The organism is Bacteroidota bacterium, assembly GCA_005882315.1.
Taxonomy (GTDB): Bacteria; Bacteroidota; Bacteroidia; order Chitinophagales; family Chitinophagaceae; genus VBAR01.
This window is the reverse complement of sequence record VBAR01000001.1, coordinates 1,614,801-1,730,143: the sequence shown is the minus strand read 5'-3', so window position 1 is coordinate 1,730,143 and position 115,343 is coordinate 1,614,801. Positions and strand designations below refer to the sequence as shown.

103 protein-coding genes, 1 tRNA gene, 2 pseudogenes and 1 riboswitch (2 of these 107 cut by a window edge) are annotated in these 115,343 nt (G+C 38.5%); of the genes and pseudogenes, 54 read left to right on the top strand and 52 right to left on the bottom strand.

Translation table 11 applies throughout. The features are described 5' to 3' along the window. From E6H07_07230 to E6H07_07220, 3 genes are all read right to left on the bottom strand, one after another. Positions 1 to 1,318 carry the 5' portion of a hypothetical protein gene (locus tag E6H07_07230; GenBank protein TMI65693.1) on the bottom strand. 146 nt of this gene lie to the left of the window's left edge, so the window shows 1,318 of its 1,464 coding nt (coding positions 1–1,318); the start codon lies at positions 1,316 to 1,318; its stop codon lies beyond the left edge, outside the window. Positions 1,319 to 1,340: 22 nt separating this feature from the next. Then, entirely contained in the window at positions 1,341 to 4,118 is a 2,778-nt protein-coding gene (locus tag E6H07_07225) for a TonB-dependent receptor (GenBank protein TMI65692.1), read from the bottom strand. 74 nt (positions 4,119 to 4,192) lie between these two features. After that, positions 4,193 to 5,509 (bottom strand): porin, encoded by a 1,317-nt coding sequence (locus E6H07_07220; protein TMI65691.1) that lies wholly within the window; start codon positions 5,507 to 5,509, stop codon positions 4,193 to 4,195. Positions 5,510 to 5,695: 186 nt separating this feature from the next. Between E6H07_07220 and E6H07_07215 the strand changes: the two genes are divergently transcribed. The 4 genes from E6H07_07215 to E6H07_07200 all read left to right on the top strand — a co-directional run bounded on the left by E6H07_07215 (position 5,696) and on the right by E6H07_07200 (position 9,105). Then, positions 5,696 to 6,343, top strand: a complete 648-nt coding sequence (locus E6H07_07215; GenBank protein ID TMI65690.1) for a DUF47 domain-containing protein — start codon at positions 5,696 to 5,698, stop codon at positions 6,341 to 6,343. Between the two features lie 96 nt (positions 6,344 to 6,439). Then, positions 6,440 to 8,149 carry an inorganic phosphate transporter gene (locus tag E6H07_07210; GenBank protein TMI65689.1) on the top strand — a complete coding sequence of 570 codons (1,710 nt, stop codon included), beginning with the start codon at positions 6,440 to 6,442 and terminating at the stop codon, positions 8,147 to 8,149. 201 nt (positions 8,150 to 8,350) lie between these two features. Then, the gene (locus E6H07_07205; protein ID TMI65688.1) at positions 8,351 to 8,899 is read left to right on the top strand and encodes a DUF2975 domain-containing protein; all 549 of its coding nucleotides are present in this window, start codon (positions 8,351 to 8,353) and stop codon (positions 8,897 to 8,899) included. A gap of 2 nt (positions 8,900 to 8,901) precedes the next feature. After that, positions 8,902 to 9,105: a helix-turn-helix transcriptional regulator gene (locus E6H07_07200; GenBank protein TMI65687.1), complete on the top strand. Its 204-nt coding sequence runs from the start codon at positions 8,902 to 8,904 to the stop codon at positions 9,103 to 9,105. Positions 9,106 to 9,509: 404 nt separating this feature from the next. Here the strand turns inward: E6H07_07200 and E6H07_07195 are convergent. The 5 genes and pseudogenes from E6H07_07195 to E6H07_07175 form a co-directional block, all read right to left on the bottom strand. Further along, a pseudogene (locus tag E6H07_07195) lies at positions 9,510 to 9,751 on the bottom strand (GIY-YIG nuclease family protein). Positions 9,752 to 9,761: 10 nt separating this feature from the next. Next, positions 9,762 to 9,836, bottom strand: a tRNA-Arg gene (locus E6H07_07190). Positions 9,837 to 9,924: 88 nt separating this feature from the next. Continuing rightward, positions 9,925 to 10,029 (bottom strand): annotated as a pseudogene (locus E6H07_07185) (MarC family protein). Between the two features lie 30 nt (positions 10,030 to 10,059). Beyond that, positions 10,060 to 10,269, bottom strand: a complete 210-nt coding sequence (locus E6H07_07180; protein ID TMI65686.1) for a hypothetical protein — start codon at positions 10,267 to 10,269, stop codon at positions 10,060 to 10,062. A gap of 46 nt (positions 10,270 to 10,315) precedes the next feature. Next, positions 10,316 to 12,274 carry a TonB-dependent receptor gene (locus E6H07_07175; protein TMI65685.1) on the bottom strand — a complete coding sequence of 653 codons (1,959 nt, stop codon included), beginning with the start codon at positions 12,272 to 12,274 and terminating at the stop codon, positions 10,316 to 10,318. Between the two features lie 94 nt (positions 12,275 to 12,368). Then, positions 12,369 to 12,623, bottom strand: a riboswitch (cobalamin riboswitch). 92 nt (positions 12,624 to 12,715) lie between these two features. On the opposite strand from E6H07_07175, the gene E6H07_07170 reads away from it, so the two are divergent. The 4 genes from E6H07_07170 (at position 12,716) to E6H07_07155 (ending at position 17,637) form a co-directional block, all read left to right on the top strand. Beyond that, positions 12,716 to 14,065, top strand: coding sequence for an APC family permease (locus E6H07_07170; protein ID TMI65684.1), 1,350 nt, complete (start codon positions 12,716 to 12,718; stop codon positions 14,063 to 14,065). 1 nt (position 14,066) lies between these two features. Further along, positions 14,067 to 15,230 (top strand): PLP-dependent transferase, encoded by a 1,164-nt coding sequence (locus tag E6H07_07165; GenBank protein TMI65683.1) that lies wholly within the window; start codon positions 14,067 to 14,069, stop codon positions 15,228 to 15,230. A gap of 153 nt (positions 15,231 to 15,383) precedes the next feature. Beyond that, on the top strand, positions 15,384 to 16,649 hold the full coding sequence (locus tag E6H07_07160) for a hypothetical protein (protein TMI65682.1): 1,266 nt from the start codon (positions 15,384 to 15,386) through the stop codon (positions 16,647 to 16,649). Then, a complete protein-coding gene (locus E6H07_07155; protein TMI65681.1) occupies positions 16,618 to 17,637 on the top strand; it encodes a T9SS type A sorting domain-containing protein in 1,020 nt (339 codons plus the stop codon). The genes E6H07_07160 and E6H07_07155 overlap by 32 nt, the downstream gene beginning before the upstream one ends. Before the next feature lie 290 nt (positions 17,638 to 17,927). Here the strand turns inward: E6H07_07155 and E6H07_07150 are convergent, their stop codons facing one another. Then, entirely contained in the window at positions 17,928 to 19,748 is a 1,821-nt protein-coding gene (locus tag E6H07_07150; protein TMI65680.1) for a hypothetical protein, read from the bottom strand. A 301-nt stretch (positions 19,749 to 20,049) separates the two neighbouring features. Here E6H07_07150 and E6H07_07145 point away from each other — a divergent pair, with 301 nt between their 5' ends. From E6H07_07145 to E6H07_07130, 4 genes are all read left to right on the top strand, one after another. Continuing rightward, positions 20,050 to 21,501, top strand: a complete 1,452-nt coding sequence (locus tag E6H07_07145) for a TolC family protein (protein TMI65679.1) — start codon at positions 20,050 to 20,052, stop codon at positions 21,499 to 21,501. A 22-nt stretch (positions 21,502 to 21,523) separates the two neighbouring features. After that, positions 21,524 to 22,888, top strand: a complete 1,365-nt coding sequence (locus E6H07_07140; protein TMI65678.1) for an HlyD family efflux transporter periplasmic adaptor subunit — start codon at positions 21,524 to 21,526, stop codon at positions 22,886 to 22,888. Positions 22,889 to 23,016: 128 nt separating this feature from the next. Next, positions 23,017 to 24,051 (top strand): glycerol-3-phosphate dehydrogenase, encoded by a 1,035-nt coding sequence (locus E6H07_07135; GenBank protein ID TMI65677.1) that lies wholly within the window; start codon positions 23,017 to 23,019, stop codon positions 24,049 to 24,051. Positions 24,052 to 24,233: 182 nt separating this feature from the next. Continuing rightward, positions 24,234 to 24,437, top strand: coding sequence for a hypothetical protein (locus E6H07_07130; GenBank protein ID TMI65676.1), 204 nt, complete (start codon positions 24,234 to 24,236; stop codon positions 24,435 to 24,437). Here the strand turns inward: E6H07_07130 and hemW are convergent. Further along, positions 24,426 to 25,526 (bottom strand): radical SAM family heme chaperone HemW, encoded by a 1,101-nt coding sequence (hemW, locus tag E6H07_07125; protein ID TMI65675.1) that lies wholly within the window; start codon positions 25,524 to 25,526, stop codon positions 24,426 to 24,428. The genes E6H07_07130 and hemW overlap by 12 nt on opposite strands. Positions 25,527 to 25,634: 108 nt before the next feature. Here hemW and E6H07_07120 point away from each other — a divergent pair, with 108 nt between their 5' ends. The 5 genes from E6H07_07120 to mutL all read left to right on the top strand — a co-directional run bounded on the left by E6H07_07120 (position 25,635) and on the right by mutL (position 32,365). Next, positions 25,635 to 27,389, top strand: coding sequence for a hypothetical protein (locus E6H07_07120; protein TMI65674.1), 1,755 nt, complete (start codon positions 25,635 to 25,637; stop codon positions 27,387 to 27,389). Between the two features lie 289 nt (positions 27,390 to 27,678). Then, positions 27,679 to 28,704 (top strand): rod shape-determining protein, encoded by a 1,026-nt coding sequence (locus tag E6H07_07115; GenBank protein ID TMI65673.1) that lies wholly within the window; start codon positions 27,679 to 27,681, stop codon positions 28,702 to 28,704. 94 nt (positions 28,705 to 28,798) lie between these two features. Then, positions 28,799 to 29,674: a rod shape-determining protein MreC gene (locus E6H07_07110; protein TMI65672.1), complete on the top strand. Its 876-nt coding sequence runs from the start codon at positions 28,799 to 28,801 to the stop codon at positions 29,672 to 29,674. A gap of 5 nt (positions 29,675 to 29,679) precedes the next feature. Beyond that, positions 29,680 to 30,216, top strand: a complete 537-nt coding sequence (gene mreD / locus E6H07_07105; GenBank protein ID TMI65671.1) for a rod shape-determining protein MreD — start codon at positions 29,680 to 29,682, stop codon at positions 30,214 to 30,216. A gap of 253 nt (positions 30,217 to 30,469) precedes the next feature. Then, complete coding sequence (mutL, locus tag E6H07_07100) at positions 30,470 to 32,365, top strand: DNA mismatch repair endonuclease MutL (protein ID TMI65670.1); 1,896 nt, start codon at positions 30,470 to 30,472, stop codon at positions 32,363 to 32,365. A gap of 92 nt (positions 32,366 to 32,457) precedes the next feature. Here the strand turns inward: mutL and dacB are convergent, their stop codons facing one another. Next, positions 32,458 to 33,969, bottom strand: a complete 1,512-nt coding sequence (gene dacB / locus E6H07_07095; GenBank protein ID TMI65669.1) for a D-alanyl-D-alanine carboxypeptidase/D-alanyl-D-alanine-endopeptidase — start codon at positions 33,967 to 33,969, stop codon at positions 32,458 to 32,460. A gap of 25 nt (positions 33,970 to 33,994) precedes the next feature. Then, on the bottom strand, positions 33,995 to 35,131 hold the full coding sequence (locus E6H07_07090) for an arginase (GenBank protein TMI65668.1): 1,137 nt from the start codon (positions 35,129 to 35,131) through the stop codon (positions 33,995 to 33,997). Between the two features lie 143 nt (positions 35,132 to 35,274). Here E6H07_07090 and pheS point away from each other — a divergent pair, with 143 nt between their 5' ends. Together pheS and E6H07_07080 are read left to right on the top strand one after the other, a co-directional pair. Then, on the top strand, positions 35,275 to 36,306 hold the full coding sequence (pheS, locus tag E6H07_07085; GenBank protein ID TMI65667.1) for a phenylalanine--tRNA ligase subunit alpha: 1,032 nt from the start codon (positions 35,275 to 35,277) through the stop codon (positions 36,304 to 36,306). Positions 36,307 to 36,477: 171 nt separating this feature from the next. Continuing rightward, positions 36,478 to 36,678, top strand: coding sequence for a hypothetical protein (locus E6H07_07080; protein ID TMI65666.1), 201 nt, complete (start codon positions 36,478 to 36,480; stop codon positions 36,676 to 36,678). Here E6H07_07080 and E6H07_07075 read toward each other — a convergent pair. Then, complete coding sequence (locus E6H07_07075) at positions 36,649 to 37,296, bottom strand: hypothetical protein (GenBank protein ID TMI65665.1); 648 nt, start codon at positions 37,294 to 37,296, stop codon at positions 36,649 to 36,651. The genes E6H07_07080 and E6H07_07075 overlap by 30 nt on opposite strands. Before the next feature lie 127 nt (positions 37,297 to 37,423). Here E6H07_07075 and E6H07_07070 point away from each other — a divergent pair, with 127 nt between their 5' ends. Genes E6H07_07070 through E6H07_07060 form a run of 3 tightly spaced genes read left to right on the top strand, consistent with a single transcriptional unit; the run spans position 37,424 to position 40,363 of the window. Next, complete coding sequence (locus E6H07_07070) at positions 37,424 to 38,269, top strand: 3-hydroxybutyryl-CoA dehydrogenase (protein ID TMI65664.1); 846 nt, start codon at positions 37,424 to 37,426, stop codon at positions 38,267 to 38,269. A gap of 15 nt (positions 38,270 to 38,284) precedes the next feature. Next, positions 38,285 to 39,277: an SDR family NAD(P)-dependent oxidoreductase gene (locus tag E6H07_07065; protein ID TMI65663.1), complete on the top strand. Its 993-nt coding sequence runs from the start codon at positions 38,285 to 38,287 to the stop codon at positions 39,275 to 39,277. Between the two features lie 18 nt (positions 39,278 to 39,295). After that, positions 39,296 to 40,363 (top strand): carboxypeptidase-like regulatory domain-containing protein, encoded by a 1,068-nt coding sequence (locus E6H07_07060; GenBank protein TMI65662.1) that lies wholly within the window; start codon positions 39,296 to 39,298, stop codon positions 40,361 to 40,363. Position 40,364: 1 nt separating this feature from the next. Here the strand turns inward: E6H07_07060 and E6H07_07055 are convergent, their stop codons facing one another. Continuing rightward, positions 40,365 to 41,309, bottom strand: coding sequence for a UDP-3-O-(3-hydroxymyristoyl)glucosamine N-acyltransferase (locus E6H07_07055; GenBank protein TMI65661.1), 945 nt, complete (start codon positions 41,307 to 41,309; stop codon positions 40,365 to 40,367). A 543-nt stretch (positions 41,310 to 41,852) separates the two neighbouring features. Between E6H07_07055 and E6H07_07050 the strand changes: the two genes are divergently transcribed. From E6H07_07050 to E6H07_07035, 4 genes are read left to right on the top strand one after another with little or no spacing between them, the layout of a single operon-like run. Next, entirely contained in the window at positions 41,853 to 42,728 is an 876-nt protein-coding gene (locus tag E6H07_07050; protein ID TMI65660.1) for a YicC family protein, read from the top strand. A gap of 43 nt (positions 42,729 to 42,771) precedes the next feature. Continuing rightward, complete coding sequence (gene gldH, locus E6H07_07045; protein TMI65659.1) at positions 42,772 to 43,254, top strand: gliding motility lipoprotein GldH; 483 nt, start codon at positions 42,772 to 42,774, stop codon at positions 43,252 to 43,254. 10 nt (positions 43,255 to 43,264) lie between these two features. Then, positions 43,265 to 44,251 carry a two-component sensor histidine kinase gene (locus E6H07_07040; protein ID TMI66489.1) on the top strand — a complete coding sequence of 329 codons (987 nt, stop codon included), beginning with the start codon at positions 43,265 to 43,267 and terminating at the stop codon, positions 44,249 to 44,251. 5 nt (positions 44,252 to 44,256) lie between these two features. Then, positions 44,257 to 44,964, top strand: coding sequence for a response regulator transcription factor (locus E6H07_07035; protein TMI65658.1), 708 nt, complete (start codon positions 44,257 to 44,259; stop codon positions 44,962 to 44,964). Here the strand turns inward: E6H07_07035 and E6H07_07030 are convergent, their stop codons facing one another. Both E6H07_07030 and E6H07_07025 read right to left on the bottom strand, forming a co-directional pair. Continuing rightward, entirely contained in the window at positions 44,965 to 46,749 is a 1,785-nt protein-coding gene (locus E6H07_07030) for a protein BatD (protein TMI65657.1), read from the bottom strand. It lies immediately after the preceding gene. Between the two features lie 64 nt (positions 46,750 to 46,813). Continuing rightward, positions 46,814 to 47,566: an SDR family oxidoreductase gene (locus E6H07_07025; GenBank protein ID TMI65656.1), complete on the bottom strand. Its 753-nt coding sequence runs from the start codon at positions 47,564 to 47,566 to the stop codon at positions 46,814 to 46,816. 47 nt (positions 47,567 to 47,613) lie between these two features. On the opposite strand from E6H07_07025, the gene E6H07_07020 reads away from it, so the two are divergent. Next, positions 47,614 to 48,342 carry a noncanonical pyrimidine nucleotidase, YjjG family gene (locus E6H07_07020; GenBank protein TMI65655.1) on the top strand — a complete coding sequence of 243 codons (729 nt, stop codon included), beginning with the start codon at positions 47,614 to 47,616 and terminating at the stop codon, positions 48,340 to 48,342. A gap of 90 nt (positions 48,343 to 48,432) precedes the next feature. Here E6H07_07020 and E6H07_07015 read toward each other — a convergent pair whose 3' ends face one another. Genes E6H07_07015 through E6H07_07005 form a run of 3 tightly spaced genes read right to left on the bottom strand, consistent with a single transcriptional unit; the run spans position 48,433 to position 51,013 of the window. Beyond that, complete coding sequence (locus E6H07_07015) at positions 48,433 to 49,089, bottom strand: phosphatidylserine decarboxylase family protein (GenBank protein TMI65654.1); 657 nt, start codon at positions 49,087 to 49,089, stop codon at positions 48,433 to 48,435. 58 nt (positions 49,090 to 49,147) lie between these two features. Then, positions 49,148 to 50,035 (bottom strand): phosphatidate cytidylyltransferase, encoded by an 888-nt coding sequence (locus E6H07_07010; protein ID TMI65653.1) that lies wholly within the window; start codon positions 50,033 to 50,035, stop codon positions 49,148 to 49,150. Between the two features lie 24 nt (positions 50,036 to 50,059). Then, entirely contained in the window at positions 50,060 to 51,013 is a 954-nt protein-coding gene (locus E6H07_07005) for a CPBP family intramembrane metalloprotease (GenBank protein TMI65652.1), read from the bottom strand. Positions 51,014 to 51,095: 82 nt separating this feature from the next. Here E6H07_07005 and dusB point away from each other — a divergent pair, with 82 nt between their 5' ends. Together dusB and E6H07_06995 are read left to right on the top strand one after the other, a co-directional pair. Then, positions 51,096 to 52,133, top strand: coding sequence for a tRNA dihydrouridine synthase DusB (dusB, locus tag E6H07_07000; protein TMI65651.1), 1,038 nt, complete (start codon positions 51,096 to 51,098; stop codon positions 52,131 to 52,133). A 270-nt stretch (positions 52,134 to 52,403) separates the two neighbouring features. After that, positions 52,404 to 52,829, top strand: coding sequence for a hypothetical protein (locus E6H07_06995; protein TMI65650.1), 426 nt, complete (start codon positions 52,404 to 52,406; stop codon positions 52,827 to 52,829). 9 nt (positions 52,830 to 52,838) lie between these two features. Here the strand turns inward: E6H07_06995 and E6H07_06990 are convergent, their stop codons facing one another. The 4 genes from E6H07_06990 to E6H07_06975 form a co-directional block, all read right to left on the bottom strand. Beyond that, entirely contained in the window at positions 52,839 to 53,084 is a 246-nt protein-coding gene (locus tag E6H07_06990) for a hypothetical protein (GenBank protein TMI65649.1), read from the bottom strand. 2 nt (positions 53,085 to 53,086) lie between these two features. After that, positions 53,087 to 53,605 carry a hypothetical protein gene (locus tag E6H07_06985; GenBank protein ID TMI65648.1) on the bottom strand — a complete coding sequence of 173 codons (519 nt, stop codon included), beginning with the start codon at positions 53,603 to 53,605 and terminating at the stop codon, positions 53,087 to 53,089. Between the two features lie 3 nt (positions 53,606 to 53,608). Further along, the gene (locus E6H07_06980; protein ID TMI66488.1) at positions 53,609 to 54,199 is read right to left on the bottom strand and encodes a glutathione peroxidase; all 591 of its coding nucleotides are present in this window, start codon (positions 54,197 to 54,199) and stop codon (positions 53,609 to 53,611) included. Positions 54,200 to 54,312: 113 nt separating this feature from the next. Then, the gene (locus E6H07_06975) at positions 54,313 to 55,686 is read right to left on the bottom strand and encodes an aldehyde dehydrogenase family protein (protein TMI65647.1); all 1,374 of its coding nucleotides are present in this window, start codon (positions 55,684 to 55,686) and stop codon (positions 54,313 to 54,315) included. Positions 55,687 to 55,717: 31 nt separating this feature from the next. Here E6H07_06975 and E6H07_06970 point away from each other — a divergent pair, with 31 nt between their 5' ends. Together E6H07_06970 and E6H07_06965 are read left to right on the top strand one after the other, a co-directional pair. Further along, positions 55,718 to 56,155 (top strand): nucleoside deaminase, encoded by a 438-nt coding sequence (locus tag E6H07_06970; GenBank protein ID TMI65646.1) that lies wholly within the window; start codon positions 55,718 to 55,720, stop codon positions 56,153 to 56,155. Beyond that, entirely contained in the window at positions 56,152 to 56,451 is a 300-nt protein-coding gene (locus E6H07_06965) for a hypothetical protein (protein ID TMI65645.1), read from the top strand. The genes E6H07_06970 and E6H07_06965 overlap by 4 nt, the downstream gene beginning before the upstream one ends. Here the strand turns inward: E6H07_06965 and E6H07_06960 are convergent, their stop codons facing one another. Together E6H07_06960 and E6H07_06955 are read right to left on the bottom strand one after the other, a co-directional pair. Continuing rightward, positions 56,452 to 57,150 carry a DUF1080 domain-containing protein gene (locus E6H07_06960; protein TMI65644.1) on the bottom strand — a complete coding sequence of 233 codons (699 nt, stop codon included), beginning with the start codon at positions 57,148 to 57,150 and terminating at the stop codon, positions 56,452 to 56,454. 10 nt (positions 57,151 to 57,160) lie between these two features. Further along, a complete protein-coding gene (locus tag E6H07_06955) occupies positions 57,161 to 58,516 on the bottom strand; it encodes a Gfo/Idh/MocA family oxidoreductase (protein ID TMI65643.1) in 1,356 nt (451 codons plus the stop codon). 159 nt (positions 58,517 to 58,675) lie between these two features. On the opposite strand from E6H07_06955, the gene E6H07_06950 reads away from it, so the two are divergent. Beyond that, entirely contained in the window at positions 58,676 to 59,281 is a 606-nt protein-coding gene (locus tag E6H07_06950; GenBank protein ID TMI65642.1) for a superoxide dismutase, read from the top strand. An 87-nt stretch (positions 59,282 to 59,368) separates the two neighbouring features. Further along, a complete protein-coding gene (locus tag E6H07_06945; protein TMI65641.1) occupies positions 59,369 to 59,959 on the top strand; it encodes a Crp/Fnr family transcriptional regulator in 591 nt (196 codons plus the stop codon). Positions 59,960 to 60,028: 69 nt separating this feature from the next. Here the strand turns inward: E6H07_06945 and E6H07_06940 are convergent, their stop codons facing one another. The 4 genes from E6H07_06940 to E6H07_06925 form a co-directional block, all read right to left on the bottom strand. Then, entirely contained in the window at positions 60,029 to 60,658 is a 630-nt protein-coding gene (locus E6H07_06940; GenBank protein ID TMI65640.1) for a response regulator transcription factor, read from the bottom strand. Between the two features lie 90 nt (positions 60,659 to 60,748). Continuing rightward, positions 60,749 to 60,979 (bottom strand): membrane protein insertion efficiency factor YidD, encoded by a 231-nt coding sequence (gene yidD / locus E6H07_06935; protein ID TMI65639.1) that lies wholly within the window; start codon positions 60,977 to 60,979, stop codon positions 60,749 to 60,751. After that, positions 60,954 to 61,373, bottom strand: a complete 420-nt coding sequence (rnpA, locus tag E6H07_06930) for a ribonuclease P protein component (protein ID TMI65638.1) — start codon at positions 61,371 to 61,373, stop codon at positions 60,954 to 60,956. The genes yidD and rnpA overlap by 26 nt, the downstream gene beginning before the upstream one ends. Positions 61,374 to 61,472: 99 nt before the next feature. Then, entirely contained in the window at positions 61,473 to 61,628 is a 156-nt protein-coding gene (locus E6H07_06925; GenBank protein ID TMI65637.1) for a 50S ribosomal protein L34, read from the bottom strand. A 212-nt stretch (positions 61,629 to 61,840) separates the two neighbouring features. Between E6H07_06925 and E6H07_06920 the strand changes: the two genes are divergently transcribed. Further along, positions 61,841 to 62,299: a regulatory protein RecX gene (locus tag E6H07_06920; protein TMI65636.1), complete on the top strand. Its 459-nt coding sequence runs from the start codon at positions 61,841 to 61,843 to the stop codon at positions 62,297 to 62,299. Here the strand turns inward: E6H07_06920 and E6H07_06915 are convergent. The 3 genes from E6H07_06915 to E6H07_06905 all read right to left on the bottom strand — a co-directional run bounded on the left by E6H07_06915 (position 62,292) and on the right by E6H07_06905 (position 70,141). Further along, positions 62,292 to 65,351 carry a hypothetical protein gene (locus tag E6H07_06915; GenBank protein ID TMI65635.1) on the bottom strand — a complete coding sequence of 1,020 codons (3,060 nt, stop codon included), beginning with the start codon at positions 65,349 to 65,351 and terminating at the stop codon, positions 62,292 to 62,294. The two genes, E6H07_06920 and E6H07_06915, sit on opposite strands and share 8 nt — an antisense overlap. A gap of 33 nt (positions 65,352 to 65,384) precedes the next feature. Next, on the bottom strand, positions 65,385 to 65,996 hold the full coding sequence (locus E6H07_06910) for a response regulator transcription factor (GenBank protein ID TMI65634.1): 612 nt from the start codon (positions 65,994 to 65,996) through the stop codon (positions 65,385 to 65,387). Between the two features lie 545 nt (positions 65,997 to 66,541). Continuing rightward, positions 66,542 to 70,141, bottom strand: coding sequence for a PKD domain-containing protein (locus tag E6H07_06905; GenBank protein TMI65633.1), 3,600 nt, complete (start codon positions 70,139 to 70,141; stop codon positions 66,542 to 66,544). A 129-nt stretch (positions 70,142 to 70,270) separates the two neighbouring features. Between E6H07_06905 and E6H07_06900 the strand changes: the two genes are divergently transcribed. The 3 genes from E6H07_06900 (at position 70,271) to E6H07_06890 (ending at position 75,490) form a co-directional block, all read left to right on the top strand. Then, complete coding sequence (locus tag E6H07_06900) at positions 70,271 to 73,654, top strand: T9SS type B sorting domain-containing protein (GenBank protein TMI65632.1); 3,384 nt, start codon at positions 70,271 to 70,273, stop codon at positions 73,652 to 73,654. Between the two features lie 19 nt (positions 73,655 to 73,673). Next, complete coding sequence (locus E6H07_06895) at positions 73,674 to 74,570, top strand: type IX secretion system membrane protein PorP/SprF (GenBank protein ID TMI65631.1); 897 nt, start codon at positions 73,674 to 73,676, stop codon at positions 74,568 to 74,570. 128 nt (positions 74,571 to 74,698) lie between these two features. Continuing rightward, complete coding sequence (locus E6H07_06890) at positions 74,699 to 75,490, top strand: nitrilase family protein (protein TMI65630.1); 792 nt, start codon at positions 74,699 to 74,701, stop codon at positions 75,488 to 75,490. Positions 75,491 to 75,507: 17 nt separating this feature from the next. Here E6H07_06890 and E6H07_06885 read toward each other — a convergent pair whose 3' ends face one another. From E6H07_06885 to E6H07_06875, 3 genes are read right to left on the bottom strand one after another with little or no spacing between them, the layout of a single operon-like run. Continuing rightward, the gene (locus E6H07_06885) at positions 75,508 to 77,025 is read right to left on the bottom strand and encodes a peptidase S41 (protein ID TMI65629.1); all 1,518 of its coding nucleotides are present in this window, start codon (positions 77,023 to 77,025) and stop codon (positions 75,508 to 75,510) included. Positions 77,026 to 77,046: 21 nt separating this feature from the next. After that, positions 77,047 to 78,078, bottom strand: coding sequence for a thiamine-phosphate kinase (gene thiL, locus E6H07_06880; protein TMI65628.1), 1,032 nt, complete (start codon positions 78,076 to 78,078; stop codon positions 77,047 to 77,049). Continuing rightward, positions 78,075 to 78,854 (bottom strand): inositol monophosphatase, encoded by a 780-nt coding sequence (locus E6H07_06875; GenBank protein ID TMI65627.1) that lies wholly within the window; start codon positions 78,852 to 78,854, stop codon positions 78,075 to 78,077. Before E6H07_06875 ends, thiL begins: the two co-directional genes overlap by 4 nt. Before the next feature lie 81 nt (positions 78,855 to 78,935). On the opposite strand from E6H07_06875, the gene E6H07_06870 reads away from it, so the two are divergent. Further along, entirely contained in the window at positions 78,936 to 79,805 is an 870-nt protein-coding gene (locus tag E6H07_06870) for a glycosyltransferase family 2 protein (GenBank protein ID TMI65626.1), read from the top strand. 2 nt (positions 79,806 to 79,807) lie between these two features. On the opposite strand, the gene murI is transcribed toward E6H07_06870, so the two are convergent. From murI to E6H07_06800, 14 genes are all read right to left on the bottom strand, one after another. After that, positions 79,808 to 80,626: a glutamate racemase gene (murI, locus tag E6H07_06865; GenBank protein ID TMI66487.1), complete on the bottom strand. Its 819-nt coding sequence runs from the start codon at positions 80,624 to 80,626 to the stop codon at positions 79,808 to 79,810. A 96-nt stretch (positions 80,627 to 80,722) separates the two neighbouring features. Further along, the gene (locus E6H07_06860) at positions 80,723 to 81,286 is read right to left on the bottom strand and encodes an OmpH family outer membrane protein (GenBank protein ID TMI65625.1); all 564 of its coding nucleotides are present in this window, start codon (positions 81,284 to 81,286) and stop codon (positions 80,723 to 80,725) included. Positions 81,287 to 81,361: 75 nt separating this feature from the next. After that, positions 81,362 to 81,874 carry an OmpH family outer membrane protein gene (locus tag E6H07_06855; GenBank protein ID TMI65624.1) on the bottom strand — a complete coding sequence of 171 codons (513 nt, stop codon included), beginning with the start codon at positions 81,872 to 81,874 and terminating at the stop codon, positions 81,362 to 81,364. A gap of 142 nt (positions 81,875 to 82,016) precedes the next feature. After that, complete coding sequence (locus E6H07_06850) at positions 82,017 to 84,728, bottom strand: outer membrane protein assembly factor (GenBank protein TMI65623.1); 2,712 nt, start codon at positions 84,726 to 84,728, stop codon at positions 82,017 to 82,019. A 182-nt stretch (positions 84,729 to 84,910) separates the two neighbouring features. Beyond that, positions 84,911 to 85,657: an isoprenyl transferase gene (locus tag E6H07_06845; protein ID TMI65622.1), complete on the bottom strand. Its 747-nt coding sequence runs from the start codon at positions 85,655 to 85,657 to the stop codon at positions 84,911 to 84,913. A 142-nt stretch (positions 85,658 to 85,799) separates the two neighbouring features. Then, positions 85,800 to 86,657 (bottom strand): hypothetical protein, encoded by an 858-nt coding sequence (locus tag E6H07_06840; GenBank protein TMI65621.1) that lies wholly within the window; start codon positions 86,655 to 86,657, stop codon positions 85,800 to 85,802. 120 nt (positions 86,658 to 86,777) lie between these two features. Continuing rightward, positions 86,778 to 87,656 carry an NAD kinase gene (locus E6H07_06835; protein ID TMI65620.1) on the bottom strand — a complete coding sequence of 293 codons (879 nt, stop codon included), beginning with the start codon at positions 87,654 to 87,656 and terminating at the stop codon, positions 86,778 to 86,780. A gap of 69 nt (positions 87,657 to 87,725) precedes the next feature. Then, a complete protein-coding gene (locus E6H07_06830) occupies positions 87,726 to 89,186 on the bottom strand; it encodes a hypothetical protein (protein ID TMI65619.1) in 1,461 nt (486 codons plus the stop codon). Positions 89,187 to 89,285: 99 nt separating this feature from the next. Continuing rightward, the gene (locus tag E6H07_06825) at positions 89,286 to 89,960 is read right to left on the bottom strand and encodes a CBS domain-containing protein (protein ID TMI65618.1); all 675 of its coding nucleotides are present in this window, start codon (positions 89,958 to 89,960) and stop codon (positions 89,286 to 89,288) included. A 24-nt stretch (positions 89,961 to 89,984) separates the two neighbouring features. After that, positions 89,985 to 90,761, bottom strand: a complete 777-nt coding sequence (locus tag E6H07_06820) for an alpha/beta hydrolase (GenBank protein ID TMI65617.1) — start codon at positions 90,759 to 90,761, stop codon at positions 89,985 to 89,987. A gap of 127 nt (positions 90,762 to 90,888) precedes the next feature. Beyond that, entirely contained in the window at positions 90,889 to 91,431 is a 543-nt protein-coding gene (locus tag E6H07_06815; GenBank protein ID TMI65616.1) for a CvpA family protein, read from the bottom strand. A gap of 70 nt (positions 91,432 to 91,501) precedes the next feature. Then, positions 91,502 to 91,951: a GatB/YqeY domain-containing protein gene (locus tag E6H07_06810; protein TMI65615.1), complete on the bottom strand. Its 450-nt coding sequence runs from the start codon at positions 91,949 to 91,951 to the stop codon at positions 91,502 to 91,504. Between the two features lie 31 nt (positions 91,952 to 91,982). After that, positions 91,983 to 92,333, bottom strand: a complete 351-nt coding sequence (gene gldC / locus E6H07_06805) for a gliding motility protein GldC (GenBank protein TMI65614.1) — start codon at positions 92,331 to 92,333, stop codon at positions 91,983 to 91,985. A gap of 31 nt (positions 92,334 to 92,364) precedes the next feature. Beyond that, positions 92,365 to 93,474 (bottom strand): glycosyltransferase family 4 protein, encoded by a 1,110-nt coding sequence (locus tag E6H07_06800; GenBank protein TMI65613.1) that lies wholly within the window; start codon positions 93,472 to 93,474, stop codon positions 92,365 to 92,367. Between the two features lie 607 nt (positions 93,475 to 94,081). Between E6H07_06800 and E6H07_06795 the strand changes: the two genes are divergently transcribed. From E6H07_06795 to E6H07_06780, 4 genes are all read left to right on the top strand, one after another. After that, positions 94,082 to 94,774 carry a DUF4290 domain-containing protein gene (locus tag E6H07_06795; protein ID TMI66486.1) on the top strand — a complete coding sequence of 231 codons (693 nt, stop codon included), beginning with the start codon at positions 94,082 to 94,084 and terminating at the stop codon, positions 94,772 to 94,774. A gap of 87 nt (positions 94,775 to 94,861) precedes the next feature. Continuing rightward, positions 94,862 to 96,169 carry a UDP-N-acetylglucosamine 1-carboxyvinyltransferase gene (gene murA / locus E6H07_06790; protein ID TMI65612.1) on the top strand — a complete coding sequence of 436 codons (1,308 nt, stop codon included), beginning with the start codon at positions 94,862 to 94,864 and terminating at the stop codon, positions 96,167 to 96,169. A 24-nt stretch (positions 96,170 to 96,193) separates the two neighbouring features. Next, entirely contained in the window at positions 96,194 to 96,793 is a 600-nt protein-coding gene (locus tag E6H07_06785) for a GNAT family N-acetyltransferase (GenBank protein ID TMI65611.1), read from the top strand. Positions 96,794 to 96,868: 75 nt separating this feature from the next. After that, complete coding sequence (locus E6H07_06780) at positions 96,869 to 99,151, top strand: hypothetical protein (GenBank protein TMI65610.1); 2,283 nt, start codon at positions 96,869 to 96,871, stop codon at positions 99,149 to 99,151. Here the strand turns inward: E6H07_06780 and E6H07_06775 are convergent. Continuing rightward, positions 99,148 to 99,471 carry a heavy metal-binding domain-containing protein gene (locus E6H07_06775; protein TMI65609.1) on the bottom strand — a complete coding sequence of 108 codons (324 nt, stop codon included), beginning with the start codon at positions 99,469 to 99,471 and terminating at the stop codon, positions 99,148 to 99,150. The two genes, E6H07_06780 and E6H07_06775, sit on opposite strands and share 4 nt — an antisense overlap. A 142-nt stretch (positions 99,472 to 99,613) precedes the next feature. On the opposite strand from E6H07_06775, the gene E6H07_06770 reads away from it, so the two are divergent. Next, positions 99,614 to 101,779: a S46 family peptidase gene (locus tag E6H07_06770; protein TMI65608.1), complete on the top strand. Its 2,166-nt coding sequence runs from the start codon at positions 99,614 to 99,616 to the stop codon at positions 101,777 to 101,779. A 73-nt stretch (positions 101,780 to 101,852) separates the two neighbouring features. Next, positions 101,853 to 102,521, top strand: a complete 669-nt coding sequence (locus E6H07_06765) for a hypothetical protein (protein TMI65607.1) — start codon at positions 101,853 to 101,855, stop codon at positions 102,519 to 102,521. Between the two features lie 2 nt (positions 102,522 to 102,523). Here E6H07_06765 and E6H07_06760 read toward each other — a convergent pair whose 3' ends face one another. After that, a complete protein-coding gene (locus E6H07_06760; GenBank protein ID TMI65606.1) occupies positions 102,524 to 103,054 on the bottom strand; it encodes a hypothetical protein in 531 nt (176 codons plus the stop codon). Positions 103,055 to 103,158: 104 nt separating this feature from the next. On the opposite strand from E6H07_06760, the gene E6H07_06755 reads away from it, so the two are divergent. The 3 genes from E6H07_06755 to E6H07_06745 all read left to right on the top strand — a co-directional run bounded on the left by E6H07_06755 (position 103,159) and on the right by E6H07_06745 (position 105,626). Continuing rightward, positions 103,159 to 104,334 carry a dipeptide epimerase gene (locus tag E6H07_06755; protein ID TMI65605.1) on the top strand — a complete coding sequence of 392 codons (1,176 nt, stop codon included), beginning with the start codon at positions 103,159 to 103,161 and terminating at the stop codon, positions 104,332 to 104,334. A 201-nt stretch (positions 104,335 to 104,535) separates the two neighbouring features. Beyond that, complete coding sequence (locus E6H07_06750; protein ID TMI65604.1) at positions 104,536 to 105,027, top strand: RNA polymerase sigma factor; 492 nt, start codon at positions 104,536 to 104,538, stop codon at positions 105,025 to 105,027. Between the two features lie 2 nt (positions 105,028 to 105,029). After that, positions 105,030 to 105,626 (top strand): hypothetical protein, encoded by a 597-nt coding sequence (locus E6H07_06745; GenBank protein TMI65603.1) that lies wholly within the window; start codon positions 105,030 to 105,032, stop codon positions 105,624 to 105,626. Positions 105,627 to 105,932: 306 nt separating this feature from the next. Here the strand turns inward: E6H07_06745 and E6H07_06740 are convergent, their stop codons facing one another. Next, a complete protein-coding gene (locus E6H07_06740; protein ID TMI65602.1) occupies positions 105,933 to 106,790 on the bottom strand; it encodes a helix-turn-helix domain-containing protein in 858 nt (285 codons plus the stop codon). Between the two features lie 145 nt (positions 106,791 to 106,935). Between E6H07_06740 and E6H07_06735 the strand changes: the two genes are divergently transcribed. The 7 genes from E6H07_06735 to E6H07_06705 form a co-directional block, all read left to right on the top strand. Beyond that, a complete protein-coding gene (locus E6H07_06735; protein TMI65601.1) occupies positions 106,936 to 107,964 on the top strand; it encodes an exo-alpha-sialidase in 1,029 nt (342 codons plus the stop codon). A gap of 89 nt (positions 107,965 to 108,053) precedes the next feature. After that, on the top strand, positions 108,054 to 108,491 hold the full coding sequence (locus tag E6H07_06730; GenBank protein ID TMI65600.1) for a hypothetical protein: 438 nt from the start codon (positions 108,054 to 108,056) through the stop codon (positions 108,489 to 108,491). A gap of 278 nt (positions 108,492 to 108,769) precedes the next feature. After that, positions 108,770 to 109,873, top strand: a complete 1,104-nt coding sequence (locus tag E6H07_06725) for a hypothetical protein (GenBank protein TMI65599.1) — start codon at positions 108,770 to 108,772, stop codon at positions 109,871 to 109,873. 274 nt (positions 109,874 to 110,147) lie between these two features. After that, complete coding sequence (locus tag E6H07_06720; GenBank protein TMI65598.1) at positions 110,148 to 110,453, top strand: hypothetical protein; 306 nt, start codon at positions 110,148 to 110,150, stop codon at positions 110,451 to 110,453. A 166-nt stretch (positions 110,454 to 110,619) separates the two neighbouring features. Next, complete coding sequence (locus E6H07_06715) at positions 110,620 to 111,897, top strand: sodium:proton antiporter (protein TMI65597.1); 1,278 nt, start codon at positions 110,620 to 110,622, stop codon at positions 111,895 to 111,897. 146 nt (positions 111,898 to 112,043) lie between these two features. Then, positions 112,044 to 113,153 (top strand): hypothetical protein, encoded by a 1,110-nt coding sequence (locus E6H07_06710; GenBank protein TMI65596.1) that lies wholly within the window; start codon positions 112,044 to 112,046, stop codon positions 113,151 to 113,153. A gap of 105 nt (positions 113,154 to 113,258) precedes the next feature. Next, positions 113,259 to 115,343: the 5' portion of a S9 family peptidase gene (locus tag E6H07_06705; GenBank protein ID TMI65595.1), read on the top strand. It continues 690 nt past the right edge of the window; only the first 2,085 of its 2,775 coding nucleotides appear in the window; its start codon is at positions 113,259 to 113,261; its stop codon lies off the right edge, out of view.

Here is a 115,343-nt window from a genome sequence, read left to right as displayed (position 1 = left end):
TTTGGTTCCCATTAGCACCTGCAAATGGTGTTGGGTCAGGTGCAGTATAATTAAACGGCTGAATCAATTTTGCATCCGATGTATTGGTGAGGAGATCGTTATTATAATAAGAGTTGGTAAACCAGCTTGTAAATGCAGCATCATTGGTAATAGTAATACCGGCTGTTCCAGAAAATCTTGTGTTAACTGTATTTCCTGCCAATGTTATATTTCTCAGGCGAATCGTGCTGTCTTCAATATTTAATGCAGTTGATGTACCGGTAGTCGCATCTATTTCAATACCTCTTGGCCAGCCCATAATAATAGAATTGAAAATTGAAATGCCTGTATTCCTCCTGATATGTGTAGCACCCCGGAATAATGAGCTGCCAATATTATTTAAAGTAGCCTTTGGCCCGATAGCCGTTATATTGCTGAATATGGCAGTTGTTTTGGGAGCAGCAGTAGTGCCACTCGCATTATTATCACTTTCAAATGCTTCAGAATTTGAAATATCTGCGATCACTGAATCACGGAGGATCAAACCAAATTGAATTTTTCCGCTAAAGCCATTGTCTGTATCAAAATCATCGTCCTGTGTTTTTAAAGCGATCAGGTATTTACAATTTACAGTACCACCGAACCATTCGTATGCATCATCTTTCGCATATACCACCTGCACATGGTCGATCGTTGTACCGCTTCCTACAGCCGCCATTGTTAAACTGTTCACTTCTTTATCAGGTTGATAAGCATAGCCTGCATATTCAATACGTACATATTGCAAGGTTCCTGAGTTATCATTACTAACAGGCGCCGGTGCAACAGCATCACCAGAGCCAGCCAATCCATCACCATTTGCATTATCAACACCGCCTTCTACCTGGTAGAGTCCGGCTGTACCGTTATAACTTGTATTGATAGGCGCTTTACCACAAAGTACGATCCCTCCCCAATCACCCGATTGTGGATTTGGCGCTGCTGATGTAAAAATGATCGGCTCAGTTGCTGTACCCGCCGCTATGAGTTTTGAACCACGTGCAATAATTAACGCTGCTACATCTGCACCGTTGAAAGATCCTTTCACGGTCGTACCCGGCTCAACCGTCATGGTATGATTGCCTACCATATACACAAGTCCTTTCAGGATATAAACATTTTGTTTTTTTAATAGTGTGTCTGCATTAATGCGGCCTTCCAGTGTAATAGTTTGACCGGTAGACCCGCTGCCACCACCATTTACAATAATGATTTCCTTTTCTCCGTCCATTTCTATTTTGCGGCAACTTGTACTGATGAGTGCTGCAATTCCTGCCAGGTAAAGAATGTTCTTTTTCATTTCTATTTTTATTTTAAAGCGTTTATAATAATGTGTAATTAAAGATCAAGCCGAATGTGGTTCCGGATTTTCGGGTAAAGCGATAAGCATCTTCATCTTTTTGAAAACTTGTTTTACCCCCTGCATTCTGATAGAAATACTGTGTTGTATTCAGTATATCTGAAATATTCAACCGCAGTTCAGCTTTATTCTTCATGAATTTTTTTGAGATCTGGAAATCGAGCAGTGAACGCGGTGCTTCATAAATATCCGGTGAACCTGCGCCTGATGACAGGTCACCAACCAGGTAAATTCTTTCACCAATCCTGTTAAAAAGAAGTGTTGAATTCAATCCCAGTTTTTCCAGATCATACATCAGTCCAACATTCACCATATAAGGAGACTGGCCCTGCAAAGTCCTGTCAACATTAAACCGTGCATCCTGGATGCGGCTATAGATATAAGAAGCATTAGCGTTAAAAGTGAAATTTTTCAGTACTTGTGCAAAATCAAGCTTTCTACGAAACTCTATTTCTGCCCCGTAAGAAGTTGCTTGCTCTGGATTTTGATAATTGAAAGTGCTGGCGCCGCCGCTTCCTTCATTAAATATTTGTTCAATAGGCTTATTAAAATGTTTATAAAAGACACCGGCCGTTAACATTTCCCCCGCCCTTGGATACAGCTCATATCTTATGTCAGCATTTGTAACTTTTGTTCTTTCCAGTGAAGGATTGCCCTGTACAGAAGCATTTAATTCAAAGTCGTATAGATTCAGATAAGATAATTCACGCAACTCAGGACGTATCACAGTTTGTGAACCTGAAATACGCAAATTCGTTTTTGGATTCAGTTTGAAAGTTGCATTGACGCCAGGTAGAAAATCGGTGACAAGAGTATGTGTATGTCGTGGATCATAAGCTTTTACACTACCCACTAATTGATCATAACTTTCTACACGCAAGCCCCACACAATGCGAATTGATTTTGACAATTCATTATCCATTTGCAAAAAGCCTGCATTTAAAATAGTATTAGCGAGGTAACGGAAATTTTTTCCTTTAATGGCATCAAATCCAACCATATTATCCGTACCGGTTCCAAAATTTTCCGGGGCAAAAACAACATCAGGAGCCAATTGTCTCAACACATCATTATCAGTGTTCAGGTAATTGGCAAACAGCTTTGCATCATACAACCTGTCTTTTATCTGCAGCATATAGCCACCTTTGACCGTATGCTTCTTATTGATCGCATAGGTAAGATCGCCTCCGGCTGTATAGATATAATCGCTCAGGTTTTGATAAATACGGCTGCCGCTTTGTTGCGAAAGTGTATTGGAAAGAATAAGGCGATAAGGATTTTGTGTATTGGTTGACTTTGAATATACAATACGACGCTGGTCAGGAATATATCCATCCAAAATATTAAATGCACCGTACCATTTAAATTTTAGGGGTTGTGCAAGAATATGCTCCCCGGTTAGCTGACTTGTAAAAAAAATATTTTCTTTAAAACTCAACTCAGTTCCTTTCACATCCTCATCTCTTGTATACTCTATTCCCTGTCTTTTCGTAACTGCATTGGGTGTGTTTACATTGATGATCGATTTCAATGAGATCTTATTCTTTGAATTAAACTGGTACGTAAGGCTTGCCAGTGCACCCGCTGAAACATCTTGCTGGTAACGGTCATCGGCAATGTTATAGTTTACACTAAACACATTTCCGGATAATGAATTTGACCTGTTAACCAGTTTGAGATACCTGTTTGTTTTACTATATATAATACCAATTGTACCGCCGAATGGTTTTTTGAATAGTTTAGTTGTAAAACCTCCAGCCACCTGGAATGAAAAATTCAATGGCGCTGTAGCCTGTGTGGGTGACCATGCGTTGCGCATTTGTTTCCCGATTGCCGTTTTTCCTGCAGCGCTTGTAGTATCAAAATTTGATTTAGTTGTATAACTTGACGGTAATGCACGGGTTCCATCTTCAATACCGAGCCAATCCCATTTGCCACCTTTATCCTTGTAAAAATCTTTGCCGGTAGTTTGTGTATTAAAGCCCGTACCGATCTGAACATTCAAAAAACTCTTTGAAGGAATATCTTTTGTATTTACCTGTATCAATCCGCCTGCCCATTCACCGGGATATTCCGGAACAAACGCTTTATTGATAATAATATGATCGATCATTTGTGCCGGGATCAGGTCGAATGAAAATGTCTTTCTATCAGGCTCGGTGCTACTAAGCAATATACCATTCAGCATGGCCTGGTTGTAGCGATCGGCCAACCCTCTTACAATAATGAATTTACCCTCCTGTATGCTTGCACCCGCTGTACGTTTTACAACATCGCCTGCATTTCTATCGGGTGATCTGCGGATGGTTTCAGCAGAAACAACTGATGCAACAGTATTTGTATTTTTTTGAAAAGTTATAGCAGCATTTACAGTTTCCTTTCTTGCACTGATCGCTTTTGTAGAAACAACGACCCCTTCTTCACTTTTTGTTTTAACCGTTAATACTACATTCAACTCATCTACTTGCCCGTTTTGGGCTTCTACTTCAATAATTTTTGTTTCATATTCAACACTCGAAAATTCCAGTTCATATTTTTTTCCAACTATAATACTTATACTAAACCTGCCGTCAACATTCGTTGAGACTCCTGTATTTGTTCCAACAATTTTTATCGAAACACCTGAAATAGGATTGTTTTTTTCTCCGAATACTTTACCTGAAAGTTTTACTGTTTGAGAAACCGAAAGAAAAGAGACCAAAAGAAAACTCATCAATAGGGGGAAACATCTTCTCAGCATATCTGTTAATTATGCTGCAAAGGAATTGCCACAAGGTTATGCCAAAGTGAAGCCAGTATTACCGAATTGTTAACTCAGAACCGGAACTGCAGGCGGCAAGTGAAGATGTTGTCTTCCAGGTCGGTAGTATAACCAGCAAGCTGTGTAATTTCATTATTTACAATATCATAATAAAGTATCACTTTGATTTGCGTGCTGAAATAATGAGCATAGCCAAAACCAAACGTAGAAAACTTTATATCAGCAGCCGTGAGATTGGTTCCCGGTTTACCGATTTCCTCGCCACTTACTTTGATATTAGGGTCGTACCAGTCGTATTTAAAAAGCAGTTGATGTTTTGCATTAACTATATTTTGAAGAAAATAAAAGAATGAGCCATTAAAATGACGGACATAGGTCGGTAATGGTACTCCATTATTATTTGGTAAAGTGCCTGGGTTGGCAGTACTGGTACTCGTTCCGGGTTGCGTTCCAAACCAATGTTCTGCCCTAAATTCCGTATCTCCCCACTTATTATGAATTTTAAATTGCATATCGCCTCCATAATAATGACGTGGGGCAGACTTTCCCAGGTTTGACGATGACGAGTCAATAACAAAAATTTTATCGCCATTAACTGCAGTACCGCTGTGATAAACATATTTTGTTCCGTTTTGCCAGCCCCCCCTTAAGAAGGAAATTCCACCGCTCAACTCAGTTCTTTTAATTATATAAGGCTTTATATAAAGACGGCTTATGAAATCTTTGTAATTATCAAAATCAGTAGTGCCTGCCACGCCCTGTCCATTGAAAAACCCTCCATCAAGCTTAACGTGTTTTAGTTTGTGCTTTTTGTCCAGGGGTTCAAATGAGATCATAACGCCAAGATCTCTTTCACTCGGCATCAGTATTTGTGACATACGTCCTCTTTCGGGTGTTTCCCGTACGGAAGAACTCAGGTTTACCTCATATCCAAATGGCCGGGCAAATAAACCGGTAGTGACAGAAAAGTTATTCTTTTTGGTTTCAAACAGTCGTATATACATATCCCTTACAATTACTCCCCTTTCAGTAGCATCGATCTGAAAAACGAATAACGCTTTCGGGAAATTCTCCTTTGACTTCAGGAGGTAATCAACTCTTAGCCGAGCCCTTCGTAACATAAACCGGCTTTTAGAATAAGGAGAAAAAGCACCACCCGCAAATGAGGGGGCTCCCTCAGACTCCGCTACCTGGAATTGCGGCTGCATATACCCAGCTATGATTATATTTTCAAACCTTCTTATCAGTGGCCTGACGGTATCTTTAATAAAAAAGGAAGAATCAATATCAGTTAGATAGCGTTGACCGCTGGAACTCATCGACTGAAGACAAATAACCGAAATGATAAAACCTCTTAATATTAGCTTCATTATTAAATAATATTGAATTAATGATTCATTAATCTGGCAGCAAAGTAAGCAGTATGTATATGAAACCTGTGTTACCTCGTCATTATCTAATTATTACTTCTATATTAAATTATTATTAACTCTGTATCTTCAGCAACCGGGGCAAAGAGCTCCCGGTATCTTCGCAACCAACTAAATAGATTATATATGGCCCTCAATTCTATTCTCTCGATCTTCATGCCTAAGAATAAGATATTTTATGACTTATTCGAAAAAGTAGCGGCAAATGTTTCCATTATGAGCGATAAACTGAGGGATCTTGTAGCCGAATCCGATGGTGACAAAAAAATAGCGATCCTAAGCCAGATAGAAGACCTTGAACATGAAAATGATAATCTCACCCACAATATTTTTACCGAACTGGGCCGCAATTTTATTACCCCGTTTGACCGTGAAGATATTCACTATCTCGCCACATCACTGGATGACATTGCTGATTATATTTATGCCTCAGCCAAAAAAATGAATTTCTATAAAGTGAATACCAATGATATGGGTATTCAAAAACTGGCGGAAGTAATTCAAATAAGTGCCGCGGAAGTAAGAAAAGCTGTTATAGAATTACGGGGCATGAAAAACATGAAAGCAGTAACTGAATCGCTGGTAAAAATAAATAGCTTGGAAAACCAGGCCGATGACCTGTTTGATATGAGTATTGAGCGGCTTTTTGAAACTGAACCTGATGCAAAAGAAGTGATCAAGAAAAGAGAGATCTACCAGGTAATGGAAATTGCCACTGATAAATGTGAGGATGCCGCAAATGTGATCGAATCCATCATTATTAAATACGCATAAAATTGTGCGAATGAATCAATATGTGGGTTTGCGAATAGATCTTCATGATAACCAAATCAACATATCCGCAAATCTGCTAATCCGCAAATCAAGCTTATGACTCTTGTTATCGTCATCATCATACTTGCTTTAATTTTCGACTATATCAATGGCTTTCATGATGCCGCCAACTCCATCGCCACTGTTGTTTCCACGAAAGTGTTAACCCCTTTCCAGGCTGTGTTATGGGCTGCCATATTTAATGTTGTTGCTTACTGGATTTTCCAGGACCACGCAGTTGCCAACACGATCAGTAAAACCGTAGCAAAAGAATTCATTACACTGCCGGTAATTTTATCGGGATTAATTGCAGCGATCATGTGGAACCTGCTGACATGGTGGTATGGAATTCCTTCTTCATCTTCTCATACTTTGATCGGTGGTTTTGCAGGGGCTGCAATTGCACATGCTATCAGCATAAAAGGTATCGGTATTTCATGGGCAAAAGTGGTAGAAAGTGATGTCATCATCAAAACGGTGCTCTTCATTTTTCTTGCTCCTTTGATCGGTATGGCTATTTCAATTTTTATCACCATCGTTACAGTTATGCGTAATATCTGGTTACGTATTGTGATCATCGCAGTGGCTACCACCATTACCTTCTTATTATTCGACCGGTTTGAGAATAATAAAATGATGGAGACCACGGAGAAATTTTTAAAGATTGATAAATACGAACATGATATAACAACAGCTACTGACAAACTGGAAGCGAAACCGGGCGACAGTACTTTAACAGCTGAACTCAACTCTACAAAAGGTAAACTGGAAAAGGCATCAGTTATTTTCAATAAAATGAAACCGCTTTTGGAAGACTATGATAAACTGGGAGCAGAGTATATCGCAAAAAAATCTTACGATGAAGGATGGCTGAAAGATATTGAAGTAAGTAAACTGAAAGATGATATCCGTAATGCGAATGATTATTTGATCCTTGAGTCAGTATCTGTTGAGAACAAATTGAAAAAAGAGGAATTCGATAAAGCAAAAGAACTTACTGAAAAATATAAGGGACCGGTAAAACAATACCTGGATAAAGAAGTTTCCCTGGATAGTGCCCTTATCATCATGAATGCCATTTATCCTATTCAACCACAGAATATTGAAGAGGTAAAAAAGAAGGTCAACAGTTTCAATATAGAAAAATCTTTTAAAGGCGATATTCTGAAAGCAGATAATAAAGTGATAGCCTGGGGCATTGTTTTTACAGCTATATTCTTCTCCCTCGTTTACCTGTATTCTGAAAAAATAAAAAAACCAACGGCCCATCGCATTGGCAAGATGTTTAAAAAGTTACAGTTGTTCAGTTCTGCAGCATTCAGTATCGGTCATGGTGGTAATGATGCACAAAAAGTAATGGGTATTATCGGCGCCGCACTCATCGCCAGCGGAAATATTCAGGATTTTAGTCATTTACCCGGATGGGTACCGGTAGCCTGTTATATGTCAATCGGATTAGGTACGATGAGCGGTGGTTGGAAGATCATAAAAACGATGGGAACAAAAATTACAAAAGTAACTCCACTGGAAGGTGTGGCTGCAGAAACAGCAGGTGCATTCACATTATTCTTTACCGGGCAAATGGGAATACCAGTTTCAACTACACATACAATCACAGGCAGTATCATGGGTGTTGGCGCCACTAAGCGTCTTTCTGCAGTAAGATGGGGTGTTACTATTAATCTTATCTGGGCATGGATACTTACCATTCCCGTTAGCGCATTGTTAGCAGCAGGTGTTTATCATATTGTAAGATTATTCTTATAGATCAGCCTAACTAAAATATTTATAAAAAAAGTCTTCAGATACCTGGGGACTTTTTTTATAAATATTTACTTTCTTGACATCCAAGCACTTATTTTCTTAAATTAAGGTATCGGAAAATATTTTCCTATAAAAGGAAAATATTTATTGTTTATCAATAAATATTTATTTATGTTTGTGTCCTAATTTTAAAACTTAATTAAAATGTCAATTACAACAAAACAGGTTTTAAGAGTCCTGTATATCCTTTCATGGATAATATTTATAGGCGTATGCATTGAAGCTGGTGGTTCTATATTCAGTGCTTTTTATACGCTGGTGATAAATCCAATTAATGCAAAAACATTTTGGGAGGGAAATGATTTGTCGGGCCTTTATGAATATGACCGGGGACATTTTTTTGCAGAAACATTGCTGATAAGCATTACAGGAGTACTTAAGGCATGTATATTTTATCTGGTCATAAAAATTTTGCACGATAAAAAGTTGAACCTGTCTCAGCCATTCAGTAATGAAGTGAGACTTTTTATTATTAAAGTATCCTGTTTGACTTTTGGAATAGGTTTATTCACGGCATGGGGAGTTAAATATACCGGGTGGTTAGTTAAGCAAGGTGTGAAAATGCCCGATACAGAACATTTACGCCTGGGCGGAGCTGATGTCTGGTTCTTTATGAGTATTACACTTTTTATAGTTGCACAGATTTTTAAAAGAGGAATCGAAATCCAATCTGAAAACGAATTAACCGTATAACTATGCCACTAATAGTAAACTTAGATGTCATGATGGCTAAAAGAAAGATGTCGTTAAACGAACTTTCTGAAAAGGTGGGGCTGACTTTATCAAACCTGTCTATTTTAAAAACGGGTAAAGCAAAAGCCATTCGCTTTAGTACACTCGAAGCAATTTGTAAAGCATTGAACTGTCAACCCGGAGATATTTTGGAATACGTTGATTGATCTGTACTGTTCAAAACCAGGAAATGATGATAACCTTATATAAGATGAAGAATAAAAGAAATGGTTAGCAAGTCTTCCATATTGATAGGGATAATAATTTCAACTGCATTATTATTTGTTTCGGCAAAGTATTATGCGGGAGATTCACCCTATGACAATAACTCCATTGAATATGGATGGAAAAACAACTACCTGATTAATCCGTTTGACATAAAAGCAGTTAATAGTTCCGGGAATGTTCAGGCTCAAGGTTATTTACGGAATGCTTTTCCTTTATATAAGTTCTATTTTATTCTCTATTGAACTAAAACTTGTAGCCTCGCCCAGAATCGAACTGGGATCTGGGGCTTCGGAAACCCTTATACTATCCCCGTCCGACTGGCGTCAGCCGGGCGGGCATTGTACTAAGAGTTCAATTTCATTTTTAGGAATCTTCTACCAGCTGCAGATTAAAATATTTTTCTCTTTCAATCGCTTCTCTCTCAGTCTCAAATTGCTCGCAATAAATAAGTTTAAAAGGAATATAGGGCCTGATTGATTCAGTCATTCCGGAGTTATGTTGATGAATTCTTTTTTCTAAATCCTGACAATGCCCTTTATACAAATAGTCATGCTCAATGCTTTTAATAACATAAGCAAAATACATTCTTAAATTTTTGTAGCCTCGCCCAGAATCGAACTGGGATCTGGGGCTTCGGAAACCCTTATACTATCCATTGTACTACGAGGCCGGTTAATAAGAACCGATTTGATTTAAACCCTTGTACTATCCCCGTCCGACTGGTGTCAGCCGGGCGGGCATTGTACTACGAGGCCAAACTACTTTACTAATACCGGTGCATTAGTTGTAAACACTTTCACGGCAATAGTCAGCAAAATTACACCAAAAAATTTTCGTACTGTTAATAAACCTGCTTTACCTAATGGCATAATCACTGGTTTCTGCAAATGTAGCTATCTGAAAATATATTTCTCTTTAAAGAAGTTGAGCTCATGTGAAAGATACTCGAGGCAATTTCTGCAAAGACAATCATGATAGCGCTGCTCCATATAAACACGCAGTTCATCAGTTATTTTAAATCCGTAACACTGGCACTGGGTAATATTTCCAGGCTTGCATTCAAAATTATTTTTGCACCTTGGACAGGATTTATGTTCATGCATAAACTAAAAATACCCGGGAGAAGCATTATACTTCTCCCGGCAGTTATTAAAAATTAAGTCTCACTCCACCATTAATTGCAAAACCAGTTGTATTGAAACCACTGATCTCTGTGTATTTGCTATCCAGTATGTTTCTTAGATCAGCAAATAGTTTTATTTTATTTTTTGAGAAACCATACTCGGCATACACATCCCACAATGCATAACTTTTTAATGTTGCATTCACCGTTTGAAATGTATTGGAATCAAAATATCGATCGCTTCTTTCTCCAAATGCCGAAAGATTACTGCTTACGAAAAGTTTTTCATTTACCTGGCTGCTGATATTAACCCCAAAACTGTTTTTGGGACGACGCAACAGGTTAAAAAAAGTGGTGTCTTTTCCGGAACTCTTTTTGGTAGTGATCTCGCCGGTTACATAAGTATAAAAAGCTTTTATAGTTGTATTTTTTGCAATAGTGTATGATGCTTCCAGCTCTATTCCATTATCTTTTTGTTTATCCTGGTTGATATACTGCGATTGAAATGTTGATGCGTTATAATAAAAGAAGATAACATCCTTCACATCTCTTTTAAATGCTACAGCACGGCTGGTGAATTTTTTATCGTTGGAAAAAAACTGCATGCCTCCCTCCAGTGTATATCCTGATTCAGGATCCAGGTCTTTATTACCATATTCAGAAAATAATTGGTATAAAGAAGGAGTTCTGTAAGCTGAAGAAAAATTTGCAAACAATTTAAATCGTTTGTTTATTAAATAAGATGGATTGATATTAAACACATCATAACTACCATACTCAGAATGAATATTCAACCGGTTGCCCAGTTCGATATTAAAACCGCAACTGCTGTTGAAGTTCATCGCTGCATATAACCCTAACTGGTTTTGATTTAAACTATCGCTGCTGTATTTTGTTTTATAAGGCCCATAGAATCCAATTGATAAATATTCCTGGTCAGAAACTGAACTTCGGAAATCGACTCCTGTTGTAAGCTTTATTTTATCATTGATAGAAAAATGAGCATAAGCATCAATAAAATGTTCATTGCCCTTATACATACCACGGCTGTAAGTATCAAATCCATTCTGGCTTTTTATACTGTCATCAATATATTCCCGGTCTATAGTATTATAATTATACAGGATGTTCAGCTTTGTTTTCCCGAAACTGAATTCATTTCTCACACCTGCCTGGAAACTTTCCTGGTTATAAGTATAATCCAGTTCATCAACAAATGCACCCTGGTCAAGATCGCCATCGATCTTAGAGAATCGTATATAAGGTTGTATCCTGATATTTTTAGAAGGTTGAATACCAAATCCAGCCATTATGTTGTGCTGCGTGTAACCATCCTTATCTGCATTACTGCTGTTACTTGTGCTTTCATTAATACCATCAGTTTTATGAATGCTATAGTTAAGGTTATAATCAAACTTTTCTTTTTGTCCATTTATACCAGCACTGCCGCGAAAACTATTAAAGCTTCCATAACCAAGCATTGCATTTCCATTCATGGCTTTATTACCTGCTTTCTTTGTAATGATATTGATAACACCTGCAATGGCATCACTTCCATATAAAGTTGACTGGCTACCCTTGAGTATTTCTATTCTTTCAATATTTGCAGCGGAAAGATTACGAATATCAAAATTGCCACCGATACCACTCGGATCATAAACCGGCACTCCATCGATCGTAATTAATGTATGATCAATTCTTGCTCCACGCAGGTAAATACTTTTATCTTTTCCCGGGTTGCTGTTTGCGCCACCGATATATACACCTGCCTGTTCAGTTAAGATCTGCGCCAGGTCTTTACCACCGCTTCTTTCTAATTGTTCACGGGAAATAATGGTTAATACTTTGCCGGTAAGAGATGTTTTGTTCGGATACTTATTGGCGGTGATCACCAATTCATCCATTGCTTTTACTGTAGTGTCTTGTTGCGCTGTAAGCTGACTGCCAAAAAATGCAGCAGCCACAAAGAGAAAATTTCTTTTCATTTAAAAAGATTTTTTTGTGACTGCTTCCGGAAAATAAAAAGAAATATAAATGTCCTTCGACTTTTACATTTCAGCCTTTCACCCGAAAGCGTTAAATGTTGTTATCTGATCTGGCAGGTCTTCTGGCTTAGCTTGTTGTTGAACACCTTCCCGTTTTTCAACAGTGGTATGAAGATTCAACATGGTGAATGGTGAATTGTGAGTGGTGAATAAGACTCTATGAGTTTGCATTCACAATTGACAATTGCCCATTCACGGGCCTTACAGCTACGGGGATAGCGTCAGATTCTGACTGACTTCCCTTTTAATCCCGGTTATTAAGCCGGGAACCAAACCGGTGGCAAATGTGATGTGAAAATTTCAAAGTGCAAAATCAAAATATTCTTAACGTGGAAAAGCTATTAACAAAAATCCTTCTATCTTACTGCACTAAATTTTACTATGAGCCAACCACAAAAACAACAGCTGGGGATTTTCGATTTTACTATGATTGTGATCGGGTTGGTGATCGGAATGGGAATTTTCCGGACAGCAAAGGATGCTGCAGGTGCGGCAATCAATCCTACTATTTATTTCAGCGCCTGGATCATTGGTGGCATCATTGCTTTATGCGGTGCATTAACTTATGCAGAAATTGGTTCCCGGTATCCTGTAACCGGCGGTTATTACAAAGTATTTTCTTATGCCTTTCATCCTTCCATTGCTTTTGCGCTGAACTGTAGCATTCTTATTTCAAATGCTGCTTCTATTTCAGGAGTTGCTTTGATCGGTGCCGGTTATATCAGTAAAGTTTTGATCGGACCTGAAGCTGCTAACTGGATAAAAGTTGGAATTGCTATGTCGGCAATTTTTATTTTTTATGGAATAAACATGTTAGGCCTGCGAATGAGTGCTAAAACACAAACCGTTTTAATGATCATTAAAATCGGGATGATATTGTTATTGATCTTTTCATTATTCTATCCTGCTGCCTATGATGGTAATGCCGGTACTACTGTAAGCAATGAAAGCATAAGTTGGAAAGATTGGATCACTTCGTTTGGTATTTGCCTGATTGCTGTATCATTCACTTACGGAGGTTATCAGCAAACGATCAATTTCGGGAACGAAGTAAAAGATGCAAGCAGGAATATTCCCCGCTCTATTTTTATTGGCATAACGGTTATTATTCTTTTGTATTTAACGGTAAATATCGCCTACTATAAAATTGTAGGTTTCGAAAACATGAAAACTACCGGCGAGATCGCTTCGGTAGTAGTTGGAAAAATGTTTGGCCCAAATGGTGCCAATGCTTTTTCATTGTTATTATTCCTTTCGGTACTGGCTTATGTAAACGGCTCCATGATGAGCAATCCCCGGGTAATGTTTGCAATGAGTGAGGATGGTGTGCTACCCGGTTTCCTGAAAAAGAAAAGCGAGAAAAAAGAAGTGCTGATCACTTCGCTTACCGTATTTGCCACCATTTGTGTTGTGGTGTTATTTTTTGCTGATACATTTGAAAAGATCCTGAGCTTTTCTATTTTTCTTGATTCGTTTGGAATGTGCACTTCTGCTGCTACTATTTTTATGTTACGTAAAAGAACAAAGCATCTTGATGGTACTGGCATCTATAAAATGAAGCTATTCCCTTTACTGCCATTGGTATTTATTGCGGCTTATGTCTTTGTTTGTATCAGTATAATATTTAATACCCCAATGATTGCATTGACCGGCACTTGTGTACTCGCTGGTTTTATATTATTGTATTTTTTAACCGTCGGGAGAAAAAAATCATCTGTCAATAATTCATAAAATGGACATTTCATATATCATCAATGAATTAGGAGAAGAAAGAGAAAACTATTTCAATGCCATTGCTCCGCCCATTATTCAAACCAGCAATTTTGCTTTTGAAACAGTAGCCGATCTGCGTAAAGCATTTGAAGATGAGATGGCCGGCTATTTATACAGCCGCGGTATCAATCCTACTGTCGATATCTTAAGAAAAAAACTGGCAGCGCTGGATGGTGCAGAAGATTGTTTAGTATTCAATAGCGGGGCTGCCGCCATCTTTGCAGGTGTTTTAGCCAATGTAAAAGCAGGTGATCATATTGTTTCAGTTGCCAAACCTTACACATGGGCACAGAGGATGTTTGATATTGTATTGCCACGGTTTAATGTAACAACAACTTATGTTGATGGAAGAAAAAAAGAAAATTATTTTGAAGCTACTAAACCCAATACAACATTTTACTATCTCGAAAGCCCGAACAGTTGGGATTTTGCATTGCAGGATATAAAAGCCATTGCTGATTTTGCAAGATCAAAAAGCATCACTACAATGATCGATAACAGTTATTGTACACCATTATACCAGCAACCCATAACGATGGGTATGGATATGGCCATGCAAACTGCAACAAAATATATCGGCGGGCATAGCGATACATTGGGTGGTGTACTATCCGGTACAAAAGCCATGATGAAAAAAATATTCGACAGTGAATACCTGAATATCGGCAGCGGTATTCAACCTTTTAATGCATGGCTTTTGATCCGCGGTTTAAGGACTTTACCATCAAGATTTAAACAAATAAATAATTCTACTCAACAAGTATTAAGCTTTTTAAAGGATCATCCAAAAGTTGAAAAAGTTCTGTTTCCATTTGATGAATCATTTCCACAATATGACCTGGCTAAAAAACAAATGAGTGGCGCCTGCGGGTTGTTCACCTTTGCTTTAAAAGCAAAAACAATAGAAGATGTTGAAACATTTTGCAACAGTCTTCAGCATATCATGATGGCTGTAAGCTGGGGCGGGTATGAAAGCCTCGTAATACCCAAATGTTCCGGGCTACAGCTTTCTGAATTTGATGCCGGCAATATTGAACACCGCTACATCCGTATGTATGTTGGACTGGAAGAACCAGAGTATCTTATAAAAGATCTTGAACAGGCACTAAGAAAAATTAGCTAAAAAACTACCTCCCTCTTATCAAAATCCATGTTTTCCTTTTTCTTATTGATTAACCAGTTTCTCATTAAAAATAATATTGCCATTCTCATCTTTTCTTCGAATTCGAATAGGTTTTTTTGTTAATTTCGGTATCCCCTTAAACTTTAATTAACCATGAAAAAATTACTACTACTCTTAGCCCTTTTTCCACTTTTAACACAAGCCCAAAATGTAAAAGCCAAAGTTGGCACAGGCGGCAGCTTTTTTATATTAAACGGTGGTACACCAGGAGTAGACGAATTGGTTAAGTTACAGATCCGGGAATCTGGAGAAGTGAATTGGTACTTAGACGGTAAAGACCTTTTTATTCGAGATGGTTTTTTTGACGCTTTCGGAACCGGAGTACTTTATAAATATGACTTCATGCATATTGATGGTTTAAACGGCCGTATTGGGTTTAATATTTTAAATGGTTTTTCAGATGGAAGCCCAGGTGGTGAAAACAATTTGCCGTTAACCAGTTCTGTAACCCTTAATGGTAGTATTGCTACTAAAGTAAGGTTACTGAATGGAATTACTACTTATACGATTCAGCAGGATGATCACATCATGATCATTGACAAGACTACTAATACTAATACTGATATGACATTGTCTCCCGTGACTACCTCCCGGGGCAGAGAGTATATATTTAGAAGAAACGGTACTAGTACAGGTAAAATTATTGTGAAGCCTGGTCTGGGAGAAAAATTAAACGGAGTCGTAAATGGTACAGCTACTTTAGCTTCTGACAATTCAACTCTTAATGTAGTTTGTGGGCTTGATAGTTGGTGGGTTATTTCTCAAATAGATGTTCAATCAGCATTCGACGTCCGTACAGCTTCTGCGGATTACACACCTAATAAGGCTGATAAAACCATATTGGTAGATGCAACATCAGCCAGTTTTACAGTAACCTTGCCTGGTGCGGCAATTGTGGATGCAGGAAAAACCTATACCATAAAACGAACAAATGCCGGTGCCAACACAATTATAGTTGACGGTAATGGAAGTGAAACGATCGATGGAATAGCTTCTATTCGTTTAAATCAGCGATTTGATTATTTGCAACTACAAAGTGATGGAACGAATTGGATGGTTATCTCTGAGCGTATTTCACCTTCCTTAGTGATCAACCCTGCTTTGCCGTATGCGGCCACTGCTTATGATGGTACAATTTCATCTAATGGTAACGGAACAATAAATTTGCCAAGTGCTGCTGCTGTTTTAGGCGGAAAGATATTTACAATTAAAAACTCTGCCACAGCCGGAAACCCTATCCTAACCGTTGACCCAAGCGGCGCGGAAACCATTGATGGTTTAGCAACATGGCCTGTATCAAGAGGACTATTTGTTACTATTCAATCGGATGGCACCAACTGGATTGTTATTGGTCAATAAGTCTAAAAAAATGAAAAAAATCTTATTTGTTTTTTTTGCCGCTTTGTTTTTATGCAACGCATATGCACAGATAATAACCGTTGACCCCGGTGCCAGTTTAACCATTCAAAACGGAACCCAGCTTCATGCGGATGGTTTAACGCTTATCCCATCGGCTGATTTTATCCTTAGCAATGTTGTCCTGAGCAAATCGCCTACCGCTATTCATCCACCAGTTAATATTTATATCTCCCGGGTGTACCAGTTCAGCAATACCAGCAATGCTTTTTCAGGATCGGTACAAATAAACTATAACGATGGTGCGGAACTGAATGGCATTCCCGAGGCAAATCTTACCCTTAATATTTACAACGGCACCAACTGGGGTCAATACACTGCCGGCACCCGTGATGCCAGCAATAATTTTGTTCTGACAAACGGCCTTAGCGGCATTACCTTAAATGAACTAACACTTGCCGACCCTGTCCCGCTTCCACTTACCTGGTTGTCGTTTACGGCTATAGCACAAAACAACAGCCAATCGCTGCTGCAATGGGCCACAGCACATGAGCAGAACACAAAAGATTTTTACATACAGCACAGTGCAGACGGGATAAACTGGATTACCATTGGCAGCCTTCCGGCAGCGGGTAACAGCAACTCTATCCGCCATTATAATTATGTACATACCAACCCGGTAAATGGTCTTAATTATTACCGTATTATACAAACAGATATTGACAGTCGCTACAGCTACAGCCCCATAAGAACGCTATCATTTACAAGGACCCTGCAGCCATTTACCATACTGGGAAACCCGGTTAACAATAGTGTGTTGACCATTCAGATAAACATGGCAACCGGCCTGGCTTTTTACACAGCCGATGGCAAATTGCTCTGGCAGGAACAAGTAAATGTGGGTACTGAAACCATTGATGTAAGCCGGTATCCCAAAGGAACCTATTTGTTAAAAACGATTTCCACGACACAAAAAGTAGTGATACAATAAAACAATTTTTAAAACAAACAGTACGGATTCTTTTATTTTTTCCTTCTTCTACTTTGCGATTATAATAGGATTTCAATCCTCCATCTAATTTTATTCCTTTAGGAATGACCGAAACAGCAATGATTGATTACAAAATAATTTTACCTAACAAAGCAGATGAATGTCGGTTATCTAAAAACCGGCTGAAGCATATTTAATGTTATTAATATTTAGCACCGACTACAAATTTTAATACCCGTTAAAAACGGGTATTAAAATAGTTTTATTCTTTAAGGATTATTTCTTTGCTCTTATTGATTAACCAGTTTCTCTTTATAAATAATATTTCCGTTCTCATCTTTTAGTAAAAACATATTTATGCCTTTACTCATAGTTGTTGGCAGTTCTATTGTTTGAGAAAGGGTTCCTCCATTGTGTTGGATCTGTTGCCTGTATATCTCCTGCCCGTTGGATCCAAATATGCTTATCTTATAATTACCACGGCTAAGATCACTTCCCTGCAGTGTTACAATTCCATTCAATACAGGATTTGGATAAAGACTCAATCCTCTGATTGCTTTATTCCTGTTTACCTTCATTACAATGCTGTAAGATGATCTGCCATCAAGGTCATTATTTTTTATCCGGTAATAACTTATACCCGGAAGCGGGTTGGCATCAAAAAAGCCATAATCACCATCGTTATGCAAAGCAGCTAATGATCCAACAGTAGTATATGAGCGGCCATCGGCTGACCTTTCGATCTCATAACTATTTACTTTATCTTCTGAATAGATTTTCCAATCCAGTTGTATGCCGGTTTGTTTTTCATAAGCTTTTATTGATCCGAACTTAGCTGGCAGGACTGCCCCGATATCTGTTACTGCAAATGTTCCAAATGCAGTAAAATTTGCTGTTACAATATTAGTAGTGTTATTTCCACTAGTTTGAATAGGGGGGTTGGTCCAGGATGTACCATTATAACGACTAATGCCAATCGATGTATTGGCTAAAGCCGCAAATGTAGCTCCTTCAAGTCCGGCTACCCATTGAAGTGTAAGCGTTGAAGTACCGGCGCCAACGGGTCTCTCGACAACCCACATCGCATCTACACTTCTTAATAAAGTAGCAGCACTAAATGGCGGACCGCCTACTGTAGCGTCAGCAGCTGCCGGGGAATAAACACTCGCTGCAAAATTGCTTAATCCGGCCGCCGTGTTTACAACTACCGGCATATAATTAGTGAGTGTACCTATTGGGAAAGTAAAATTAGTTGCAGCGGTAAGTCCCTGGCGGATAAGACGCCCCCCGCTGACGGTAGTATAAACATATGAAGTGGCGCTTCCACCAGCCAGCTGGGTAGCGGGTGTTGCATTGGTAAGAGCTAATAGGTTGGGCCCAATATCTATTTTGCCATTAGTAAGTGTAAGTGTACCGGCCACAGATAAATTTCCATTCAGATCTAATATGGATGCAGCAGCACCATTCATTATCAAGTTACCTACGGTTGAAGCAACGCCTGATATATTTAATGTGCTGGTAGCAGCAGCACCAATAACAGATATTTGTGTGCCGGTAATGTCACCGCCAACAGACAATGTACCTCCACCGTTAAAATTAATTTGAGTTATCGGTGCATTGGCAAGGGTGCCCCCAGCTACATTTCCTGATATATTGATCGTACCGCCACCGTTAAATACTACGTTTGCTTGCTTATCAACTGCATTGCCCGGAGTTAAAGTTAAAGATGCAGCATTCACAACTGCACCGGCTCCATTCATGATAAGAGATTTAGTAACACCGCCGCCCCCAGTAACTGCTCCAGTGATCACTATCGCACCCGTTACATTCAGGGTCTGACCAGCGGAAACAGTCAAAGTGTTATTACCATTACCAACTGCAATGGCAAGTGCTCCGATAAAATTAGCCGGGCTTACATCTAAAGTTACTGCAAAGCCAACTGGAATTGTTACTGTAAGTGTTCCTGCAGCGGCACCGGGATAAACACCAGGTGCGGTGCCCCATGTGGTATTGCTACTCCAGTTTCCGGATGCAACAGCTGTGAAATTCTGTGCGGATAAAAAATTACCGATAAAAATCAAGCCTAAGCTTAAGGATAAAAATTTTTTCATAAAAAAGATTTAGTATTAAAATAAGATCAATGGAGGTTCTATAGGAATTGGAGTATACCGGTTGTTTAAAGCCGGAGTTATAAATAAAGTTAGTATTAATTTAGTTTCGGCGCCAAATTTTAATCCCCGTTATAACACGATTATTAAAATAATTTTATTCTGTGGGGTTCTTTTTCCTGTTGTTATTTGATCAACCAGCTTCTCATCAAAAATAATATTGCCATTCTCTCAGCTAAAAACCCCTTCCCTCCTATCAAAATTCATACCCGGAAGATGACAATTCTCCTAATTTTGCGGCATCATGAGAAAGTCTGCTTTTGTATTCCTTTTCCTTTTAACAGGAACCCTGCTATCGGCCCAGGAAAAATGGAGTTTGTTGAAATGTTATGATTATGCGATCGCTAATAATATTTCGATCAAACAATACCAGTTGAATGAAAAATCGTCGGAGCTGGTGTATGAGCAAAACAAAAAAGAACAGTTGCCATCGTTAAATTTTTCAGGCAACGTAGCCTATCGGTTGGGACGTTCAGAAAATCCTACTACCGGCGTTTACCAGGATAATAATTTTGTAAGCAGTGGTTATAGTCTTCAATCAGGTGTAACATTGTTCAATTGGTTTAGCCGCCGCAATACCATCGAAGCAGCGAAGCTGAATGCAGATGCTGATAAAGCAATGACTGAAAAAATAAAAAATGATATCGCTTTAAATATTGCTGCTGCCTACCTGCAGATCTTATTGGCAAAAGAGCAGGCAAACCTTGCGAAAGTACAGGTACAAATAAGCCGTGAACAATTAAACAATACCCGTAAAAAAGTAGATGCTGGTTTATTACCTGAATTGAGTGCGGCAGAACTGGAGGCGCAATTAGCAAGAGATAGTGCCGCCTATGTAAGTGCCGAATCGGGCATTGTAAATTATATCCTTCAAATGAAATCTATTTTGCATATTGATGCAGCTGCACCCTTCGAAGTAGAAACACCGCCGGTTGACCAGATACCTGTTCTGCCATTGGCTGATATGATGCCAGACGCAGTTTACCAGCTTTCATTAAATAACCTGCCTCAACAAAAGATCAATGACCTGAGATTACAATCAGCAATTAAAACTTCTGAAGCTACGAGGGGACAGATGTATCCCAACATTACTATGTTTGGGGGATTGAGTAGCAACTATGCATACTTTAAAGACAGGCCAATTTATAACCAGGTATTAACCGGGTATAGCACATCCCAGCTGAGAGCTGATGCAGGTGGTGGTGTCTATTTACCGGTAGAGATCCCTACAACTGTACAGGGTACTACTGTACTTACCTATGTGAAGTCTGATTCCTATGGCCAGCAATTGAAAAATAATTTCAGTCAGAATCTTGGTATCGGTTTATCTGTTCCCATTTTTAATGGCCACTTTGCCCGTACCAATTGGGAGCAAAGTAAGATCCGTATAAAACAGATCGAACTTACAAAAGAGCTGGACAACCAGACATTGAAGCAGGATATCTACAAAGCGTATAATGATGCTGTTGCTGCACTGGAAAAATTTTATGCTGACAAAAAATCGGTGGAAACAAGTGAGAAGGCTTTGGGTTTTTCTCAAAAAAGATTTGACCTGAACCTCCTGACCACGCTGGAGCTGATAACAAGCCAAAACAATTTGATACGAGCAAAGATCCAGGCTTTGTATTCACAATATGATTATGTGTTTAAAATGAAATTGCTGGAATTCTACCGTGGGCAAGGATTAAAATTTTAATTTAATACTTTTTAAAATAGTTATGAACAAAACTGTAAAATGGATACTGATAAGCCTGGTAGTAATAATCGTTGTATTATTCGGTGCCATGAAATTCATGAATAAAGACACCGGCGGCACTAAAGTATCAACTGAAAAAGTACAAAAACGTACGATCATTGAATCTGTAAATGCAAGCGGAAAAATTTATCCTGAACTGGAAGTAAAGATCAGCCCGGATATAAGTGGTGAAGTAGTAGAGCTGACTGTAGAAGAAGGCGACAGTGTAAAACGTGGACAGGTACTGGCTCGCATTTATGCTGATATTTATGCGTTGCAAAGGGATGAAGCTGCATCAAGAGTAAACCAAAGCCAGGCAACCGTAGGTAATAGTTCGGCGGCACTTGAATCATTAAAAGCAACAATGGAACAGGCACAGCAAACTTATGACCGGAATAAAAGGTTATATGATGATAAAGTAATTTCAAAAGCTGAGCTGGAAACTTTTGAAACCAACCTTCGTACTGCAAAAGCAAATTATAATGCAGCGCAGGAAAATATTAAAGCATTACAGGCCGGTGTACAAACTGCACAAACCGGGTTGAGCTCTGCCAATAAAAATTTAGGCAGAACAACATTAGTAGCACCGATGAATGGTGTGATTTCTTCGTTGACTGTAAAGAAAGGTGAACGGGTAGCAGGTAACAGTTTTAATATTGGTACGGAGATGATGCGGGTAGCCGATATGCAGATATTGGAATTAAGAGTGGATGTTGGCGAGAATGATATTGTAAAAGTAAATATCGGCGACAGTGCAGATATAGAAGTAGATGCATACAATAACAGAAAATTTAAAGGAATAGTTACCCAGATCGCCAGTAGCACAAAAACATCATCCGCTTCGCAGGTAAGTAATGACGTTACAAACTACGAGGTGCGGATACGATTGAACCCTGAATCATATAAAGACCTGGTGGATCCTGTAAGACCTAAAAAATTTCCTTTCCGGCCCGGCATGAATGCCAGCGCAGATATCAAAACAAAACGGATAGATAATGTTTTGTCTGTTCCAATTACCTCAGTAAATGCAAGAGTAAAAGGAAGCGATAAAACTGCAGAGGATAAAAAGAAAGATGATAAAAAAGCAAAAGGAGAAGATGGAACGGAACAACAAAACGGAACGATCATAGCAGATGAACTGGAAGAAGTTGTTTTTGTATTACAGGCAGATGGCAGCGTGAAAAAAGTTGTGGTAAGATCAGGCATCCAGGATATCAATTATATAGAAGTCATCAGCGGATTGAAAGAAGGTGATGAAGTGATAACGGGGCCTTATAATGCGATCAGCAAAACATTGAAAGATGGTAATAAAGTAAAAGTTGTGCCGAAGGATAAACTATTTGAATAGTACCATGATCGATTTGATTTATAAAGAAAGAGGATGTATAAAAGCATCCTCTTTTTGTTGATATCTGAGCAGGCAATCGCTTATCTTTATTTCAGGAAAATCATTTTAATCCAACAAATCAAGGTTCTATGTTTGGCGTAATCGGTAGTGGAAGTTGGGCAACAGCACTCACAAAAATACTGACAGATAAACAACAGCCTGTCAACTGGTGGATACGGAATACCGCTAATATTGATCTTATAAAAAAGCGTAAGCACAACCCGCATTATCTCAACTCGGTTATGTTTGATACCTCGTTACTCAATATGAGTAGTGATATTTCTGAAGTTGTAAAAAGATCTGACACATTAATTATTGCCGTTCCTTCGGCTTATGCAGTACAGGCATTGGAAAAACTTTCTGCCGATGATCTTAAGGATAAGAAAATAGTTTCAGCTATTAAAGGTTTATTACCAGAGAAAAACGTGTTATTGAATTACTACCTGGAAAGCCAGTTTAATGTACCCCTCGAAAATTATTTTGCCGTACTCGGTCCTTGTCATGCTGAAGAAGTAGCTGCACAAAAATTATCTTATCTCACTATTTCAGGAACGGATGTTATTGCAGCATCACGGATTGCCACTTCTTTATCGAATGATTATATCAATACCATTATCAACCATGATATTCTGGGTGTACAATATGCAGCTGTATTAAAAAACATTTACGCTTTAGGCGCAGGTATTGCACATGGTCTTGGTTATGGTGATAATTTCCTCAGCGTCTACATTGCTAATGCTGCTGATGAAATGGCAAGCTTCTTAAAAAAATTCGGAGCTGAGCATATTGTAGTGGGTGAACATGAAGACGAAGACCCGGTAACACATCGTAAAAGCCCCAACTACGCTGCTTCTGTTTATCTCGGTGATTTGTTGGTTACCTGCTATTCACTTTATAGCCGCAACCGCAGTTTTGGTAATATGATCGGCAAAGGCTATTCTGTAAAAGCTGCACAACTGGAAATGAATATGGTAGCTGAAGGATATAACGCCTCTAAGTGTATTTACGAGATCAATAAATCTGTTGATGCATCCATAACCATCGCCGACACCGTATATAAAATACTTTGGGAAAATGTTAAACCTGTTGAAGGGTTTAAACGGATCGAAGATGTGCTCGTCTGATTATAAGAAGAGAAAATCAGATCAATTAAAAACTAAACCCCACCCTATGAACTCTATATTCCACGGCTTTGGACCTGCAGCCATCTTTTTAATGGTCCTGACATTAGCAGCTCACCAGTTTTATTTATTCCTGAAACATCGTCAACAGAAAAAGTTTTAATTTCCCTGAATAAATCAAAACTATGGTTCAGTTTTTCCAGATGGTCTTTCTGATTGCTGCTATTGTATTGATCGTTTTAAATGTGCTGGAGTTTAACAAATGGCGGGAAACCCAAAAAGAAGCTGCGGACAAAAGACATTCCATCAAATGGTTCAATTTTATTCTTACTTCACTGGTAGCTCTCGGGCTTGCGTTGAATATTATCATTCAGTGGCTAACTAAATAGTTCAGCCGCTATTCCGTCCGCAAACAATTTCCCTTCACGGGTTAGTTTTAAAAAACCATTCTCTTCGATCATTTTTCCTGTAATAATAAATTTTTGGCTTTTCATTCTCAGGTCCGAGCCACCGGCTTTCTCCAAATCCAATCCTTCCATTGTACGTAATGATGTCATGATATACTCATTCAATCTTTGTACATCAGTTAATATTTCCTTTTCTTCTGGCAGCATTCCATTTGCTGTTGATTCGATATAGAGTTTATTATTTGCAATATTCCATTGGCGGCTTACACCATCAAAGGAATGTGCTGAGGGCCCAATGCCTAAATATTTTTTTCCAGACCAGTAAGATGAATTATGCCTGCTTCTCATACCCGGTTTTGCAAAATTGGAAATTTCATAATGTTCATATCCGGCTTCGCCCAACCAATCCATCAGCAATAAAAACTGGTGTGCCTGCTGACCGGGTTCAATATCTTCTTTCTGATGCTCCCGTATCAATTTAGCCAATGGAGTTTTGGGTTCAACTGTTAAGGCATAACATGAAATATGTGGTATATCCATTGCAATGACTGTTTTGACATTCTCTTCCCATTTTTCATCAGTCAGTAAAGGATGACCGTAAATAAGATCAATTGTTATATTATTAAATTGTTTGATCGCTAACTGTAAACTGTTGATTGCTTGCTCTGCATTATGTGCCCTGTTCATCCATTGCAGATCTTCTTCAAAAAATGATTGAACTCCTATACTTAGCCTGTTTATGCCTGCTGTTTTCCAGCCTGTTAATTTTTCTTCTGTTATATCATCAGGATTTGTTTCAATTGTAATTTCTGCATCGCCGGTTACATTAAAAACTGTTTTGCATTGATCAATCAGCGATTGACAATCTTCAATACTCAATAAACTTGGCGTACCTCCTCCAAAATAAATAGTTTCAACCTGCTCATCTTGCAAGTAATCTTTCCTTACCTGCATTTCTTTCAATAAAGCAACAACCATCTCGTTTTTATAGTGAAGCGAAGTGGCAAAATGGAAATTGCAATAGTTACAGGCCTGCCTGCAAAAAGGGATATGTATATAAATGCCAGCCAAGACTAATTAGAATTTCTGTTTTTAATTGAATATTTTTATACCGGATTCACCCTGCGAATGACAAAAATAAGACTACTGATATCCTTTTTGATTTTCCTTTTTGGCCACATGTATTTGCAGGCCCAGAAAAACTATCCGCTTGAAATAAATTGTATTGATAAACCAGCAGGCTTTGCCACACAAACTTTACAACTTAAACAAGAGTTCACTTCTCCCACTGAATGCAGGGACTATGCAAATAATCTAATTACCCTTCTTCAAACCAAAGGATATATCACCGCTTCGATCGATAGTCTTGCATTTGATACAATAAAAGCAACAATGAAATTGTTCGTTGGCGACCTGTATAAATGGAAATTTTTAGACACAAAAAAACTTGATCCACATTTATTGGAAGCGATCGGTTGGGATGAAAGACAAGTTTCAAGTGGCTATGCTAACCTGGAACTGATACCCGAAACACAGGAAAAATTGCTGTCCTATTTTGAGAATAACGGCTATCCTTTTGCAAAGGTTTATTTTGATAGCATACAGATACAAGAAGGAAATATAACGGCACAACTTAAGGCAGATAAGGGTGGACTCTACAAAATTGACAGCATTCGCATCTTTGGAACCGAGAAAATTGCAAATGGGTTTTTCCAACGTTATCTTGATATGCCTGATGGCAGCAATTACAGCAAACAAAAATTAAAAACCATTTCTTCGAAGATCCAGCAACTTGATTATGTCGAGGAAGAACGGCCTTTTGATGTTAGCTATCTTGCTACCGGTGCTGTAGTGAACTTGTATTTGAAAAACAGGAAACGTAACCGCTTCAATGTACTTATTGGTGTATTACCTAACAATGACCAGCTGGCTGATCAGAAAACATTGATCACAGGTGAAGCAGATATTAATCTGAAAAATGTATTGGGCGCAGGCGAAACGATTGGTTTAGTATGGCAACAGATACAACCTAAATCACCACGACTCAATATTGTTTACAGACACCCGTATATTTTTAAATCAGCGGCGGAACTGGATTTTGCTTTTGATATGCTAAAAAAAGATTCATCGTATTTAAATATCAATGCTGTGATCGGGGCGAGGTATACTCTTTCGCAGGTACAGGCAGGAAAAATATTTCTTCAGCTGTTTCAAACAATAGTGAGTGAAGGTGGTATTAATGAAGCTTTATTGTTACAAACGAGACAATTGCCTGATGTAGCTGATGTCGGTTATAAAAACCTGGGCTTGCAATATGAAATAAATAAAACCAATTATCGTCTCAATCCAAGAAAAGGATTTGAATGGACTGCTTCTGCATCAGCCGGTACTAAGAAAATAAAAAAGAATACCACTGTTACTGAATTCAAAGACCCGTCAGATCCTTCATTTGATTTCGCTACCTTATATGATACTGTAAAACTGAAAACCTATCAATTCAGGATACAATCCCTTTTTGCAAAATACTTACCGGTGGGCCGGCAAAGCACAATTAAAACTGCATTGAACACTGCCATTTTTCAAAGTGGAAATATTTTCCGTAATGAATTATTTCAGATCGGCGGATATAAAACGCTGCGTGGTTTTAATGAGGAGAGTCAATACCTCACACAATATATAATAGCAACACTTGAATACCGCTTATTCGTTTCTCAAAACTCTTATTTCAATGTATTTGCAGATGGTGGCTGGGGAAAAAACAAAACTAATACTACCAATATCGACTATAGCTATATCGGAACGGGGTTGGGTTTAGCAATTGATGCAAAAGCAGGCATCTTCAATTTGGCAGCAGCAGTAGGTAAACGTAATGATGATCCCGGTTTCAATCTGCGCAGGGTGAAAATTCACTTAGGCTTTGTCAGTTATTTTTAAGGAAGTGGTTTAATTGTAAAGCAGTAATAATAAATAGAAGTGCAAGTATCTTTTTCATAGTAGAAATTTGACAATGAAAGTTACTCAATCATCAGGAGTGAAAACTAAAATGATGATGAATGGCTCGGGGCTTTTAACAGTACGTTTTGAATAGTGATTTATCCAATACAAAGCCAACTCTAACCCGGTAAAAATTTAAATCGTAAAAAATCTTTTTCTGGCAAGGTTTTTACTTTGATAATTCAAATTAATTACTCCAACTTTGCGCCATTAAATCCAACAATCATTAATGGGACTTTTTAACTGGTTTACACAAGAAATAGCAATCGACCTGGGTACTGCTAATACCCTCATTATACATAACGATGAAGTAGTGGTGAATGAACCAAGTATCGTGGCTCTCGACCGCAATAACCCCAAAAACGTGTTGGCGGTGGGCAAAAGAGCATTGATGATGCATGAAAAAACCCATGAAAGCATCCGTACGGTACGTCCGCTTAAAGACGGTGTGATAGCAGATTTCAACGCTGCCGAGCTGATGATCCGTGAGTTGATAAAACTCGTTTATCCCAAAAAACCCTGGTTTCCCCCGAGCTGGCGAATGATGATCTGTATCCCTTCTTCTATTACAGAAGTAGAAAAAAGAGCTGTTCGTGACAGTGCCGAACAGGCGGGTGCCAAAGAGGTTTACCTGATCCACGAGCCGATGGCTGCCGCACTCGGTATCGGTATCGATGTGGAAGAGCCGGTAGGTAATATGATCATTGATATCGGTGGTGGTACTACTGGTATCACGGTTATTGCATTGGCAGGTATTGTCTGCGACCAGAGTATTCGCATCGCCGGTGATGAATTTACAGCTGATATTATGGAGGCTTTGCGCCGCTATCATAGTTTATTGATTGGTGAACGTACTGCCGAGCAGATAAAGATCCAGATCGGTGCCGCCATGAAAGATCTGGAAACACCACCCGATGACATTCCGGTGAATGGCCGTGACCTCGTAACTGGTATTCCAAAACAAATTATGGTGAGCTACCAGGAAATTGCTGAAGCGTTGGATAAGAGTATTTTCAAAATTGAAGAAGCTATTCTGAAAGCATTGGAACAAACTCCTCCTGAATTGGCTGCCGATATTTACCGTCGCGGTCTTTACCTTACTGGTGGTGGCGCCCTGCTGAGAGGTTTGGACAAACGTTTAAGCCAGAAAATAAAATTGCCTGTACATATTGCTGATGATCCGTTGAAAAGTGTGGTACGTGGTACAGGTATCGCCCTGAAAAATTATGACAGGTATCCTTTTGTGATGAGATAAATTCAGCCACAAGCTGTGAGGTTTGAGTTAAAAAAACAGCAGCTCGATGCTCATGGCCTAAAGCTTGTGTTACTGCTCTAAGCTTTCCCTTTTAATGCGTAACGTCTTCCTTTTTATCCGCCGCTATTTCACTTTCGTCACTTTTTTAGTGCTGCAGGGACTGGCTTTGTTTATGATCAGCCGCTTCAACAAATTTCACCGGGCACTGCTGGGTGGTAAAGCAAATGAAATAACAGGTTTTTTTAATAAACGGGTTGATAAAATGAATGACTTTATCAGCCAGGGTGAAGAAAATAAACGGTTGCATAAACTAAACGACTCGCTGCTAAACCTGTTGAAAGAAAATTTTGTAACTACTGATAGCAGCGCAAGATTAATTACCGATTCAATTCAATACGATACTACCGCCCCCATCAGAAAATATATTTATCGTAATGCAAAAGTGGTTTATAACTCCACCCGGTTTGATAAAAACATTATTCAGCTAGACCGCGGCAGCAACCAGGGAGTAAAAGACAATATGATCGTTTTTAACTCCGATGATTGTTTTGTAGGCAGGGTAGTAAACGTGAGTGCCAACTTTAGTTCGGTGATGAGCCTACTGCATGCCGATATACGATTAAATGGTTCCTTGAAAAAAACCGGTGAGTTCGGTACTGTAAGCTGGGATGGCAAAGACCCCCGCTATGTAACGCTTACAGGCATACCCAAAGGCGTGGAAGTAAAACCCGGCGATACAATATTGACTAGCACGTACACATTCGATATTCCACCGGGTCGTATAATCGGCACGGTGCAGGAAATTGTAAAAGACAACTCTTCAAATTTTTACAACCTGAAAATAAAAACAGCCGCTAATTTTTACAAGCTGCAATATGTACATGTGGTAGAAAATATTTTCCGGGATGAGCAGGTGAACCTGGATGGAGAAACAAAAAAATTACTGGACGGAAAGAAACCTAAAAATTAAAATCACTGAACCCTCTTATTTCAAATATTATTCGTTTTGTACTGCTGATCTTCCTGCAGGTGTATGTGTTGTTTGAAATTAATCCCCTGCATAAAGAAGTAGTGCCGTATATCTATTTCGTTTTTATTCTCTGGCTGCCATTCTCTGTTTCCAAATGGTGGTTGCTAATACTCGGTTTTCTTACCGGGCTTACTATTGATTACTTCACCGGGCAAATCGGCTTTCACGCAGCCGCCTGCAGCATGGTAGCTTATGTGAGGCCATTGCTGATCGGTGTTTTAAAATCAAGAGAAGTACAGGAGTTCAGCTACCGTGAGCCTTCTATCAAATCGCTTGACACAGCACCTTATGCTACTTATGTAATCGTTCTTACGTTATTACATCATGGCTGGCTTACATTCCTGCAATGGTTGCAGTTTGGCACCTTCATGCAGTTTTTTATCCACCTGGTACTTTATACTGCCATCAGCCTGCTGCTTATTTTTACAGTGGAATTAATTTTTCCCCGTCGTTTGAAGTTTATGACCAATGTACGGCAATAAAAAAACCGGCAATCAACTTACCGGCTGGTGTCATAATAATCTATGGCCTGAAAAGGGTACACTCATTGGCTGGATTTCCATGGGCTTTATTTTGATCCGGACTTAAAAACGGGCCATTCAAACTGTAGAAAAGATGCAGTAATAGTCGCGAGGGTTGTAACTGCAAAAGTTTTTTAACAATCCTGTTTCCGTTACCTTGCGCCACTATTTTCCAGCCCATTTGAGAATGGATTAATTTTGAAAAAAACTGAACGTGCAGGACAGGATTCTTTTATTACCCGACAATATTGCCAACCAGATAGCGGCCGGTGAAGTGATTCAGCGGCCGGCATCCGCGGTAAAGGAGCTACTTGAAAATGCTGTCGACTCAGGTGCCACAGAAATCAAACTGATCATTAATGATGCGGGCAAATCATTGGTCCATGTAATTGACAATGGCAGCGGCATGAGTGAAACAGATGCAAGGATGAGTTTTGAACGTCACGCTACATCCAAGATCACCACCATCGAGGATCTCTTCCATATCAAAACAATGGGCTTCCGTGGTGAGGCATTGGCTTCTATTGCCGCGGTAGCACAGGTGGAACTGAAAACCAAGCGAGCCGAAGATGAAACAGGAACTTATATAGAAATTGAAAATAGTGTCGTAAAAAAACAGGAGCCGATTGCCGCACCTAACGGTAGCAGCATTGCGATGAAGAATCTATTTTTCAATGTTCCTGCCCGGCGCAATTTTTTAAAAAGCAACGCAGCCGAGATGCGGCATATTGTGGATGAGTTTACAAGAGTTGCTTTGGCCTTTCCGCATGTATTTTTTTCGCTTACAGCCAACAACCAGCAGTTATTTCATCTCGAAGCGGGTAGTACAAAGCAGCGGATACTACAAGTGTTGGGAAATAATTACAATGCCAAATTGGTTCCGGTAAAAGAAGACACTGATTACATGAATATTTCAGGTTTTGTTGGCAAACCTGATACGGCCAAAAAGACAAGAGGTGACCAGTATTTTTTTGTAAACAACCGGTTTATTAAAAGTGCTTACCTGAATCATGCGGTGATGAGTGCTTACCAGGAAATGATCGCAAAAGATAGTTTCCCGATGTACTGTTTGTTTATTGAATTGGATCCTGCTGTAGTAGATGTGAATGTACACCCGACCAAACAGGAAATAAAATTTGAAGATGAGAAGATCATCTATGCATTTGTGCAGGCAGCAGTGAAACATGCACTGGCACAGTTCAGCATTTCACCCACATTGGATTTTTCGTTGAATGCCGATATACAACAACTGCCATCAGTACAGCAACCTTTCACTAAAGAAAAAGAATCTTCTGCTGCATCCACTTCTATCTTCAAAGGGTTTACACAAAAACACCAGGCACATTTTATTGAGCCATCCAAGAAGAGTGAACTGAAGCATTGGAAGGAATTTTATGAAGGAAGAAGTAGTCAGGAGTCGGGAGTCAGGAGTCAGGAGAAAGAAAATATTCAACAATCAACATTCAATAATCAATTATCAAGTGAAGAAAAAATTGATTCATTTGAGTCTTTGCTCATAGCTCATAGCTCACAGCCAGCAGCTCTAAATTCTTCACTTACCCAACTCCACAATCAATATATCATTGCACAGACTCCGGCAGGTTTTATATTAATAGACCAGCAGGCGGCGCATGAAAGAGTGATCTATGAAAGACTGATGAGTGCATCAAAGGATAAACCGGTAGCCACACAACGAACCATGTTCCCGGTTACAGTTGAGTTTGCCCCTGCTGATGCAGCATTGATGAATGAATTGAATAATGATCTTCAGCAACTCGGCTTTCTAATCGAACCTTTTGGCAAAAACACATTTGTAATACAAGGCACGCCGGCTGATGTACCGCAAGGCAATGAAAAAAAATCAATTGATTCGTTGCTTGAACAGTATAAACATTTCAGTAATGATCTGAAATTCTCCAAACGGGAAAAGTTAGTTCGTTCCATTGCATGGCAGCAGGCCATTAAGCCAGGTACTTCATTAACTGAAAAAGAAATGAGTGGACTGGTGGATGATTTGTTTCACTGTGCTATACCAAACTCTTCGCCTGATGGTAATCCAACCTATCTTGAATTCAAGTCGGAACAAATCAACAAAATGTTCGGCAAGTAAGGCTTCACGCAAAGACGCTAAGACTAAAACCTAAGTCGCAAAGAGAGTCTGAAACTTTGCGTCTTATTTTCTTTGCGACTTTGCGTGAAAAATTAATATGTATTCCTAATGCCTTGTATAAATTTTTCTACCGCTCTTCTTACAGCAGTAGCAGAGCCATTGTGATTATTTACCAGTACCGAAAACAGCAATTGCTTGCCTTTTTTGGTAGTAAGAAAACCGCTGAGTGCAACTACACCGCTGAGTGTTCCGGTTTTAGCATAAATAAATCCACTATCTGATTTATAGTAACTGCTGATTGTTCCTTCACCGCCGGTTGCAAAAATTTCTTTGATGCGGTTCATGCCAAATTCTTTTTCCATTTTACCGAGTATAGCAACAAAATCCTGTGGAGTAAATAAATTATAGCGGCTGAGACCAGAACCATCTACCCATCTTGGTTTTTGCGGCAGGTCTTTAAAATCTGTTTTGAGTAAAGTATCAATGATCTTTGCATCATTCATTACTCCTAGCATTTCATTGCTTACCATCAGCAGGCTTTGCTCTGCAAAAAAATTATCACTACGATGCATCATGGGTTTGAGAAGGGAGTCGGTGGGTTGAGAATGGATGATGTTCCATTTATTGATGTGAAGAGTAATGGGGTAATCATGTCTGGTATCACACTCATGCCAATATTCATTATTTTTCCCTCGAAAAAGAAAACCCCAATTTATCTTAAACTCACTTTTTAATATATCAAGAGCGGTGGTTGACCATTTTGTATCGAACGTGATGTTTTGTTCAACAAGATTTGTTTGAAGTGTTTTAATACTAAAATTATTTCCATCTATACTTCTCTGAAGTTCTAATTTGAATTTAGGAGATTTTACGACATCGTGATTATAGACTTGAATTAAAGGTATTTTATTAAGTATAGAATCAAAATACACACTTCCAGTTTTAAATAGTTGAATCTTACCGCTTGAAAAACCTGTTTTCTTTTCTAGAATCCTATCATTTACTTCATGTAACTTAACATTAATCGTATTGCCATAAATCGGAAAAGAACTTCTTTCAGCCATGTATGGCTCCTCGTAATCGTTCCAACTCCATCCACTACCCCACCGTTCATCTTTCCAAACTGTATCCATATAACAGATTTCAATTCTTTCATTTCCAAGTTCTTTTTTAAAGAACTCGTAAACTGGTTGATACTTGAAATCGCTGTGTAGAAATGTTGGATCTCCTGTTGGATGAATGGCAACAAGTTTATTACTATAGCTAGTCTCTTCAATAAGGCCATACTTCAATCCAACCAAACTATCCCCCAAATATTTCATCGCTGCATAGCAGGTAGGAATTTTAGTATTACTTGCCGGTACAAAATATTTTTCACCATTATAATTATACCAATACTTTCCGATTTTCGGTTCGTAAATGCTGATACCGATATGTGCATTCACCAATGAGCTATCATTAATAACAGATTGTTCGGCTGATTTGGAGATTTGTTTTGTAACACCACAAGAGACAAGTAGCAAGTAGCCAGTGGCAAGTAGGGTATAGAAGAATCCTTTAAATTGAAAACTAGGCATTGAATATTGAAATTTTATCATTCGCAAATCCGCACATCAGTTAATCCGCAAATCAACTTCTCTCCTGTGCCCTCAACCATCTTTCAGGTATTTCATTGCTACTGGCCAGTAAATAATCTTTATAACTGCAGGCGATGAATTTTTTATCGGGCAATTGCATCCACCAGCGGCCGGTCTTTTTGCTTTGCAGAAAAGTGGTTTCTACTTCGGCAAAAGCTGTATGGTATTCGTTGAAAGAATCTTTTTCATCAATCGCCGCTTCTCTTCTGCCGCGGCTGCGGCCATCAAGCACATACCAGATCATGTGGGCAATCTGTTTAGCCGTAAGTTCATCTTTATCATGCTGTGCATCGTAGCCATATACACCAATGCTGGTAATGTTGGGACTCAGCCCTGCATAGCGCATCAGCACACAGGCTTCTTCGCCATTCAGTCCATTAGGGGTAATAGTATTTGCTGGTGCATAGGCGCTGGCAATCGCCGAGATATCAAAGCTGAGCATATTGCTGTTGCGTATCACCGGCTCCATTTCATCAATATTTTCTTTTACGCTGCCTACACGGTAACAATCAAAACGCAGCTTATCCATTGTTTCCAGCATACGGGGATGCACATAAAAACTCTGAAAGGCCACATGATTATAATGTCTCAGAAAATTCGGTTCACCGGTCAGCATCTCCATCAGGAAATTTTCATGCTTGAAAGGTGAGTCGAGATTCAGGTCGATCAATGCATCAACACAAGAGGCTTCAATAATTTTTTTATTCTCGGCATATGCATAGTACTGTGATAAGGTAAGATCATGCGAGCCACCAAGAATGATCGCTGTTTTACCTGCATCAAGTATTTCTTTTACCACGGTACGCAGTGCTGCATACGAATCGGTGTATAAGGCCCCGGTTTTTATATTTCCAATATCTGCAACCCGTACATCCGGGTGCCAGTAAAACAAACGGTACAAATTTCTGCGTATCACATCCGGCGCCTTACTCTGACCATGTATCAGGCCGCTTCCCCGCTGTTCTCCGCAGCCTATTATTATTATATCCGCCTCATCAATATCAGGAAAGTATTCATCATACAAATTGATCGTCTTACCCAGCTGACCGTCTTTATAGGCTTCATCAAAAGAGATTTCATGAAGATTGACCGGGTCTAAAAATTCGGAGAGGTTGCGATGGTCTGACATAGCTACAAAGCTAAGAGGTTAAAAGAGAAAAGGAGGAAAAGAGTGAGATACAATTTTCTACATTTCCGGAAGCTTAGTGATATCATGAACACCCCCTTATCTCTTTTTACTCCTTTGACCTCTTAGCTTATCTTTGCCACCTTATGGAGCAACTGTTACAACAAATAGATTCTTATAAAAAAGAAATAGAAGCATTCAATGGTGCGGATGCAAAAGCTGTGGAAGAATTCCGCATCAAATGGCTCGGTACAAAGGGCCTGGTGAAAACCATTATGGGTGAAATGAAGAATGTGCCGAATGAAAGAAAAAAAGAAGCCGGACAAATACTGAATGAGTTCAAGATCTTCACTGAAAGCAAATATGAAGAACTGAAACAGTCGGCAAATGGCAGTTCACACTCTGCTATCAGTAATATTGATCTGACTTTACCCGGTGATGAATTACCGTTGGGTGCAAGACATCCTATCACGATGATGAAGAACAGGATTATTTCTATTTTTCAGCGACTCGGGTTTGCTGTCGCCGAAGGCCCTGAGATCGAAGATGATTTTCACAACTTCACTGCACTCAACCTGCCGGAGCATCATCCCGCCCGTGATATGCAGGATACATTTTATATACAACAAAATCCTGACTGGCTGCTCCGCACACATACCAGCAATACACAGATACGTGAAATGGAAAAAGGTAAGTTGCCGATCCGTGTCATTTGTCCCGGTCGTGTATATCGCAATGAAACGGTGAGTGCAAGAAGCCATTGCTTTTTTCACCAGTTGGAAGGATTATATATTGATGAGAACGTTTCTTTCGCCGATCTCAAACAAACGCTTTACTTTTTTGTAAAAGAAATGTACGGCAAGGATGTAAAGGTTCGTTTCCGCCCTTCTTATTTTCCTTTTACTGAGCCCAGTGCCGAAATGGATATCAGTTGCACACTCTGCAATGGCGAAGGATGCAGCGTATGTAAGAAAACTGGCTGGCTGGAGATCCTTGGTTGCGGTATGGTACATCCAAATGTCTTATCCAACTGTGGTATTGACCCGAATAAATATTCCGGCTATGCATGGGGTATGGGTATCGAACGACCTGCATTGCTGAAATATGGAATCAATGACATTCGTCTCTTCAGTGAGAATGATGTGCGATTTTTGAAACAGTTTACATCGGCAGTATAAGTTGCTGGTTGTTTGTTGCTGGTTATGAACCAGACTGCATTACTACTATTGATCTTTAGTTGCGTCGCACTCTTGTACTGTTGTAACTCTATTCATCAAAAGGCTTCACGCAAAGACAACTTTGCGAACTTGTTTCTTTATTCTTAGCGTCTTTGCGGTAAAAATTAAATCATGCAGCAACAAATCTGTCTTTTCTGCGGAAATAAAATTGAACTGGTACATGTGCATGGACATTATCAATGTCCAGTTTGCCATACCAATGCACTTCCCTGCTGTGATGGAGATAACTGCAATACCAATAATTTGCTGAAAGAAGAAGAAACTAATGATCCTGTATCACAATCAGACAACCTTGCTGTTTTTAATTCGTAAATAACAAAGTACTGCTGCTGCAAGCATTGCAAGAACCGCAATATAATACCAAGATGTATAGCTTAATTCAAACTTCACAGCATCCACCCCACCACTCAGCCAGTTAGAAGTATGATCATTCTCCTCTACTACCTGCGAGGGCTCTTTTACTTTTTTATCAAGATCGAATCTTAAACCAATCAATGCCACTGCAGATAGCACACCTGCAAGCATTCCAATCCAGGATGCGCCATTCATTTTTACAAAACAAAATACCAACCCTATAACACCCAAAGCCAATGCTGCAATAGCATAATAATTTGGGTCCTGTTTCGGTTGTTCCTTATTCATATTACTATCATTACCACTCAGCATTCCGCCTAATCCGTTCACAGCTATTTTCCATTCACTGCCAAAAGCAAGGCCTACACCTGTATTGGATATTGTTGTCTGCGCACCAAGGTTCAGACTAAAACCACCCATATCAGTTTTAGTGTCCGACTGATTGCATTTCAATTCTGCAAACGGCATTAAGAACAATAAAATGCCAATAGCAAAAACAACTGTTGAAGGAATTTTTGTACTTAATATTCCGGGTGACGGTGAAGGCACAGGGGTGGTTGAAACATTTGTCTCCATAAACAATTAATTAGTGGTGAAAGATGAGTTCTATTCCCCTAAGATAAACTTTATCCCGGTTTCAAAACTGCCATAATGAATACCATTCAGGAGTATATTCTATCTTTATCCTTTTAGTAATTGAAGTATGAGCATTAATACACTTTGTGTTTGCGGGGCAGGAACGATGGGCAGCGGTATTGCGCAGGCTGCTATTCAGTCAGGCGTATATACCATATTATATGAACCCAACGAAGCAGTGCTGGAAAAAGCAAAGGCTGGTATTGAAAAAAGCTTCCATATGCTGGTAGATAAAGGGAAGATAAACGAAGAAATAAAAAATAAAGCACTACAGCATATTCAGTATAGCAATGATGTGCAGGGTCTGCTAGCTGATGTATTTATTGAAGCGATCGTTGAAAAGATTGAAATAAAGATCGGCTTGTTCAACCAGTTGGCTGAAATGAACCATGGTGAATCCATATTCGCCACTAATACTTCTTCTTTATCTGTTACTAAAATTGCTGAAGGTGTTATTAACCCTGCAAGAGTGATCGGCATGCATTTTTTTAACCCCGCTACAATTATGAAACTGGTGGAAGTGGTGAACACAGAATTTACCAATCAACAAACTACCGATACAATTATTGAATTAGCGAAGACAATGGGCAAAACGCCGGTGCTTTGTAAAGATGCACCAGGATTTATTGTAAACCGGGTAGCCAGGCCTTATTATACAGAAGCATTGCGTCTTGCAGAAGAGAAAATTTCATCTTTCGAACAAACAGACAGGCTGATGGAAGCAACAGGTTTTAAAATGGGACCCTTTAAACTGATGGACCTGATCGGTAATGATATTAATTATGCGGTAAGCTGTTCTGTTCATCAGCAATTAGGAAATCCCGATAGGCTTAAACCTTCTTTTATACAAAAAGAAAAAGTTGACAGCGGTAAGTTGGGTAAAAAATCCGGAGAGGGCTATTATCAATATTAAATATTCAATCAATCAATGGTTCTTGTAACAGGCGGCACAGGTTTTTTAGGAGCATATATCATTAAAGCCCTTATAGAAAAAGGTTATGTAGTAAGAGCTATCCGACGCAGCCCTAAACTACCCTCCTATATTTCAAAAGATATATTTGATAAGGTACAGTGGGTAGATGGCGATGTGATTGATATAAACTCTTTGGAAGATGCGATGGAAGGAGTGGATACAGTTATTCATTCTGCTGCAGTTGTTTCCTTTATAAAAAAAGATAGAAAGAATATGTACCATGTAAATGTGGATGGTACTGCTAACGTGGTGAATATTGCATTAGAAAAAAATGTTCGACGTTTGATCCATATCAGTTCAGTAGCGGCATTGGGAAGAACAGCTGGTGGCGGGCATGTAGATGAAGAAAAGAAATGGGAAGAAAGTAAAGTGAATACACATTATGGCCGTAGTAAGAACAAGGCCGAACTGGAAGTATGGAGGGGTTTCAGTGAAGGTTTATCAGGAGTTATTTTAAATCCAAGTACAATACTGGGTTTTGGCGACTGGAATAACAGCAGCTCAGCGATTTTTAAAAAAGTATATGAAGAATTCAGTTGGTCGACACCAGGTATTAATGGTTTTGTAGATGTAGAAGATGTAGCAAGAGTTGTTATCCTGTTTATGGAAAATGATATAACCGAACAACGCTATGTTGTAAATAGCGATAACTGGCATTTTGAAAAACTGCAATCCATTATTGCGGATGCATTGGGAAAAAAGAAACCAACTAAAATAGCCAGCCCGTTTTTAATGAATATTGCCCGCCGGCTGGAAACTGTAAAATGCTTTTTCACCGACGGCAAACCACTGCTGACGAAAGAAAGTGTACGTGTTGCCATTAGCAAAACTTATTTCGAAAATGCTAAAATCCTCAAAGCTTTACCGGGATTTTCCTTTACCCCCCTTAAGGAAACTATCGAAAAAGCAAGCAAACTTTACCTTGGCACAATAAATGCAAAACACTAATACCCTAATTTGCCTTTCATGAAAACCATATTTATTGCCTTCATTATTTTACTGATCTCAAGTCCTGCTTTTTCTCAATACACAATTACCGGAAAGGTAATTGACTCAACATCTAAAGAGCCTTTGAGAGGTGCTTCTGTATTTTGTCAGAATACTACGCTGGGCACAACTACCAATAAGGAAGGTGAGTTTTCACTTGCATTAAAAAGCGGCGGTTATGACCTGATCATTTCTTTCTCTGGTTATCAAACAATAACAAAACGTATAAGTGGTGATGAAGGCAAATTGGAAATTGCACTTGCCCGCAACGAAAAAGAACTGATGGAAGTGGTGATACAAACCAGCAATGAGGTAAAAGATGGCTGGGCGAAATATGGAAGTTTTTTTACAGAAAATTTTATCGGCACTACGCCCAATGCCGCTAATTGCAAACTGGAGAATCCTGAAGTACTGAAATTTTATTACCTGAAAAAAAGTGATAAGATAAGAGTGCTGGCCACTGCTCCCCTGGTAATTAAAAACGAATCGCTTGGTTATAATCTGACTTACCAGCTTGACAGTTTTGTTTTTTATAACAAGACCAATATTTCAACTTACCGTGGCTTTTGTTTTTTTGGTGAAATGGATGGAACTGATTCTCTAAAAAGAAAATGGGTGGCCAACCGCAAGAAAGCTTATTCGGGTTCTATCCTGCAATTTGTCCGTTCCTATTATGACAGTACCCTCACTCAAGATGGATGGTTGATTGAAATGCTTGATGAAACAGATGATAAAAAGTTCAACCGCATCACTGATCCTTATGATAGTACTTTCTATGGTTATACGGATAGTACGAGAGAGGTTGATATCTGGTATCCGCGGAAACTAACCGTTATTTATACAAAGAAAAAACCGGAGGCTGAATATTTAAAAAAATTCAAACTCCCTAAGATAGTAAGCACATTGATCTCTTATGTTGATCTAAATGATGTAATTACTATTCAGCCAAACGGATATTATTATGAACAGAAAGACTGGATCAACCAGGGCTACTGGAGCTGGAAAAATTTAGCGGATCTTTTGCCCTATGATTACGAACCGGATTAATTTATTTTCCCATCATCTTTTCCCATAACTGGGGAATACGTTTTATCCAAACTAATTCTTTCATTTTTTCCCTTGCCTCTTCTACCGGCGAGCCAAAATAAACCTTACCGCCATCAATGCTGTCTTTCACACCGCTTTGAGCATATACTATTGCATCTTTTCCAATCGTCAATGTTTTACTTACACCTACTTGTCCCCATAGTATCACATTATCTTCAATTTTCACTGCACCCGCAATACCTACCTGTGCCGCAAATAAGCAGTTCTTTCCGATTTCTGAATCATGACCAATATGAACCATATTGTCCATCTTGGTACCTGCGCCAATTACCGTGTCGCTGCTTACACCACGATCAATCGTACAGCCTGCGCCGATCTCTACTCCATCTTCTATCACTACACGACCGCAACTGATCATTTTTTTATAATGAATAGAACGGTTGGTCTTCTTATTATAGTAAAATGCATCGCTTCCGATCACCGATGAGGCCTGGATGACGACATCATTTCCAATAACACAATCATCCATGATGGATACATTAGGATGAATAATGCAATTCTTACCGATAGATACATTATTACCTATAAAAGAATTAGGCATGATCACTGTTCCTTCACCTATTGATGCTGAATCGCTGATGGATTTTGATGAAGGAATAAAAGGATGATAATGATTAACGATCTTCAGGTATGCTTCAAAAGGTTCATCTACTACCAGTAATGCTTTTCCATCCGGGCAATCGGTTCTTTTATTGATTATGATAAAGCTTGCAGCCGAGTTGATGCATTTGTCGTAATACTTTGGATGATCAACAAATGCCAGGTCACCTTTTTGTACTTTATGCAACTCATTAATGCCTGTTGCTGTTCCATTTTTGTTGCCAACAAGTTCTGCGCCGATCAATTCTGCAATAAAACTTACCGGTACTGGTTGTTTAAATTCCATAATACTTGATTTGAAGCAAAGGTAACAAGCTGCAATGCTCAAATACAGAAAAATCATAAGTCGGTGTTAAACAGGACTCGTACTTCTTCGTTTGCATGCTCACTTACTTTGTTTTAAAAAAACATTTTTTCAATGATTTTCATTGGGAAAATAACATTTTGAACAATAACATCTCTGTTGTGACAGAGAATAGCTTGAATACTTTTCAAACGTTTGAAAAAATAAATGAACACGTTAATGAAGAATAAAATCTATTTAATTGATTGAATAAGTTTATAATTCATGTAATCATTCATCATTATCCACAACACAACTGAAAATGTGAATAAAATAGTTTGAAATAATTTTTTTGTTAGAAAATATTATTGCTAATATTGTGTCGGGAAATTTATTTCCCGTACTTACTAACCCATCCATATATTAGAGACTCCTCCGAAACGGGGGAGTTTCTTTTTTTACAGATCGTATAACATATCAGCCTTTCCAGATTCATCCTTCGATTAATCATTTTACAATACCTTTACTTCATTCAAATTTTATTGCATGCTCAAATCAATGACCGGTTTTGGAAGAGTGGAGAGAGTCGTAACTGATAAAACTTTTCTGATAGATATTAAATCTCTTAACGGAAAACAATTCGAACTAAACTTAAAACTACCGGCATTTTTAAGACCGTATGAATTCGATATACGAAAAATTCTTTCGGAGAAATTAAGTCGTGGTAGTGTGGATTGCACTATCAGCCTGAAAGAATCGGGACAGGCGAAACCGGTTTCAATAAACACTGAACTGGCAAAAGCTTACTTTAAACCGTTGGCCGAGCTTTCAGCAGAACTTAAATTAGACACTTCATCCATTCTTTCTTCCCTTTTAAAGATGCCCGAAGTGATCACACCAACCGGCGAAACACTTACCGATGCAGAATGGGATACTTTTGAAGCTGCATTAAATGATGCCATCAAGGAATTAGGACGCCACCGGGCCGAAGAAGGCAAATCACTTGAAGCCGACCTGGTAAACCGTATTAAGAATATTGTTAATTACGAGGAGGAGGTGGCAAAACTGGCACCGCTGCGCCAGCAAAAAACAAAAGATGGATTGAAAAAACTGCTGGAAGAAAATGTAGGTAAAGAAAGCTATGACCCCAACCGCCTTGAACAGGAACTCATTTATTATATAGAAAAAATGGATATCAGCGAAGAGCAGATACGGCTGAAAAACCATTGCGAATACTTTATGCAGATCCTGAATGAGCCTGAAGAAGCGAAAGGGAAAAAGCTTTCATTTATACTGCAGGAAATAGGAAGGGAAATAAATACCACCGGCTCGAAAGCCTATGATTCAACCATTCAAAAGCTGGTGGTGATGATGAAGGATGAACTAGAAAAAGCAAAAGAACAGGTGTTGAATGCACTTTAAATCCTGCATTGTACATTTGTAAATATTCAATACTCAACTCTCCATGTTCAATGTTCAGCTAAAAAGACTGCCTTTTGTTTTATTTATATGCTATTTCATTTCTTCCTGCTCTACAATTGATATTTATGAAAAAACAGTTGCTGTACCGGGGCATCAGTGGGCTGGCAGTTTTAAACCGGAGTTCCAGTTCGAAATAAAAGACAATACTATTCCCTACAACGTATTTTTTGTGATCCGCCACACAGAAAAATATAACTACAATAATATTTTCATCAACCTCAGCAGTAAACAAGCAGGAACAGATAGTTCTATTACACAACGGCTTGATGTAACACTGGCCACCAATGAAAAGGGTTGGCTGGGTACCGGCATGGATGATATTTATGAGCAAAGAATGAAACTAAGTCCAGAAGCAGGAACTTTTTTTCCAAAACCAGGTACTTACACTTTTACCCTGGAGCAAATAATGCGGGAACAACCACTGGAGCATGTAATGAATGTTGGCATCCGGATCGAAAAAAAATAATATGAGTAAAATGCCTGCCGATAACAGGTTGCAATTACGCCGGGCAACAATTGTTTACTGGATATTGCTTACTTATATATTAGCTGCACTGATATGGTGGTTCGTTTCATTGCAAACACAAAACAGCGAATTAACTGATCTAAAATATAAAAACCTTTCTGATCAAACCAACTTAAGTGCCGGGGAAAAATATAATGCGTTGGCGAAAATAGATTCTGATAGCAGGCGCAATACCGGAAAATATATCAGTGAAGGGGTTACATTTCTATTACTCATTGTTGTTGGCGCCGTATTTATTTATCGTTCCGTTCGCAGGCAGTTTATTATGCAGAAGCAGCAGCAGAATTTTATGATGGCTGTTACTCACGAATTGAAAACTCCGATCTCTGTTGCAAGGTTAAATCTTGAAACAATTCAGAGATACCAACTGGATCCTGAGAAACAAAAAAAACTGATACGGATGACGCTGGATGAAACAGACCGGCTGAATTCATTGACCAATAATATTCTCGTATCATCACAACTGGAAGGTGGCGGCTACCCCTCATCAATGGAAGAACTGGATCTTTCCGATTTGCTGAAAGACAGTATGCAGGATTTTAGAAATCGTTTTCCTGAAAGAAGTTTTATTGAAGAAATAACACCTGATATAGAACTTAAAGGTGATGCGTTGCTGCTGCAAATGCTGATCAGTAACCTGGTGGAAAACGCAATCAAGTATTCTGCGAAAGAAACGCCGGTAAAAGCCCATTTATTCAAACAGAACAACAACCTGCATTTAATAATAAGTGATCTTGGCACCGGGGTACCTGATCCGGAGAAGAAAAAGGTTTTTAATAAGTTTTACCGGGTAGGGAATGAATCGACCCGTAAAACACAGGGTACCGGGCTGGGGTTATATCTTTGCCAATCCATTGCCGGTTATCATAATGCCGACATTATGGTGACAGATAATAAACCTTGTGGAAGTAAATTTGCTGTCATTTTTCATACGTGATCGTTATGACTGAAGAAAAAAAACCATCCATATTATTGGTAGAAGATGAAGAAAATCTGCATGAAGCGCTGAAGCTAAATTTAGAGCTTGAAGGCTATGAGGTTACTTCTTCATTTGATGGCGCCGCAGCGCTGAAAGCCGTAGAGAATGAATATTTTGATCTGCTGATACTGGATGTAATGCTGCCAGAAGTGGATGGCATTAGCGTCACTGAAACAGTGAGATTGAAAAATAATGAAGTGCCTATTCTCATTCTGAGTGCAAAAAACAGTAGCGCAGACCGGGTGCTGGGTTTAAAAAAAGGCGCAGATGATTACCTTACAAAACCTTTTAACCTGGAGGAATTATTACTGCGTATTCATAAATTGATTGACAAGAATAAAAAACTACAAGATAAATCTTCAGTAGGAGATACTTACACTTTTGATAGCAACACAATTGATTTTAAAGCACAGGAAGCTGTGAACAAACAGGGAGAAACCATTCAGCTCAGTAAAAAAGAGACCATGCTGCTAAAGTTATTAATTGAAAATAAAAATGAAGTAGTGCCGCGGGAAAAGATATTACAATCCGTTTGGGGCTATAATGTGTATCCTACTACCCGTACAATTGATAATTTCATACTCAACTTTCGTAAATACTTTGAAGAAGATAGTCGCAATCCTAAATACTTTCACTCTGTAAGAGGGGTCGGTTATAAATACACCGAGTAATTATCTTTTTAGCTGATTCAGAATCGAAATCGTTTTTTCCACAAGCTGGCTTCGGGTTGATTCCATTTCTACTGAAGTAAACATAGCAGTTTCAATATAATTGAAATGGTTTAAAAGTTCTGTGATCGCTGCTTCATCGGTACCAGCCTGTCTTAACCTGTTTTGCAAAAAACCTTTATTCATTTCAGTACCCGATACATGAAGATGTTGCGACAACCAGCTCCAAGCTGTATTATATATTGAAGTATAAAACTCCTTAGCTGGTATAGATTCCTCAACAGATATAGAATTGAAGATCTCTTCCACCGTTGGAGATTTAATTACGGGTTCTTCTACAACAATTTCCTTTTTTTTCCTACTAAGCACCAACCAATAGACCAAAGCACCAGCTACAATAAATGCCACCAATATAAAGGCGATTTTACTCACCCGTTTGTTTGCATCTTCTATCGAGATCTTTTTTCCCCCTGGGGGGGCATCTGCCTTGGTTATCTTTTTAAATTCTTTTTCAGAAATACTGACGATCACACTATCCGTGCCAATGGTTTTATAACTATTTGTACTTGTGTTGAAATAAGAAAACTTCACAGAGGGAATTTTCCATTTACCATGAACAGATGAAATAAAAGGATACCTGAAAATTCTTCCGCCAGATAAAGGGACAATGCGTTTATCTAAAAAATCTATAACGGTTGGTTCAAACCCTTCGATCTCTTTTGGCCATTGAATGACCGGTGCTGTTATTTGTGTAAAATTTCCTTTGCCTTCCACGATAATTTCGAAAAAGTCTTCCTCATTTTTATCCAGTTTGTTATTCGCAATTTTTGACCGGATAGTGAATACCCCTGCTGCACCATTAAACGTTTCAGGTTTATTAACCTGTGGCAAGGCCTTCACTGTAATTCTTACCGGTGCGGTTACCATGCTTGTCTCATAAATTTCTGTTCCCGGCGTTGCTGACGCATCATTGCTTTCATTTAAAACGCCTTCAGATATCTGCTGTTCGGTTTTCTTATTTACCATGCTCTGTGAAAACTCAACCTTATTATCGATCTTCATTTCATCAATGGTAAACACACCGGCTTGCAATGGATAGAGCTGTACTTTACGTATTGTGTGTACATCAAAATCCTTTCCATTGATCCGCTGAGTCTCTTTTATCTTGTCATCAAGATTTACCATATCATATACACTGAAACCATAGAAGCCCGGGTTTTTTACAATATCGGATTTTGATTGCAGCCTTGAAAACAATTTGAAAGTAGCAACAACAGGTTCACCCACAAGGCAGGTTTTTCTATCAACAAATAATTTTACAAAAAGATTCTCTTTAATTTTCCGGTAAGCATCTTCGCCGGGTAATAATGTATAAGCCGAAATACCATCCTGGTTATTAAATGAATTCTGTTTTTGCTTTCTAATAGCAACAATGTTTACCTCAGGACTGATAAAACTCAGCCCATTAATTTTTACTAATGCGTGGCTGATCTTATAATTTCCTTCTCTTTCTGCTACTGCTGTATATACATAATTGATTATATCGATCTTTTGCCCATTTACGTTTTGTGTTCCTGCATATGTTTCAGGTCCGCGGACAATTTTTAGCCAGCCAAAATCAGGGGCAGAAAATCGTTGATCGGGCAAAGCATTTTCAATCACAAACTGTATCCGGAAGGGTTCTCCGATGGTTACAGGCCTTTCGGGCACAATGGCTTGTACGCTGACTTGAGCTATCAGCAGATCACTCAGAAATAAAAATGATACTATGAAAATCCATTTTTTCATTACTGATAAAAATATAAAACGAGCCGGATAATGAGGAAAGAAATAGATAAGCGGAAACCAGTAATTATAAATCGCCCAATTGCGGCCTGATCACAATATCTTCCACGCATGCAGCAGGCGAAAGCTGTGATGAAGCATAAACCATTTTAGCAATATCCCCTGCTTCCATGATCCGTTTCTTACTGTTATCATAATCTCCCCAGGAATCGGTAAGCACAGCACCGGGATGAATGGCAGTTACTTTGATATTATGCGGTTTCATTTCTTCCCGCAGGTTTTTGCTAAAGCCATGCATCGCATATTTGCTGATACTGTAGGCTCCGCCGTTATGATAAGCATGAAGGGAAGCAATAGAACACATATTGAAAATGTGACCCGATCTTCTTTCCATCATTTTCGGCAACAATGTTCTGGTAAGATGATAAGCACTGTAAACATTAATGGCCATTTGGTTTTCGAGCAATCCTTCTGGCTCATTGTGTACACTTCCCGGCTCAAACAAACCGGCATTGTTAACAAGGATATCAGGAACAATCCCAGAATTCAATACCCAACTGCCTGCAGCTTTTGCCTCATCAGTCTTGCTTAAATCAAATGCTTTGGCTTTAATTGAAACAGAAGGATATTTTCTCTGCAGTTCTTCCATTGCCTTATACAAGGCTACATCACTGCGGGATGTTAGATAGAGATCATATCCATTTGCAGCGAATATATCCGCAATAGATCTACCAATCCCTCTTGAGGCACCTGTTATAAAAACTATCTTACCCCCATCCCCTAAAGGGGTGTTTGAAATATTCTTCACATTTTCTGGCATTCCTTTTATTAGTTTAGGTTTGCAAATTACATAAGCAATTTACAATAATGGGAACTAATAACTCCCCTTTAGGGGCAGGGGGTAAATACAAACATCTTTTCTTCGATCTTGATCATACGCTGTGGGACTATGAAGCCAATGCCCGTTCAAGTCTTCAATACTTATACGACAACCTGGATTTAAAAGAAAAAGGTGTTTATGATTTTGATCTGTTTTATAAGAACTATTCGGTTTATAATGATAAACTCTGGGAAGAATACCGGAACGGAATAATAAAACAAGATGTGTTGCGGGTAAAGCGGATGCGACTTACTTTATTGGATTTTAAAATTGCCGATGAAGAACTTTCCGAGAAAATGAATGTAGGATTTATAGATTTATTGCCAACCCGAACACATGTATTTCCTTACTGCTACGAAATACTTGATTATCTTATTGATAAAAAATATATTCTTCATCTTATCACCAACGGGTTCGAAGAAGTACAGCATAGCAAATTGAAATACTCCGGTCTGACAAAATATTTTACTGAAGTAATAACCTCCGAAGCAAGTAATAGCCTGAAACCAAATAAAGAAATTTTTGAATTTGCATTCCTTAAATCAAATGCAAAGCCCGAAGAAAGTATAATGCTGGGCGATAATATCGACGTAGATATTGTTGGCGCAATGAATGCAGGTATTGACCAGGTTTTTGTAAACCATGTGAATGCTCAGCCTGTGATCAAACCAACTTATACTGTGTACTCATTAAAAGAATTGGAAGATATTTTTTGATTTGCGAATTAGCCAATGTGCGGATTTGCAGATTAATTTACCAACTGGCTTTCATTCGTACATTTTCAAATCATCACATCCGCACATTAATCACCATCTCGCTATCACTGTCACCCCACCTTGTGGCTTATCGCCAATTTTAGCTTCAATTTTTGCATCTAATGGTAATAGGAGATCGACTCTTGAGCCAAATTTAATAAAACCCATTTCTGCGGTTTGTTTTATTTGCATGCCGGGTTGCAGGTAATTGCAGATACGTTTGGCCAAAGCACCGGCGATTTGTTTTACAAGAATTTCTTTGCCGTCCCTATTATAAACTACTGAATGCCTTTCATTTTCTGTAGATGATTTAGGGTGCCAGGCAACGAGATATTTTCCTTTATGATATTCGCTGTATTTCACTTCGCCTGTTACCGGGTTACGATTCACATGCACATTCAAAGGGCTCATAAAAATAGAAACCTGTATTCTACGGTCAGTAAAATATTCATCCGCCTGTACTTCTTCTATCGCCACTACTGTTCCGTCTGCAGGAGCAACGATGGCTGATTCATCAACCGTGAGTTGCCTGTTGGGGATACGGAAAAAAGAGATCAGGAAAAGTAATAGACCAAGGGTTCCGATAAAAATGATCCAGCTGATAACTGGTGACGGTAGACTTATATAATAAAATGAAAGAATATTTATTACTCCAAACAGGATAGTAGCAATAGCAATCGTTTTATATCCTTCTTTATGAATTGTCATGCGGCAAATATAGGAAATGGGGAGTGGTTAGTGGCAAGTAGCGAGTAGGAAAAAATTATTACAGAACAAAGTAAACAAATAACCAAACAGCAGGTATTGCAAATAGCAAAGAATCAAATCTATCGAGAAACCCACCGTGACCGGGCATAAACGAGCCACTGTCTTTTACTCCGGCCATTCTCTTGAGTTTGCTTTCAAATAAATCGCCGAAGGTGCCAATTATGGAAGAGACTGCCGATATTATTATTATTTGATTCCTGAAAATAAACCCATGTGCATATTCATATTGGCTTAAAGTAAATAATATGAACACTCCTACACACAATAAAATTCCTCCTATTGTTCCTTCCCATGTTTTTTTAGGAGAAACCTTTGATAAAGGTGTTTTACCAATAAAGGAACCAACTATGTATGCCATTGTATCATTTATCCAAATACTGCCAATTATAATAGCAGGAATAATCCACCCTTTATCATACCAATTATCCTTACCTGGAATATAAAAAAGTTCCATACTTCTCAAATCCATTATCAGCCCCCAACACAAAGAAATATAAACCAACCCCAATGCTGCAACTCCAAATGCCTTCAGGTTGATTTTATTTTTCTGAAATATCCCCATCATCAAAAAAACAAAACCAGCAATTGAAACCGGGAATGACAAATTCTCTTTTAGACTATAGCCATTGATTTCATACGCCGGTCCACAAAACCAAAGCATGAGTGCATACCCGATCAGCATAAAACCAAAACGAGTATAACGATGATAAATAGTGTTATGAATTTTTTCCAGCAGGTTAAAATACTCCCACCAGCAACCAAAATGAATGATAGAAAATAAAACCAGAAAACTCCAATGATTCCAGAGCAAGCCGGCGAGCATTACCGCTGCAAAAATGATTGCAGTAAGTGTTCTTGTTTTAAATGTCTGGAGATTGAAAGCCATGCGTATCTTATAAACTCGTTTGATCTATTGCTGTGTCCAGGAAGGTTTATTCATGTCTTCATAGTCTATCAGCACTTCCTCACCGGGTTTGTTGATCTGATTTTTACTGATCCTCTCAAAAAGGAAAAATAAACCTATTACTACAACTACGGATACAAGTCCCAACCAACCTGGAGCTTCCGGTTCTTCCACTGACAAATACATTGCGGTTAATGCTATTGCATTATTAATTCCATGGGCAATGATATTGAGCCAGATATTTCCTGACCTGTAATACATCCAGCCGAGCACAAATCCCAACGCTGCCCTGCTTAAAAACCCGAGATAAGAAAAATGCACGGCGCTGAATAAAATGGAAGTAACAATAATTGCAAGTATCGGCATCTTCCACCAGCGGCTGAATAAATTCTGTACTGCACCCCTGAACAATACCTCTTCAAATAAAGCCGGTAGAATAGCTAACATAAATAATGAAAGCAGGAATTCAGGAAAGCTGTCCATTTTACCAATAATGCTTATTTGTGCATTGTATTCTTCCTCAGCGGCTTTGAATTTTTCAAACATCTCTTTAGAAAAGGGTAATGACTCTGTTAGATCAGTAAGGCCGCCTACCATTGGCAAACAGGCAATCATAATTACAATAACAATTCCTGCCTGCCCGATACTCACCTTATTTTTAAAACCCAGGTGTGTAAATGGTTTCTTATGACAATATTTTGCATAAGCCCATGCCGGAACAAAAAACAAAAAGAATGTGGAAACAAACTGCACCAACCTGAGCATGTTTGCATTTTCAGGTACTAATATCTTATTCATTAGTTCTTTGGAAGATAACCCTGAAAGCCCTTTCAAATCACTGCTCACCAATATAGGTATAACAGAAATAAGTGCGGCAAGGATAAATCCGCCGCCGGTAATTGCTGCTAATAGTGCAAACTGGGACCAATAATCTGTTTTTTTTGTTGCCGGATGTGACATTCGTTTCTCTGGTGTTTGAGTTGTAAATTTGCAGGCTCAAATGTAATCAATGAGCATTTAACATTGATTATTGAATACTTAAATGGTCAAAATAGATAACATACAATTACCTGACTTCCCGTTGCTTCTTGCCCCCATGGAAGATGTAAGTGATCCGCCTTTTCGTGCTGTATGTAAGGACAAAGGCGCTGACCTGATGTACACCGAATTTATTTCGAGTGAAGGTTTGATCCGTGATGCTATCAAAAGCCGGAAGAAGCTTGACATCTTCGATTATGAAAGACCTGTCGGTATTCAGATCTTTGGCGGTGATGAAGAAAGTCTGTCAATGGCAGCAAAGATCGTGGAAGTAACCAATCCCGATCTGCTGGATATAAATTTCGGTTGCCCTGTAAAAAAAGTAGCATTGCGAGGTGCCGGTGCCGGCGTATTGAAAGATCTTGACCTGATGGAACGACTTACTTCTGCTGTTGTAAAAGCAACTTCGTTGCCCGTTACTGTAAAAACAAGATTGGGTTGGGATGATAACACAAAGAATATTGAAGAGGTTGCTGAACGATTACAGGATGTCGGCATCAAAGCATTAGCTATTCATGGCAGAACAAGAACACAGATGTATAAAGGTGAAGCTGACTGGACACTGATCGGAAAAGTGAAAAACAATCCACGAATTAAAATCCCCATTTTTGGTAACGGTGATATTGATTCACCGGAAAAAGCATTGGAATATAAGAACCGTTATGGTGTGGATGGGATTATGATCGGCCGTGCTGCTATTGGTTATCCATGGGTGTTTAATGAAATAAAACATTTTGTAAGAACAGGTGAGTACCTGCCGCCACCAACCATTGAAGACAGGGTAGATGTATGCCGCAAACATTTATATAAATCGGTAGAATGGAAAAATCCCATAGTTGGCATCAATGAAATGCGCAGGCATTATGCAAATTATTTAAAAGGTCTTCCCAATATAAAAGAATACCGCAATAAACTGGTCACATTAAAAACAGTTGAAGAAATTGATGAAGTGCTGAATGAAATTGTTGTTACCTACTCAGGCTTTGAATTTGAAAAATCAGCGATAGAGCTGGTGAACTATCATGAAAAATGCCCGGTATAGGGTCGGGACGCTGAAAGCGGCCTGAACCGTAATAGAGAAATTTCATTTAAATTTATTATAGAGGTTCTTTAGTAACAACTAAAACTCTATACCATGAATCTTACTCCAAATGAATTTTATCATGTCTACAACCGGGGCAACAACAAGCAACGAATTTTTTTCAGAGATGAGAACTATTTATTTTTTCTAAATAAAATAAGAACTCAACTTTCTCCTGTTTCATCAGTTATTGCTTATTGCCTCATGCCAAATCATTTTCATTTAATCATTATGGCAACAGAACAATCGGTTATAGAAAGAGCATCGTTTGGAGGTAAACCAATGCAGGAATTTGCATACAAAGTCGGTATTCTTCTCAGCAGTTACTCGCAGGCTATAAATAAGCAGAACAAAACAACTGGCTCATTATTTCAGCAAAAAACAAAAGCAAAGATCCTGGTTGAGAGAATAGATGAAAAGCAGGAAAGTTATCTAATTAATTGTTTACACTACATACATAGAAATCCTCTTAAAGCAGATTTGGTCAGGGAAATTAAGGATTGGCCTTATTCATCATATCCTGATTACGCTGGGCTAAGAAATGGCACTTTATGTAATAAGGAGAAATTTTTCAAACTATCTGGCATCTCAACCGAAGATTTGATTCATAGTAGCTTGATTGATTTAGATGATGCTACTATTGAAAAGCTCTATTAACTTGGACCGTCAGGCCGCTGTAGCGTCCCGACGGCTGAACAATCCATAAACCGACACAACAGTCCAGATAGCTTCCAACACAACAAATGGTATAAAGTCTATCAGCACGGCAGCATAACAACTCAATGCTCCGCCAAGAGTATTTAAAACAAAAAACAGTCTCCCGTTTTCAGGAATCATTTTAATTGTATTAAAAAAATAAGCTAGCAATATAATGCCGACACCGAGAGTGCCGATCCAGTCATTGTATGTCATACTCAGGAATTTTTTGTTGTGAAAGATATAAGCCCTTTAAAATAAGCATGTCCCCTTTTTTCTGCAAAATAATCAGCTGTCAATGCAAGTAATGCCATAACAGCCAGCCCAATCCCTAGTCCCCGCCAGAAATCATGTTTTATATCTCGGATAAAATAAAAATATAAGCCAACTCCAGCTGCTGCAAGAACAATCTCAATCCAGCGATATAAGATGAAATTCTTCATTACTGTTTGCATCCGCGGAATTTCTTTTTCTTTCAGCTCAGAAGGATTCATATCATAAGCATAGACGTTCTGTTTACGATCATTATCGCTTCTTTTGTAAACAGTATAACCAACAACGCCAAGTAATAAACCAATTGCCGCCAATGGTATGGCTGCACCTTTATAAAATTCTGTTTTCAGAAAAAAGAAAAAGATAATGGATATTACAATAGCTACAATTCCGATCGTCATGAACAAACCGCTTTCTGATTTTTCAGCATTAAAATATTTTTCGATATCAGCTTTTGAAAACATGCTTTATTTTTTTATGGCAGCTTTTACTTCGCTTCCTGTGGGAGAAATTGAAGGATCAAAATAATTTACAAGAATTCCTTTTTCATTCACCAGGTATTTTGAAAAATTCCAGCTAGGCTTTTTATTGGTCCAGCCATTTTTATTTTTATCAGTAAGCCACTGAAAAACCGGATGCTGATCCGGGCCGGGAGCCACACTACTTTTTTTCGCCAGTGGGAAGGTGACACCATAATTCAATTTGCAAAACTCTGCTATCTCTTCATCACTCCCCTTTTCCTGTTCCTTAAAATTATTAGCCGGAAAACCAATGATCACAAGGCCATCTTTATTTTCCTCATAAAGTTTTTGCAGATCTTCGTACTGATCAGTATAGCCACAGTCACTTGCTGTATTTACCAGTAAAATTTTTTTACCCTTATAAGTTGAAAGGGGAATCGTTTCTCCGTTATTCATCGTAAAGGATAGATCATACAATGATTGCTTAGGTGCAAGTGTTGAATCATTATTGAACACTTTACTGTTCTTGCCGGTTACTCTTCCCAACCAGGTAAATGCCGGATAAACCGCTTTCAACACACGTTGTCGTATAGTCATATTTTTTGTATTAGCTGTTACCACATAAACATAGCCGCTGAATGTTATTAATAACATCAGCAGAACAATAAATGTTTTTTTAAGGACCGTGATTAGTTTCTTTTTCATAGAACCTACCCGATAAACCACTTAAATATTTTCAACTTTCCTTTCATTGGTGGATATTTTATTGATGGATCAAACCATGTTGGCGCCTTCATCACTGGTTTCTCCCGGGTAAAAGTATTGAATGTGTATCTCCCGTGATAAGCGCCGATACCGCTATTGCCCACACCACCAAAAGGAAAACTCTTATTGGCGAAATACCAAGCTGTTTCATTGATGCTGCCCCCACCAAACGGAGTGTTCTCAATCCATTGTTTTTGTTTATTAGTGCTGCTGGTAAAAAGATAAAAGGCCAGTGGATCAGGGTTTTGTTTCACCACATTCATCGCTTCTTCAGTTGTATTGAATGTAATTATTGGCAGCACAGGCCCGAAAATTTCTTCTGTCATTACCGCTGAATCAAGAGAAACGCTTTCTATTAACGTAGGTTCAAGCCAGCACTTACTGCGATCATGCTTTCCGCCATACAATATTTTACCCTGCTGGAGGTAGCTGATAAGTTTATCAAACCTTTTTTCATTAATTATTTTTCCATAATTATAATCGTCTACAGAGTTACTCGTATAAAATTTTTCAATGGCAATGATCAATTGCTTTACCAATTCATCTTTAACAGATGAATGAACCAGTAAATAATCGGGTGCGACACAGGTTTGTCCCGCATTCAGAAATTTACCCAATACTAATCTTCTTGCTGCTACTTTCAGATTCGCATCTGCCTCTACAATACCAGGACTTTTCCCTCCTAACTCCAGCGTAACGGGTATGAGTTTTTCTGCAGCAGATCTATAAATAATTTTTCCTACAGGTACGCTTCCGGTATAAAAAACAGAATCGAAACGGAATGCATTCATCATCTCAGGAATTACAGTTGCGCCGTCGCCTTCAACCACTTTTACATATTCCGGTGAAAATATTTCTGAGATCATTTTATGAATAAGAAAACTGGTAGCAGAAGAAAACTCGGAGGGTTTAAGAATAACACAATTGCCTCCTGCTATGGCACCAACAAAAGGAACCAGCAACAATTGTAAAGGATAATTCCAGGGGGCAATGATCAGCACAACGCCAAAGGGGTCACGATATATTTTGCAGGATGCGGGCAGGTTCACCATTTCTGTTTCAACCGTTTTTGGCTCCATCCATTGCTTCAGGTGATTCAATGTCATCTTTATTTCGCCCAGTAATAAGCCCAACTCACTTGCATAAGCTTCTTCTTTACTTTTTTTCAAATCAGCATATAATGCATCATAAATTTCCTGTTCGTATTTCAATAACCCCTTTTTGAACTTTAAAAGCTGGCCTTTCCTGAATTCATATGAACGGGTGGCTCCGCTGTCATAATAGCCTCGCATTTTTTCCAGCTCATTTATCAAAGCCATTTAGTTAAATTTGTTACAAGGTAATAAAATCATGACAGACGAATATTTTATGATGCTGGCATTGAAGGAAGCCAAAAGAGCTTTTGAAGAAGATGAAGTTCCTGTTGGCGCAATCGTGGTGCTGAATGAAAAATTGATTGCCCGTGGTCATAATATGGTAGAGAAACTGAATGACCCTACTGCTCACGCCGAAATGATTGCACTCACTTCAGCATTTAATAATCTTGGCGGAAAATATTTACCGGAAGCAACTTTATATATTACTGTTGAACCCTGCCTGATGTGTGCCGGTGCATTATACTGGAGCAAAATTGGAAAAATCGTTTATGGCGCAGATGATGAAAAGAATGGCTATAAAAAAACAACTGGCACTAACTGGCCCTTTCATCCAAAAACAGAATTGATACGTGGTGTATCAAAAGAAGAATGTTCCCAACTAATGAAAGATTTCTTTAAAAAGAAAAGATGAGTAAGGCTAAAGCAACAAAATCTACTACCACACATCCCCGCACCGGCAGGGAAATGAAAATTGATGCGACAGTTTATGAACCTATCAAAGCAGCTATACTTCAAAGTCTTAAAAGAAGCAGGGGAAAAACATTTACTGATCTATCCGATGATGTTGTAAAAATTATAAAAAAGAAAATGCCGGAATTTAAAAAATCAATTCCTTGGTACACTATCTCTATTCTCCTTGATCTGCAAACAAGAGGCATTGTAGAAACATTCACTGAGAAAGGCAAGAAGCTTAATCGGTTAAAATGATCAAAGCGGCTTAATCTTTATATTTTTAAAAGCAATACCACCCCCGTGATCCTGCAAAGCGATATATCCTTTTTTTGACATCCCGTAGGGCTTTACATTTTTCCACTTGCTGTTTTCTTTTTGTTGCTCCCATTCTTTTGACCATAACTCATACTCAACAACTTTAGTTCCGTTCAGCCAATGTTCAACATGACCTTTATTGATCACAATTTTTGTATGATTAAACTCACCTGCTGGTTTCGCAACTTTAGCTGAAGGTGCCTCCATATCATAATTGGCTCCGCTATATTGTTTTTCCTGTAGTTTTTCAGGATAGCCAAGATCATCAATCAGTTGATATTCCGGACCCGACTCATAGCTGGCCCCATTATCTTCTGTCACCATATAAACAATGCCGCTGTTTTTCTTTGGCGAAATTTTCCAATCGATCTGCAATTCGTAGTTTTCATACTGGCTCGCTGTAATTAAATCGGCTCGTTTAGATACACCGGCTTCCTTACAATACAGTTCGCCATTGGCTACAGCCCATCCTTCTGCTGCAAGGTTTTGATAATTGCGCCATCCATTCATGGATGTGCCATCAAACAATAAAACCCAGCCCTCTTTTTTTTCTTTTTTTGAAAGTGTATTATCTTTTTGTTTAGGCATAAAAGACATTATCATAATTAATGCCGCGAATGCTACAATTGTTTTTTTCATATAATTTTTTTTAAACCAATTTTAAATTAATCGGATCCCATTTAACAGGTTTTTCCTGGAAATAACTATCGTTACACAACAAAGCAGGTGCTGCGGCACGGAAACCAAACAACGCATCTTCAACAACTGCTTTTCCACCACGTATGGCACGAATCCAGTTGTAATGATGATCATAATGTGCACCCTTATATCCATCCTGCACCTTAAATACAGTTACATCGGGGTCTTTAATTTTCTTTCTATCATAATCCGGTGCATATTGTTTTTCTTTCAGCACCTGCGCATAATTATCCGGCGGGTATGAAAAGTTTTTTGTCAATGTTACTTTCTCCCACTCCACAGTCATGCTTCCTTCATTGCCCACTAAGCGGAAATAAGAACCATCTGGATTGCTGTCAACAAAATTTACCCGCAAGGATAAATTAAATGCAGGATGTTTATCTGTTTTCGGATAATCAAACATTCCTAACAAGATATCAGGTACATCTCTCCCATCTTTCCAGTAGCGTATGCCACCGGTTGACATAATTCTTGTTGGCCCCATCGAACTAATGATGTAATGCAAGCTTGACAGCAAATGAACAAACAAATCACCACCTACTCCTGTGCCATAATCTTTGAAGCAACGCCAGCGGAAAAACCGTTTGGGGTCATAAGGTAGTTGCGGTTTATCTTTTAAAAAACGTTTCCAATCAACATTCTGGTCATTAGCATCGGCAGGCAGATCATATTGCCAGGCACCGCCGGGTGTATTGCGTGCCCAAAAGCCTTCAACATAATTTAATTGCCCGATTGCACCTGCTTCAAATAATTCTTTTGCCTTTTCATTTCCAACAGAACTCATACCCTGGCTACCAACCTGCAACACTTTTCCGGTTTTTCGCTGTGTTTCTACCATGGCGGCACCTTCAGTTATTTGCTGCACCATTGGTTTTTCGCAGTACACATGTTTACCCGCATTCATCGCATCCACCGAAATATCTTTATGCCAATGATCAGGTGTGCCAACGATCACTGCATCTATATCTTTCCTTAATAAAATCTCTTTATAATCTCTTGTTGTAAAAATGTCGGCCCCGAAATTCTTCTTTGCAGCTTCCAATCTCGGATCAAATAGATCACAGGCAGCAACGATCTTTACACCCGGAATAGTGCGAACCATAAATGCATCAGCTGTCCCCATACCACCGGCTCCTATCAGGGCCACATTAATATTATCATTGGCTGAATAATACTCACGGAGCTTGATCTCCTGTTGCTCTTCTTTTACAGTCGCATTGAGTAATTGCGGAGTTGATGCCGCCAGGGCAGCGCCGGTTATTTTTTGTATAAAACTCCGGCGTGATTTTCCAGTATCGTTCGGCATAATGCTTGTTTTATTATGCAAGAAAGTTACATTAAAATGGATAAGCTGGTAAAATTTTATTCCATATTTCGAAAAATGAATTTGTTTGGCATCATTGTTTCAATCGTAAATTTGTTGTCCTGACAAAACATTATATCACCAGATTAAATCTTAATTTTTATGGCATTTACATTAGCACCCCTTCCATATGCACATGACGCATTGGAACCTCATATTGACACAGCGACTATGCAAATACATCATGGTAAACATCACCAGGCTTATGTTGACAATCTAAATAAAGCAATTGCCGGCACAGAACATGAAAATAAGAGTTTAGAAGAATTAGTAAAGAGTGCAGGCAAGATCTCTCCTGCCGTTCGTAATAATGGCGGTGGTCATTGGAATCATACTTTCTTTTGGGAAAGCCTTGATGAAAATGCAGGCGGCCCTCCTGCCGGTGACCTGGCAAAAGCAATTCATGATGCATTTGGAACTTTTGAGGCGTTTAAAGAAAAATTTGCGAATGCAGGTATGACACGTTTCGGGAGTGGTTGGGCATGGTTAATAATAAAAGATGGCAAGCTTGAAGTTTCTTCAACACCTAACCAGGATAATCCCCTGATGGATGTGGCAGAAGTAAAAGGAACTCCGATTTTGGGAGTGGATGTTTGGGAGCATGCTTATTATTTAAAATATCAGAACCGACGTGTTGAATATTTAGGCGCATTCTGGAATGTAGTAGATTGGAAAAAAGTAGCGGAAAGATTTGCAGCAGCCAGGTAACAAACCAAACTTTCAAAACTAGTTTACAATATCACTTTGTTTAAAGCTGCCTTTTATACCGGGCGGCTTTATTTTTAAATTTAAAAAATGTACGATCTCATATTAAAAAATATTTCCCGTTTCATTACCCTTACTCCGGAAGAAGAACAATTCTTTACTTCTATACTGAAAGTAAAAAAACTAAAGAAAAAACAATACCTGTTGCAGGAGGGTGATATCAGTCATCATGAATATTTTGTAAACAAAGGGTGTCTTCGTACTTATACAATTGATGAAAAAGGGCAGGAACATATCATCCAGTTTGCTATTGAAGATTGGTGGACCGGTGATATGTATAGTTTTTTAACTCATACACCGGCAAAATATACAATCGATGCATTAGAAGATTCTGAATTGCTTTGTCTCGAAAAATCTGCATTGGAAGAACTCTATATTAAAGTACCCAAGTTTGAAAAATTTTTTCGTCATCTTTTACAAAACGCATTTGTCTCTTTACAGGAAAGAGTAGCTGGGAATTTAAGTCAACCCGCAGATGAACGTTACTGTACTTTCATTACCAAATACGCTGACATGGAAAAAAGATTACCTCTTAAACAAATAGCTAGTTATCTCGGTATTACTCCTGAATCACTCAGCCGTATACGCAGCCAGTTTATTAAGAATAAAAAAGTAGCTTAACTCCTACTTAACAGTTTGAAAAAAATCTGCAAGATCAGAAAGCCGCTCATTTGAGCGGCATTGATTTTATTAAAAGAAATTATTATTATTATTCAGCTTGTTGATGGCTTCCACTTTATTGGTAACATGCAGCTTTGAATAAATATTTCTTAAATGGCATTTCACTGTAAGCTGGCTGATGTATAATTTATCCGCGGCTTCTTTTATATGTAGACCCGTTGCAACAAGATTAAGAATTTCGTTTTCCCTGTCAGAGAGTTCTGCCAGTTTATGAACAGTTTTTTGCTGAAAAACACTCACTACCTTTTTGGCAATATAGCGGCTCATGGGTGCACCACCCTGGCTAATTTCCTCCAGCGACTCCAGTATTTCATTGGGTCTTGCATCTTTGATAATATAGCCCACTGCTCCATTTTTCAATGCATTAAAAATATATTCATTGTCGTCGTAATAAGAACATACCATACAGAGTATATCCGGCAACCCGGATTTAATATTTGCAATCAAATCAATTCCATTTTTTCCAGGAAGTTTTATATCAACAATTGCTATATCAGGAGGATTGTTAATAAGATGAGGCAGGGCTGCTTCAGCGGAAGCATAGCTATGTAATACTTTAAACCGGGAAGTATTATTTATCAATTGCTCTAATCCTTCCCGGAAATGTTTATCATCTTCAATAATAGAAACCTTAACCAATGAAATCTTTTTATATAAACAAGATACAAATTTTATCAGTGGTGATATAACATTAAATAAAGCGACACTTAATTTAATACAAACAAGTGTTTAAGGAACTGGATCGTACCCACTGCCTCCCCATGGGTGACAACGACTAATCCTTTTCACAGCTAACCAAAATCCCTTAAATAATCCATGTTTCTTTAATGCTTCTACAGCATAATGCGAGCAGGTAGGTGTGTAGCGGCACTTGGGGCCAAGAATAGGGGAAATGATCCATTGATAAATTTTTATCAATGCAATAAAGGGTAAGCTAAGTATCTGAAGTATTGTTTTCATTGATTATGCTGGATAACTTTTTCAAAGCTAAGGCTACTTTGTCTTTCACTGAATTAAAATCAGGCAACTCCTTACTGTTGTAAACAAAAAAGATATTCAGCTGCTTGCCGGTTATTTTTAACTCTTCGGCCAGTTCATTTTTTTGCAACCGCCATGCTTCTCTTGTCAATCGCTTTATCCTGTTCCGGTCAACTGCACGTTTAAAGTTTTTGGTTGATACCGCGACACCAAACTGAATGGCTTTCGTCTGGGGATCTTTTTCAGGCAATATCTGTGCTATATAAAATATCCTGAACGGGGTTACTGAAAACTTCTTCCCTTCACTGAACAACTGATCAATTTGCTTACGGCTTTTGAGCCGTTCATTTTTTCCTAATGTGAATTGTTTTGCCACAGGTTTCACAGATTTACACAGATTATTCTGAATAAAAAAATAGTCCCGCCAGAAGGCGGGACTACAATAAACTAACCCATCTTTTCAGCGGGGCAGGAATTATTTCAGCTTGCTTTCATCGGAAATGCTCAATTTCTTGCGGCCTTTTGCACGGCGACTTGCCAATACTTTACGGCCATTAGCGGTTTTCATACGTTTACGAAAACCATGCACTGATTTACGGCGCTTCCTATGAGGTTGAAATGTACGTTTCATTATTCTTAATTTTTCACATTTTGAAATATGGATCGGGAGAACGACCCCTGGTTTCATTTCCGCCAGTAGTCACCACACCACCGGTTTGTGAAAGGATGGCAAAGGTAAGGGAATGAGCCTTTCGGGGAAAGCTGATTATCAACTTTATTTTGTCGCGGTTTTACAATTGGCTTATCGCTGAAACTCAATGTCTTTGATGTTATTTTGTAATAATGTATAGGAAGACTTTGACAAAGGAGCAAGCTTTACAAAAGCTTAGACACTACTGCCGTTACCAGGAAAGGTGCCATGCTGAAGTAAGAGAAAAGCTATGGCAGCTAGGGGTAAAGAAAGCCGATCATGATGAAATTATAGCCACCCTGATAGAAGATGACTACCTGAACGAGGAGCGGTTTGCGATACAATTTGCCGGTGGCAAGTACAGACAAAAACAATGGGGCCGGGTAAAAATTAAATACGAGTTGAAACAAAAGCAGGTAAGCGACTACAGCATTAAAAAAGCATTGCAGCAGATTGACGAAGCCGGCTATATTGAAACATTAAAACAATTGGGAGAAAAAAGATACGCTGCATTAAAAAGCGAACAGCACCTGATACGAAAAAAGAAAACGATTGATTATTTAATTCAAAAGGGATATGAATCAGGGCTGGTATATAATTTTTTTAACTAGCATGATTCACCGGGAAATAAACCGAAACTTTTGTTCCATCTCCCTTTTCACTTTCAATTTGTAAAACTGCATTCATTGTTTTTACCAGGTCTTTGATGATAAGATAACCAAGGCCATGACCTTTCCTGTTATCTACATTTGCTGCAGTGATCACCACTTCATCTGCCAGCAGTCTTTGTATTTGGTCCACTGTCATACCCACCCCCTCATCTTTTACCCTGATAATTATATTGCCAGATGTGTATTCTGCTTCCACATATATATTTCCTTTTTCTGTAAAGTTGATAGCATTCGTTAGCAGGTTGTACACTAAGATCTTTACGGGTTCATAAAGCTGATAAATTTCAAGATTCGTAGCCACTCTATTATGTATAGTGTTACCTTTTTGTTTTGCCAGCGATTGCAATAAACCCAACACCTGGTTGACCAATTCACGCAGGCTAAATGTTTCTTTGGCTAACCGACGGTTTTCATTCTGATATTTTATCCAGTTAAGAATGTTTGTAGAAAGCAGTTGAAGTTCCTGTGTAGTGTTCACCATTTCCCGTATCGTTTCCTCCTGCATTTCATCCGTCATCAGTTTACGCTTATCCACAAGGTTTTTTCCGGCTACGGTTATAAACTTTAATGGCGTTACTATATCATGGCTGATTATAGAAATAAGCCTTGTTTTTATACCATCACTTTTTTCCAGCACCTCTGTTTTCTGTTGTAGTTCTTTTGTTTTTTCAGCTACCTGTTTCTCCAACCTTTCCTGTTTTTGCCGCAACTGGCGGGTACGTACATTATAATACCACATAAATAATAAAGCTATTAGCCCCAGCATGATGATATTAAACCACCATTGTTTGTACCAGGGTACGGTTATATAAAATTCGATTTCCTTATAAGTATAATTATCTGTTCCAAATCCATTTTGTTTACGAATAGTAAGTTTGTACTTGCCGGGCGGAAGATTATTAAAACGTATCTCCATTCCCTTCTCAATATTTACTGGCCGCCATTCTGTTTCATCATTCAACTTGTAGCTGATATAAATATTTTCCCTGTTACTCCATCCAGAAACAACAAAATGAATAACAACTTCACTGGTTTTTGCAGGCAGTTTTTTAAAGATGACTGAATCGGGATTAATTGATTTGCTATCAGCCACCACTTCATCAATAAAAATTTCTCCATCAGGCAAAACAGGTTTTGCACCATCGGGCTTTACCCATAACAATCCGTCCATGGAAGGAAAAGAAATGATTCTATTCTTAAGCCTTATAGCACAAGGAGTACAGCCGCCATTCAACTCAGTCATTTTCATTCCATCATTCTTACCATAATAGTAATAATAAACATCCTGCTTGTTTTTCTCAAATACATCTATTAACTCTGTGAGGTTTGCTTTGAAAAGACCGCGGTTAGTGCTTATCCATACATAATCATTTTCATCTTGTATAAAGCAATGAGTAAACAGCAGGTGCTTGTTTTTATCCAGCGGCAATTGTCTTGTAATTCCGTTTTTTGAAATATATAAGCCCCCGCCATAGGTGCCGAAGAAAAGATAATCTTTATACTTCCAGATCGTACGGACACAGTACTGGCCGGCATTAAATAATGTATCCAGTTTCCCTGTTTTAATATTGTATCGTCGAAGTGAATTGCAATTGGCTATCCCCAATACACCCGGTTCAATCTCAATCATATTATAATTGATAGTAGGTCTATCAATAATTTTAAAAGTATAGACTGTTTCCAAAGAATCAGCATTTATCCTGAAAAGACCCAAGTCATCCGCAAAATATATCCTTTCCCCAGACATCGCCATTACTATTTGAGATGTTTCGCGGATCTTACCGTAAACTTTAGTTCTCTTTGTTCTGAAGTTGTAGCTATGAAGACAGGAGTAACCTAGTTGCCTATTTGGCTGGGAATAAAATAATAATGAGTCCCCCGCCTGGAAAATATTTGGACTGAATTCCCCTTGTATAGGTCCAGTTAAGGACCTTGTTGAGTTCTTTCCAATTATATGTGATTCATTGGTCAGGATATTTCCGTTGTCCAACTCCACTTGTGAATAATAAGATGTACGCTGGTTGATACCGGCTTCAGTGTGTCGCAAGGATTCCACCCTGTTTTGACTGATTATAATTACTCCTTTAGAATCGGTTCCGATTATCAGCATTTTTCGTTCATCGTCATACTGCACGTAACGGATAAGTGCATCCTGCGGAACTTCATTTGTAATGAATTCGGCCACCAGTTTTCCGTTTTCGTATTTAATTTTCCATGCTTCGTTTTCATAAAACAAAACAGGAAATTCCATTCCATTTTCCCAGGTAATAAAAATTTTTTGTTTATCGAATGTAGAAAAGCTTTTGTTAAAAATTAACTCTGTTTTTTTTAAGTTGTACCTGGTCTTATCAAAAAGATAAATATTCTGCACAGAGTCAGTGATGAATATTTCATTTCCACATTTAAAAGCATTTGCAGGACGAAATGAAAGTTGACCCGGCGTAGGTGATCTCATTTTATCTGATAATAAAAAAAAATTACCAGAATGCAGTATGAACCCTGTACTGTCATCTGCCGGCAACAATTTACTAAACTGCATCGAATATGCACCTGGGTTTTCGAAATCCTTTAGTCTTTTATACAACCGTTCAGAAAATGCAATTGAAATAATCTTGCTTCTCGCATTACCGCTGATAAATCTTGTCTCAAGAAATGAAAGCCTGTTTTTATTTACCTTAAAAATATTTCCTGTATTATCGGCTGTATAAATATTGCCCTGGTTGTTTCTTACAAGGAACAATATTCTTTCATTATTAATGTGCGGCTCATCGTTGCTATTATATGTTTTAAACTCCAAACCATTAAATCGAACCATACCTGCTTCGGTAGCTATCCAGAGAAAGCCAGTTTGTTTATCCCATTGTAATCCTTTTATACCATTAGAGGGCAATCCGTTCTCTGTATTATAGTACTGAACATGAAACTGCTGCTGCTGTGCATCAGCAGTCTTTATTGCAAATAAAAAAAACAGGAAAAGAAAAACTACTCTCATAGCGTCTTGCTGCTACAATTTACTGCATCCACATTAATAATTCACATTGTAAAGTGTAGCCAGTTCCATCAGCTCTTTTATATTCCCGGCATTTGTTTTTTCATAAATGCGGGTTTTGATCGTAGATACAGTATTCATTTTCAGGTTAAGGGTTTCAGCAATATCCTTTGTACCGATCCCTTTCAATACATAATGTAGTATTTCCAGTTCCCGCGGGGCCAGTGCCCTGAATGGATTATCGTGAAATGGTTCACTATTTGCACTCTTCAACGGTGTTTCGCTGTTCAGGAACCGCTGTAATACCTGTTGCATTTCTTCTTCCCCTACAGTTTTGTGCAGGTAATAATTAATGCCATATTGTTTCAATGCTTCGCCATACACCTCAGCCGGCTGCATGGAAAAAATAAGTATCCATAAATCAGGATATACTTTGCGGATATTAGGAATTACCTCCAATGTACTTCCATCAGAAAGAATAATATCGAGTACGAGATGTGTGTAGTCTTTTTTAACGAGCTCTTTCATTAGTTGGGCGCATGAACCTGCTTCATGGATATCATTATATCCAAGATTGAGTTGCATGAAGAGTTTTAATCCCTTTCTTATCATGCTGTGATCGTCTGCTATCAAAATTTTAGGCTGCATATTCTAATTAATATCGAATTTAAATTACTTAATATTTCACAGAGGTAGAATTTGTTCTACAATAGTCCGCTTGCGGGTGCAATTCTTATAAATTCTTTTTTAACTGTCTTTCAACTAAACGAAACCTGCAAAAAACCGCATTGGTATACAATTTCTATCTAAAACAATATGTCGCCACACTAATGGGGAAACAGTGTAAAAGTCTGCAATCCATGGCGTAGAAAAAAGAATTAACTCTACAAGAATTTTTTTATTTCACCCGAAATTACATCCTCATTCGAAAGTGATACTCCTAAAAACCTGAAACGAAAAATGCTCACACTCTTAATAATCTCCCGTCTTTGTGGTATAAAACCAAGTCAACTAAAAGAGATGGCGATGAAGCAGTTTTTATTCAAACAGGAAAAATTAATACTTACCATTTCTCTTATACTCTTTATGGTAATTGGTGGAGCAGCCTGATTCGATCCTTCACAAAATCATTTTACCTCCATTTGCTGGGTTTTATTTTTTGCTTTCAGTGATCTTAATTTTGGAAACAAAGATTAACGGATAATCGTTACATATCCCTTCAGCATTCTTTTCTCTGCATCATTCAATTGAATGATATAAACAAACACTCCATTGGGCTGATCTGTGCCTTTATATTTTCCATCCCAAGGCCGGCTATTATAATCTTTGGTTTGATAAACGATCTCACCATACCGGTTAAACACCTGGACCAATGCATCCGGATATAAGGCAAGCCCCGGTATCTGCCATACATCATTTTTACCATCACGGTTAGGAGTAAAGCCTGATGGAACATATAAACCTGTAATGATATTTACCGTTACATTATCAATATCTGTACAATTGGTTATTTTATCAACTGCAAGTATTGAATAATCAGTTGTAATATCCGGTGTTGCTGTTGGGTTCAGAATATTCGAAGCACTCAGGAAAGTGGATGGTGTCCACGTAAAATTATAACTCGAAGGATTAGCAATCGTTGCATCTAATGTAGTGCTACCACCTGTGTTAAGGAATTTATCCGGCCCTGCATTTATGGATGGGTTAGGATTTATCGTGATTGAATTCGTTACAGGCAATGATCGGCAACCTGCTGCATTCGCAACTATTAAACTGATATTATATGTGTTGGCAGAACTGTATGTCCGGATAAACGGAGGAGCATTTGTTCCCGTTCCGTTTCCAAAATTCCAGTTCCATACTGTTACCCCTGTACTTGATGAATTAAACTGTACCGGCTTGTTTACACAAGCCGTATCCGCTATTACTGTAAATGATGCAACAGGATTAGGATTGATCAAAGGAATACTAAAAGTTGCAGTGTCACTCACACATCCGGCACCAAGATTTACCACATGGCGGATAGTAATATTTGTTAACCCGGTTGAATAACTATGTGAAGCTGTATTGCTTGTTGTTGAACTAAAATTTTGCCCATCACCAAAATCCCACCACCAGGTTGCTGGTGATGCGCCGGCAGTATAGGATGATACAAATCTTTGCAAACTGTCAATACAAGGCAGGCCGGTATTGGTCATTGTTGCCGAAGGACGGTTATTTACACTTACTGTTCTTCTGAATGTATCACTTTTGCATCCGTTATTTGAAAACACAACTAATGAAACAACAAAATTACCTGTAGTTGTATAAGGATGCCAGAACGCCGAATTATTATTCCTTATTAAAGTATTGCCATCGCCAAAATTCCATTGCCAGCTTGTAATGGTTCCGACAGCAACTGATGAAGTATCTGTAAAGCGAATTGAATCGGTTACACAGATATTTCCACTGTAACCAAACTTAGCTATTGGCGATATAAAAACATTGATTGAACGGCGCATGGTATCACTCTTGCATCCGTTATTTGAGTTTACAACTAATGAGATGGTATATGGCCCGGGAGCTGTATAATGATGATAGAACGGTGAATTGTTTGTTCTTGTTATAGTATTGCCATCACCAAAATTCCATTGCCAGCTGGCGATCGTTCCTGAGCTGATCAATGTGCTATCTGTGAGAAAAACTGAATCGGTTTGACAAATAGGATTAGTTACACCAAAGTTGGCAACCGGCGAATCAAAGACGTTTATTGTTTTAGTGGTATCCCCTACGCAACCATTGGTTGCAATTACCCTATATCGTACATCATGATTACCCGCTGTTGCAAATTTCTTTACTGCATTTACGGTTGTTTGTGTAGTAGCATCATCAAATGTCCAGATATAATTATTTAAAGTAAATATGCCGGGTACAGCTGTTCCGGTCAAATAGACGCTATCCTTTAAACAAGCAGGAGATGAAAAATTGAAATTTGAAACTGGCCCCGGTTTCACTACCACTTTTACCTGTGCATACTCAGTTTGACTACAGTTCTCAATTACAGTGGCTGTAAATGAAACAGGGATAAAATAAGTTCCGGTTGTGGCAAAACTAAAATCCTGTTGCAAAGTATAAATATAATAAGTACGACCATTGATCAACTCAGTGGTAACAGGAACCGGGTTATTGATAATTGAATCCGCATTAGGTGTCATCGTTGCTACCTGGCTCAGCTTCCAATGAATTGAAGTGGCCTGGTAACCTAGTTTTACAAACAACCTTACCGGAGATTTTGGACATGTGAATGAATCAATATTGGTAGTTGTATTAAAAGTATTTTTTATAGTACTGTAATGATTAAGATTGTTGATGTTGGTGCCAACATTATAACCATAGCTTTCAAAAAAACCAAGACCATACATTGTTGCCGTAAAGTTAGAATCACTTACAAGCCTGTGTTGTGCTGCAGCACCCAATATTCTTGCTACCGCAACTGAATAACCGGGATGATTAGGATGCGGACGGATATTTGCCGGATTAAATGCTGCTCCATCCAAACGTAATGATGCAAGACCTGCATTGGAAACAATTACATTTAAATAATTGAAATCGATATTAGCATTACGTGTTGCATAAAACAATACATCACTTCTTCCCTGCTCTACCGGGCTTAGGTAAAACATTTCAGGATCACCATACGCAAATTGGCTCGCCAGGTAACAGCGGTTACCACCGGGTGTATACTGCCCCATAAGAACCGGCTTATCTGCTTCAATATAATCACCACCTAAACTGTCAAGATATTCGTAATAAAAATTATTGATCAGTCCTGTCATCACTACGCCATTCCTTTTTACCACTGTGGTTGGATCGGAAACAGCAATGCGGTAAAAATTTTTAAATTGATCATTAATATCAGTTGTTGTATTGTTTAGTGTGTGATAAGTAAGATAACGGGTACCCCATGCCTGTGTAGGAAATACCTGTTGTTGCATGTATTCACCACCATCATTTTTACAAAGCCTGATACCTCCGCTGCCGGAAAAAACAGCAACCGGATGACAGTTGCCATCCGCACCGGGCACAGATAACACTTTGCTACCGGACATATCCTTGCTGGCATCTACTATTTTGTTCGATGGACCTAATTTTCCCATTACATTATACAGTTGTCCTTTGTTCAGGTTTACTGTATAAGTTTGCCCTGGAAGCCATCCGTTTCTTGTAGTATCAGATGGTGTAATTTCAAGTTTTGTGTTGTCTTCTGATGCGATCACATAAAACCAGGAATACCATGCCGGCCCGTTTTGGGTTGTTGTAATGGGTGGATTCGGCGGGCTTGATCCTGAAGTGGATTGAGAATAGTTTAAAGAATAATATTTGTAGCCATAAGTTTCAACAGGCATCAGCATTGTAGCCCCGGAAACCATATTATTGTATGCATGTGCATATACTACGATCGGCGTATCACTTACAATATGAACTCCCCTGTTAAATAAGCCTTCGTTGAAAATTCTTGCATCATCAACTCCCGATTTTGGAACCCGGATGGTTGCATTAACGGTATTGGCAGGAATATTCACTGTTTGACTCCAACCGGTACTGTTTACAGATACAGTAACCGTGGCAGGTTGTTCTGCGCTTAAGTACAATACAAGCTCCTGTGTATTGGTCGGAGCTTCCATGTCAAACACCCAGCAATAACCATAGCCCAACCAAAACTCTTTCCCTTTGTTTGATTTGTCCTGCGAAAAGGAAAAAACAAAGGATAAAAGACTAACGACTAATAGTATTGAGACCCGGAGACGCATCATTTGAATCAAGATACAATATTCAATAGAATATCGTTTTTAAACAGTAGAACAAATTCTACATGCAGCATTCAATAGTTGGTATAACCTTGCGAACCCTTTCACAAATACCATAACAAAAAAATTACAAACATGAACAAGCGCTGCTTAGGAAAACTACACTATTCTCTTCTTTCAATAGTGCTGCTTTTTTCCTCGGTTTTATTGCATGCACAGACTAGCAATTACAACACAACTACCTGGAGGTTTAGTAATCCTACGCCAATGGGCGCCACCTTTACTGACCTTGATTATTTTGATAATAATACAGCTCTTGCTACTAGTAGTGATGGCTGTATAGCCAAAACAACTAATGGAGGAACTAACTGGACATATGGTGCATTCACCTTTACTACTCCTGCAGGTTTGGTAATAAAACCTGTTTTTAATGATGTACATTTTGTTACATCAACCGTTGCTTATGCAGTTGGCACTCCGGGCTGTATGGTTAAAACGACTGATGGCGGTACTACCTGGAGTTTTGTGAATACACCACTTTATGCAAATTCAAAATCTATCAATGCTGTTTGGTTTATAGACGCAAATAAAGGTTATATCGGAGGCCAATGGAACACACTGGATTCAATTCCAAAATTGTATGTTACAAATAATGGTGGTGCTACATGGGATTCTTTAGCTGCACCCGGTATTAGTGGCACAACAAAAGTCGGGTTCGTTAATAATGCTACCTATCCGGGAATTGATTACCCTGTTGATGCTAAAGCAAAAGAGATATTCCGCATCACTTTCCTGAATAACTCAATAGGTTACATATCCGGTGGTGGTAATAGTACCATTTTTCCAACTTTGCCTATACCCAACATAACCAGTACTGCAACTTGCGCCTTTACAGGAACACAGACAACAGGGTCAACAAATGCCAGCCTTCTATGGAAATTTGATAATGGAACATTAATAGACTACTCCATCAGTAAAGAGAGATTGGGTTATACCGGCTACCCTGCTCTTCCATTAAACTGTACTTCTAAATTCGGAACCGTAAATCAAACTGTTCAGCAATACAGGGCTTTGAATATTATTAATGACTCGTTGATCGTTATGATGTCATTCAATAATAATATAGTAATAAGAGTAAGAACAGGAAAGAACGATAGCACTCAAAATATTAACAGACCCGGTGTTTATGAAAAAGGAAGATATGAAGTATTAAATACTGGCCCTAGTGGTCCTCCTCCCGGCTATCCGGTGATTCCGGCTATACAGGTGTTAAACGCATCTAATCCTTACCAGATGCTAAGAGCAGCAGACGGAAAACTTTATGCAAATGGAAACTTTGGACGTCTATGGACTTCTGTTGATACAGGAAGAAACTGGGTTCAGCAGAACTGTTTACCTGCCAATACAAACTTTAATCAATTTGCTGTTTGGGCTATGGACATAACTCCTGGTGGTAAATTTTATGTGATGGGACAGGCAGGTGTGATGGCTGATTCTACCACAGGCGGAGTTTGGAGAAGTGATTACAAATTTGTTGCTCCGGGTGCAGGTTATGTTGATTTTGAATTTGCTGATTGTAACAATGGAATAGCTTCAGGAGGGCCATCTATTACTGTAACACAAGATGGTGGAAAAACATGGATTGACAGAAACAGACCCGATTTTCAAGCACTTAATATTCAAATCACAGGAGTTGTATATCCTGCCGTTAATAAAGCCTATTTTTCTACTAGTGTTGGAAATCTATATCGTACTACAGACCAGGCACAAACAATGGACCCCTTATTTGCCAACAACCTTTATCAATTAAATGATGTGGCTGCTATTGGTAATGATACAATCTGGGCTACCGCTTATAGTGCATTCACTATTCCTGCTGCAAACCGCACCACTACAATTCTCAGATCGATTGATAATGGCGCTACGTTTCAAACCTTTGGCGGGTTTCCGGTAGGATCAACTTCGCCAAACTTAAGTAGGATGTCTTTCTCAAGTCGCAATGTAGGTTATATAGCAGGTACACGTAATGGCGTTTATAAAACAATTGATGGTGGTGCTACCTGGACAAGTATTAATCCTTTCCCATCATTAAATGAAGGACCAACAGGTTTTCCAAATACATTTATTACTTACACGGAAATCTTTGCGTTGAATGATAATACCGTGTTTGTTATTGGAAATATGTTTACCAGTACTGGAATAAAAAGAGTCTATAAAACAACTGATGGGGGTGCTAACTGGACAGATATCACAGGCAATATCCCGGCATTACTTCCGGTTGGTAATCTTATTGGTCTTATGGCACATGATGCCAATAACCTTTATGTGACTGCTGGTAGTTCACTGTTTAAAACAACAGATGGTGGTGCTAACTGGATAATGGATCTGCCTCCTGCAGGTGGCATTTTTGAAACAATGGCTTTTGCTCCGAAAACTGTACCTGCCGCTATTCCGTTTGCAAACAGAAAATTATTTGTTAGCGGTGTAGGTGGTGCTGGCACACTGCCGCCAATTATGGAATACGGAAGTCCATTTAATGTAAATGTAAACTCTACTGAAACTGTAACCAATGCAACCTGTACCAATCTTACAGCAGGAAGTATTACAATAAATGCAACCGGCGGACTTGCACCTTATACTTACAGTATCAATGGTGGTGCATTCCAATCATCTAATTTATTTACAGGTTTAACGCAAGGCCCTAAAACAATAACAGTTAAGGATGCTTTTTGCGGAACACTGACAAAAACTGTGACCGTTGGATTTACCGATAACCTTGTGTTGACTACCAACAGAGATACGGCGGTATGTTCTGCACAACCTGTACCGATGCTTGCATCTACTAATGGCACCGGCGCTTCTTTTGCCTGGACACCAACAGCTGGTTTGTCAAATCCGGGTATCAGCAACCCTGTAGCCACAGTAACTGCAAATGCTGCATATACAGTGACTGCAACACTTAATGGTTGTGTCAGATCAAATACAGTAAACATCCTGATAAGGCCAGTACCAATTATTAGTGCAGGACCTGATAAAACGATCGTAGATGGAGACCAGGTCACCCTTGAGGGTGCAGCGATCGCTCCTGTTTTCATGACATGGACACCAAGCGCAACCTTAACCTTTGCCAACACATTGAACCCAGTGGCAAAACCAAACATTACAACTATCTATACACTTCTGGTGAGAAACGGGGAGAACTGTACTTCCACAGATGATATGGTTGTCACTGTTATTCCTTATTGTGCAAAGGTTATGGATGCCTTTACACCAAATGGCGATGGTACAAACGACAGATGGATCGTTTCAAATGGCACAGCATGTTACACTCAAGTATCCGTATCCGTATTTAACCGTTATGGTGGCGAAGTATATAAAAATGCCAACTACCAGAACAACTGGGAAGGCACTTATAATAGTAAACCAGTCGCTGATGGTACTTACTACTACGTGGTAACATATAAACTCATCAATGGCCGTTCAATTACTCTGAAAGGTGATGTAACAATTTTGAGATAACATTTAAATTAAAAATAAAATGAAACGTTTTTTTATAATTGCATTATCACTTGGCGCAGCAGCAACCATCAATGCACAGCAATTGCAATCTTCCTCCTTCTATGATCTGCAGGGAGTGCTTCACAACCCATCTACTGCAGGTGTGTATAAAAACAGTATGGTAGGAGCTTCTTACCGCAGCCAGTGGAGTGGTATCAGCGGCGCACCAAAAACAGCAACAGTGTTTGGTAATTTCAAACTATCCGAACACCAACTAGGGCTTGGTGCCTATATATATAATGATAAAACCGGCCCAACATCCAGAACAGGTGCACAGTTTGCTTTTGCAAAACATATTGCAGTTAAAAATGATGCCGTGTTTTCGCTGGGAATTGAAGCAAGAGTTTTACAATACTCAATTGATAAAGCAAAGCTTTCCAACACCCTCGGCAACGACCCTGTACTAGCATCAAGTGAAAACAGTACGAAGTTTGATGCCGGTTTCGGATTGTCTTACACTGGCAAGAAATTACAGTTAGGCGCATCAGTAGCTCAACTGGTTCAGTCAAAACTGAATTATTATAGTGGCAGCCAGAGTCCCACTGAAGAAGGCCGTTTATACAGGCACTACTTTTTTCATGGTTCTTACAAATGGGGTACAGACGAAACCACAACTGTTACCCCCAATTTCCTCTTTATCTATTTACCGAATGCCCCTTTGGAATTCCAGGGCGGTGTAAGAGTAGAACATAAGGAAACATTTTTCTGGGGAGTAGGATACAGGGCTCATCAAAGCTTTATGCTTTCAGCTGGTGTGCATGTAAATAAGAAATTTACTATTGGTTATGGTTTTGATATCTACAGTACACCTATCAGCACATATGATGCAGGCAGCAATGGTCATGAGATCCTGCTTCGCTACGATATCATAAAGTAATTAAGAATACATACCCTTTGGAGTGTTAAAGAAACCCGCCAGTTGGTGGGTTTCTTTTTTTTATGAGTAATTCTTGTTCACTCTTACTATGCAGCAATAGCTTTAAATTTACATTGTAAAACTAAAGCATGTCTTTAACCATCACACTTATCCAAACCGACCTTGCCTGGGAAGATAAAACAGTTAACCTGGATAGGCTGGAGCATAAGATCCGTTCGTTAAAAGAAAGAACAGAGATCGTTGTGCTGCCTGAAATGTTCAGCACAGGATTTAGCATGAAGCCTGAACAGTTTGCTGAAACAATGGATGGAGAAACAGTGGAGTGGATGAAACGGATTGCTGCAGAAAGAAAGATTGTTTTGACCGGCAGCCTGATCATTAAAGATGGTGAACATTATCATAACCGCCTGATCTGGATGCTACCCAATGGTGAATATGGTTTTTATGATAAACGTCACACATTTGGTTTTGCAGGAGAAGATAAATACTACACACCCGGAAATAAAAGGCTGATCGCTTCAGTAAAAGGATGGAAAATAAATCTGCAGGTATGTTATGATCTGCGGTTTCCCGTTTGGGCAAGACAATCACCGATTGCTGAGGATGCAGAATACGATGTGTTGATCTATGTTGCTAACTGGCCCGAACGTCGCAGCCATGCATGGAAAACTTTGCTGTGTGCAAGGGCAATCGAAAATCAATCTTATGTAATAGGTGTAAACCGGGTAGGTAATGATGGAAACAATGTTTATCATTCCGGCGAAAGCATGGTGATCGATCCGCTGGGCGAGGTATTATATCATGTAAAGGATGTCGAAGATGTTTTTACCATCACGTTGGATAAAACACATCTGCAGGCCATTCGTGATAAATTTCCTTTCTTGAAAGATGGAGACGATTTTACGATCATGAATGAGTGAGCAACTCAGTTGCCAGGTTACCTATTGCCTTTTTCTTTATCTGCTTTTATCAGCTCTAGTGTTTTATCCAGTTTAAAATCTGAAGCGGCAGCTACTGTTTTTTGAGTTGGTGCCGATTCTACTTCAGGCAACAACCCTCTTCCATCCTTTGGATTTTTATTGTTGATAACAAGACGGAATAATGGAAGTCTGAACCGAACACCAGTTACCGGTAAAGTGAAATCAGGAATGAGCCAGGCAGTATTACCATAGGCACCCCCTCCTGTTTCCTCTCCTACTACGGTTACATTCTCCTGGTCTTTTACTGTTTCGGCAAACAATATCGTGGCAGAAAATGAATTGCCTCCTGTAAGTATATATACTTCTCCATCGAAATGATTTTTTTGCTTCGGCTCAAAATGATGCCGTTCATAATATCCAAAATGATATTCGCCTTTTTTATTCCTTTTGGTCAGGAAGCTGATAAATAATTTATTCCAAAAATTATTCTGGATATATTTTCCGTAATGACTACTCTTATCAGTAGCGTATAATGAATCAGCAATTTTGAAAGATTGTTTTGCAATGTATTTGGAAAGCAAGGTAGAGTTCGTTACGCTGCCGCCCCCATTGCTGCGTACATCAATGATCAGGTGGCTGATATCCATCTTCCGAAGATTATGAAATGACTTACGGAAAAAAGAACGCAGCTTATAATCCCTGCCAAATGAATGCAGCTCCATAAAAGCAGTACGATTAGCTGTATCCACTTTCAGTACTCTTGTTGTTTCCAGCCGGCGACGACGTTGTCCTTTTTTTGAAAGAGGTCTTAGCGCTGTTATTGCTCTCCTTAGTGCAGTATCTTTTGAAGGATCATAAACAGGTATTTCTGTTTTTTTAATAATACCTTTTGCGTCGAAATATTCAACAGCATATTTATCATTCAACCCATACAACGTAGTGTACATTCGCCCAAAAGTGCCGGTATTGCTGATGGTCTGATACTTGTGGGTTTTATTGAAACCATCAGAAGATATATAACGCCCCATTGTATCGATCAGCTCTTCAATTGTTTTTCCATTGACTGAATGAATACGAACGCCTCTTCTTAGAACAGAATCCCTTCTGAAAAGATTGGTAGCAATTACTGCTGTATCTCCATCTTCGTTTGTTCTGCTTCCCCAAACTTTCAGGCTAAGCGGAAAAACTTTGGGCCTGATCGTATCAGCTGCTCTTGAAAACTTTTTTGAAGAACGTACCGTAGTATGGCCGCAATTAACCTGAGCTATTACATAAGTAAGGATCTTTCTAAAGTCCGGCTCTGTTGCAGAATCAATAATTTGTTTTCTGCCCCAATCGAAATAAGCATTCATACTATCCTTCGATGTATACCAGTACAAGCCGGGATGTGTTTCTTCCAACGCTGATTGAAAAACATCATAGTCATGTAGTAACTGTTCCTTCGAATATTTTTTTGTAGCTGAAACAGATGATCGGGATGCACCGCAACTTTCAAGCAGTATAAGAATGATCAACAGGTACAATACTATTTTCATTGGTTAGGAGTTCAATGGTTCTTATTGCAGGTGGTTCCAGCCCTGCGCTGTAATGGCATATTTATTTCCACCTTTGGTTATGATATGTGATCCCTGTTCCATCTCTGTCATATATCCAATCACACTGATCTGTTCATTCAATACCAGTTTTTCATATTCAGTTTGCGGAATCGTAAATAGTAACTCATAATCTTCACCGCCACTCAACGCACAAGCTGTTGGGTCCAACTCAAATTTATAAACAGCTTTCTTCATTTCTTCATGTATCGGGATCTTTTCTTCGTACAGTACACAACCCAGATTACTTTGCTTACAGATATGCAGTATTTCAGAACTAAGTCCATCACTGATATCCATCATGGATGTAGGTACTATCTGGCTTTGTTCAAAAAATTCAATAATGTCTTTTCTTGCTTCAGGTTTCAGCATTCGGCCAATCACATATGTTTCTCCTTCAAGGTCAGGCTGTACAGCAGGGCTTTCGAGAAATATTTTTTTCTCCCTTTCTAAAAACAAAAGACCTGCATATGCTCCGCCTAAATCACCACTCACACAAATTAAATCGCCTTTTTGAGCAGTACTTCTTTTTACAAATTTGTCCGGCGCTACTTCACCAATAGCTGTAACTGAAATGATAAACCCTTTTTGAGATGAAGTAGTATCGCCACCTACCAGGTCAACATCATATTTTTCACAAGCAGCATATACACCTTCATAAAATTCATCCAACGCTTCCACGCTGAATTTGCTGCTTATTCCCAGGCTCAAAACGATTTGTGTCGGTTCCGCATTCATTGCATAAATATCACTCAGGTTAACAATTACAGCTTTATATCCTAAATGTTTAAGCGGTGTATAAATGAGATCGAAATGAATTCCTTCCACCAGCAAATCTGTTGTGATAACTGTTTGCTTACCAAAATGATCGATCACAGCAGCATCATCACCTACACCAAGTATAGATGAAGCATTTTTTAATTCTATATTTTTGGTCAAATGATCAATTAACCCAAATTCACCCAACGACCCGATCTCTGTTCTTTGTTCACTCATATCGCTATTTTATTTGTTATGATACCAGAAAGTTCATCATGAATTTTTCCATTTGTAGCTAGAATTTTGTGCTGGTAAATTGAGAATGGTTCATTCTCATGATTTGTTACTTTGCCTCCTGCTTCTTCCACTATCAGGAATCCGGCTGCACTATCCCACGGCTCCAGCTTATGTTCATAAAAACCATCAAACCTTCCGCAAGCCACCCAGCACAGATCGATGGCAGCAGAACCAATTCGTCTTACGGGTACACCTTTTCGTATCAGTTTATCAAAGATTTCCAAAGGACCATTAGGCATATTAATATAAGTATAGGGAAACCCTGTTACCAAACATGATTTTAAGACCTGTGTTTCATTACTTACACTAATGGGTTGGTCATTTAGTGTAGCTCCTTTTCCTTTTTCAGCAAAAAAGAATTCATTGATATGCGGATTGTAGACAACACCCATTATGATCTTGCCATCTTTTTCAATGCCGATAGAAACACAGTTAAGTGGAATGCGGTGAGCAAAATTTACTGTACCATCGATCGGGTCAATGATCCATTTATAATTTGAATCCTGTACCAGTTTACCACTTTCTTCGCCAAGTAATTGATGTTCGGGAAAATCATTACGGATCACATCCATAATTGCTTTTTCCGAAGCATGATCAGCTTCTGTTACCAGGTTATTTACCCCCTCCTTATTACTGATTTTAAACTCGGAATTAAAAAAACGAACCACTTCTGCAGCACCAGCCTGTACCGCCTTATACAACGTGTTTTTAAGCATTGGCAAAGATAACCGGGATTTTGATTTTAGATTTCAGATTTAAGTCCCGACATTTATCGGGATTAGATTTGGCCGCACAGCATGGAAATTTCTGTCATAATAGTAAATTATAACGTAAAGTATTTGCTTGAAAAATGCCTTTATTCCGTACAGGCGGCTTTGAGAAATATACCTGGCGAAATTATTATTGTTGATAATGCCTCATCTGATAACAGTATTGAATACCTGCAGCCTCTTTTTCCGGGTGTAAAATTTATTGCCAATCCAATAAACAAAGGTTTTGGATCAGCCTGTAATACCGGTTTTCAGCAATCATCCGGCGAGTATATTTTATTTTTGAACCCGGATACTATTGTTCCCACAGATTGTTTTAAAAAATGCCTTGATTTTATTCAAACAAAAAAAGACGCTGGAGCATTAGGTATAAAAATGCTGAATGGTTCCGGCAATTATTTAAAAGAATCAAAACGAAATTTCCCTTCCGTATCAGCTTCTCTTTTCAAAATGACAGGATTGGCTTCTTTATTTCCTCATTCAAAATTATTTGCTGCCTACTATGCAGGGCATCTCAGCGAAAATGAAATACATGAAGTAGATGTCTTATCCGGTGCTTTTATGCTGATCAAAAGAAATGTCTTTATTGAAGTAAAAGGTTTTGATGAAGATTTTTTTATGTACGGTGAAGATATTGACCTGAGCTACCGGATCCAAAAGGCGGGCTATAAAAACTATTATTTCCCGGAAACTTCAATTACACATTATAAAGGTGCCAGCACAAAAAAAAGAAGTATGGCACATATAAAACCCTTTTATGGCGCAATGAGCATTTTTGTTGACAAGCATTATTCAGGTGGAGCAAAAGGTGTTTTTAAGTTTATTCTCAAAACAGGCATCTGGTTTTTTGCCGGCTTGTATGCAATAGGAAATATTTTCAGGTCAGAGCAGAAATAAGTTTACAAATGCACCTGAACTGAACTAATAGTGCTTCCATAAAACTTCTTTGCCTGTCTGTTGAAGTCTGTTGCAGAATCTGTTGTATAAAAATTCTTACTCCCCTTTTTAGATAACTTATTTTCTATTTCAGAATGACGGTCTAAATAATCCCTTAAACTGTCTGCAATGATCTCTGCCTGCGAAATAACTTTTATTCCGGCCGGGATATTTGATTTGATCTTATCTATCAGCAAGGGATAATGAGTACAGGCAAGAAGAATAGTATCAATTGAATCAGATTGATCAAGCAACTGATCTAAACATTTTTTTATGAAATAATCTGCGCCTTCATTATTGTATTCATCGTTCTCCACTAATGGCACCCACATAGGACAGGCCTGCTGAAATAATTTTACCTCAGGAAAAAATTTATCCGTTTCAATTTTATAAGAATCCGAAGCAACTGTGCCCGATGTTGCCAGCAGCCCGACATGTTTGGTTTGAGAATAACTTCCTATAACTTCTGTGGTTGGTCTTATTACACCCAATACTCTTTTTGAAGGATTCAATGCCGGTAAATCTTTTTGCTGTATGCTGCGCAAGGCTTTTGCTGATGCAGTATTGCATGCAAGCACCACCAATGGACATCCTTTGCTGAAAAACCATTTTACAGCTTGCAGGGTATATTCATAAACTGTTTCGAAAGAGCGGTTGCCATAAGGCGTCCGTGCATTATCACCGAGATATAAATAATCATACTGCGGCAGCTTTTTTACAATTTCTTTCATGACGGTGAGACCGCCATAGCCTGAATCAAAAACACCTATTGGACCCTGCATTTTCATAAAACAAAAATAAGCGGATGGTTTAGTATTAAAAGAAAAATCCTCCCGATGGTATCGGGAGGATCAATTATTTATTCAGCACTTATAATATTAGTTAGGCTTGCTTCCTGCTGGCTTTGCTCCACCCGGTGCCTGTAATTGAGGAGGCAGTTTCACTTTCAACTTTGTTGCGACAGCGATAAGCAAATTATCTCCCTCTGGTGCAACAAGAAATGCATCCTGGCTAAGCACATGTGTGTAGGCTTTTTCTTTTGCCACAGCTTTGATAGCATCATATACTTTAGAATAAATTGGCGAGAGCAGTTCATCCTGCTTTGATTGTACTGCCTGCTGTGCTAATTGCTGAAAATTATTAATGAAGTATAAATGATTATCTCTTTCGAGTTTCATTTGGTTCAATACTGATTTCGGAGTTTTAAAAGTATCCGTTTTTGAAAGAATACTGTCTTTATATTGAAAACTTTCAACTTCCAGTTTTAACCTTGGGTTTAATGAATCGATCTGGTATTTCTGAAGCATTGTATCCACTTTAGCTGTTTCAGGCATAAGAGAAACCATATCATCGATACGGATATAACCAATTTTGATCTGTGCACTTGCAGAACCTGCGATCAGGCCCATTGCTACCATCAGTACTGTAAAAATTCTTTTCATTTTGTTTTTTATTGTTTGCTTATTAAGAGTCCTTTAAAAAGGATTTAGTTGCTTGCTTTAGTTTTTTTTAACACCCTATTTCACCCCCAGGTCTTTCAGTACATCTTCACTCCTGTCCAGTTTTGGGTCGGCAAATATAATGGTAATTCCCTCACTTTTGTCCAATACAAAATCGTAGCCTCTTGACACGGCCATTTTCTGTACGGCATTAAACACTTTATCCTGTATCGGTTTGATCAATTCCTGTCTTTTCTTAAACAGATCCCCCTCAAAACCAAAGCGTTTGCGCTGAAGGTCACGGAGTTCTTTTTCTTTCATAAAGAGCTGGTCCTCTCTTTTTTTCTTCAACTCGTCACTTAACATAACCTGCTCGGCTTCAAAATCCTTATACATTTTATCTAAGTCTGCTTGTTTGGTATCAATATCTTTTTGCCAGTCAGCAGCAATATCATCCAACTTTTTTTGTGCAGTTTTATACTCTGGCATTTTATCAAGGATATATCTTGTATCAATGATGGCGTATTTCTGAGCCAGAACAGCGGCACAAGACATGATTACAAAACCCAATGCAAGTACTAACTTTTTCATGGTAGACAATTTTAGATGAATAGAATTACCGAACGTAAAAAAGTGCGACGCAACGAAAGCTTAATAGAAGCAATGTTGTTGGTTACATCAATAATAACGCCGTGGTATTTACAATCAAATTAATTATTGTTAAACTAAATTTTTATTCCGGTTCATAGCCCAACATAAATGTAAACCTGTTACGCTTTGTATTACTACCCGGCAATACATCTAATCCAATTCCGTAATCAAAGCCCAGCAAGCCAAACATTGGCAAATAGAAACGCATACCTACACCAACACTGCGACGTAGTTGGAATGGGTTATACTCTTTAAAATCATACCATCCGTTGGCTGCTTCAAAAAACGTTAATCCATAAATGGTGCTGCTCTGGTTTATCACCAATGGATAACGCATCTCCAATGTATATTTATTAAAAATAGTAAAGAAGCGGGATGCTTGTTGTTGATCGGGATTCACTGTAGGATCAGATGACTCATAAACAGGATAACCACGATGTGCAATGATATCATAACCCAGCATACCAAAGTTATTGGTCAGGCCTGCATCACCCACCTGGAAACGTTCGAATGGCGAATAATCAATTTTGCGATTATAACGGCCCATAAAACCATATTTGGCTGCGATACGCATTACTAACTGCCTGTTCTTTTCAGCACCTAATGCACGGCCGATCGGTACATACCAGTCACCGCTGAAACGCCATTTATGATACTCAGGTGTTTCGTAAGGATTGGTTGAGTTGACCAGATCTTTATCGATAGCAGTATAAGGTGGCGTGAACTGAACACTCATCGCCATTGTAGATCCGCTCCTTGGGAAAATAGGATCAAAAACGGATGAACGCTGCAAGCCTATCTTAAAACTGACATTATGCGAAACCCCATTATCCATTCCGGGGAAGATGGGATAATTCCGCATTTTATATTCTGTATAGTTAAATGCATAGATGAGGCTGAAATAATCATCTGGCCATTTCAATTGTTTACTAAGTGACATCGTAATACCATTTGTTTTTAAATAATTGGTATCAGATTTTTTCTTGTCAACTTGACCGGTTAGATAATTATAGCCATTTGAATACTTACTGGCATTATAAGCAACAGTAAAGGAATTTCTTTTTTTACCACCCAGCCAGGGCTCAGTAAATGAAAAACTATAAGAGTGGAAAACACTTCCGTTCGATTGATAACGTACACTCAGTTTTTGCCCATCGCCCTGTGGTAATGGATCCCACGCCGATTTTTTGAAAAAGTTTTTAATGGAGAAATTGTTGAATGAAACACCAAGTGTTCCTGTCAATCCAAAATTACCACCCCAACCAGCAGATAATTCCAATTGGTCGCTTGATTTTTCTTCCAATGACCAGTTAATATCAACCGTTCCGTCATCAGCATTGGGAACTACCCCGGGGTTGATTGTTTCCTGGTTAAAATAGTTCAATGCAGCCAGTTCACGTTGAGAACGGATAAGGTCTGAACGGCGGAACAATTCACCGGGTACGGTTCTCAATTCACGACGAATAACATAATCCTTGGTACGATCATTACCGGCAATAGTTATATTTTTTATTCTTGCCTGCGGGCCTTCGATGATTCGTATTTCATGATCTATAGTGTCGTTATAAACAGCAGTTTCTATCGCATCGGCACGAAAAAAAAGATAACCATCATCCATATACAGGCTGCTGATGTCCTGAGCATCCTGCGCAAGTTCTTTTCCAAGTCGCTTGTTGAGGATGTCAATATTATAAACATCACCTTTTCGTATGCCGAGGATCATGTTCAGCAAAGAGTCTCCGTATTTGGCATTACCCTTCCACACAATATTGCCGAAATAATACCTGCGGCCTTCCTCTATTTTAAGGTCGATGTTCAGTGTACCTTTCAACGTTGGATAAGAGGTATCGGCAACAATTTGTGCATCACGATGGCCAATAGAGTTATAGTAGTTCAGGATCTTTTCTTTATCCTCTGCATATTTCTTTGCATCATATTTTGCTGAACTGAATAGCTTGAATCGGAAATAAGGATCCAAAAAATTCTTTGTTTTAGATATAGAGAGATAACCATTATCCTTCATGTACTCCTTGTAAGAAGGAGTTTTTCTTTCTCCATAAGGACTGGGCTCATGAGAAGGAAACAAAGTGATCTTTGTCATTTCTTTTGTTCCCTTCATTTGTTTTTTCAACTTCAGGTCAGGTGCAGAGTAGTTGTTAAAAAATGAAATGTTGTCAACTTTTACTTTTATTCCTCTCAGCACATAAATATCGAGATAAATAGAATTCACATATCCCGAGTCAGTTCTTTCCTCTATATCTACCGTAGTATTATTATATCCTTTTTCTTTATAAAACTTGATGGATTGTTCTTTTATACGCTGGCGGGTTTCATCGGTAAGAATTGTTTGTTTTGCCAACTGTACTTTTCCAAGCAGGTCTTCCAGTTCAGATTTTTTTACGCCATGAAATTTAAAATCACCCAGTCGCGGACGTTCTGTAAGATTAACTTCAATCCAGACTTTATCCTCAACAATTTTTGTGATATAAATTCTTACACTAGAAAATAATTTCTGGCGCCAAAGATTGTTGATCGCTTTTGCAAAAACATCATTACCGGGATGAACGAATTTATCACCGGGATGAAGGCCTGATATAGAACTTACAATTGCAGTATCCAAATAACGTACACCGGTAATTGTTATTTCAGCGATGGTATATTCACGAGCTATCTTTTGATTCGGCCAATTCAGTAGGTTCACATCCACAGAAGTAGGGTCCTGGGCTAATAGCTGTGGTCCTGCGGACACGGTGATCAACAGTAAAAAGCCGATTCTCAGTAAAAATTTATGCATAATAAGTGTTCTGGTCTGAGCATTTTCAGTTCAGGCGGCAAAATAACGGTAAAAAGTTGAAGTGTTTGTTAAAGAAGATTAGTAAAATGGTCATTGTGGTCACATTGGTCAAATCTTTCAAATTAATGACCGAGGTCAGGATTGTAAAATTATTCAAATTGAAGTTTCATTTTGGCTCATGACTAACTCACCAATTGTTCACTTGTTTTACCAAATCTCCGCTCACGACCTTGATAGTCAAGTATAGCTTCGTAAAGATTTTCTTTCCGAAAGTCGGGCCAGCGAACATTGGTAAAATAAAGTTCAGCATAGGCAAGTTGATACAAAAGGAAATTGCTGATGCGGTATTCGCCGCTGGTTCGTATCATCAATTCTGGGTCAGGAAAAGCACTGGTGGTCAGGTGTTTCTGAAGAATATCCTGGTCTATTTCCTCCACTTTCAGGTTGCCTTTTTTTACTTCGTGGGCAATTGACTTTACAGCATTAAGCAATTCCCAACGGCCGCTATAGCTAAGCGCCATAATGAGGTTGAGCCCTGTATTGTCTTTGGTAAATTCCAATGCTTCATTGAGTTCCTTACGGGCATAATCGGGCAGCATATTCATATCTCCGATCACATGCAGACGGATATTATTTTTATCCAGGCTTTCAACTTCCTTTCTGATCGTCGTCACCAATAATTCCATCAACCCTACTACTTCATACTCAGGACGGTCCCAATTTTCGGTACTGAAAGCATAAAGGGTGAGATATCCAATCCCAAGTTCAGCACAACCCTCTACAATATTGCGTACACTTTCTACTCCATGAAAATGGCCAAAAAGCCTGTCCTCTCCTTTCTCTTTTGCCCAGCGACCATTTCCATCCATAATGATAGCGATATGGCGGGGCAAATATGACTTATCGATATGTTCTAATAACTGAGACATGATGCTATGAACGCAAAAGTAAAGAGAATTGAATTTGTGTTTAGTTAAAAGATATAATCAAAAAAACCGGCGATCATTGCCGTGGCTACTTTTATTATAATCGTTTAATACGCTATAATCTATCCATCAAATAATCAGTAACTCAATTTGCCGTAGGACATTTATACGATTGGAGGTTGAATGTAACATGGAACATGGCAGTTACAAACTGATCTTTTTGCTGGTCATTACCACGCTGACGGCCGTCAATGCCGATTGGTTCGCCCAATTCGTAAGAACGGTCATGGAGTAAATAACCATTGGAAGCACTACCATCCGGATTAGCAGGAAATACCGCCGCAGCATTCACATAAGTCATGCTTACATCATCAAGGTAATCCGTATTTGTAAATCGGTGTAAGATCTCAAAACCAATATTGATACGGTCGTTGAGTGCATATTTTATACCCACGCCAAGAGGAATACACATAGCTGTAGAACCATATTGCTTGCGGTCTGGATATAATGAGCTCCCCTGCCCTTCCGTTCCTAACTGGCGCAGCAGAACTTTTTCGCCACGCAGATAGGCAAAGGGATCGTAACTGAATACACCTACACCTATTGTGATATAAGGAGTAAAACTGTACTCCGGCTCACCGGGCATAAAGCGGAAAAAATTAAAATCACCCTGCAGTGAAAGTTCCCATACATTGGTATTGAAACTCAGGTTGCGGGTAAGCATGGTCGTATTATGTGTATTGTAACGGTCAGAATAACCCAGTCTCGCATAGCTGGCACTTACTCTTGCTGCGATATAGTTACCAAAATTTTTACGAAAAAAAACAGTGCCGGCCATTTTAGGCCGGTTAATTTTTGCCCTCGTGTTCAGGTCGCCAAAATAATGGCCGACACCAAGGCCGAGGCCAAATTCACCTTCCTGCTTTACAGCATCCTGAGCCTGCATTTGTGTGGAAGCAAAACAACATAAACCAACAATAAGCGTAGCAAAAAAATTTCTCATATCCTGAATTGAAATACCGTATTTCTAAGAACGATAAAAATAGCTATTTTCTTTTATCGGGTAGCAAATTTTACCTGTTAAAAATTGAAAATGGCCACAGCTAAACTGCCCTTTGAGGGGTTAATTTCTTTTATCCAGGCCCCAGGTGAGTTTATTGCGGAGGGTTTGCAGAAAGTTATTCTCGCTGAGCCGCACCAGTTGAACTGTAAACTCTTCTTTGCGTACCGCCAGTTGAATATTCCGGTTGATGATCTCACGGCGGCTATCCATCGCCACTATAATGTTTTCATCCCGGCTTTCCACTTCAAAGGATATGATATTAGAATCAGGCACTACTATCGGACGTACATTAAGGTTGTGCGGTGCTACGGGGGTAATTACAAAATTGCCGCTGTCAGGAAATATGATGGGGCCATTACAGCTTAATGAATAACCTGTACTACCCGTTGGTGTCGCTACGATCAAACCATCAGCCCAATAAGTATTTAAAAATTCGCCATTGACGTAAGTATGAATTTTTATCATAGAAGCTACATCTCTTTTATGAATTGCAAATTCATTTAAGGCATAGGGTATTTCTCCGAATAGCGGCGCATCGGCATCGAGATGAATAAGGCTCCGCTTATCTACCACATGTGTACGTTTGGCAATTGCCTTTACTGCAGTCGCCACTTCATTTCGACCAATACCTGCGAGAAAGCCGAGGCGGCCGAAATTGATTCCCATAATCGATATCTTTTTATCACGAACCAGAGTGATGGTATCGAGCAGGGTCCCATCACCACCAAGGCTAATAATGAATTCCACATCTGCATTCAGGTCGGCTGATGCAGAAAATGTTTCTGTGGTAGAAGGAAAATTTATTTTTCCGTGTATCTCATTAAAAAAAGGAAGAAAAACGACCGGAGTAATTTTTTGTTTGTCGAGCTCATCAAAAAACAATTGCACATCATCATGCTGTTCATCGATCATTACCCGGCTGTATATTGCTGCTTTCATTTATCAGAATTAGGTGAATAGCGAACAATATGTTATTTATTAATTATAGTGGATGTAGAAATTTTTCTACTAAAAAGTTGTTCGCCTGTGTAAAAATAGCCCGTTTTGGCCTAATTGGTTGAATGACCATTCGAGTTTGAGTACAAAATCATAAAATGTAACGATATCAATACCGAAACCTGCGGAGCTTAACAGGCGGTTGGATAATACATTTTCCTTCGCATCAGGGTGATGAACATACCCGGTATTGCCGAATACTTTTCCATAAATTCGGAAGGGTATCCTTTTATTATCTGTCAATTTATTTTGCGGGATGCCGATATTGAACCTGAGTAACTCTTTTGTAAAACTTGCTTTAATATAAACGCCGGCCACACCATCTATCACATAATATTCATAGCCCTGCATAAATACATCACTGTAACCAAGCATCTGTTGATTGGAGAACGGTTGCTTGAAGGGTAGTTTTATCGCAGCAAAACTCCTGAGATTAATAAAGGTTTTATTATTCAGCGGCCAATAGCCAGATGCTTTTAATGCCAGTTGCCAGAGGTTGATTTGCTGGTTCAGTCCTTTTTTGTATAATGAAAATTCTGTGGCATATCCTTTTGTCGGGTAAGGATTATAATCGAGATTAAAATACTGCATGATGTAATAAAATTCCGGGTAGGCTATTTCATTTCTTTCATTCGGATAATAAGAGGGGTTTAACGTTAGTATAGTATCATTTACTTTTTCACTAATAAAATTGAACCCAAAACGATGTTTAGTTCGGATCGCTTTGCGATAACTGAGTTCAAACCCAGCCCTTGTAAAATGATAGAGATAATTGTCATTGTCATTCAGGAACTGTTGTTTATTATTCAGTGTAGAATAATTTACTTCTCTTGTTTTACCGGTTGATGCAGAAACTTTTAACCCGAATCTCATTTTTTTATCTATGAAAGGTCTTTCATAACTAAATGACGCCTGTTTTGTATATCCTGTCATAAAGGTTGTCTTCAGCTTATCATTTCGGCCGGTAATATTATTATAATTTATTTTGAAACCGTAGTTTGTCCTATCAAGCCTTGCATGTTGTTCAAATAGCCATTGATTAAGATTCCGATCAACTGGCTTCAGGTAAGGTAATGGAAATATATACCATCGTTCTGTTACTGCAACCAGCACATCTATTTCACTTCCTTCAAATTCTTTTAATGAAATAATTGCATCATGAAATAAAGCTGTGTTCATTAAAAGACTTTTAGACAACTCAAACTTATTTGTCAGGTCCTGCAGCGTATATTGTTCGTCTTTTTTAAATACCAGCTCCCGAAGGATAATGCTTTCCCTTGTTTTTTTATTACCCGTTATAAAAATATTTCTTACGGTAAAAATGGTGTTGGAATATGGTTGGGCATCTTTAACAAGCCTGGCTGTTGTTGCAGATGAGTCTTCTGCCGGCTGCCCTAACTGCGACTGCGCATTTACATAGGCCCCGGAAAAAACGATAACAATCGCAAAAAGATATTTATAAAGTCCAAGCATTGGTTTTCTACACTGGCGACTAAATTACCGGCTTTTGTTCAGATTCCATACCCTATAGGTGGATATGAATTTTAATGGCTTAATAGATAAGTAAAGCCATCAGATTTTAAGGTAATTCATGAGGTTTTCATAGTTACTCCGCACTTCGTTTTCGTACAATTCCTCGCCGAAGTAATACTTTACATTATACTCATGTCTTTGCAAGGATGATACCAGATCGGCCACATCAGCTTTATTGATCTTTATGGTAACCATCATCAGCCCGGTTGAGCTGTCAGTAGAGGTATTTAATTGTGTGATCTGTGCATCATTGTTTTCCACCAGGCGGCTCAGCTCATTAAATGAATATTGTTTGGGATCCATTTCCAGCACCACAATACCGCCGGGTTCGTTCAGGCTCATAAAGGCGGAAGCATTTTTCAATAAATCCGTTTTAGTAATACAACCGAGCAGTTCATTATCCTCATTAACGACTGGCATTATTGAAAGGTCATTTTCCACTGTTTCCTGGATAGCAGAAAGCAGGTGTTCATTGTCTTTAACTGATATATTGACAAAGCCCTGTTGAAGAGTTTCCACGGCTGCATTATCATCTTCTGCATGTAACAATATTTCTTCACTTACCAGCCCTGCAAATTTTTCATCCTCCACTACCGGCAGATGAGCAATATGATAGTCATTCATCATTTGCAGTGCATGATAGATTGTATCATGCATTTTCAGATGGGGTAATGTTTGCGTAAGCAAATCACGGGATAACATGGATAGCGGCATTTATATTATATGAGACACCTACACTTAGCTAATTGTTGCAGGCTCATTCAGTTTTTTCAAAAATTTGTGCAGGATGGCATTGAACTCATCCGGAACTTCCATCATAGGGGCATGCCCGCATTTATCAATAAAATACAGTTCGCTGTTTGGCATCAGCTTATTAAACTCCTTGGCTACAAAAGGCGGTGTGATGGTATCATTATTTCCCCATATCAGCAATGTCGGCAGTTTTACTTTACTTAATTCGGAGCCGAGATTATTGCGGATTGCACTTTTTGCCAGTGCAATAATTTTTATTGCTTTTATCCGGTTGTTCACAATAGCATAAACTTCATCTACCAATTCCTTGGAGGCTGTTTTCGGATCATGAAAAGTCAGTTCTGTTTTGGTTTTGATGTATTCATAATCGCCACGTTTGGGATAGCTGTCTCCCATTCCGTTTTCAAATAAACCAGAACTGCCGGTAAGTATCAATGATTTTATTTTTTCCGGATGCTTCAGTACATGAATCAGCCCAACATGGCCACCCATTGAGTTACCAAGCAGGTGAATATTTTCATAGCCTCTTGCATCAATAAACTTAAGCACGAATTTCGCCAACCCACCAACTGATGTATGTAAAATATCAAGATCGTATAAAGGCAACAGGGGTACTATAACCTTATTATAGTTTTTGAAATAACTAATAAGCGGTTCAAAATTGCTGAGTGCACCAAACAGGCCATGCAGCAGGATGAGCGGCTCACCCTCCCCTTCTTCTACAAATCTGAACTTATCCTGTTGTTTGATTTCGAATTGCATTCCGTATGGCAGTTAATTTCTGCTAAAATAGCTTATTTGCTGCAATAATAAGTTGTATTGAAGGAATAATCAAAGACTGTTTTTTGTAAATGAAAATGAGTTGTAAAACCGGGATGAAATAAAAAATTTAAGGCTTTGGAATATCGGTTGACACTTTGCCAAAAAATTCTTCCAACTGTGAAAACATATCCCTAAAAATTGGAATAATTTTCCCAAATGCATTGATGGCTTTGGGTCCCCAGGGCTGAACATATTCGTAAGTTACAGACTCCTTCAATGTCTCTGGTTTTATCAACTTCACTTGCTCAGCATAAAAAAGCAATACACTAAAAACCGTAATGTACAGCAACAGGTAGAATATAATACCACCGATCCGGTTCACCCATCCGAGCATTACAGCCTGTACTGATTTTTCGATTGCTTTGGCACCAAGATGAACAAGAATAATTACAATTATAAAAACAACAATAAAGGAAATTACCGGTAGCCATTGATCAGAAACTTTTACCGTTTTTCCGATATAACCCGCCACCACTGCTGATAATTTTAATGCTGCCGCCAACCCAACAAAAAAAGCAACAAAGGAAAATACGGCAACTATCAATCCTTTCTGAAACCCTTTGATAACAGCAAACACAATAATTATAGAGAAGATGATATCTAAAACCATTTATTGATTTGCTGTTTAACGCCTGATTTGACGAACTTATTCTGGTAACAGAAACATTTAACACTAAAAATTACGACAGCAATTCTTTTACCAATGCTGAAATCGTTTTACCATCTGCTTTGCCAGCAAATTTTTTAGTAGCTGCTCCCATTATTTTTCCCATATCCGCCGGTGATGATGCTCCTACTTCTGCAATGATTAGTTTCAGCTCAGCCTTTAATTCATCTGGTGACATTTGTTTTGGTAAAAATTTTTCAATCACATCAATTTCTTCTTTTTCTTTTTGCGCAAGGTCTGCCCGGTTTTGCTGTGTAAAAATTTCCAATGAATCTTTCCGTTGCTTTACCAATTTCTGTAACAGTTTTATTTCATCTTCTTCTTTCAATTCACCCCCTCCGCCTTCTGATGTTTTTGCAAGCAGGATCGCAGCCTTCACAGCCCGAAGGCTGCGCAATCCTTTTTCATCTTTAGCCAGCATGGCTGTTTTCAATTCGGTCATTATTTTTTGCTCGAGTGACATAACTTAGTTATTTAAAATGTGAATTGATTTTTTAATCTGCCTTATTTTCTTTCAACTGCTTTTCACGAAACTTATTGTAAAAATCTTTTGCAAATACTTTCATTTCATCCACCATTTCATGATGGTTAGTAGCACGGCCATATGTATCCGCCATGGTCATCATGGTCTGGTAAAAAAAATCAGCCATTTCATCTACCATCATATCTTTTGTCCAGAGATCGATCCGTAAAGCGGTTTTGTCAGCCCCATCCCACAATGCCAGCATAAATGCTTTTGCTTTTTGGGCATTCTCGATTGTTGTATCCGAAGCTGACCATGTAATTGATGCCGGGACTTTATTCTCATCTAGCCCAACATTGATCTTTATAGTTGAAGTACTCATAGTATTTTTTGTGGGGGCAAAGGTAACAGAATCAGGCCATCGCTTTTTCAATTGCCTGCCATAATAATGTAGCGGATTTTTCAGCTGTATACCCCGTAATTACCAGTTTTTCTTTTTCAATGACTTTTTTTCTTGCTGATTCGTCTTTAAATAGATACATCATCTTAGAAGCCAACTCAGAAAAGTCACCTGGGTTAAAATATAATGCTGCATCACCTGCTATTTCCTGTGAAGCGGTTTTTGCAGCAACTATTACTGGAGTTGCGCATTGCATAGCTCTTACGGTATAAAAAGCAGAATCATCATAATAAGATGGAATTACTATAGCATAAGCAGTTTCAGCAAGCATAAGTTCCTCCTCATGCGATGTTGGTTGATATAATAATACATCTTTCCTGTATTTATAATTATCAAGATGTTTATTAAAACTATTTTCCGCTTGGCCAGTGATGATCAAAAGCATATTGCTTTGCTGCATTTTTTTAAACCCTGAAAATGCTTTCAGCAGGTTAAGCAGTTCTTCATCCGTATGATGTTCACCTTGTGCCAGGAAAAATGATTTATCACCCGCCAGTTTTTTTATAAGCTGTGTTTTCTTTTGCTTACCAGGCGAAATATTTTTACCCGGTGTGCAATGAAGAGTAAAAATTTTACCAGGTTCTATACCAAATTTATCTTTTAAAATTTTCTGCATTTGCAACGAAGGCACTACAACTGTGTTTGCTTTTTTTAAAAACCCACGCATATATCTTCTTAAAAAAAACAATTGTGTTTTACTGAACATACCCGGATAATGCATGTGTTGTAAACCGGGTAGTATCATACATTGAGGAATTTTTAGTTTTGCTGAAACAAGACCTGAAGCGATAAAAACATCTGCCTTAATTTTTTTTAAAACAGCCGGAACTGTAATGTTCAGCCACCATTTCCATAGCAGGGAATTATCAGATGGGTATTGAAGATAAACTGTGCTACAGTTAGAAAACGGTTTTGCCAGGTCGCCTTCTGTGTCATCAGTTAGTAAAATAAATTCATGTTCAGGGTGTGCGGCAATTACGTTTCGGGTTGTTTCTTCAATAAAATCACTATACCCTTTATTGAAACCGGCCGGGAATATTTTATTGTAAACAGCGATCCGCATTTGACAAAGTTAATCGTCAACCCTGACTGTAATTAAATTATTAGCTCTCAACACTCATGAAAAAAAATCGTACGTATTTCCTGCAAGTTCATACGGGCTATTCTACTTAGATTTTTATCAGGTAAAACATATTCATATGAGTCATGATTTAAAGATATAATTACAGTTTGTTTGCACGAATTACGATAAGCGGAATATGGAGATTTTTCAATTGGAATGAATTGATTCGTTCACTACATTTACAGTACCATTAATCGTTACCGAAATAAAGCCCAAAATAAAATGTGATCAAACCTAACTGTTGGTATCATATTTGCACAATTCCGGCGGCGATTTACTAAAAACAATTTGATAAGAATACGATTGAAAAAAGGATAAGGCTAAAATAAAAACAGGTCGTCTGTCCTTTCCTGTGTCAATCAACTTTCTATAAACGACCTCTTAGGTGGAAGAGGATGGTGGCTTGTAAAAGGGGCCCGGGTTCGGGGCCCCTTCCTTTTTAAATACCTCAACAGAATTTATGCAGTCTCCAGCTTAAGGTTATTAAACTTTAAACATTAAACACGAATAGCTACATTTGCCTCAATTATTATCTATGATAGAAGATATGGAGTACAATACCACGAGGAACGAATTAATAATGCGTGAATATGGTAGACATGTACAAAAAATGATAGAACATGTGCTAACTATTGAAGATGCTGAACGTCGTCAGCGGAATGCACAATCTGTAATTGAACTGATGGGTTTTTTAAACCCCCACCTGAAAAATGTAGAAGACTTTCGTCATAAACTTTGGGATCATCTTTTTCTGATCTCGGATTTTAAACTGGATGTAAGATCTCCTTACCCGATTCCTACTGAGGAAACGCTGAAAGCAAAACCACACCCGTTAAAATATCCGAAACGTCATCCTAAATTTTCACATCTTGGAAAAAACCTTGAAGTGATCATTCAGAAAGCGCTGAACGAAACTGATCCTGATAAACGTTTGGGTTTTGCAAATGTGATCGCTTATTACATGAAGCTAGCGTATAACACCTGGCATAAAGAACTGGTGCATGATGATGCTATTCAAAGTGAACTTACAAATATCACCGAAGGTCAATTGACATTTACCAATACTCCTTTTGTAAAAGCTTACAGGCATCAACCTGAGGACAGCAGAGGAGGCCGTGGGGGATATGGAAAACCAAAAGGAAAATTTCAGCATCGTGGTGGTAGTAATGGTGGTGGTCGCAGGGATGGCAGAGATAATCGTGGCGGCGGTGGCGGAGGATTTAAGAAGAAGAGATATTAAGTTATTTGATTAATACATTGATTGGTTGATCGGGTTTCCTGATCAACCTTTTTTTATTATTACCTTGCGAACATTCAAATTTTAAGCATGAACTCATTCGAAGTACGAGGCGGGAAAAAATTATCCGGAGAAATAACACCACAGGGAGCAAAGAATGAAGCGTTGCAGATCATCAGCGCTGTTTTATTAACGCCGGAAAAAATTACTATTACTAATATCCCTGATATTCTCGATGTAAATCTCCTGATTGAACTGCTGGGCGAGATGAATGTAAAAATTGAAAGACCACAACGGGATACCTGCATATTCCAGGCAAATGATGTAAATGTTGATTACCTGCATAGCGATGCATTTAAAAAGAAAAGCGGAAAGCTTCGTGGTTCTGTTATGTTAGCCGGCCCGATGCTGGCACGTTTTAAAAAAGCATTTATACCAAAACCCGGTGGCGATAAAATCGGAAGAAGAAGATTAGATACACATATTATCGGTTTTGAAAAATTAGGCGCTGCATTTAATTATCATGCAGAAGATGGTTTCTTTCATTTGGATGCAAAAAACTTAATGGGTACAAACCTTTTGCTTGATGAGCCATCAGTAACAGGAACTGCTAATATTGTAATGGCAGCATCAATGGCTGAAGGGATTACAAGGATCTATAATGCAGCCTGTGAACCTTATATACAGCAACTCTGCAGAATGCTGAACAGGATGGGCGCAAAGATCACCGGCGTCGGCAGTAATCTTATAATTATTGAAGGTGTAAAATATCTCGCAGGAACGGAACACCGCATGTTACCCGATATGATCGAAGTGGGTTCATTTATCGGACTGGCGGCAATGACTCAAAGCGATATCACCATTAAGAATGCTGGTATTGATCATCTCGGAATTATTCCTGAGAAATTTCAGCAGCTGGGTATTAAAATGAATTTTGTTGATGATGATATTCATATCCCTTCACAGGAATCTTATGAAATACAGAAATACTTAGATGGCGGAGTGCTTACTATTTATGATCATCCGTGGCCTGGCTTTACTCCTGATCTCTTGAGTATCGTTTTGGTAACGGCTATACAAGCCAACGGTAGTGTATTGATTCACCAGAAAATGTTTGAAAGCCGTTTGTTCTTTGTAGATAAGCTCATCGATATGGGTGCACGGATAATTCTTTGCGATCCTCATCGTGCTGTTGTTATTGGTTTGGAGCGGCAACAATCATTAAGAGGTATAACGATGAGCAGCCCCGATATACGTGCCGGCGTTGCGTTACTTATTGCTGCATTGAGTGCAGAAGGAAAAAGTGTGATTCAAAATATAGAACAGATCGACCGCGGCTATCAATATATTGATGAACGATTAAAAAAATTAGGAGCAGATATCAAACGTATTCAGTAAGCAACCCTGTTAAGTCCATTAACCATGATCACTGATATTTTCTCTCAACATATCACTCTTGAAAACGAAAGAGCTTTACTAAGGCCTATTGAAGAAAATGATTTCAACGATCTTCTTCCCTTTTCATTGAACGAACCGGAAATTTGGAAATACGGCTTACTTACTGCAGCCGGAGAAGATAACCTTCGCAATTATTTAAAGCTGGCTGTAAATAACCGCAACGAGAAAAAGGAATATACATTTATCGTTTTTGATAAAAAAGCAAAGGTCTATGCAGGCAGTACCCGTTTTTATGATATCCAGCAATCTTTTTTATCAGCACAACTTGGTTATACCTGGTATGGAAAAGATTTTCAGCGTACGGGATTGAACCGGCATTGCAAATTGTTGCTGCTGAGTTTTGTTTTTGAAGAATGGGAATTAGAGCGACTTGAGTTCCGTGCACATGCACAAAACTATAAAAGCATTGAAGCGATGAAAGCGATTGGTTGTACAATGGAAGGCACACTGCGTAGTCATATGCCCACCGTGTCCGGTGAAAGAAGAGATAGTGTTGTGCTAAGCATTTTGAAAAATGAATGGCTGAACGGAGTCAAAGAAAAGCTCATCGCAAAAACCTTATAGCATATTTACCCCTTAAGTAGTATTGTTTGCCGTCGGCTTATTAAATATCTTTAAGCCTGCATCAAACAATTTCTTATGAAATACATTCTGCAAGGATTGAAATTTTTGTGGAAGCTTATTACCAATCCTGATGTTTACCGCTTTACTTTACGTACACTCTGGCTGTTCTTTCCTTCATTTATTTTTTTATTCCTATGCTGGGTTGCATTCTGGAATATTTCGCAAGGCAAAGACCTGATGGTTTACACAATCGAACACCCGATGGTGTTTATCTTTTTCTTTATTGCCATTTTATTTTTTGCATTCACTATCTGGTATTCATCGCGGCTGGTAGCTAAGGCCAAGTTCTGGCAAAATAAATATTACTTATGGCTGAAATTAAGAGTACACATGCCGCGGTTACTGGGTTTTACTTCATTTACCATCATCATTCTTGCTTTCTTACAATTAAAAATTGATGAGTCACCTCAAACAAGCCGTGGCTGGGCATATATTTTATTTCTTCTCAGCATACCTTATTATTACCTGCTTGATTATATTAGTTACTATTTGGTGTTTGTAAAAAAGGTTTCGGGAAAAGCACTCTGGTTAGTTATTATCTGCCTGCTGGCTGTTTGTATGCTGGCAATATTTACATTAAATGCATTCACAGGCCTTATCGCAATGCTATTGGTATTACAATTAGCAATGGTGGTCTTTTTTATTTTCCGGCGCAGATATTTAGAAACCAGCGGCAAATATGCAGAAGCGCCAAAAGATCTCGACAAACTGAAAGGTTTTAAATTTTTACTAGCCAGTTTCAGACAGTTGTTTAATGATCCTGAAGAAAAATCTACTTTCAAGATTTTTAATTACATAGCGGTTGCCGCATTCATTATTTACATTATAGCCATTGCAAGGGTTGATACGGCTGTTTTTTTAGGATCGTTCCCTTTTATATTTCTTGCTTTTGGTGTGCTGGTCGGTTTTATCAATTTTATTTCCACTGTTTCGGTTTTTTCCCGCTTCAATTTTCATATTATCTATCTGGTAGCTGCATTTATTTTTGGCAATTTGCAGGAACCGCACAAAGTTGGATTGGTGAAAAAAGAAAATCCGGCAGTATTCTATTCAAAGCGGCAATTATTGAAAGAATATTTTAGTAATTGGGTAAAAGAACGGTTTAAAGATTCAGTTGCAGCCGGAACAAAACAGCCCGTTTATTTTGTATTGGCCGATGGCGGTGCATCACGTTCGGGTTATTGGGTGGCGAGTGTTTTGTCGAGAATAGAAGATAGTATCGGTAACAAATTTTCTGATAATCTTTTTTGTCTCTCGGGTGCATCCGGCGGCAGTGTAGGCAATGCTGCATTTTACAACTTACTTCGTTTTAAAAAGAACGGAGGAAAAGAATTTTCTTCTTTCCAGGATGAATCAAAAGCTTATCTCGGTTCAGATTTTTTGAGTTATACCCTGGCTCGTATGTTAGGCCCTGATTTTTTCCGTTATGTTTTCTTTCCATTTTTAACCGGTGTGAAAGACCGGGCCGATGCATTAACTACTGCATTGGAAAAAGTTTCCGATGACAGCACTGTTTTAGATAATTCATTTTCTGTTGGTATGTCTTCGTTAATTACACAAACTGGTCAACCAGCTAACCTCCCGATATTTTGCGTGAACACTACCCGGATGCAGGATGGTGCACCGGCTGTTATTAGCACCATTAATATGAACGAACGGTTTTTTAATAAACGGGTAGATGTATTGACCTTATTAAGTGAAGAAGAAGATTTAAGACTCAGTTCAGCAGTTGTGTTGGGTGCAAGTTTTCCTTATGTAAGTCCAGCCGGACGGATTGACAAACTAATAAAAGTAATAAACGAAGACAGCACTATAAAGAGTTACTATGAGCCGCATTATTTTGTTGATGGTGGATACTTTGATAATTCTGGTGCCGGTGTAGTAAATGAAATGATCATTGCTATGCGCCAGATGTTGGAAACTGATGCCTACCTGAAAACATTTAAAGACAAACTTGATTTCTTTGTCTTGCATATGACCAACGATCCTTTTCCCGGTGGCGATCCAATCCTGCACAAAATAAATCCACTGGTGAATGATTTGGCGGCCCCATTACAAACAATGGTCGGCTCCTACGCCAGCCAGACCAGCATTAATGATTCAAGACTGAAAAGTTATATGCTGAATAATTTTGGCGAAGGACATTATATTCCGTTCAACCTATATAAGGTCAAAGATAAAATGAGCTTTTCTATGAATTGGGTGATCTCAAAAAGAACCCTTGACAGTATGAATACAAGACTTGAACATTCAGCTGCAGTAGCAAAATTTATTAATGATCTTAAACCAAAAAATTAATTGCTGATACGTACAGAAGTTCCTGATGCTACCACCATCAGCATACTGCCACCGCTACCTACGGTTTCAAAATCAAGATCAACACCAATTACTGCATTGGCACCCATGCCCTGAGCTCTCTGCATCAGTTCGGTAATTGCATTTTGCCTCGCTTCCTGAAGCACTTTCTCATAAGTACCACTACGTCCACCGAAGAAATCACGCAGGCCGCCCATGATATCTTTTAAAAAGTTTGCGCCGATGATTACTTCGGCTGTTACAATGCCGATATACTCCTCTACATTTTTTCCCTGTAATGTCGATGTTGTTGAAACAATCATATTGTTTATTTTATTTAAAAATAACAAACACTGGGGGCATTTTTGCGCCGGGTTTTAATTAAATTCTTAAAATTGATTTGCTAGGATGAACAGTCATTCCGGAAATGCTATTTTTAAGTTACGTTTGCGCAAAATAACACACATGAAAAGGTTTTTTATCTCTTTCATCCTACTGATTAGCATCAGTATAAAGTCGGTGGCTGATGAGGGTATGTGGTTGCCGCTATTACTCGGGCAACAGGTATATAATGATATGGTAAAAAAAGGATTGAAGCTTACTAAAGATCAACTCTATAATATCAACAAAGCATCGTTGAAAGATGCCATTATTATTTTCGGCAGCGGCTGTACCGGCGAAATTGTAAGCAACCAGGGATTAATTTTTACCAACCATCATTGCGGCTACAATGCAATTGCTGGCGCCAGCACAGTAGATCATAACTATCTCGCTGATGGTTTCTATGCGAAAAATAAAGACGAGGAAATACCAACAACATTAACTATCCAGTTCCTGATGCGGATAGATGATGTAACTGCAGAAGTGATGGATAGCTTGAAAGGGCTAACCGGTGCTGATCGCTGGAAAAAACAAGCCGATGTACTGGCAGCCATCAATAAAAGAATGACTGACACGCTGCAGTCTATTGAAACAAGAGTAAGCCCTTTGTTCAAAGGCAACCAGTTTCTCGCATTCGTTTACCAGCGTTATAAAGATGTAAGATTGGTCGGGGCACCGCCTGAGAGTGTTGGTAAGTTCGGTGGCGATACTGACAACTGGGAATGGCCGCGGCATACAGGTGATTTTTCTGTTTTCCGCGTATACTCAACAGCTGATGGCAAACCTGCAAAATACAATGCACAAAATGTTCCGCTGAAACCAAAATGGTATTTGCCTGTTTCATTAAAGCCCTTAAAAGATGGCGACTTTGCAATGATCTGGGGCTATCCCGGTAGCACCAATCGCTATGAAACTTCTTACGGAATAAAACTCTCAACCGACATTAATAATCCGACACTCGTGAAGCTGCGTGATGCAAGACTGAAGTATATGTTTGAGGAAATGAAGAAAGACCCGGAGATCAAACTTCAACTTGCCTCAGATTATGCAAGCATTGCCAATTACTGGAAATTTTATGATGGTGAAACAAAACAATTGCTGAAGTATGATGTGTATGGGCAAAAGAAAACATTTGAAACTAAATTCAACACATGGGCAAAAGGAAAACCGGAATATGAAAACCTATTGGCTGACCTGGGAAAAGCATATGATGCATGGCGGCCTTATGCTATGCACCGGGTGTATATGATGGAAGGGATCAGCGGTTCCCCTCTTATTGCATTCGCAGGAACATTGCAAATGCTGGAAGCAGCATTGGTAAAAACAGATGCAAAACAAGCTGATGTAAAAAGAGCATTAGATGCCGCCATACAGGCAAGAGCAAGTTTTATAAAAACAGAGAACATAACGTCTGACCGGAACATTCTTGCTACTATTACTATGCTATTCTACAAAGACATTTCAAAAGATCAACACCCGATCGGTTTTTATTCCACATTGAAAAATATGTATGGCCCGCTGGATAATGAAGACACTTATAAAAAATATGCTGCTGATGTTTTCAGTAAAACAATGCTGCTGGATGATGCTAAATGGAAAGATTTTGTAAACAAACCCGATGCATTGAAACTTCAGGATGATCCTGCTTTTGCACATGCAAGCGCATTTTATAAAAATTACATGGGAAAATATCTTCCTTATTTCACCCAGTTTACGACAAAGAATAATGAAGCCGGAAGATTATACCTGAAAGGGATCATGGAAATGGATCCGGTTAAAGCAAAGATGATGTACCCGGATGCTACTTCTACTATGCGGGTAAGTTATGGTGCTGTAAAAAGCTACCGGCCGAGAGACGCAGTATTTTATGATTATGTAACAACCAGTAAAGGCCTGCTTGAAAAATATAAGGATGGCGATTATGAATTTGATCTGCCAGAAAAGCAAATTGAGCTACTGAAGAAAAAAGATTTTGGTCAATATGCTGATCCGGTTCGCAAAGACCTGGTGATCGGTTTTATTACCACTAATGATATTACAGGGGGCAATTCAGGTTCACCAGTATTAAATGGTAGCGGTGCATTAATGGGGCTTGCTTTCGATGGCAATTATGAAGCGCTTAGCCATAAGCTGGCCTTTGACAAAGACCTTAACCGCACTATTTGTGTCGATATCCGCTATGTACTTTGGTGTATTGATAAACTGGGCGGGGCTTCGCATATCATCAGCGAGCTGAAACTGGTGAAATAAAATATTTCTCAGTATTTATAAAGCCATCCTTAGTATTACGGATGGCTTTATTATTTTTATCATATATTTTACTGTGAGAAAAAATTCTGTCATACTATTCTTTTTGTTGCTTATTATCTCAGGCGATACCAATGCCCAAAGTCCCTGGAGTCTGGCTACTGATTTCAGTTTAATAAGAAGCCAGAAAGAAACTCAGCAGTTCTGGATATTCGGGCATACCATTAAAGTGGACTTTAATATCACACCGAGATCTGGTCCCTACGTTTTAGCTTCCTATTTTTTAAATGGCGAGTTTACCAATGATCTTACTGCAGATGCAAAATCAACAACTACAGCGCCGCAATCCATCTCTTTCCACAACAAAACTAAAATGGACCATAGGCACCTTAGTATTGGTTGGAAACATTATTTTCTTGGCCAATGCAATAAGGAAGAAGGATGGAGCCTCTATGGAACGGTCGGATTCGGGGTTTCGGGTGGAGAAATAGAAAATACATTTACTCCGGCTGTTGATACTGCTTTATACAAGGTGCCTCTTTTATACGGTCATTCAAGATTTAAACGACTGACGATTGATGCTGGCATTGGTTGGGATATGCAACTTTCCGGTGATATTTTTCTTTATAATGAGTTCAACGCATCCATTCCTACAACAGATTATCCAAATAATTATTTACTCGCCAATCGTTATGTTCCTTTATTGCTTTCTGTTAGCATTGGCTTACGGGTGTATATTGACTAAGCTTATTGGATCTTTACATCAAATCTTCCTTCTGTAACTCTAATGGGTTGCGGGTCGTTGTAAAGATTGATCATTTGCATCTGAAAAATTCCTGAGACAAAACGCTGAACAGTATCATAAGTTGTTATTGTAACTGTACCGGTATAAGAAGCAGACGTCATCCATTCATTTTGCGGGGTTATATTTCTTTTTACATAATAAACATAGCTGGCCCCGGCGTTAGGTGCAGACATCGTGGTATTAAAATTATAAGTGCCGGTAGCATTCATATTCTTAATAAAGATATCAAACTCTGTTTCGTTAGGTGAGGAAATAAAATTTCTTGCATTTATATAAAGATCCTTATCAGGTTCTTGCCTTGCTTCAAGTATTGCAGCACCGGGAAACACAGGATTCTTTTGCGGGCCCCAAATCGTTCCATCTATGCGGCAACCAAATGTATTAGCCCCGGTTTGAGTAGCGGGAGGCAGTTCGGTCACTTCTTTTTTACAGGAAAACAGGATCAAGACTACCAGGACTGGAACAATTTTCATAAATAAGGATTTAAGATAAAATGAATGGCTTTTGATTTTCGTATCCTGCCAAAACCGTGCAGGAATTTCCCATTTTCAAATTATCTTTCAGCCAAACCACCATTATGAGTGAAAATAAATTACATATCGACCGGGTAGATCTTTACAAATTGCTGATCCCACTTAAAGAACCATTTATTATTTCCCTCGGCGCCGAATACGATGCACAAAGTGTAATTGTCGTTATCAAAACAAAAGAAGGTATTACTGGCTTTGGTGAATGCAGCCCTTATGCATTTATCAATGGCGAAGTAGTGAATACTTGTATGGTGGTCGGGCAACTGCTTGCAAAAATTCTGAAACCTGAAGATCCACTGGATATAAAAAAATGTTTGCGTGTAATGGATGCTGTTATCTATGGCAACAGCAGCATCAAAAGTGCATTTGATATGGCTTTGCTGGATATTGCATCACAGCATGCAGGATTACCTTTATACAAATACCTGCGGAAACTGCGTAGAGAAATGAGATCGAAAGAAGATAAATGGAAAGTACCGGATGATGATAAACCGAAAAAAGAAATATATACCGATTATACTATCAGCCTAGGCGAACCAGATAAAATGGCGGCAGATGCTTTACGTTTTGCTAATATGGGTTTCCCGGTGATAAAAGTAAAAGTAGGTGGCGAACCAAAAAAAGATATTGAACGAGTAAAAGCAATTCGCAAAGCCATTGGTAAAGAGATACCATTACGCATCGATGCAAACCAGGGATGGAATTTAAAAGGCGCCATTAAAGTATTGAATGGAGTGAAAGGTTGCGATATACAATTTTGTGAAGAACCGATAGCAAGATGGAATTATATGAAGCTTCGCAAACTAAGAAAGAATAGTCCGATACCTATCATGTCAGACGAAACATGTGGTGATGAACATGATGCAGCAAGATTGGTTGAACTGGGTGCCTGTGATATGTTTAATATTAAACTCGGTAAATGCGGTGGCTTATACAATGCTCTTAAAATTATAAATATTGCCGAAGCCAATGCAATGCCATTACAGATCGGCGGATTTACTGAATCAAGATTAGGAATAACAGCCGAAGCACATCTTGCACATGTAGCCAATAATATTTTATATTATGATTTTGATACCCCGCTTATGTTTACCGAAGACCCGGTAAGCGGTGGTGCAGTGTACGGAGAAAATGGTTTAGTAACTGTAACTGAAACTCCCGGACTTGGGGCAACGATTGATTCAGCAAGATTGGAAAAGATGGAGAAGGTGTCGGTGTATTAAATTGCTCATTCATCAAGCTGTTGCTTACTTCACAATGAGATCGAGTCGAAAATTTTTCATATTGCGTCTTATAGTATAAATTAGAGTGTTGCCTGCAATTCACCGACCGACATCATCCTTCAAAAATAATTCAACTAAGTTGTGACTTTTTCGCAATGTGGTACACTAATATAGTAGAGATTCAAAAATGTATAAAAATTAGTGGAAAAAAAAGAAAAATTTATAGCGGCTATAAAAGAGAAAGAAAAATTTATCTATAAAATCGCCTCTTTATATACCAACAATAGTGATGACAAGAAGGATTTAGTTCAAGAAATATTTTACCAGCTTTGGAAGTCTTTTGACACTTTTAATCAAAAATCAAGTTTAAGTACTTGGGTTTATAGAGTTGCCCTAAATGTTGCAATTTACCAACTAAAAATATCTAAGAAAAGAATAGCAACAGTTCCTATTGATGAGGAAGTTTCAGAACATCCCAATAATGACAATACAGAAAATGAAGAAAAATGGCTTTTATTCAAACAACAAATTGACAAGTTAAATTTATTGGACAAAGGAATTGTTATGCTTTACCTTGACAATAAAAACTATGATGAAATTGGAGAAATCATTGGTCTTTCAACAAGTAATGTAGGGACAAAACTTTCCAGAATTAAAGAAAAATTGAAACAGCAAATTTTAAAAAAATTCTAATTATGGAACTTGACGACTTAAAAAACACTTGGAATGAAATGGACAACCAAGTAAAAGGGAAACAAAATTTAACTCTTAAAACATTTGACAAAATGAGCAAACGGAAATTTCATTCAAAACTATACAAGATAATATTGCCAGAAATATTGGGAAGTCTTATTTGTATCAGCAGTGCTTTTTTTATAGGATTCAATTTTGACAAATTGAATGGAGTCTTCTATCAAATTATCGGTGTATTAGGAATTTCAATTTTTGTAATAGTGACGACAATTAGTTTGCTCAGTCTTCAAAATTTGAACAAAGTGGGAGATGTTGGCAAACCATATGTGGAAACCTTGAAAGATTTCGCAACTCAAAAAATAAAATTTCACAAACTTCAAAAACTAAATCTAAGGTTTAGCTACCTGCAGTTAGTGATTGTCGTGCTTTTATTGCCAAAGTTTTTTTCAAAAAACGGGATACCATACAGCATATATTTTTATACATTTTCATTTTCTTGCTGCTTTATCTTTTTGCTATTCTTCTCCAAATGGGTAATGAAAAGTTACAACAAAACAATCCGACAAACAGAAGATTTATTAAAAGAGTTAACGGCTTAAACGATTGCAACTGCAGGCAACATGGGGTTTGTTGCTATGCTGGCCTACGAATAAATTCTCATCTTTTTGTTCGCTATCAGCTGCAGTCCGGTCATACGTAATTCTATTCGACTTTTGTTCTTAACTTCATCATTAGTAATTGTATTGGGCTTCAGTTCCGAGCTGGACGAAAATAATTTCCAGCACAGCAGCAAGCCCTGCTCGTTGACACGAAATCGTGTAAATCTAAATCAGACAATTCATGACATTGACAAAGTATTGATCACACGTCTAATTTGTTTTACACTTTAGAATTTTACCTGGTATCTACTCAATAATAAATTTGTAACCCCTACCATGTACGTTAATAAATTTAAAGGAGTTATCATCGCTTAATTTCTTACGTAATTTAGACACCAATACATCGACATTTCTACTGATCACAACTATACCTTCATCTTCCCAAATTTCTTTCATCAGTTTTTCCCTGTCTACGATCTGGTTTATATTTTCTGCAAATATTTTTAGAGCTTTTGTTTCTTTTTCCGAAAGCTCAATAGTTTTATTCTCACTTTTAAGAACATTATTATCTGTATGGAACTTAAAGTTTCCTAATTGTATGTAATCACTATTATCGACGATTGATGCTGCCTCTTCTTTTTTCCGAAACTTATCTTTCACATAATAACCAACAAAAATCAAAGGAATAATGAACAGCAATAACAAAAAGAAATTAAATTGAGTTTTCTTCAAAAGTTCAATTTCAACAACATAACAACTAACCTCCAGCGTACGACCTCTGCAAGGTGTTAGATCGCCTGTCTGGCTATTTATTTCGAATGCAAAGACAGTTTCATTTTGTTTACAATTCCTCAAATTCACTATATAATCATTTGCCAGGGCATTTTTTTGAAATGTTCGTTGAACTAAATTGATGAGTGTGTCTGAAATAAAACCAAAGTCATTTTGAAAGGAGATCTGGTATGTAGTTGAATTTAATTTCTTAACCGGCATCACCCGGGATGAAGAATCTTTAGCTGTAAGCAAAAGTTGATGTCCTAAATCACGCAATACAACTTCTACATGCTTCCCGGGGATCTCATTCTTTTTATTGATAAATGCAACAGCAGAGATCAAAATAGCAATTATCATGATTGAATATCCGAAAAGAACAAATGGCTTCATTATGCAAAATAATATATTAAACCCCAGTTTTCGGTCGTTTTACAAACGTTTTACGCATCCTTTACATCTCTTTACTATTAAAAAGCTTGAAGATAGTTGACGCCCAATACCTTTACTTTATTCTTTAACCAAATAAAGTATAGTCATGAAAATCTTTAGCCTTTCGTTTTTACTCCTTTTTCTTTACCCCTTTGTATTTCCGATCACGGATAGTGAGCAAAAACTAAATAATAATAAGCCGGGGGTTGCAAACATCGTTTTTAAATCTACTGATGGCGGACAAAGCTGGCAGGACATCAGCAAAGGGCTGCCGGAAAATTTGCAGAAAGATAGTATCCGGGGAAATAGCTTCTTTGCAAATGATAAAGGGCTGTTTTTAAGGGTTGAAAACGGACTCTATCACAGTACACCAAATGCTACAGCTCCTTTTTGGACCAAAGAGATTTTCGCTGACGAACATAGCAGCATTCCCCCTGGTAAGTCCGGGATATTTTACTGGGGTGCAAATCTGAAAAAAACAAACGGAACGAGTGTATGGTCGCCGATATTCGAAATTTTTCAGAGACCAGGAATACGCACCACTTTTGAGACTGCCGGAGGTACACTTTTCATCGGCACCGACAGAGGCTTTTTTAAAACTGATAACAATGGAAAAACCTGGAAACATGTCCATGCCGGAGACTTGGTAGGGCATTTGGCAGAGTCGAATGGCGTACTGGTGGCGATCAGTAATAGAAGGATAATAAGATCGACTGATAATGGCGAAAACTGGGAGTTTGTGACCAGTGAGGGTGGTGCGGTTTTCGATGTAAAACAGGTCAACGGTGGATTCGCTGCTTTGACTCCCACTTCAGCGAATATCAGGGGGGTAAGTACATCCTACGACGGCGGTAAAACCTGGCAGCCCGGTGATGCCGGCCGTCAGGACAAAGTTGTTATTGATTCAATATTTCGGACCTGGAATGATCGCCCTCTTGTGCAAGCCTTCCAGACTTCAATTACCCAGGTTGGTGAAAACTTCATTTGTACTCATCCTGACGGCATTTTCAGATCATCAGACAAGGGAAAAACATGGAAATTATTACTTCCTGCTGTAGAAGATAAGGGCTTCAATTTATTTGTTTCAGGCAACGCCATTTATGCCATTTCCATAACCAGAGGTGGAGGATGTTGAAAACTCAGGTTAACATTCATGCATTGTTTAAAATTACCGCAGGTGGCGGATATGATTAGTTATGCCCAAGCTGAAAAAAAATAAAAACGATGAAAAAAAGTATAATGATATTGATGTTGGTTACAACAGGATTTTTTTGCTTCGGGCAAAGCAGTACAGATTCCGTTTATGTAGGAACTGTGGATTCGGTAAAAGCTAAAGTTGTTATCGATCGGGAACCGAACGGCCCAACCAAAGCCGGACTTGCTAAAGCAATCGAGGATGGAACGATTTATAACTCTACGTCGCCTTATCATAACGATTTGCACGAATTTACTTATTCAACGGCCATGCGGGATTATTGTACTAAAACTCTATCGCAAATGCGTGATAATGGTGAAGTGAATAAGAAGCTTTCTAAGAAATTAGAAAAGGAATTGTCAAAGGCTAAGGCAGAATTAGCTTTAGCAAAATTTAATGGTTTAAAAATTGAGTCGGGGATGTATGAAGTGTTTTTGAAAAACATCAATGATAAATTTAAGGATTAATGCAGTGGCGTTTTCCTTTTATAGAAGGTAAGTCCTTCAATTTATCTATTTCAGGCAACGTGATCTATGCCATACCCACAAATAAAGGATGCTGAAAAACTCAGGTTAACATTCATCCGTTGTTTAAAATTACCTCAAGTGGCGGATAAGGTTAGTAAGATTAAAGTTTGCTTGTATATTAACCCTGATGTAGAATAAACAGGAAAAAATTAATAAAGCAAATGACCAAAATTGCACATATTTAAGTGCTGTGCGTCCTACAAAAAAATAACGGCAGAATGAAAGTAAAATCAGATAGGCAAAACATATTTATCCTTTGCTGCACATTTTTGATTATTGTATCAAACTCTTGCATCAGTCAAAGTGAATCAAATAAAGAAAATCAGGTAGTACAGACTAAAACTGACAGCAAATTGTTGAAGTACACAACCGGGGTTCGTTCAATTTTAGAAGATAGTAAAGGAAATATTTGGTTTGGTAGTTATAACGAAGGTGTGTGTTTGCTTCATAATGGTGATCTCCAATATTTCACAACAGAAAACGGATTAAGTGACAACCAGGTCAGGAGTATTTATGAAGATAAAAATGGCATAATCTGGTTTGAATGTGGCAAAGGATTAAGTATTTATGATGGTCAAAAAATAACTGTTTACAAAGAAAGAAATTATAATTCAAAAAACGAGTGGAAACTAAATGACAGTGACCTTTGGTTTAAAGGTGATGAAACAGCTGGCTACAACAAACTTGAAGGGAATCCAGGGGCGTATCAGTATGACGGAAAAAAACTTTCGTATCGCACATTTCCTGTCAAAACAAAATCAGGGCAAGAGAATCACTATTCAATTTCAACAAATTTTGTCAGAAGTAAAAATGGAACGGTTTGGTTTGGAACTTATGGTGCATTGATTGGGTACAATGGTAAGCAATTAAAAGTGTTTAATAATGACTCATTAGGATTAAATGGCACAACCGAATCTTTGCATATTCGATGCATAATGGAAGACAGCAAGGGTAATCTATGGATTGGAAATAATTCTGGTGGCAGTACAATTGGGGGCATCGGAGTATTAAAATATGATGGTAAAGAATTCATCCATTTTACAAAACAACATCAATTAAGAAAAGAAGACACCAAAGGTAATTCCCTGGACAGAGTTTTTTCCATTGGAGAGGATGCTTCAGGGAATATTTGGTTTGGGACCGTAGAATCTGGTGTATGGAGATATGATGGCAATTCCGTGAAAAATTTTACCAAAAAAGATGGTCTCGATGGTGACTTTATTTGGATTATTTACAAAAGCAAAACAGGTGAATTGTGGTTTGGTGGAGGTCCCAATGGTGTGTATCGTTTCACTGGCAAGTCTTTTGAAAGAATATATTAACTATAAGTACGAACGCACAAAATTAGGCTTGGTTTGTTGCTGATTTTAAAATTATTTGTCAATTATTTTTGCATTTCTTGTTTTTCATTTGACATTAAAAAGAACATACGGTGCAAATAGTCGAAAACAGACAAGCAATAAACTATTCGAGCAACAAATCGAAAATTAAAGACCTGTCAAGAAGGTTAAATAATAGATAAGTATTGGTGCGACAATTTATTCTCAACCAAAAGAGTATAAAGGCATCGCATTGACAAAATAAACCAAAACAACCATGCAATCGAAAGCCAAAACACCAGATGACTATATTGCTGAATTACCGGCGGATAGAAAAGAAGCAATTATAAAATTGCGCAAGGAGGTGTTGAAAAATCTTCCGAAAGGTTTCAAAGAAGTGATGGGTTACGGAGCGATGGATTATGTGGTTCCCCATTCCATTTATCCTGCGGGTTATCATTGTACACCTTCGGATCCCTGCCTTTTGCAGGTTTTGCAAGCCAAAAACATTTTATCGCTTTCTATCATATGGGTATTTATCCTGATCCCAAGCTCCTGGCCCAATGCAGCATCCCTAGAGTAAACACCGTTCACCTTTCTTGATGTTCAGATAATTTGAATAATCATGACCTCGCCAACACACTGCAAACATTTTTCGGTTTGACATATTTCCCGGCAACATGAACTAAGCCCCTGACTGCAGGTTTTTATTGGTTACATTTGAGATAACTTAAATTAAACCTTAGCAGATGATCACAACTATTATAATTAGTGTTTTTATTTTAGGATACATTGCCATTGCTTTTGAACATCCGCTAAAACTCAATAAAGCTGCTTCTGCTTTAATTACAGGAGTACTTTGCTGGACAATTTATATCCTCCAAAGTGATTCAACTCATACGGTAAATGAGGAACTGCTGCATCACTTAGGAGAAATCGCATCCATTCTTTTCTTTTTGTTAGGGGCTATGACCATTGTAGAACTTATAGACTCACACGATGGCTTCGACATTATTACTGAACAAATAAAAACCACCAGTAAGCGAAAGCTATTGCTGATTGTAACAGCACTTACATTTTTTCTTTCTGCCTTGCTGGATAATTTAACTACAGCGATCGTGATGACATCTCTTTGTTCCAAAATATTAAATGAGAAAGAAGACAGACTTTGGTTTGCCGGTATGATCGTAATTGCAGCCAATGCAGGTGGTGCATGGTCGCCATTAGGTGATGTTACTACGACCATGCTTTGGATCGGAGGGCAGATCACTGCATTGAATATTATGAAGCAACTCATACTGCCGAGTATTGCCGTTTGTATTATCCCTGCATTAATTGTAGCATATCGTTTTAAAGGGAAAAAATTCAGTGCTATTCCTGAATCAACTTGTACACCAAAAGAAAAAAAAGATGGTAAGATCATTCTTTTTTTCGGCGTGGGTTTTTTAATTTTTGTGCCCATTTTTAAAACACTGACCCATTTACCGCCTTTTATGGGCATGCTGCTTGCGTTGGGATTTATGTGGGTAATTACAACAATCGTCCATAAAAGCAAAGAGGCAGAAATTGCAGCAAGATTTACAGTAGCTAAAGCATTAAAGAAAGTAGATACGCCAAGTATTTTATTTTTTTTGGGGATATTGTTAGCTGTATCAGCCCTTCAATCTTTTGGTTTATTAAAAGAAATGGCAGACATACTTAACTCCACTTTTAAAAATGATTATTTAATAGGTAGCACATTGGGGTTACTTTCTGCCATCGTGGATAATGTGCCTTTGGTTGCAGCATCACAAGGCATGTATGATCTATCAACCTATCCAACGGATCATCCTTTTTGGGAGTTTCTTGCATTAACAACAGGAACAGGAGGAAGTGCTATTATAATTGGTTCAGCGGCAGGGGTTGCAGTGATGGGAATTGAGCATATTGATTTTATGTGGTATCTGAAAAAAATCAGTTGGCTGGCATTGATCGGTTTTGTTGCAGGTATACTAGTGTTTCTTTTACAAATGCAGTTCACACATTAGTTTAAGACTTTATAGGCCTGCAATTCTCCTGAACAGAAAGATATAAGTAATACTTGCTGATAATAAAACTCCTGCTGAACTTTCTTTACTGCAAAATGTTTCTCATTCATTGTTGTAATTTCAATCACCCAAAAACCTGCTTTTTAATGAAACCCATTCTAAAACCGGGCCTCATTGTTGTAGTAATAGCTCTTGCAGCATGCAATAACAACAGTAAAACTCCTAGAGAGCCTCTTATGAACAATGAAGAAAAAATAAAAAATGAACTGAAGCAAATAGACTCATTACTGCAAAACGAAAAGTTTGCGTTGGAAATGGCAATGGAACTCGAAGCTGCTTATTATGTTGGTGCCGGGCAAACAATTCCGCCCTTTTTTAAACCGAATGAAGATAGTTTACTGATAGATAAATCTGTGAAGGAAGAAAAGATCGCAACAAATGTTGCCGGTTTTTATGCATTGGAATGTGGTATAAATTATTTATGCAGCCGCAGCGATCTTACTCCATTGCAATGGATAGAAAAAATCCTTGACAAACACGCTGATGATTCAAACATATTAATTCTAAACCGTTTTGCTAATGCTACCTGGAAAGCCGGTCAGCCGTTCCGTAGTCTTGAAAGAATAAAACGTTCCAATTTTATTAGTGCATCTGCTTTATCAATTGAGGAAGTAGAGAAAGATCATCGCCAGGTAATGAATGCAGCTTCGTTACTGAAAACCGTAATGAAACCAGATAGCAAGCAAGCACAATTGGAACAATTACGCAGTTTATTGCGTGATAAAGACTTTGCTTATCGCATCGCTGCTTATTTGGATTCCTCTTATTATACAGGTGAAAACAAACCCGTGGTGCCTTTTATTTCGCCGGAAGAAATGAATGCAATAAAAATGAAAAGTTATAGAGAAGAAAAGATAGCCATGAATATCGCCGGTTTTTATGCAGCAGAATGTGCTATGAATTACATGGTAACAACAAGGAAAGTATTGCCATCGTCAGTACTGCAAGAATTAGTTGACAATACCATTTCCACCGATGAAAAATTATTATTTGCCCGCTTTGCCAATGCTACATGGAAAGCAGGCCAGCCTTTCCGCAGTCTTGATCGCATTACAAGGGAAACATTTACACCATTTAATTTTCTTAATGAAGCTGACGTAGAAAAGGACCTGGTACAGGTAAAGGCTGCATCAAAAAAAATATTGCAACTCCTTCAAAAAAAAGAAGAAAGATCCTCAGTCTCATTTGCGAACTAGCATAGCTTTTTTAGTTAGCTGATCCAAAACATAAAAAATGCCGGTTATAACAATTCCAAACGGAAAAAGTTTTTATTTCCTTACCTTGAAATAAACTCTACCATCATGACAAAGCACACTATTTCCTTTTTTTGCCTGTGCCTGTTCTGTTTGTTTACTTCAACTACAAACGCACAGTCAAAAAAATATCTTTCACCAGATGATTATGGCAAATGGCAAAGTTTGGGTGCTACTACTATTTCGCCCAATGGCGAATGGGTAGCTTACCAGGTAACTGTACAAGAAGATAATGACACGCTGTTTATCCTTAACAAACAAACACAAACCAGCTATAAATTAGAGTTTGCCTCTTCACCGGAATTTTCCAAAGACAACCAGTGGATCGCTTATCGCATTGGTGTTCCATTTAAAGAAGCAGAAAAACTGCGGGAGCAAACAAAACCCATTGAATACAAAATGGGGTTGCTGAATCTTGTTACCGGTAAAAAAGAATCAATTCAAAATATTGGCAGTTTTGGTTTTTCCCGCAATGGTAAATTTATTGTTTCCTATCTCACTCCTCCAAAAGAGAATAAAGATAAAGGCGCTGTATTGCTGTTAAAGAATTTATCAGATGGAACAACACGTACTATCGGTAACGTAACAGAATATAGTTTTAATAAAAAAAGTGATTATCTCGTTTATATTGTTGAATCGGCTAATGCAGCGGGCAATTCGGTCGAGCTTTTCAACCTGCAGAATTATTCATTGAAGATACTGGCCAGTGATACATTAAAATTTTCCAAGCTCACCTGGCAGAAAGAAGGTGACGGGCTTGCCTTTATTAAATCATATAAGAAAGATAAGTATGACGAAGAAAATGCTGTGGTATATTCTTACACCGATATTTATAAAACACCCGTATTAAAAACATTTGACCCCGAAACAGCAAAAGGATTTCCGGCAGGCATGCGTATTTCTAATAAAGCTGTGGTGAGCATGAGTGATGATATGACATCGGTTTTCTTTGCATTAGATAAATGGACTTATAATGCACCACCGAAAAAAGACAGTGTGAAAACAGATTCAACCAAAGCAACAGTTGCTGTTAAGAAAGAAACTCCACCTGCTAAAACAGCGAATGTAGATGTATGGCATTGGAAAGATCCGGAGATTCAACCGCGTCAGAAAATGACATTGGGACAGGATACCAGCCGTGGTTATTTAAGTGTATGGAATACGGATAACAATACATTTTTCCAGTTGGCCAAAGAAGAAGCCCCGCTTACCCAGCTTACAGGCAACCAGAAATATGCAGTAGTGTATACTGATAATAAATATAAACCTGCTTTCAAAGAAGATTTTGCTGATGCCTGGGTGGTAAATGTAAAAACAGGTACAGAAAAACTCGCCTTTGAAAAAACAATGTCTGGGTTTAATACTTTTCCCCGCACTTCACCGGATGGAAAGTGGCTGGCTTATTTTAAAGACAACCATTGGTGGACCTATAATATACAAACAGGTCATAACACCAACATCACTGCAAATATTAAAACTGATTTCTGGAATACAAGAGATGATCACCCCGCCAGCAGGCCGGCAGTTGGTAGCGGTGGCTGGCTAAAAGACGATAAAGCAATACTATTGTATGATGAATACAATGTTTGGGCAGTAAAACCTGATGGAACGGGTGCAAGAAAATTGACTGAAGGAGAAAAGGATGAAACAATGTATCGTGTTTATCGTACCGATTTTGAAGACCCTTTTCTTGATGATAGCAAACCTGTTCTGTTCAGCGCATATGGAGACAAGTCAAAAAAGTATGGCTTCTTTAAATATGAAAAGAACAAACTGGATAAACTTCTTTTTGAAGATGCACAGATCGGTCGGTTATCAAAAGCAAAAGATGCAAACACTTTTATTTATACAAAGGAAGATTTTGATAAATCACCTTCTTTATTTGTGACCGATAATTTCTCCGGTGAAAAATTGATAGCAAACACTAACCCTCAACAAAAAGATTATTACTGGGGTAAAAGTGAATTGATCTCTTACACAAATAAAAACGGAAAGAAGATGCAGGGTGCATTGTTCTATCCCGCCAATTATGAACCGGGAAAACAATACCCGATGATCACCTATATTTATGAAACACTTTCTAATACTGTTCACTCCTATTCATCCCCCTCACAACGCAGTGCTTACAATACT

Coding starts and splice junctions, on each gene's coding strand:
- E6H07_07225 (TMI65692.1), bottom strand. CDS start 4,118: ATGCTGAGAAGATGTTTCCCCCTATTGATGAGTTTTCTTTTGGTCTCT.
- E6H07_07220 (TMI65691.1), bottom strand. CDS start 5,509: ATGAAGCTAATATTAAGAGGTTTTATCATTTCGGTTATTTGTCTTCAG.
- E6H07_07215 (TMI65690.1), top strand. CDS start 5,696: ATGGCCCTCAATTCTATTCTCTCGATCTTCATGCCTAAGAATAAGATA.
- E6H07_07210 (TMI65689.1), top strand. CDS start 6,440: ATGACTCTTGTTATCGTCATCATCATACTTGCTTTAATTTTCGACTAT.
- E6H07_07205 (TMI65688.1), top strand. CDS start 8,351: ATGTCAATTACAACAAAACAGGTTTTAAGAGTCCTGTATATCCTTTCA.
- E6H07_07200 (TMI65687.1), top strand. CDS start 8,902: ATGCCACTAATAGTAAACTTAGATGTCATGATGGCTAAAAGAAAGATG.
- E6H07_07180 (TMI65686.1), bottom strand. CDS start 10,269: ATGCATGAACATAAATCCTGTCCAAGGTGCAAAAATAATTTTGAATGC.
- E6H07_07175 (TMI65685.1), bottom strand. CDS start 12,274: ATGAAAAGAAATTTTCTCTTTGTGGCTGCTGCATTTTTTGGCAGTCAG.
- E6H07_07170 (TMI65684.1), top strand. CDS start 12,716: ATGAGCCAACCACAAAAACAACAGCTGGGGATTTTCGATTTTACTATG.
- E6H07_07165 (TMI65683.1), top strand. CDS start 14,067: ATGGACATTTCATATATCATCAATGAATTAGGAGAAGAAAGAGAAAAC.
- E6H07_07160 (TMI65682.1), top strand. CDS start 15,384: ATGAAAAAATTACTACTACTCTTAGCCCTTTTTCCACTTTTAACACAA.
- E6H07_07155 (TMI65681.1), top strand. CDS start 16,618: ATGGCACCAACTGGATTGTTATTGGTCAATAAGTCTAAAAAAATGAAA.
- E6H07_07150 (TMI65680.1), bottom strand. CDS start 19,748: ATGAAAAAATTTTTATCCTTAAGCTTAGGCTTGATTTTTATCGGTAAT.
- E6H07_07145 (TMI65679.1), top strand. CDS start 20,050: ATGAGAAAGTCTGCTTTTGTATTCCTTTTCCTTTTAACAGGAACCCTG.
- E6H07_07140 (TMI65678.1), top strand. CDS start 21,524: ATGAACAAAACTGTAAAATGGATACTGATAAGCCTGGTAGTAATAATC.
- E6H07_07135 (TMI65677.1), top strand. CDS start 23,017: ATGTTTGGCGTAATCGGTAGTGGAAGTTGGGCAACAGCACTCACAAAA.
- E6H07_07130 (TMI65676.1), top strand. CDS start 24,234: ATGGTTCAGTTTTTCCAGATGGTCTTTCTGATTGCTGCTATTGTATTG.
- E6H07_07120 (TMI65674.1), top strand. CDS start 25,635: ATGTATTTGCAGGCCCAGAAAAACTATCCGCTTGAAATAAATTGTATT.
- E6H07_07115 (TMI65673.1), top strand. CDS start 27,679: ATGGGACTTTTTAACTGGTTTACACAAGAAATAGCAATCGACCTGGGT.
- E6H07_07110 (TMI65672.1), top strand. CDS start 28,799: ATGCGTAACGTCTTCCTTTTTATCCGCCGCTATTTCACTTTCGTCACT.
- E6H07_07090 (TMI65668.1), bottom strand. CDS start 35,131: ATGTCAGACCATCGCAACCTCTCCGAATTTTTAGACCCGGTCAATCTT.
- pheS (TMI65667.1), top strand. CDS start 35,275: ATGGAGCAACTGTTACAACAAATAGATTCTTATAAAAAAGAAATAGAA.
- E6H07_07080 (TMI65666.1), top strand. CDS start 36,478: ATGCAGCAACAAATCTGTCTTTTCTGCGGAAATAAAATTGAACTGGTA.
- E6H07_07075 (TMI65665.1), bottom strand. CDS start 37,296: ATGGAGACAAATGTTTCAACCACCCCTGTGCCTTCACCGTCACCCGGA.
- E6H07_07070 (TMI65664.1), top strand. CDS start 37,424: ATGAGCATTAATACACTTTGTGTTTGCGGGGCAGGAACGATGGGCAGC.
- E6H07_07065 (TMI65663.1), top strand. CDS start 38,285: ATGGTTCTTGTAACAGGCGGCACAGGTTTTTTAGGAGCATATATCATT.
- E6H07_07060 (TMI65662.1), top strand. CDS start 39,296: ATGAAAACCATATTTATTGCCTTCATTATTTTACTGATCTCAAGTCCT.
- E6H07_07055 (TMI65661.1), bottom strand. CDS start 41,309: ATGGAATTTAAACAACCAGTACCGGTAAGTTTTATTGCAGAATTGATC.
- E6H07_07050 (TMI65660.1), top strand. CDS start 41,853: ATGCTCAAATCAATGACCGGTTTTGGAAGAGTGGAGAGAGTCGTAACT.
- gldH (TMI65659.1), top strand. CDS start 42,772: ATGTTCAATGTTCAGCTAAAAAGACTGCCTTTTGTTTTATTTATATGC.
- E6H07_07040 (TMI66489.1), top strand. CDS start 43,265: ATGCCTGCCGATAACAGGTTGCAATTACGCCGGGCAACAATTGTTTAC.
- E6H07_07035 (TMI65658.1), top strand. CDS start 44,257: ATGACTGAAGAAAAAAAACCATCCATATTATTGGTAGAAGATGAAGAA.
- E6H07_07030 (TMI65657.1), bottom strand. CDS start 46,749: ATGAAAAAATGGATTTTCATAGTATCATTTTTATTTCTGAGTGATCTG.
- E6H07_07025 (TMI65656.1), bottom strand. CDS start 47,566: ATGCCAGAAAATGTGAAGAATATTTCAAACACCCCTTTAGGGGATGGG.
- E6H07_07020 (TMI65655.1), top strand. CDS start 47,614: ATGGGAACTAATAACTCCCCTTTAGGGGCAGGGGGTAAATACAAACAT.
- E6H07_07015 (TMI65654.1), bottom strand. CDS start 49,089: ATGACAATTCATAAAGAAGGATATAAAACGATTGCTATTGCTACTATC.
- E6H07_07010 (TMI65653.1), bottom strand. CDS start 50,035: ATGGCTTTCAATCTCCAGACATTTAAAACAAGAACACTTACTGCAATC.
- E6H07_07005 (TMI65652.1), bottom strand. CDS start 51,013: ATGTCACATCCGGCAACAAAAAAAACAGATTATTGGTCCCAGTTTGCA.
- dusB (TMI65651.1), top strand. CDS start 51,096: ATGGTCAAAATAGATAACATACAATTACCTGACTTCCCGTTGCTTCTT.
- E6H07_06995 (TMI65650.1), top strand. CDS start 52,404: ATGGCAACAGAACAATCGGTTATAGAAAGAGCATCGTTTGGAGGTAAA.
- E6H07_06990 (TMI65649.1), bottom strand. CDS start 53,084: ATGACATACAATGACTGGATCGGCACTCTCGGTGTCGGCATTATATTG.
- E6H07_06985 (TMI65648.1), bottom strand. CDS start 53,605: ATGTTTTCAAAAGCTGATATCGAAAAATATTTTAATGCTGAAAAATCA.
- E6H07_06980 (TMI66488.1), bottom strand. CDS start 54,199: ATGACTATACGACAACGTGTGTTGAAAGCGGTTTATCCGGCATTTACC.
- E6H07_06975 (TMI65647.1), bottom strand. CDS start 55,686: ATGGCTTTGATAAATGAGCTGGAAAAAATGCGAGGCTATTATGACAGC.
- E6H07_06970 (TMI65646.1), top strand. CDS start 55,718: ATGACAGACGAATATTTTATGATGCTGGCATTGAAGGAAGCCAAAAGA.
- E6H07_06965 (TMI65645.1), top strand. CDS start 56,152: ATGAGTAAGGCTAAAGCAACAAAATCTACTACCACACATCCCCGCACC.
- E6H07_06960 (TMI65644.1), bottom strand. CDS start 57,150: ATGAAAAAAACAATTGTAGCATTCGCGGCATTAATTATGATAATGTCT.
- E6H07_06955 (TMI65643.1), bottom strand. CDS start 58,516: ATGCCGAACGATACTGGAAAATCACGCCGGAGTTTTATACAAAAAATA.
- E6H07_06950 (TMI65642.1), top strand. CDS start 58,676: ATGGCATTTACATTAGCACCCCTTCCATATGCACATGACGCATTGGAA.
- E6H07_06945 (TMI65641.1), top strand. CDS start 59,369: ATGTACGATCTCATATTAAAAAATATTTCCCGTTTCATTACCCTTACT.
- yidD (TMI65639.1), bottom strand. CDS start 60,979: ATGAAAACAATACTTCAGATACTTAGCTTACCCTTTATTGCATTGATA.
- E6H07_06925 (TMI65637.1), bottom strand. CDS start 61,628: ATGAAACGTACATTTCAACCTCATAGGAAGCGCCGTAAATCAGTGCAT.
- E6H07_06920 (TMI65636.1), top strand. CDS start 61,841: ATGTATAGGAAGACTTTGACAAAGGAGCAAGCTTTACAAAAGCTTAGA.
- E6H07_06915 (TMI65635.1), bottom strand. CDS start 65,351: ATGAGAGTAGTTTTTCTTTTCCTGTTTTTTTTATTTGCAATAAAGACT.
- E6H07_06910 (TMI65634.1), bottom strand. CDS start 65,996: ATGCAGCCTAAAATTTTGATAGCAGACGATCACAGCATGATAAGAAAG.
- E6H07_06905 (TMI65633.1), bottom strand. CDS start 70,141: ATGATGCGTCTCCGGGTCTCAATACTATTAGTCGTTAGTCTTTTATCC.
- E6H07_06900 (TMI65632.1), top strand. CDS start 70,271: ATGAACAAGCGCTGCTTAGGAAAACTACACTATTCTCTTCTTTCAATA.
- E6H07_06895 (TMI65631.1), top strand. CDS start 73,674: ATGAAACGTTTTTTTATAATTGCATTATCACTTGGCGCAGCAGCAACC.
- E6H07_06890 (TMI65630.1), top strand. CDS start 74,699: ATGTCTTTAACCATCACACTTATCCAAACCGACCTTGCCTGGGAAGAT.
- E6H07_06885 (TMI65629.1), bottom strand. CDS start 77,025: ATGAAAATAGTATTGTACCTGTTGATCATTCTTATACTGCTTGAAAGT.
- thiL (TMI65628.1), bottom strand. CDS start 78,078: ATGAGTGAACAAAGAACAGAGATCGGGTCGTTGGGTGAATTTGGGTTA.
- E6H07_06875 (TMI65627.1), bottom strand. CDS start 78,854: ATGCTTAAAAACACGTTGTATAAGGCGGTACAGGCTGGTGCTGCAGAA.
- E6H07_06870 (TMI65626.1), top strand. CDS start 78,936: ATGGAAATTTCTGTCATAATAGTAAATTATAACGTAAAGTATTTGCTT.
- murI (TMI66487.1), bottom strand. CDS start 80,626: ATGCAGGGTCCAATAGGTGTTTTTGATTCAGGCTATGGCGGTCTCACC.
- E6H07_06860 (TMI65625.1), bottom strand. CDS start 81,286: ATGAAAAGAATTTTTACAGTACTGATGGTAGCAATGGGCCTGATCGCA.
- E6H07_06855 (TMI65624.1), bottom strand. CDS start 81,874: ATGAAAAAGTTAGTACTTGCATTGGGTTTTGTAATCATGTCTTGTGCC.
- E6H07_06850 (TMI65623.1), bottom strand. CDS start 84,728: ATGCATAAATTTTTACTGAGAATCGGCTTTTTACTGTTGATCACCGTG.
- E6H07_06845 (TMI65622.1), bottom strand. CDS start 85,657: ATGTCTCAGTTATTAGAACATATCGATAAGTCATATTTGCCCCGCCAT.
- E6H07_06840 (TMI65621.1), bottom strand. CDS start 86,657: ATGAGAAATTTTTTTGCTACGCTTATTGTTGGTTTATGTTGTTTTGCT.
- E6H07_06835 (TMI65620.1), bottom strand. CDS start 87,656: ATGAAAGCAGCAATATACAGCCGGGTAATGATCGATGAACAGCATGAT.
- E6H07_06830 (TMI65619.1), bottom strand. CDS start 89,186: ATGCTTGGACTTTATAAATATCTTTTTGCGATTGTTATCGTTTTTTCC.
- E6H07_06825 (TMI65618.1), bottom strand. CDS start 89,960: ATGCCGCTATCCATGTTATCCCGTGATTTGCTTACGCAAACATTACCC.
- E6H07_06820 (TMI65617.1), bottom strand. CDS start 90,761: ATGCAATTCGAAATCAAACAACAGGATAAGTTCAGATTTGTAGAAGAA.
- E6H07_06815 (TMI65616.1), bottom strand. CDS start 91,431: ATGGTTTTAGATATCATCTTCTCTATAATTATTGTGTTTGCTGTTATC.
- E6H07_06810 (TMI65615.1), bottom strand. CDS start 91,951: ATGTCACTCGAGCAAAAAATAATGACCGAATTGAAAACAGCCATGCTG.
- gldC (TMI65614.1), bottom strand. CDS start 92,333: ATGAGTACTTCAACTATAAAGATCAATGTTGGGCTAGATGAGAATAAA.
- E6H07_06800 (TMI65613.1), bottom strand. CDS start 93,474: ATGCGGATCGCTGTTTACAATAAAATATTCCCGGCCGGTTTCAATAAA.
- E6H07_06795 (TMI66486.1), top strand. CDS start 94,082: ATGGAGTACAATACCACGAGGAACGAATTAATAATGCGTGAATATGGT.
- murA (TMI65612.1), top strand. CDS start 94,862: ATGAACTCATTCGAAGTACGAGGCGGGAAAAAATTATCCGGAGAAATA.
- E6H07_06785 (TMI65611.1), top strand. CDS start 96,194: ATGATCACTGATATTTTCTCTCAACATATCACTCTTGAAAACGAAAGA.
- E6H07_06780 (TMI65610.1), top strand. CDS start 96,869: ATGAAATACATTCTGCAAGGATTGAAATTTTTGTGGAAGCTTATTACC.
- E6H07_06775 (TMI65609.1), bottom strand. CDS start 99,471: ATGATTGTTTCAACAACATCGACATTACAGGGAAAAAATGTAGAGGAG.
- E6H07_06770 (TMI65608.1), top strand. CDS start 99,614: ATGAAAAGGTTTTTTATCTCTTTCATCCTACTGATTAGCATCAGTATA.
- E6H07_06760 (TMI65606.1), bottom strand. CDS start 103,054: ATGAAAATTGTTCCAGTCCTGGTAGTCTTGATCCTGTTTTCCTGTAAA.
- E6H07_06755 (TMI65605.1), top strand. CDS start 103,159: ATGAGTGAAAATAAATTACATATCGACCGGGTAGATCTTTACAAATTG.
- E6H07_06745 (TMI65603.1), top strand. CDS start 105,030: ATGGAACTTGACGACTTAAAAAACACTTGGAATGAAATGGACAACCAA.
- E6H07_06740 (TMI65602.1), bottom strand. CDS start 106,790: ATGAAGCCATTTGTTCTTTTCGGATATTCAATCATGATAATTGCTATT.
- E6H07_06735 (TMI65601.1), top strand. CDS start 106,936: ATGAAAATCTTTAGCCTTTCGTTTTTACTCCTTTTTCTTTACCCCTTT.
- E6H07_06730 (TMI65600.1), top strand. CDS start 108,054: ATGAAAAAAAGTATAATGATATTGATGTTGGTTACAACAGGATTTTTT.
- E6H07_06725 (TMI65599.1), top strand. CDS start 108,770: ATGAAAGTAAAATCAGATAGGCAAAACATATTTATCCTTTGCTGCACA.
- E6H07_06720 (TMI65598.1), top strand. CDS start 110,148: ATGCAATCGAAAGCCAAAACACCAGATGACTATATTGCTGAATTACCG.
- E6H07_06715 (TMI65597.1), top strand. CDS start 110,620: ATGATCACAACTATTATAATTAGTGTTTTTATTTTAGGATACATTGCC.
- E6H07_06710 (TMI65596.1), top strand. CDS start 112,044: ATGAAACCCATTCTAAAACCGGGCCTCATTGTTGTAGTAATAGCTCTT.